Below are 112,234 nucleotides of genomic sequence, written 5' to 3' on the forward strand. Positions count from 1 at the left end.
GTGGTGACCGCAGCGCCGCCGGTGCGTGGGACGAGCTGATCGACCGCTACGCCGAGCTCGGGTACACGGTGCCCCCGGCCGCCACGCGGTCGACCACGGCGTCCATGCTCGGTGCTCAGGAACCGGAGGGCGCGACCACGCTCACCGCGCTCGCGGGGACGACCGACGATGTCGTCTTCTCCGGTCGTGACGTGGACGACACGACGGCCGACGAGCTGTGGCAGCGGTCGGAGGCCGAGGCCTCCCGGGCGCAGGGAGCGCTCGGCTGGTTCGCCCGCCAGCGGAGCCGCTTCCGTTACCGCGCGACGCGTAGTCTCGTGAGTCGGCTGCAGCCGTCCGGTGCGCTCGCCCGTCGAGCAGCACGGGACCAGCGCGCCGCCGGGCGGCGCTGAGGCCGATGCGGCCGCCGAGGCGCTACCCTCGGTGAGTATGGAGCGCTCGCTCGAGACCAGCGTGAGCCAGGCCGTCGACGCCTGGCTCCGGTGGCTGCCGCGCTGGCACCCCGCCGCCCACCGTGGACGCACCCGGATCTGCCGCCGGTGCATCGGGTCGCCGATCCTGCGGGCGGCCGGCCTCGTGGACGACGTCCCGCACCAGGTGCAGCACGGCCTCGCCACCCGGATGAAGGCAATCGTCGACCACGCGGTGGCGGAGTACACCGAGCGGAACCTCCCTGTCCTCCGCGCCGAACTGCGCGCGGCGGACCTGCGCGAGGCGCAGCGCTCCTACCGCCCGGGGGAGGGGCTCGACCCGGAGTTCGACGGGTTGCAGCTCGACCCCGACCCGGATCCCGAGCAGCCCTACCTCTTCACCCTCGCGGAGCTCGGCGAATCCCAGGCGAGGACGGTCCCGCCACCTCCGCCGTTGTCGGACGACGCGAAGGAGGCGCTGCGCACCGAGATCGCCCTCGCCGACCAGTGCGCGAACGAGACCGGGCGCCGCATCTGCGAACTCCTCGTCGGGCACCGCCTCGCCATCCACGACGCCGTGGAGCGCTACGTCGAACCGCAGGTCACCGCGCTCCTCGACGACCTCGCGCTGGAGCTGGATTCCCCCACCTCGCCCTGGTAGCCGTCGGGGTTCACCCGGAGGCAGGAGGGGAGATCTCCCCATCGTGCTGTCCGACACCCGTCACTATACTTTCGAGCACTTGTCATCAGCACGATCCATGCTCATTGGGGGCGCAACACCATGACCGATCCCGGAGATCAGAACCCGCAGCAGCCCCAGTGGCAGCGACCACCCGCTCAGCCCGACCCGCAGCAGGGGTGGCAGGGCAACGGCCCGCAGCAGTCGGGCTCAGGCCAGCAGCAGACGGGGCAGTACGGACAGCAGTCGCCGTACGGGCAGTCGCCGACGCAGCCGTCTGGGCAGTACGGGCAGCAGTCCGGCCAGTACGGTGAGCAGTCGTCCGGCCAGCAGGACCAGCAGACGGGCCAGTACGGGCAGCAGTCCGGTCAGTACAGCCAACAGACCGGTCAGTACGGTCAGACGGCGCAGTACGGCCAGCAGCCGACCGAGCAGTTCGGTCAGCAGGGAACCGGTCAGTACGGCCAGCAGCCCACGGGGCAGTACGGCCAGCAGCCCACCGAGCAGTACGGCCAGGCGCCCTACGCGCAGGGCGCCGGCGGGTACGGCGGCGGCCAGCAGCCGCCCAAGAAGAAGCTCTCGAAGAAGGGGCTCACCGGCATCATCGCCGGCGGGAGCGCCCTCCTCCTCATCATCGTCGGTGGCATCGTCGGCGTCAGCGTCGGCAACGCCCTCCACGCCCCGGAGGTGACGGTCAAGAGCTACCTCGACGCCCTCAAGTCGGGCGACGCCGAACAAGCGCTCAAGCTCTCCGGTACCGAGGTGTCGGCGGCCGACGTGCTGCTGACCGACGACGCGTACAAGGCGGCGTCCGGCAAGGTCTCCGGCTACACGATCGGGAAGACGACGACCAGCGGGAACACCGCGACCGTCGAGGCCCGTCTCACCCAGGGCGGCGAGAGCGTCGACCAGGAGTTCACGCTCACCAAGGTCGGCAAGGACGCCGTGCTCTTCGACAAGTGGAAGCTCGAGGCTCCCGAACTCAGCACGGTCCAGGTCGACGTGGTCGCCCCTGAGGACGCGGTCGCGACGGTCGGCGGCGTCGACCTCACCGACGTCGAACCGATCGCCGAGGGTTCGTACCAGCTGCGCGCCCTCCCGGGCACCTACGACGTCGCCCTCAGCGAGAGCGACTGGTACACCGCCGAGGCGACGACCACGACGGCCGTGGGCTTCGGTCAGGCCGCGGAACCCGCGACGCTCGCCGTCGCCCTCACCGACGCCGGGACGACCGCCGTCGAGGAGGCCGTCAACGCGTACATCGACGGCTGCGGTGCGGCGACGGAGCTCGCCCCGGAGGGGTGCCCCTTCGAGATCCGCAACGACACCGGCTTCACCCCCTCCGGTGTGACCTGGAAGTTCGACACGCGCCCGACCTTCACGATCGGTGACTTCGCGGGCGGCGGCTGGACCGTCGACTCCGAGACCGTCGGACGCATGTCGATGACCTGCACGCTGACCGACCCGGCCACCGGCCAGACCGGTCCGGGCTACAGCATCAACCCCGTCGACTTCGTCGTCGGCGGCACGATCGAGGGCTTCACCGACGAGGGCGCGACCTTCGTCCCGTCCCCGTAGACGCCGAGCTGTACGGCCCCTGGGAGCGATGCTCCCAGGGGCCGTCGTCGTTTGACCACAGCCTGTCGGCGGGCTAGTCTTGTTTGGGTGTGCGCGCTGTCGTGCGCTCTCGTGCTGTCCACGTTCTCCGGAGCCTGGCTCGGGGGAGTGGACAGCAGTCTTGCACCATCGGGTTGATCCCCGCCGGGCTGGTCCCGGTTGCCGATCGCCCCCACGGCATACCCACCACGAAAGCGACGCGCACTCGCGCGGCGCCGGTGGGTCCATACGACCTCGTGATCCGGGAGACCGGTCCACGAATGCTGCAGTACCACTGTCACCGTGCAGTCATCATCAAGGAGCAAGTAGTGCCAACCATTCAGCAGTTGGTTCGGAAGGGCCGCAGCCCCAAGGTCGTCAAGACCAAGGCGCCCGCCCTGAAGAGCAACCCCCAGCAGGCCGGCGTGTGCACCCGCGTGTACACCACCACCCCGAAGAAGCCGAACTCGGCGATGCGCAAGGTCGCCCGCGTGAAGCTGCGCAACGGCACCGAGGTCACCGCGTACATCCCCGGTGAGGGCCACAACCTCCAGGAGCACTCGCTGGTCCTGGTCCGTGGTGGTCGTGTGAAGGATCTCCCGGGTGTCCGTTACAAGATCGTCCGTGGCGCCCTCGACACGCAGGCCGTCAAGAACCGCAAGCAGGCTCGCAGCCGCTACGGCGCGAAGATGGAGAAGAAGTAATGCCTCGCAAGGGTCCAGCTCCGAAGCGTCCCGTCGTCGCCGATCCCGTCTACGGCGCCCCCATCGTCAGCCAGCTCGTCAACAAGATCCTGCTGGACGGCAAGAAGGGCCTCGCTGAGCGCATCGTCTACGACGCACTCGAAGGCGTCACCGCCAAGAACCAGGGCGACGCCGTCGTCACACTCAAGAAGGCGCTCGACAACGTCCGCCCGACCCTCGAGGTGCGTTCGCGCCGCGTCGGTGGTTCCACCTACCAGGTGCCGGTCGAGGTCAAGCCTCACCGCGCCAACACCCTCGCCCTGCGCTGGCTCGTGAGCTACGCGAAGGGCCGCCGCGAGAAGACGATGACCGAGCGTCTCCAGAACGAGATCCTCGACGCATCGAACGGTCTCGGTGCAGCTGTCAAGCGTCGTGAAGACACGCACAAGATGGCCGAGTCGAACAAGGCGTTCGCGCACTACCGCTGGTAGTCGCCGCCCGATGCGAGGGCGGGCGATCCGCCCGCCCTCGCACACCTGAGTGAATCAGCTCACCCCTACCTATCCCCGGAGGACCCCGTGGCACAAGACGTGCTCACCGACCTGAACAAGGTCCGCAACATCGGCATCATGGCCCACATCGATGCCGGCAAGACCACCACCACCGAGCGCATCCTGTTCTACACGGGCGTCAACCACAAGATCGGCGAGACCCACGACGGTGCGTCGACGATGGACTGGATGGCGCAGGAGCAGGAGCGCGGCATCACCATCACGTCCGCCGCGACGACCTGTTTCTGGAACAAGAACCAGATCAACATCATCGACACCCCCGGCCACGTCGACTTCACGGTCGAGGTCGAGCGTTCGCTCCGCGTCCTCGACGGCGCGGTCGCGGTGTTCGACGGCAAGGAGGGCGTCGAGCCCCAGTCCGAGACCGTCTGGCGTCAGGCCGACAAGTACGACGTCCCGCGCATCTGCTTCGTCAACAAGATGGACAAGCTCGGCGCCGACTTCTACTTCACCGTCGACACGATCATCAGCCGCCTCGGCGCGAAGCCGCTGGTCATCCAGCTGCCGATCGGTGCCGAGTCCAACTTCGAGGGCGTCGTCGACCTCGTCGAGATGCGTGCGCTCACCTGGCGCGGAGACGCCAAGGGTGACGTCGAGATGGGCGCCAAGTACGCCATCGAGGAGATCCCGGAAGACCTCAAGGAGAAGGCGGCCGAGTACCGCACCGCGCTCCTCGAGGCCGTCGCCGAGACCGACGACGCGCTCATGGAGAAGTACTTCGGTGGCGAAGAGCTGACCGTCGCGGAGATCAAGGCCGCGATCCGTCACCTCACCATCACGAGCACCATGTACCCGGTCCTCTGTGGCTCCGCGTTCAAGAACCGCGGCGTCCAGCCGATGCTCGACGCCGTCATCGACTACCTCCCCTCCCCGCTCGACGTCCCGGCCATCGAGGCCCACGACGCGCGCGACGAGGAGAAGGTCGTGGAGCGTCACCCCGACTCGACCGAGCCCTTCACCGCGCTCGCGTTCAAGGTCGCGGTGCACCCGTTCTTCGGTCGCCTGACCTACGTCCGCGTCTACTCGGGTCGTCTCGACTCGGGTGCGCAGATCATCAACTCGACCAAGGGCAAGAAGGAGCGCATCGGGAAGATCTTCCAGATGCACGCCAACAAGGAGAACCCGGTCGACTTCGTCACCGCCGGTCACATCTACGCGGTCATCGGCCTGAAGGACACCACCACCGGTGACACCCTGTCCGACCCGCAGAACCAGGTCGTCCTCGAGTCGATGAGCTTCCCGGAGCCCGTCATCGAGGTCGCGATCGAGCCGAAGACCAAGGCCGACCAGGAGAAGCTGGGCACCGCGATCCAGAAGCTGGCCGAAGAGGACCCGACGTTCCGCACCGAGCAGAACACCGAGACCGGCCAGACGGTCATCAAGGGCATGGGCGAGCTCCACCTCGACATCCTCGTCGACCGCATGAAGCGCGAGTTCAACGTCGAGGCCAACGTCGGCAAGCCGCAGGTCGCGTACCGCGAGACCATCAAGCGCAAGGTCGAGAAGTACGGCTACACGCACAAGAAGCAGACCGGTGGTTCGGGTCAGTTCGCGAAGATCCAGTTCGATCTGGAGCCGATGGACGTCACTCCGGAGACGACCTACGAGTTCGTGAACGCCGTGACCGGTGGTCGCATCCCGCGCGAGTACATCCCGTCGATCGACGCCGGTTTCCAGGACGCCCTGCAGGTCGGTGGCCTCGCGGGCTACCCGGTCGTGGGTGTCAAGGCGATCATCACCGATGGTGCGGCGCACGACGTCGACTCCTCGGAGATGGCGTTCAAGATCGCCGGCTCGATGGGTCTCAAGGAGGCCTACTCGCGTGCCAACCCCGTCCTCCTCGAGCCGCTCATGGCGGTCGAGGTGCGTACTCCTGAGGAGTACATGGGCGACGTCATCGGAGACCTCAACTCGCGCCGTGGACAGATCCAGTCCATGGACGACGCCACCGGCGTCAAGGTCATCCGTGCCAACGTGCCGCTCTCCGAGATGTTCGGCTACATCGGCGACCTCCGGTCGAAGACCTCTGGTCGTGCCGTGTACTCGATGACGTTCGAGAGCTACGCGGAGGTCCCGAAGGCTGTCGCCGACGAGATCATCCAGAAGAACAAGGGCGAGTAGTCACTCACTCTCTCTTCACCGCGGTCCGGCCGGGTGTGCGAACACCCGGGCGGATCGCGTAACATGAATACACATCCCTGCAGTGCGTCGGGCATCGAATGGTGCCCGGCGTCCCGCACAACGTCCTGAGGAGGACTCACAGTGGCAAAGGCCAAGTTCGAGCGGACCAAGCCGCACGTCAACATCGGTACGATCGGTCACGTCGACCACGGCAAGACCACGCTCACCGCGGCGATCTCGAAGGTCCTGGCGGACAAGTTCCCGTCCGCGACCAACGTGCAGCGCGACTTCGCGTCGATCGACTCCGCGCCGGAAGAGCGTCAGCGTGGTATCACGATCAACATCTCGCACGTCGAGTACGAGACCCCGAAGCGCCACTACGCGCACGTCGACGCCCCCGGTCACGCTGACTACATCAAGAACATGATCACCGGTGCTGCGCAGATGGACGGCGCGATCCTGGTCGTCGCCGCCACTGACGGCCCGATGGCTCAGACGCGTGAGCACGTGCTGCTCGCCAAGCAGGTCGGCGTCCCCTACCTGCTCGTCGCGCTGAACAAGTCCGACATGGTCGACGACGAGGAGATCCTGGAGCTCGTCGAGCTCGAGGTCTCCGAGCTCCTCGCCTCGCAGGGCTTCGCTGAGGACGCACCGGTCGTCCGCGTCTCGGGCCTCAAGGCGCTCGAGGGCGACGAGAAGTGGGTGCAGAGCATCCTCGACCTCATGGACGCCGTGGACGCCAACGTCCCCGACCCCGTGCGCGACAAGGACAAGCCCTTCCTCATGCCGATCGAGGACGTCTTCACGATCACCGGTCGTGGAACCGTCGTCACGGGCCGCGCCGAGCGTGGCACGCTCGCGATCAACTCCGAGGTCGAGATCGTCGGCATCCGCCCGACGCAGAAGACGATCGTCACGGGTATCGAGATGTTCCACAAGCAGCTCGACGAGGCATGGGCCGGCGAGAACTGTGGTCTCCTGCTCCGTGGCACGAAGCGTGAAGACGTCGAGCGCGGCCAGGTCGTCGTGAAGCCGGGTTCGGTCACGCCGCACACGAACTTCGAGGGCACCGCGTACATCCTGTCCAAGGATGAGGGTGGGCGTCACAACCCGTTCTACGCGAACTACCGTCCGCAGTTCTACTTCCGCACCACCGACGTCACCGGCGTCATCACGCTGCCCGAGGGCACCGAGATGGTCATGCCCGGCGACACCACCGACATGACCGTTGAGCTGATCCAGCCCATCGCCATGGAGGTCGGCCTCGGCTACGCCATCCGCGAGGGTGGCCGCACCGTCGGCGCCGGCACCGTCACCAAGGTGCTCGCGTAAGCATCCGCTGACGCGAATCCCTGATCGACCTCAGGGTCGGCACGGTTCCACACGAAGGGCCCGGAGCATTTCGCTCCGGGCCCTTCGTCGTGCGCGCTGTCGGCCGATCGGCAATCCAGCGACTCATATGTAAGATATCGGTTGACCCATTCTGCATCGAGCCGCCCGAGGTGACCGTGTCCCGTTCGTCCATCCGCCCGCGTGGTCTGTCGCGCCCACGTGTCCTGATCCCGAGCGCCGTCGCCCTGTCCGTCCTGCTCGGCATCGCTGGAGCCTCCGTGTCGGCGGCGGTGGAGGCCGTGTCCGTCCGGGAGGAGCTCGAGTCGGTCCTGCCGGAGCTCGAGACGATCCGGGCGGGTGGCGATGGCGGCGGAACCGACGCGATCGATCCTGCCGCCGTGGAGCGTGCAGGAGATGCGGTCGAGCGGGCACTGGCGTCGACGCAGCGGCCTGACTGGTGGCTTGCGGAACGCGTGCCCGTCTCCGGGGCGAACTTCGAGGCGGTGCGCACGGCCGTCGAGGCGGCGCACGTGGTCGTCCACGAGGTCGTCGAGCCGGTCCTCGCCCTGTCCCTCGACGGACTGGCGGTCGACGGGCGACTGGACACGGAGCGAGTGGGGAGACTCGCCCGGAGCTCGGCGCGTGCGCTCGAGCGACTCGAGGAGCAGGTGGCGCGCCTCGACCGTTTCGACCGTTCGGTGCTCCTGCCGCAGGTGGTGTCGGCGCTGGGTGGACTCGACGGACCGCTGCGCGAGGCCTCATCGCTCGCCGCGCGGCTCGCACCGGTGCTTCGGGCGCTGCCCGGGTTCCTGGGGGAGGAGGGTCCGCGAGACGTTGTCGTGCTGTTCCAGAACTCGGCGGAGAGCCGGGCCCTCGGCGGCATCGCAGGAGCTTCGGTGCTCGTGCACATCGAGGAGGGGGTGCTCAGCGTGACCAGGACCCTCGGCGGCGCGGACTTCGTGTCGCACGCCGATCCGGTGGTGCCCCTGCCGGCCGATGCCGACGCGCTCTACCGGACCGAGGGCTACGCTGCAGCAGGCGCCTCCATCCATGAGGTGACGGCGCGGCCGGACTTCCCGTACGGTGCGCAGGTGGCCTCGCGGCTGTGGGAGGAGAGCCAGGGCGTCGTGCCGGACCTCGTGCTGGCCGTGGATCCGGTCGCGTTGTCCCACCTGCTGCGAGCGACCGGCCCCGTGGAGCTGGCCGACGGCACGGAGGTGTCGAGCGAGACGGTGGTCGACGAGCTCCTGAACAGCGTGTACCGAGACCACCCCGGTCTCAGCGACGAGGCGAACCGGGCCCAGGACGCGACCTTCACCGCCGTCGTGCAGGCGCTCGCGTCGCAGCTGCAGGCGGGGTCCATGGAGGTGCCCCGGGCGATCGACGGCTGGGTCCAGGCGGTCGACGAGCGGCGTCTGCTCGCCTGGAGTCCCGACCGCGTCGAGGAGCGGGCGCTGGTGCTCGCCGGGCTCGGCGGCGCCCTGCCCGAGCGTTCGTCTCGTTCGGTGCCGTTCGGGCTGTACCTCTCGGACGCGGTCGGGTCCAAGCTCGAGTACTACCTCCGACAGCAGGTCCGTGTCCGTGCGGGGTCGTGCGACGTCGACGGAGCCCGCACGGTGATGGTCACGTCGGAGCTCTCCAACACGGTCGACACGGAGCCGGACCTCGACACGGGGGCGTTCGACTACATCGCGGGGTTCCACGAGCGTGAGGGACTCCCACGTGGTTGGATGCGCCTGCGGGTCATGGCCTACTCGCCCGACGGCGCCGACATCCGTTCGGTCCGGGTTGACGGCGTCGAGGTCCCGTACACGGCCGGATCGGACGACGGACGCCCGGTGGCCTACGTGGTGGTGGCGATCGCGCCGGGCGCGACGGTGACGCTCGACGTCGATGCGGACGTGTCCGGCGCGACGGTCGACGCGGTGCGGTTCGAGGGCACCCCGGGGGTGCGTCCGGTCGAGGTCGACAACGTCGTCGAGCCCTGCTGAGCAGCAGCTCCTCGGTGCTCTCGACGCCCGAGACTGGGCGGATCCTGACCATCCGCCGCGCGCGACACGCCCGGGTTGCACGCATGGTGGATCCGTGGCAAACTAGTCCAGTTCAGTATTTCGGACGAGCGTGCCCGTGCGCGCTCCGGCGGATCACTGCCAGGTAGTGCATAGGAGCTCCCAGACGCGGCAACGCGACAGGGATCGAGCCTAGGCCGCGGGTAGCAGAACACCAATCACTTCATCGCAATCCAGGTCGTAGCAGTGCTACGCCCAGCGCCGACCACGAGTCGGGGTGGATGCCGGTGGATGACCACGAGGGTCGCAAGACACGAGTGGTCGTTGACAGCAGAACAGTGGTGCGACACCAGTAGTGCCAATGGCGCGGAGCAACCGAACGTTGCAAAGCGCACGATATGCGTCCAATACGGAGCGATCCGCACGACGCGAGACAGAGAGTGAGTCACACATGGCGGGACAGAAGATCCGCATCCGACTGAAGTCGTATGACCATGAGGTCATCGATACTTCGGCGCGCAAGATCGTCGACACGGTCACCCGTGCAGGCGCAACCGTCGTCGGCCCCGTGCCGCTTCCGACGGAGAAGAACGTGGTCTGCGTGATCCGTTCGCCGCACAAGTACAAGGACAGCCGGGAGCACTTCGAAATGCGCACCCACAAGCGTCTGATCGACATCATCGACCCGACCCCGAAGGCCGTCGACTCGCTCATGCGTCTCGACCTGCCGGCGGACGTCAACATCGAGATCAAGCTCTGAGCTCGGTAGAGACGGAAGGAAGACATGTCTAACACGAAGACCAGCAAGGGTCTGCTCGGCACCAAGCTCGGCATGACCCAGGTGTGGGACGAGAACAACAAGCTCGTTCCCGTCACCGTCATCGAGATCACGCCCAACGTGGTCACGCAGGTTCGCACCCCCGAGGTCGACGGCTACGACGCCGTGCAGATCGCGTACGGCCAGATCGATCCCCGCAAGGTCAGCAAGCCTGACGCGGGTCACTTCGACAAGGCCGGCGTGACGCCGCGTCGTCACCTCACCGAGGTCCGCACCGCCGACGCATCCGAGTACTCGCTCGGCCAGGAGCTCACCGTCGACGGTGTCTTCGAGGCCGGCCAGAAGGTCGACGTCGTCGGCACTTCGAAGGGTAAGGGTTTCGCCGGTGTCATGAAGCGTCACAACTTCAAGGGAACGGGCGCATCTCACGGTGCTCACCGCAACCACCGCAAGCCGGGCTCCATCGGCGCCTCCTCGACCCCGAGCCGTGTCTTCAAGGGCATGCGCATGGCCGGTCGTATGGGTGGCGAGCGCGTCACCGTGCTGAACCTCCGCGTTCACGCCATCGACGCCGAGAAGGGCCTGCTGCTCGTCAAGGGTGCCGTTCCCGGCGCTCGTGGCCGCATCGTATTCGTCCGCACCGCAGTGAAGGGAGCGTAGTTCCATGGCTATCGCTACTCTCGACGTGCTCGACACCAAGCTCAAGAAGGCCGGCACCGTCGACCTTCCTGCCGAGGTGTTCGACGTTCAGACCAACATCCCGCTCATCCACCAGGTGGTCGTCGCGCAGCTCGCTGCCGCCCGCCAGGGGACGCACAAGACCAAGCGCCGCGGCGAAGTGTCCGGTGCCGGCCGCAAGCCGTTCAAGCAGAAGGGTACGGGTAACGCTCGTCAGGGCTCCATCCGTGCACCTCAGATGACCGGCGGTGGCATCGTCCACGGTCCAGTGCCCCGCAACTACGCACAGCGCACCCCCAAGAAGATGATCGCCGCGGCTCTCCTCGGCGCCATCTCCGACCGCGCACGCGGCAGCCGCCTGCACGTCGTCGACTCCCTCTCGATCGGTGAGAAGCCGTCGACGAAGGCCGTGTCCGAGTACCTGACGAACGTCGCTTCCTCGAAGCACGTCCTGATCGTCCTCCAGCGCGACGACGAGGTCAGCCTCCGCAGCGTCCGCAACCTGCAGAACGTGCACGTGCTGTCGTACGACCAGCTGAACGCATACGACGTGCTCGTCTCCGACGACATCGTCTTCACCAAGGCCGCCTTCGAGGCATTCGTCGCCAGCAAGACCGGCAACACGGCCGCAACCGAGGAGGTCTCGGCATGACCGCGATCAACAAGGACCCCCGCGACGTCATCTTCGCGCCGGTCGTCTCCGAGAAGAGCTACAGCCTGATCGACGAGGGCAAGTACACCTTCCTCGTCGACCCGCGCTCGAACAAGACCGAGATCAAGCTCGCCATCGAGAAGATCTTCGGTGTCGAGGTCGCTTCGATCAACACCCTCACCCGTCAGGGCAAGACCCGTCGCACCAAGTTCGGCACCGGCAAGCGCAAGGACACCAAGCGCGCCATCGTGTCGCTCAAGTCGGGTTCCATCGACATCTTCACGGCTGTTGGCTAAGACGGCCGGGAACGAAGAGGAATAAGAAATGGCTATTCGTAAGTACAAGCCCACGACTCCTGGTCGTCGCGGTTCGTCTGTCGCGGACTTCGCGGAGATCACCCGCACCACGCCGGAGAAGTCGCTGCTTCGTCCGTTGTCGAAGACCGGTGGTCGCAACAACCAGGGCCGCATCACGACGCGTCACATCGGTGGTGGCCACAAGCGCCAGTACCGTCTGATCGACTTCCGTCGCAACGACAAGGACGGCGTCAACGCCAAGGTCGCTCACATCGAGTACGACCCCAACCGCACCGCGCGTATCGCGCTGCTCCACTTCGTGGACGGCACCAAGCGGTACATCCTCGCTCCGAACAAGCTCAGCCAGGGCGACGTGGTCGAGTCGGGTGCCGGCGCGGACATCAAGCCCGGGAACAACCTGCCGCTGAAGAACATCCCCACCGGTACGGTCATCCACGCGATCGAGCTCCGTCCCGGCGGCGGCGCGAAGATGGCCCGCTCCGCGGGTGCATCGGTGCGTCTCGTCGCGAAGGACGGCCCGTACGCGCAGCTCCGTCTGCCGTCCGGCGAGATCCGCAACGTCGACCTGCGCTGCCGCGCCACCATCGGTGAAGTCGGCAACGCCGAGCAGTCGAACATCAACTGGGGTAAGGCCGGCCGTAAGCGCTGGCTGGGCGTCCGCCCGACCGTCCGTGGTGTCGCGATGAACCCGATCGACCACCCGCACGGTGGTGGTGAGGGCAAGACCTCCGGTGGACGTCACCCGGTCAGCCCGTGGGGCCAGAAGGAAGGCCGCACGCGCCACCCCAACAAGGAAAGCGACAAGCTCATCGTTCGTCGTCGTACCGCCGGCAAGAAGCGTAAGTAGGAGTAAGAGAAGATGCCACGCAGTCTCAAGAAGGGCCCCTTCGTCGACGACCACCTGCTCCGCAAGGTCGTCACGGCGAACGAGGCCAACAACAAGAACGTGATCAAGACCTGGTCGCGTCGATCGATGATCATCCCGGCGATGCTGGGTCACACCATCGCCGTCCACGACGGTCGCAAGCACATCCCGGTGTTCGTCACCGAGACGATGGTCGGGCACAAGCTCGGCGAGTTCGCGCCCACCCGCACCTTCCGTGGACACGTGAAGGACGACAAGAAGGGCCGTCGCCGCTAACGCGGTGACGTGAAGGAGGAAGAGAAATGGTGGAGTCGATCGCCCGCGTGCGACACATCCGCGTCACCCCCCAGAAGGCCCGTCGTGTCGTCGCGCTCATCCGTGGCAAGCAGGCTCAGGAGGCCTTGGCCATCCTGAAGTTCGCACCACAGAGCGCCAGCGAGCCCATCTACAAGCTCGTTGCCTCGGCCATCGCGAACGCTCGCGTCACGGCCGACAAGGACAACGTGTTCCTTGACGAGCAGGACCTGTACATCGCGAAGGCGTACGTCGATGAGGGTGCAACCCTCAAGCGTTTCCGTCCCCGCGCACAGGGCCGCGCGTTCCGCATCCTCAAGCGCACCAGCCACATCACCGTCGAGCTCTCGACGCCTGATGAGACTGCCGGCGCTGCCAAGGCCAAGAAGGTGAGCAAGTAATGGGTCAGAAAGTCAATCCATACGGCTTCCGTCTGGGAATCACGACCGACCACGTGTCGCGTTGGTTCTCCGACAGCACGAAGAAGGGTCAGCGTTACAGCGACTTCGTCGCGGAAGACGTCAAGATCCGCCGTCTGCTGGCGACCTCGCTCGACCGCGCTGGTGTCAGCCGCATCGAGATCGAGCGCACCCGTGACCGCGTCCGCGTCGACATCCACACCGCCCGTCCGGGCATCGTGATCGGTCGCCGTGGCGCCGAGGCCGAGCGCATCCGCGCCGACCTCGAGAAGCTCACGAAGAAGCAGATCCAGCTGAACATCCTCGAGGTCAAGAACCCCGAGGCCGACGCTCAGCTCGTCGCGCAGGGCATCGCCGAGCAGCTCTCCGCACGTGTGGCCTTCCGCCGCGCGATGCGTAAGGGCCTGCAGGGCGCTCAGCGCACGTCCACCGTCAAGGGTGTCCGCATCCAGGTGTCCGGCCGCCTCGGCGGCGCCGAGATGAGCCGTTCCGAGTTCTACCGCGAAGGCCGTGTGCCGCTGCACACGCTCCGCGCGAACATCGACTACGGCTTCTACGAGGCGAAGACCACGTTCGGCCGCATCGGCGTGAAGGTCTGGATCTACAAGGGCGACATCACCAACAAGGAGCTTGCTCGCGAGCAGGCCAACCAGAAGTCGACGCGTCCGGAACGTCGCGACGGTGGCGACCGCCCCCGTCGGAACGCCGGTCCGAGCAGCGCCCCCAAGGCAGCTGCTGAGGCGCCCGCCGCCGCAGGAGTTGAGGCATAACCATGTTGATCCCACGCAAAGTCAAGCACCGGAAGCAGCACCACCCCGGCCGTTCCGGCCAGGCGACCGGTGGCACCAAGGTGTCGTTCGGTGAGTACGGTATCCAGGCCCTGACGCCCGCTTACGTGACCAACCGTCAGATCGAGTCCGCTCGTATCGCCATGACGCGTCACATCAAGCGTGGCGGAAAGGTGTGGATCAACATCTACCCCGACCGTCCGCTGACCAAGAAGCCCGCCGAAACCCGCATGGGTTCCGGTAAGGGTTCGCCCGAGTGGTGGGTCGCGAACGTCAAGCCGGGTCGTGTGCTGTTCGAGGTCGCCGGAGTCGATGAGACCCTGGCCCGCGAAGCGCTCACCCGTGCAATCCACAAGCTGCCCCTCAAGGCACGCATCATCAAGCGCGAGGAGGGCGACGCATAATGGCGATCGGATCCAAGGAGCTCACCCCCGTCGAGCTCGACACCTTTGAAGACCAGCGCCTCCTCGAGGAGCTCCGCAAGGCCAAGGAAGAGCTGTTCAACCTGCGCTTCCAGTCGGCCACGGGGCAGCTCGAGAACCACGGCCGCCTGCGCGCCGTGAAGCGCGACATCGCTCGCATCTACACGGTCATCCGTGAGCGCGAGCTCGGCATCCGTGCCACGCCGACCGTCGAGGTCGTCGAGGCCAAGGCTGAGAAGAAGACCAAGAAGGCCAAGGCCGCACCGAAGTCCGAGGACACCGCTGCAGCCGACGCCGAGACCACGAAGGAGGCCTAGACATGGCTACCGCTACTGACAAGGCCCCCGAGGGTCACGAGTCGGCCGAGCACGACGTCAAGGACGCCGCTGCTCGTGGCTACCGCAAGACCCGCCGTGGTCTGGTGACCAGCGACAAGATGGAGAAGACCATCGTCGTCGAGGTCGAGGACCGCGTGAAGCACCCGCTCTACGGCAAGGTCATCCGCCGCACCTCCAAGGTCAAGGCTCACGACGAGGCGAACTCCGCCGGCATCGGCGACCTCGTCCTGATCAGCGAGACCCGCCCCACCAGCGCCACCAAGCGCTGGCGTCTGGTCGAGATTCTCGAGAAGGCCAAGTAGGCCTCGCGGCTTACTGAGAGGAAAGCGAACAATGCTTCAGCAAGAATCACGAGTCAAGGTCGCCGACAACACCGGCGCCAAGGAGCTCCTGACCATTCGCGTGCTCGGTGGCTCCGGCCGCCGCTACGCGGGCCTCGGTGACACCATCGTCGCGACCGTCAAGGACGCGATCCCCGGTGGCAACGTCAAGAAGGGCGACGTCGTCAAGGCGGTCATCGTCCGCACCCGCAAGCAGACCCGTCGTTCCGACGGTTCGTACATCAAGTTCGACGAGAACGCCGCTGTCATCCTGAAGGCTGACGGGGACCCCCGTGGTACCCGCATCTTCGGACCGGTCGGTCGCGAGCTTCGTGACAAGAAGTTCATGAAGATCGTCTCGTTGGCGCCGGAGGTTATCTAAGTCATGGCAAAGATCAAGAAGGGCGACCTGGTTCAGATCGTCTCCGGCCCGAAGCAGGACCGCGGTGGTTACCGCGGCAAGCAGGGTCGCGTCATCGAGGTCCTGGCGGACAAGAACCGGGTGATCGTGGAGGGCGTCAACTACGTCACGAAGCACTCCCGTGTCGGCCAGACCCAGCGTGGAACCAAGACCGGCGGCATCGAGACCGTCGAGGCTTCGATCCACATCTCCAACGTCGCGCTCGTCGACCCGGAGACCAAGGGCCCGACCAAGGTCGGCCACCGCAACGAGGAAGTCACGAAGGACGGCGTCACCAAGACGGTCCGCGTTCGTTACGCCAAGAAGTCAGGTAAGGACCTGTAATGACCGACACAGAAGTGGCGACTGGCAAAATCCAGCCCCGTCTCAAGCAGAAGTACCGCGCTGAGATCCTTCCGCAGCTGCAGAAGGACTTCGGCTTCACGAACGTGCACCAGGTGCCCGGACTCGTGAAGGTCGTCGTCAACACCGGTGTGGGCGAGGCCGCTCGCGACAGCAAGGTCATCGACGGCGCTGTTTCGGACCTCACCAAGATCACCGGCCAGAAGCCGCAGGTCACCAAGGCACGCAAGTCCATCGCGCAGTTCAAGCTGCGCGAGGGTCAGCCCATCGGCGCCCACGTCACGCTTCGTGGCGACCGCGCTTGGGAGTTCCTCGACCGCCTGCTGAGCCTCGCTCTTCCGCGTATCCGCGACTTCCGCGGTCTCTCGGACAAGCAGTTCGACGGCAACGGCAACTACACCTTCGGTCTCCAGGAGCAGTCCATGTTCCACGAGATCGACCAGGACAAGATCGATCGTGTCCGCGGCTTCGACATCACTGTCGTGACCACGGCCAAGAACGACGACGAGGGTCGCGCGCTGCTCAAGGCGCTCGGCTTCCCGTTCAAGGCGGCTGAGTCCAAGTAGGCTGAGCTTCTGCCCGGTCCTCGGTGTATGTCGAGGACCGGGCTTCCGCCCGTTCGGGGCACTCCTGCCCAGAACGGTTCAACCACCACAGGTCGGCACCCTTGCACAGGATGTCGAAACCTGGTGAACAAAGGAAACACTCGATATGACCATGACAGATCCGGTCGCAGACATGCTGACCAGACTGCGCAATGCGAACTCGGCGCACCACGACACCGTGTCGATGCCGCACTCCAAGCTCAAGGTGAACATCGCCGAGATCCTCAAGTCCGAGGGCTACATCTCCGGCTGGGAGGTCGCTGACGCGGCCGTCGGACAGACGCTCTCGCTGAGCCTCAAGTTCGGCCCGAACCGCGAGCGCTCCATCGCCGGCATCAAGCGCGTCTCGAAGCCCGGCCTCCGCGTCTACGCGAAGTCGAACGAGATCCCCAAGGTCCTCGGCGGCCTCGGCGTCGTCATCCTGTCCACCTCCAGCGGCCTCCTCACGGACCGCCAGGCCGAGAAGAAGGGCGTGGGTGGGGAAGTCCTCGCCTACGTGTGGTAGCCAGTCATGTCTCGTATTGGAAGACTCCCCATCGACATCCCGGCAGGCGTCACCATCGACGTCGCCGGTCAGAACGTCACCGTCAAGGGCCCGAAGGGTGAGCTTCAGCTCACCGTCGCGAGCCCCATCGAGGTCAAGCTCGAAGACGCACAGCTGCTCGTCACGCGTCCCGACGACGAGCGCAACTCGCGCTCGCTCCACGGCCTGACCCGCACGCTCATCGCGAACCAGATCATCGGCGTCACCCAGGGCTACACCAAGGGCCTCGAGGTCGTCGGTACCGGTTACCGCGTCGCTCAGAAGGGCAGCGCCGTCGAGTTCGCGCTCGGCTTCTCGCACCCCGTCACCGTCGAGCCGCCGGTCGGCATCACGCTGACCGTCGAGGGCAACAACAAGCTCACGGTCGCCGGTATCGACAAGCAGGCCGTCGGCGAGGTCGCCGCCAACATCCGTAAGATCCGCAAGCCCGAGCCGTACAAGGGCAAGGGTGTGCGCTACGCCGGCGAGATCGTGCGTCGCAAGGCCGGAAAGGCTGGTAAGTAACCATGGCTCGTCCAACGAAGACTGCCGCACGTGGCCGTCGCCACACGCGTCTGCGCAAGAAGGTCGAGGGCACCGCGGTCCGTCCGCGCCTCGTCGTCAACCGTTCAGCCCGTCACGTGTTCGTGCAGGTTGTCGATGACACGAAGGGTCACACCCTCGTCTCCGCCTCGACCATGGAGGACACCCTCCGGACGTTCGACGGCGACAAGACCGCCAAGTCGCGCAAGGTCGGCGAACTCATCGCCGAGCGTGCCAAGGCAGCCGGCATCGACGATGTCGTATTTGACCGTGGAGGCAACCGCTACGCAGGTCGCGTGGCAGCAATTGCCGATGGTGCTCGAGAGGGCGGATTGAACCTGTGAGCGAAGACAACAAGCAGCAGCAAGAGCCTGTGGCGACCGTGGCCGAGGCCCCGGTCGAGACCGCGGCATCGACGGCGCCCACCGGCGACCGCGAGCCGCGCGAGGCGCGCCGCGGAGGCCGCGAGCGCAACCCCAACCGCGACCGCGGTAGCCGCGACAGCGACAAGAGCCAGTTCCTGGAGCGCGTCGTGACCATCAACCGTGTCTCGAAGGTCGTGAAGGGTGGTCGTCGCTTCAGCTTCACCGCCCTCGTGGTCGTCGGTGACGGCAACGGCATGGTCGGCGTCGGCTACGGCAAGGCTCGCGAAGTCCCGCTCGCGATCGCGAAGGGCGTCGAAGAGGCGAAGAAGAACTTCTTCCGCGTCCCGCGCGTCGGCTCGACCATCCCGCACCCCACCCAGGGTGAGGCAGCAGCCGGTGTGGTGCTCCTGCGCCCCGCCGCCGCTGGTACCGGTGTCATCGCCGGTGGTCCCGTCCGCGCCGTCCTCGAGTGCGCCGGCATCCACGACGTGCTGAGCAAGTCGCTCGGTTCGTCCAACACGATCAACATCGTCCACGCGACCGTCACGGCGCTGAAGCAGCTCGAGGAACCTCGTGCCGTTGCAGCCCGTCGTGGTCTCGAGTTCGACCAGGTCGCTCCGGCCCGCCTGCTCCGTGCAGAGGCAGAGGCCGTTCAGGCGGCCGCTGCTGCGAAGGTAGGTGCCTGATGGCCCAGCTGAGGATCACCCAGATCAAGGGCAGAATTAGTGAGAAGCAGAACCAGCGCGACACGCTTCGCAGCCTGGGTCTCCGTCGCATCGGTGCTGTCGTCGTCCGCCCGGACAACGCGCAGAACCGCGGCTACGTGAACACTGTTGCTCACCTCGTACAGGTTGAGGAGATCGACTAATGGCTGAGAAGAACGAAACCACTGAGGAGAAGGCCCCCAAGGCCGCTGCGAAGGCAGCTCCGAAGACGGCTGCCGCGAAGGCCGAGCCCAAGGCGAAGGCTGCCCCCAAGGCTGCTGCCGCCAAGAAGCCCGCGAAGGACGAGCCCGCTGAGAAGCGCGAGCAGGTCCTGAAGGTGCACCACCTGCGTCCGGCCGCCGGAGCCAAGAAGTCCCGGATGCGCGTCGGCCGTGGTGAGGCGTCCAAGGGTAAGACCGCTGGTCGCGGTACCAAGGGTACGAAGGCGCGTTACAACGTCAAGGTCGGCTTCGAGGGTGGGCAGATGCCGCTGCACATGCGCACCCCGAAGCTCCGTGGCTTCAAGAACCCCTTCCGCGTCGAGTACCAGGTCGTGAACCTGGAGAAGCTCGCCGAGCTGTACCCGAAGGGTGGCGACGTCACCACGGTGGACCTCGTCGCCAAGGGTGCCGTCCGGAAGAACGAGAAGGTCAAGGTTCTCGGAAACGGTGACATCTCGGTTAAGCTGAATGTCGCGGTTGACAAGGTCTCCGGCTCAGCTGAGCAGAAGATCGTGGCAGCCGGGGGCAGCGTCAAGTAGCCCTCGGCCGGCTCCGCACAGGAGCTCACTCGGGTGGCCGGCATCATGCCGGTCACCCGGGCCGACCCCGCAACATCTCACAGGAGGCCCCTTTTGTTCAGCGCCATCGGCCGGATCTTCCGGACCCCGGATCTTCGTCGCAAGATCGGGTTCACGCTCGGGATCATCGCCATCTACCGGCTGGGGTCCTTCATCCCCGCTCCGTTCGTGAACTTCCCGAACGTGCAGCAGTGCCTCGCGAACCAGCAGGCCGCCGGCGCATCAGGCCTCTACGAGCTCGTCAACCTCTTCAGTGGTGGCGCGCTCCTTCAACTTTCCATCTTCGCGCTGGGCATCATGCCCTACATCACCGCGTCGATCATCGTCCAGCTCCTCCGCGTGGTCATCCCGCACTTCGAGACGCTGCACAAAGAAGGTCAGGCCGGCCAGGGCAAGCTGACGCAGTACACGCGGTACCTCACGATCTTCCTCGGCATCCTCCAGTCGACGACGCTCATCACGGTCGCCAAGAGCGGTGCACTGTTCGGCAACCAGGGCGGCGTCTGCGCCGACCTCATCACCGCCCAGGGCGGCACCTGGTACGGCATGCTCCTCATGGTCGTCACCATGACCGCGGGCACCGGCCTCGTCATGTGGATGGCCGAGCTCGTCACCGAGCGCGGCGTCGGCAACGGCATGTCGCTCCTCATCTTCACCTCGATCGCAGCCACCTTCCCGGGCTCGCTGGCCGCCATCTGGACCGCGAAGGGCCCGGAGGTCTTCCTCCTCGTACTCGCCGTCGGCCTCGTGATCGTCGGACTCGTCGTCTTCGTCGAGCAGTCGCAACGTCGCATCCCGGTGCAGTACGCGAAGCGCATGGTCGGACGCCGGACGTACGGCGGCAACAACACCTACATCCCCATCAAGGTCAACATGGCCGGTGTGGTGCCCGTCATCTTCGCGTCGTCGATCCTGTACCTGCCGGCCCTCATCGCGCAGTTCAACCAGCCGACGACCGGCACCCCGGCACCCTGGGTCCTGTGGATCCAGCAGTACCTCACCAAGGGCGACCACCCGCTGTACATGCTCATGTACTTCCTGCTCATCGTCGGCTTCACCTACTTCTACGTCGCGATCACCTTCAACCCCGAAGAGGTCGCCGACAACATGAAGAAGTACGGCGGGTTCATCCCCGGCATCCGTGCCGGACGCCCGACGGCCGAATACCTCGACTACGTGCTGACCCGCGTGACCCTGCCCGGATCGATCTACCTGGGGTTGATCGCGCTCCTGCCGCTCATCGCCCTGGCGTTGGTGGGCGCGAACGCCAACTTCCCGTTCGGCGGCGCATCGATCCTCATCATCGTCGGTGTCGGGCTCGAGACGGTCAAGCAGATCGACTCGCAGCTCCAGCAGCGTCACTACGAAGGGCTCCTGCGTTGAGCGCGGCAGCCGGCAAGCCCCGTCTGCTCATCGTCGGTCCTCCGGGATCCGGCAAGGGCACCCAGGCGGCCTTCCTCGCGGAGCGCTTCGACATCCCCGCGATCTCGACGGGCGACATCTTCCGCGCGAACATCAAGGAGGGTACGGCGCTCGGGAAGCAGGTCCAGGCGATCGTGAGCGAGGGCGGGTACGTTCCCGACTCGTTGACGAACGAGATCGTCCGCGACCGGCTCCACCAGCCCGACGCCGTCGAGGGGTTCTTGCTCGACGGGTATCCGCGGACCACCGACCAGGTGGTCGCGCTGGACGCGCTGCTCGCGGAGAACGACGCGAGCCTCAATGCTGTCGTGCAGCTGCAGGCCGACACAGAAGAAGTCGTCGCTCGACTCCTCAAGCGTGCCGCCGAGCAGGGTCGCACCGACGACACGGAAGAGGTCATCCGCCACCGGCTCGACCTCTACGCACACGAGACCGCGCCGCTGATCGAGGTCTTCACCGCTCGCGGGCTCGTCGTGGCGGTCGACGGCCTCGGTGAGGTCGACGAGGTCACCGCGCGGATCGATGCCGCCCTCGCCGCCCGCGGCATCATCGTCCCGGCCGTCTGACGCACGGACACGTCCACCACGGTGTTCCGGAAGTCGATCTACAAGACCCCTGACCAGATCCGCGCGATGCTCGCGCCGGGGCTGGCCACAGCGGCCTCGCTCGATGCAGTGCGCGCGCTCGTCGCCCCCGGGGTGACGACGCTGCAACTCGATGCGGCTGCCGAGGCGGCCATCGTCGCGGCCGGCGGGCACTCCAACTTCAAGCTCGTCCCCGGCTATCGGCACACGGTCTGCACCTCGGTCAACGAGGACGTGGTCCACGGCATCCCCGGGTCACGCGTGCTGCAGGCGGGCGACATCGTGTCGATCGACAGCGGCGCCGAGATCGACGGCTGGAACGGCGACTCCGCGATGACCATCGTGCTGCCGGATCCCACGCGCCCGGAGCTCGTCACCGAGCGCGAGCGGCTCTCGGCGGTGACGGAGGGTTCGCTGTGGGCCGGGATCGCCGAGCTCGCGACCGCCCGACACCTCAACCAGGTCGGTGCCGCGATCGAGGAGTACGTCGAGGACCACTCGCCCGAGGGGAAGCCCTACGGGATCCTCACCGACTACGTGGGGCACGGCATCGGACGCACGATGCACGAGGCGCCGCCGGTGTTCAACTACCGTGTCCGCCAGCGTGGCCCCGAAGTGAAGCCCGGACTCGTGGTGGCCATCGAACCGATGGTGGTCGCCGGGAGCCCCGACACCTTCGTCCGTGACGACGAATGGACCGTCGCCACGCTCGACGGTGGTTCGGCTGCGCACTGGGAGCACAGCGTCGCCGTGCACCGCGACGGCATCTGGGTCCTGACCGCTCACGACGGCGGCGCCGAGGCTCTCGCCGCGTTCGGCGTCACCCCGGTCCGTCCCGCCTGACCGAGCGTCAGCCCGGTCGCCGTCCCGACCTCGTCCGTCCCGGTAGAGTTGCTCGGCATGAGCGTGCCGATCGTGTTCCTTCTCGACGTCCTCCCAGCGGACACCGTCATCGACGACGCCGACCTCGCGGCCACGATCACGCCGGCCGGCGACGGGTCCGGCGTCTTGAGCGTCTTCGATCTGGGCCCCGCGCGGGGGGACGGGATCTTCGAGACGATCGGTGTCGTCGGCCGGCACCCGCAGTCGGTCGACGCGCATCTCGATCGGCTGACCGAGTCGGCGACCATCCTCGATCTGCCCGCGCCGAACCACGCACAGTGGCGGCTCGCGATCTCGCGCGCGATCGCGGAACTCCCCGACGTCGATCAGAGCGCCGTCCGACTCGTCGTGACGCGGGGGAGTGGCGGGCGCCCGACCGCGTGGATCTCGGCGACGCCGGCTGACGGCTTCCCCGAGCGTGAGAACGGCATCGAGGTCGTCCTGCTCGACCGCGGTCTCGCGAGCGATGTGCAGGAGCGTTCGCCGTGGCTGCTCGCCGGCGCCAAGACGCTGTCGTACGCGGTCAACATGGCCGCGCTCCGGGAGGCGCACCGACGTGGAGCGGACGACGTGCTCTTCGTCAGCAGCGACGGCTTCGTCCTCGAGGGCCCGACCTCCACCGTGGTCGTGCGGATCGGCGGCAGTTTCGTGACACCGCCTCCGTCGAGTGGGATCCTGCCCGGCACCACGCAGCTCGCGCTCTGGGCCCATCTCGAGGAGCAGGGGTTCCCGCACGAGTACCGGATGCTGACACCGGAGGACGTGCTCGACGCGGAGGCGGCATGGCTGCTCTCCAGCGTCCGACTGGCCGCGCCGGTGCGTGCCGTGGACGGACGCCCGCTGCCGATGGACGCCGGTCTCACGGCGCAGATCAACGACGCGCTGCGCTCCCGCACCGACTGACGGGCCCTGGCCGACGTCGAGTTGGCGAAACCCGGAAACATAGCATAGAATCGATCTTTGGTGCTTTCTGCATGCCTTCGGCGAGCCGACATCCGCACCGCAATCCATCCGCACGACCAGTGCGACTCAACCTGAGCGACAGTGAGGCTATGGCCAAAAAAGACGGCGTCATCGAGATCGAGGGCCAAGTGGTCGAGGCTCTGCCCAACGCGATGTTCCGCGTTGAGCTGACCAACGGACACAAGGTACTTGCCCACATTTCGGGCAAAATGCGTCAGCACTACATCCGCATCCTCCCAGAGGACCGCGTGATCGTGGAACTGACCCCCTACGACCTGACCCGTGGTCGGATCGTCTACCGCTACAAGTAGGTCGCGCTGTAAGTAACGGCCGGACGCGCCGCCACCATCCGGTGGTGGGCCCGGCACGATGACAGCGAAAAGAGAGAACTATGAAGGTCAAGCCCAGCGTCAAGAAGATCTGCGACAAGTGCAAGGTCATCCGTCGCAACGGCCGCGTCATGGTCATCTGCGAGAACCCGCGCCACAAGCAGCGCCAGGGTTGATCTCAGAGGATCTGCAGCACGCAGCCCTGAGCACCACAGCACCACCCCTCTAACGGCAGTTCCAGATCCCGCAGCACATCGTGCGCCGCGGGTGACACCTCGGGTCGGAGGCCCGAGCACCGGAACTGCTCCACACCTCCACAACTCCTAGGAGAAGCCACCATGGCACGTCTCGCCGGCGTAGACATCCCACGCGACAAGCGCGTGGAAGTTGCACTGACGTACATCTACGGTGTTGGCCGCACGCGGTCACTCAAGACCCTCGCCGACACCGGCATCAGCGGAGACATCCGCGTGAAGGATCTCACCGATGACCAGTTGATCGCCCTGCGCGATTACATCGAGGGCACCTTCAAGGTCGAGGGTGACCTCCGCCGTGAGGTCGCCGCCGACATCCGCCGCAAGGTGGAGATCGGGTCCTACCAGGGCATCCGTCACCGTCGTGGACTTCCGGTCCGCGGCCAGCGCACCAAGACCAACGCGCGCACCCGCAAGGGCCCGAAGCGCACCGTCGCCGGCAAGAAGAAGGCTCGCTAGGCCCCGCCTAGTCGCCTCGTCATAGGACTCAGGAGATATTCATGGCAGCACCAAAGTCGGCCGTTCGGAAGCCGCGTAAGAAGGAAAAGAAGAACATCGCCGTGGGCCAGGCCCACATCAAGTCGACGTTCAACAACACGATCGTCTCGATCACCGACCCCTCGGGCGCGGTCATCAGCTGGGCTTCGTCCGGTGGCGTCGGCTTCAAGGGTTCGCGCAAGTCGACCCCGTTCGCCGCACAGCTCGCCGCCGAGTCGGCTGCTCGTCAGGCGCAGGAGCACGGCATGAAGAAGGTCGACGTCTTCGTCAAGGGACCCGGCTCCGGCCGCGAGACCGCGATCCGTTCCCTCCAGGCCGCAGGCCTCGAGGTCGGCTCGATCAACGACGTCACGCCTCAGGCACACAACGGCTGCCGCCCCCCGAAGCGTCGCCGCGTCTAATTCCTTCGGTTCACCGGCCGTGATCCGTCCGTAGCGATCGTCTGATCGCCGCGGACGGATCACGGCATGGTCCTGGTGACCAGGGCCAGCGAACACCATTCACTACCTCGCCAACGCAAGTGTCATATAGCGGACACTTAGCCGAAAGGAATCCATAGTGCTCATCGCACAGCGCCCTACGCTCACCGAAGAATCCATCTCGGAGTTCCGCAGCCGGTTCATCATCGAGCCGCTCGAGCCAGGCTTCGGGTACACCCTCGGGAACTCGCTCCGTCGCACCCTGCTGTCGTCCATTCCGGGAGCAGCCGTCACCAGCATCCGCATCGACGGCGTGCTGCACGAGTTCAGCACGATCCCCGGTGTCAAGGAAGACGTCACCGAGATCATCCTGAACATCAAGGGCCTCGTCGTCTCCAGTGAGCACGACGAGCCGATCACGGCGTATCTCCGCAAGACCGGCGCAGGCCAGGTCACCGCAGCCGACATCTCGGCTCCGGCCGGCGTCGAGGTCCACAACCCGGACCTCGTCATCGCGACCCTCAACGACAAGGCGAAGTTCGAGCTCGAGCTCACGATCGAGCGTGGCCGCGGCTACGTGTCGGCCACGCAGAACCGCAACGAGTTCAGCGAAGCCGGTCAGATCCCCGTCGACTCGATCTACTCGCCCGTCCTCAAGGTGACCTACCGCGTCGAGGCGACTCGTGCCGGTGAGCGCACCGACTTCGACCGCCTGGTCGTCGACGTCGAGTCGAAGCCGGCCATCACGCCGCGCGACGCCATCGCGTCGGCCGGTCGTACGCTGACCGAGCTGTTCGGCCTGGCTCGCGAGCTCAACACCGCCGCAGAGGGCATCGAGATCGGCCCCGCGCCGGTCGACGCCGTGCTGCCGGGCGAGCTCTCGATCCCGATCGAGGACCTCGACCTCTCCGTGCGCTCGTACAACTGCCTCAAGCGCGAGGGCATCAACAACGTCAGCGAGCTCGTCGCGCTGTCGGAGACGCAGCTCATGAACATCCGCAACTTCGGACAGAAGTCGGTGGATGAAGTTCGCGACAAGCTCACCGAAATGGGCCTCTCCCTGAAGGACTCGGTTCCCGGGTTCGACGGCGCCCACTTCTACAGCGGCTACGACGACGAGACCGTCTCCTAGCACGCGATCCACCTGACGACTTTCCAACCTGAAGAGAGACAAGAATGCCTACTCCCACCAAGGGACCCCGCCTCGGAGGCGGACCTGCCCACGAGCGTCTCCTGCTCGCCAACCTCGCTGCTGCGCTGTTCACCCACAAGCGCATCCAGACCACCGAGACCAAGGCGAAGCGCCTGCGTCCGCTCGCTGAGCGCCTGATCACCTTCGCGAAGCGCGGCGACCTGCACGCCCGCCGTCGGGTGCTCGCGACCATCACCGACAAGAGCGTCGTCCACGAGCTCTTCACGGAGATCGCGCCCCTCGTCGCCGACCGTCAGGGTGGCTACACGCGCATCATCAAGACCGGTTACCGCAAGGGCGACAACGCTCCGATGGCCGTGATCGAGCTCGTCCTCGAGCCCGTCACGCCGAAGGCGAAGCCGGCCAAGCAGTCCGCGAAGCACGCCGCAGCGCCGGTCGACGAGGCTCCGGCCGAGGAGACCCCCGCCGAGGTCGAAGCCGACGCAGAGGCGACGGAAGCCGTCGAGGCGACCGAGACCGACGGCGAGTCCGTCGACGCCGGCGAGACCACCGACGAGGCTCCCGCGAAGGACGCCAAGTAGGTTCAGCGACACACGAACGGAACCCCGCTCTCCACGTGGAGGGCGGGGTTCCGTCGTTCCTGGCGGCGCTTCCACGGTGTCCTAGGCTGGAGACATGAGTACCACTCCCGCCGTTCCGGCCGGCCGGCCGGCCCTGCCACAGCACCCCGACGTCGATCACTGGCGTCCGGCGGTCCGCGCGGACATCGACGACATCGTGGCGCTGTGCCGTGCCATGGACCCGTTCGACAACCCCCACCGGGTGACGAGCCGCGACGAGATCGCGGACCAGTTCGACCACGCGTGGATCGACATGGCTGCGGACAGCCTGCTGGCGATCGCCGCCGACGGCACGCTGGTCGCCTACGCGATGGTGATCCTGTCGCCCTCGCGAGACGTGTCCGTGTATTCGTACGTCTTCGGCGGCGTGCATCCCGCGCGGCGTGAGCGGGGGATCGGCCGAGCGCTGCTCGCGTGGTCACTGGAACGGTCCGAGCAGCAGCTGGCCTCCGTCGAGACGGGTGCTCCAGCTTCGTCCCGTGCCTACGTCGACGAACGGAACCCGGGGGCGGCGCGCCTGTTGGAGCGGTTCGGCTTCGCCGTGGCGCGGTACTTCACGATCATGGAACGCGATCTCTCCGCGCCCGTCGACGAGATCGACGTGCCCGACGGTGTCCGACTCGAGGCGTACCACCCGGACGTGGCCGAACGCACGAGGGAGGCTCGGAACGACTCGTTCCGGGACCACTGGGGCAGCCTGGAGACGGTCCCGACGATGTGGGCGCAGTTCGTCGGCGGATCCCACTTCCGCGACGACCTCTCGGTGGTCGCGATCGACGACGACGGACGGGTCGTCGGCTTCACGCTGGCCGAGGTGGACGAGGACAGCTGGTCCGCGCAGGGGTTCACCAGCGCGTACATCGCCCTCGTCGGGACCGTGCGCGACTGGCGTGGCCGACGACTCGCACCGGCTCTGCTGGCCACCGCGCTTCGCCGGATCCAGGCAGCCGGCCTCGAGCGGGCGACCCTGGAGGTCGACACGGCCAGCCCTACGGGTGCACTCGGGTTGTACGAACGACAGGGCTTCGTCGCGACGACGCGTGATCTGGCGTACGTCCGTGAGCGCTGAGCAGGTCGCGGCAGCGGAGGTCCTCCCGACCCAGCGGTTCCGGCTCGCCATCGCGTACGACGGCACGGACTTCGCCGGATGGGCGAAGCAGCCGGGGCTCCGGACGGTCGAGGGGGTCCTGGAGGAGGCGCTGTATCGCGTGCTCGGCAAGACCGTCCCGCCGATGCCGCGGTTCGTGGTGGCCGGACGGACGGATGCCGGGGTGCACGCGGCCGGTCAGGTGGCGCACCTCGACCTCACCGAGCCGCAGCTCGCGAAGATCACGCGATTGCAGGGGCGCCACGCCGAGTTCCACGACGGTACGCCGCGGAACGAGACCGCGAGCTCCCTCCTCGTGCGTCGACTGAACGGCGTGCTCGGGATGGACCGCGACGTCGTGATCCACACGGCGGAACCGGCGTCGGAGGGCTTCGACGCGCGCTTCTCGGCGGTCTGGCGTCACTATCGCTACCGCCTCGCGGACGCCGACGTCCGCAAAGACCCGATCCTCCGGCGGACGACGAGCTGGACGACGGCGTCGCTCGACGTGGAGCTGCTCCACCGGGCGGCCACCTCGCTCGTCGGGCTCCACGACTTCCAGGCGTACTGCAAACCGAGACCACGCGCGACGACCATCCGAACCCTGCAGTCCTTCAGCTGGGAGCGGGACGAGGCGGGCGTGCTCGTGGCTAGCCTCACCGCCGACGCGTTCTGCCACAGCATGGTGCGGGCGCTCGTCGGCGCTTGCGTCGCCGTGGGGGAGGGGCGCATGTCGCTCGAGGAGGTCGTCCGGCTCCGCGACGGCGGGCGGCGGGAGATCGATTTCCGGGTGATGCCGGCGCGCGGACTCACCCTCGTCGAGATCGGTTACCCCGAGCCGGGGCTGCTGCACGCGCGGGCCGCCGAGACCCGTCAGCGGCGGAGCCACGAGCAGGTGGAGGCGAGCGCCGAGTGAGGTTCCCGGTGGGAATTGACCGCCGGGACGTCGTCGCGTAGACTCTCCCGTTGGTGCCTGCGCCTTCTGCGGCGCGGTACCCGAAGTTGAGCCCTCCACCTCGGGCGTTCCGTTCGGAACACCCAACAGGAGCGGGATTCACGAACGACCAACTCCGACCAGAAAGCAGCACTATTGTGACGCGCACGTATTCCCCGAAGGCCAGTGAGATCACGCACGACTGGGTCGTCATCGACGCCACCGACGTGGTCCTCGGCCGCCTGGCCAGCCACGCTGCAGCGCTCCTGCGCGGCAAGCACAAGGCGACCTTCTCCCCTCACATGGACGGTGGCGACTTCGTCATCATCATCAACGCGGACAAGGTGGCCCTCACCGGCGCCAAGCTCCTGCAGAAGAAGGCCTACCGCCACTCCGGTTACCCGGGCGGGCTCTCGGCCGTCACCTACGCCGAGCTCCTCGAGAAGAACCCGATCCGCGCCGTCGAGAAGGCGATCCGCGGCATGCTGCCGAAGAACACGCTCGGCCGCGACCAGCTCAAGAAGCTCAAGGTCTACACGGGCAGCGAGCACCCGCACGCCGCTCAGCAGCCCAAGCCGTTCACGCTCGACCAGGTCGCCCAGTAAGCACCGGACAAGAAAAAAGGATTACACAGTGGCGAACATCGCAGATTCCATCGAAGAGACCCCGCAGAGCTACTCCACCGAGTCGGCTCCCGAAGCAGCAGTCACCGCGCCTCGCGCCGTGCTGAGCGTCCCCGGCGCAGCCGTCGGCCGTCGCAAGCAGGCCATCGCCCGCGTGCGCCTCGTCCCCGGCAGCGGCACCATCACGGTCAACGGCCGCACGCTCGAGGACTACTTCCCGAACAAGCTGCACCAGCAGCTCATCAACGACCCGTTCACCGTCCTCGACCTGGCCGGCGGCTACGACGTCATCGCACGCATCTCCGGTGGTGGCCCCTCGGGCCAGGCCGGCGCGCTGCGCCTCGGCATCGCTCGCTCGCTGAACCAGATCGACGAGGAGAACAACCGCGCCACCCTGAAGAAGGCCGGCTTCCTCTCCCGTGACGCTCGCGTCAAGGAGCGCAAGAAGGCCGGACTCAAGAAGGCCCGTAAGGCTCCGCAGTTCTCGAAGCGCTAAGCGCTCTCAAGACAAGCGAAGCTCGATGCCTCAGCTGTTTGGTACCGACGGCGTACGCGGACTCGCGAACGCCGACCTGACGGCAGACCTCGCTCTCGGCCTTGCCCAAGCCACCGCAGTGGTGCTTGGGCAAGGCCGTAGTGCTGAGGCCCGCCGTGCCGCCGGGAAGCGTCCGGTCGCCGTGCTCGCACGCGACCCACGTATCTCCGGCGAGTTCCTGTCCGCCGCCGTCGCGGCGGGCCTGGCGTCCTCGGGTGTCGACGTGCTCGAGGCAGGCGTGCTGCCCACGCCCGCGACGGCGTTCCTCATCGCCGACATCGACGCCGACTTCGGTGTGATGATCTCCGCCTCGCACAACCCCGCGCCCGACAACGGGATCAAGATCTTCGCCCGCGGCGGCACGAAGCTGCCCGACGCCGTGGAACGCCGGATCGAGGAGTACCTCGACCGCCCCAAGCTCAGCCCGACCGGCGCAGACGTCGGCCGGATCATCCGCTTCGCCGACGCCGAGGACCGCTACGTCCTCCACCTGCTCGGCAGCCTCCCGAACGGCCTGGACGGCATCCATGTCGTCCTCGACTGCGCGCACGGCGCGGCCGCGGGAGTGTCGCCGGAGACCTTCCGCGACGCCGGGGCCAAGGTCACGATCATCGGCAACGACCCCGACGGCATGAACATCAACGACGGCGTCGGCTCCACGCACCTCGACCTCCTGTCCAAGGCGGTCCTCGAGCACGGTGCCGACCTCGGCATCGCACACGACGGCGACGCCGACCGTTGCCTCGCGGTCGACGCTGCGGGCAAGGTCGTCGACGGCGACCAGATCATGGCCATCCTCGCCGTCTCGATGCAGGAGCGCGGCAAGCTCAAGGACGACACGCTCGTCGCCACGGTGATGAGCAACCTCGGCCTGCACGTCGCGATGCGCGAGCACGGCATCAACGTCGTCCAGACCGGGGTCGGCGACCGCTACGTCCTCGAGGCGATGAACGCGAACGCCTATTCGCTCGGCGGTGAGCAGTCGGGCCACGTGATCATGGCCGACTACGCGACCACCGGCGACGGCATCCTCACCGGCCTGCACATCGTGGCCGAGATGGCGCGCACCGGGAAGACGCTCGCGGAGCTCGCCGCGGTGATGCAGGTGTACCCGCAGATCCTCGTCAACGTCACGGGTGTCGACCGCACGCGCCTCGTCGGCGACGAGGTCGTCGACGCTGCCGTACAGGCTGCCGAAGCCGAGCTCGGAGACGACGGACGCGTGCTGTTGCGGCCGTCCGGCACCGAGCAGCTCGTCCGGGTCATGGTCGAGGCGGCCGACCAGCCGACCGCCGATCGCCTGGCGCACCGCCTCGCCGACGTCGTCCGCGAGCGACTCGCCATCTGAGTCGTCCGGCGGCGGGTCGGCACCTCAGCTGTGGAAGAGTGATCGCATGACTTCGACGACGACGGGCGGTGCCTCCGGGCAGCCGACGCCCTACGTGGAGATCGACCGTGCCGAATGGGCGCGACTCGCTCCGGAGACGGCCACACCGCTCAGCGAGACCGAGGTCGTGCAGATCCGTGGCCTCGGCGACCGTCTCGACATGCGGGAGGTCGAGGAGGTCTACGTGCCGCTCAGCCGGCTGCTGAGCCTGTACGCGAAGGGCACCCAGGACCTCGGGCGAGCGACGAGCCGGTTCCTCGGCGACCAGGCGCTCCGGACGCCGTTCGTGATCGGTGTGGCGGGTTCCGTGGCCGTCGGCAAGTCGACGATCGCGCGGCTGCTGCGCGAACTGCTGTCGCGCTGGCCGGACACCCCGCACGTCGAACTCGTGACGACCGACGGCTTCCTCTACCCGAACGAGGAGCTCCAGCGGCGCGGCATCATGGATCGCAAGGGCTTCCCCGAGTCCTACGACCGGCGCGCGCTGCTGCGGTTCATCACCGCGGTGAAGAGCGGTGCCGCCGAGGTGCGGGCACCGTTCTACTCGCACCTGCGTTACGACATCATCCCGACGGCGCAGGTCGTCGTCCGGCGCCCCGACGTCCTGATCGTCGAGGGTTTGAACGTGCTGCAGCCGGCTGCGACGGCGAGCGGACTCGCGATCAGCGACCTGTTCGACTTCAGCATCTACGTCGACGCACGGACGCGCGACATCGAGTCCTGGTACGTCGACCGCTTCATGGCGCTCAAGCGGGGCGCGTTCTCGAACCCGAACTCCTTCTTCAACGTGTTCGCCGAGCTCTCCGATGAGGAGGCGGCCGATCAGGCGCGGGGGTTCTGGCGCTCGATCAACGAGCCGAACCTCATCGACAACATCCGCCCGACCCGCTCACGCGCCAAGCTCGTGCTGCGGAAGGACTCCGATCACACGGTGTCCTCGGTGCTGCTCCGCAAGCTCTGAGCAGCGGCAGGGGAAGGGCCCGGGAACCGGTGGATCTCGGCAAGACCGTCCTGCTCCGAGGCTGAGCGCCGGCACCTCGAGGTTGGTGCAGGATCCTCGCAAAATCGCCCGATTATGCTGCTCTACATGTGTGGAATCGTAGGGTACGTCGGGAACGACAAGACGGTGGACGTCCTCATGGGCGGACTCAAGCGGCTCGAGTACCGGGGGTACGACTCGGCCGGGATCGCCGTGCTCGACGCGACGGGTTCGCTGAACACCCGGAAGCGCGCCGGGAAGCTGGCCGTCCTCACCGAGGACCTGGCCGCGAACCCCATCGCGCCGGGCTCGACCGGTATCGGTCACACCCGTTGGGCGACCCATGGTGGACCGACGGACCGCAACGCGCACCCGCACCTCGGTGACGAAGGACGCCTCGCGCTCATCCACAACGGCATCATCGAGAACTTCGCCGAGCTGCGCGCAGAGCTCCTCGCAGACGGCTTCACCTTCGAGAGCGACACCGACACCGAGATCGCCGCCGTGCTCATCGGCCGCGAGTACCGTTCCACCGGCGACCTCACCGAGGCCTTCCGTCGTGTCGTCGCTCGCCTGGACGGCGCCTTCACGCTGCTCGCCATGCACCAGGACCTGCCCGGCGTCGTCATCGGTGCGCGTCGGAACTCGCCGCTCGTCATCGGGCTCGGCGACGGCGAGAACTTCCTCGGGTCGGACGTCGCCGCGTTCGTGCAGTACACCCAGCGCGCGGTCGCGATCGGTCAGGACCAGATGGTCGTCATCACGCCTGACGACGTGACGGTCACCGACTTCTCCGGCAACCACGTCGTGACCGAGCCGTTCGAGATCCAGTGGGACGCTTCGGCGGCCGACAAGGGCGGCTGGTCGAGCTTCATGGCGAAGGAGATCAGCGAGGAGCCCGACGCGGTCGCGAACACGATCCGCGGACGGGTCGAGGGCGGCCAGGTCGTCATCCCCGAACTCGCCGGTCTCGACGAGCTCTTCCTCGACATCAACCGCATCGTGATCATCGCGTGTGGCACCGCCGCCTACGCGGGCACGGTCGGCACCTACGCGATCGAGCGCTGGGCCGGGATCCCGGTCACCGTCGAGCTGAGCCACGAGTTCCGCTACCGCGACCCGGTCATCGACGCGCGCACGCTCGTCATCTCGGTGAGCCAGTCGGGCGAGACCATGGACACGCTCATGGCGGTGCGTTTCGCGAGCGAGTCCGGCGCGAAGACGCTGTCGATCTGCAACACCCAGGGCGCCACGATCGCGCGCGAGTCGGACGCCGTGGTGTACACCCACGCGGGGCCCGAGGTCGCGGTCGCGTCCACGAAGGCGTTCACCGCTCAGATCACGGCGCTGTACCTGTTCGGGCTGCACCTCGCGCGGGTCCGCGGCACCCAGACTCCGCAGTTCCTGGCGTCGCAGGTCGAGGAGCTGCAGGCCGTGCCCGACAAGATCGCCAGCATCCTCGGCGCCTCCGAGAAGATCGCGCAGCTCGCCCACTGGATGGCCGACTCCCGCGCGGTGCTCTTCCTCGGCCGCCACGTGGGGTACCCGATCGCGCTCGAGGGTGCGCTGAAGCTCAAGGAGCTCGCGTACATCCACGCTGAAGGCTTCGCCGGTGGCGAGCTCAAGCACGGCCCGATCGCCCTGATCGAACCGGGCCAGCCCGTCTTCGTCGTCGTCCCGAGCCCACGTGGCTCGGCGATCCTGCACCCGAAGGTCATCTCGACCATCGAGGAGATCCGCGCACGTGGTGCCCGGGTCATCGCGATCGCGGAGCAGGGCGACGCCGCCGTCCTGCCCTCGGCCGACGAGGTCATCCCGATCCCGCTCGCCGGTCCGCTGTTCGAGCCCCTGCTCGCCGTCATCCCGCTGCACATCTTCGCGATGGAGCTCGCGACGGCGAAGGGCCTCGACGTCGACCAGCCGCGCAACCTCGCGAAGTCCGTCACGGTCGAGTAGGGGCGGTCCGCGGGGTCCGAGGTGGCCCGTCGAGCGGGCCACCGGGCCGCGCAGGACGGCCGTAGAGTAGAGGGATGATCATCGGCATCGGGGTGGACCTGGTCGACCTCGCACGGTTCGAACGGGCGATCACGCGCACCCCGAACCTGCTGGCCAGGCTCTTCGTCCCGTCGGAACGCGACCTGCCGCTGCGGTCCCTCGCCGGACGGTTCGCCGCCAAGGAGGCGCTCATCAAAGCACTGGGTTCCTCGGACGGTATCCGGTGGCAGGAGATGGCGATCGTGAACGGCCCGGAGGGGAAGCCCGACTTCGCGCTGTCCGGCGTCACGGCTGGTGTCGTGGCCGAGCGGGGGATCACGAGCATGCACCTGACCATGACCCACGACGCCGGGGTCGCCGTCGCGTTCGTCGTCGCGGAGCGGGAGGGATGACGCCCGTGTCCGAGCACGACGAGCGACCGACCCGCGAGGCGATCATCGACCTGGACGCCCTGCGCCACAACGTCCGTCGTCTGCGCGAGCTGACCGGCGTCGGTGAACTCATCGTCGTCGTCAAGGCCGACGCCTACGGGCACGGTGCCGAGGCGATCGCCCGCGCGGCGGTCGAGGCCGGGGCCGATCGCTTGGGCGTCGCCGACATCACGGAGGGCGTCGCGCTGCGTGCCGCCGGGATCACGGCACCGATCCTCGCCTGGCTGCACGGCCCGCAGGCCGCCTTCGGCGCCGCACTCGACGCCGGGATCGACCTCGGTCTGTCGTCAGTCGCGCAGCTCGACCGCGTGATCGAGGCCGCTCGGGATCGGCCGTCCGTCGTGCCGGTCGTCCAGTTCAAACTCGAGACCGGGCTCAGCCGGAACGGCGCGGCCGAAGCCGACTGGCCGGAGCTCTTCCAAGCCGCCGCAGCCGCCGAGGCCGCCGGGCTCGTCCGGGTCGACGGGCTGTTCTCGCACGTCTCCAACACCTCCACCGACGACGACCGAGCCGCCGCCGTCCGCTTCGAGCGCGGTGTGGCCCTCGCCACGGAGGCCGGTCTCGCTCCGCGGAGTCTGCACCTCGCCGCGTCGGCGGCAGCGCTCGGCGAGCCGTCCCTCCGCTACGACGCCGTCCGCCTCGGACTCGCCGTGTACGGTCTCTCGCCCTTCGAACCCACCGACGACGCCGGCCGCTCGGCCGACGCCTTCGGCCTCCGGCCCGTCATGACCCTCCGGGCGACGGTCGCCGCCGTGCGTCGGGTCGAACCGGGCGCCGGGGTGTCCTACGACTACAGCTACCGGAGCAGCACGGCGACGACGCTCGCCCTCATCCCGCTCGGATACGCCGACGGTGTGCCGCGGAGCGCCTCGAACGCCGGTCCGGTCATGATCAACGGACGCCGCTACCAGGTGTCCGGGCGGATCGCGATGGACCAGTTCGTCGTCGACGTCGGCGACGACGCGGTCGCGGTGGGTGACGACGCCGTGCTCTTCGGCGATCCGGCGTCCGGCGCGCCGCGCGTCGAGGAGTGGGCGGAGGCCGCCGGCACCATCAACTACGAACTCGTCACCCGCATCGGGCCGCGCGTGGTCCGGACGACCGGGGAGCGGTCATGACCGATCACGTCCTCACCCCGGGCACCGTCGAGGCGGCGACGCCCGAAGAGATGCACGCGTACGGCGTCCGGCTCGGCGCCGAACTGCGTGCAGGGCAGCTCCTGGTCCTGACCGGGCCGCTCGGAGCGGGCAAGACGACCCTCACGCGAGGGATCGGCGAGGGACTCGGCGTCCGCGGCCCCGTCACCAGCCCCACCTTCGTGCTCGCCAGGACGCACCCGAGCCTCGTCGGCGGTCCGCCGCTCGTCCACGTGGACGCCTACCGGCTCGGCTCGGCGCTCGAACTCGACGACCTCGACATCGACTTCGCCCGGTCCGTCGTCGTCGTGGAGTGGGGAGCCGGGTTACTCGACGGCGTGGTCCCCACGTGGTTCGAGCTCGTCATCGAGCGTCCGACCGGAGCCGGCGACGAGCCCGCGACGGACGACGCCGGTGAGGAGCCGATCGAGCGCCGGACCCTCACGCTCTCGCGGCACCCCGCCATCGACGCCGGGTAGGCTGGACGACGTGCTGTTGGCGATCGATACATCCGCGGGTTCGAGCGTCGCCGTCGTCACCCTGGGTGGCGAGGTGCTGGCCGAACGGTCCTCCGACGACCCGATGCGGCACGCCGAGGTCATCGGGACGCTCATCGCCGGATGCCTCGACGACGCCGGGATCGAGGTCGCCACGCTCACCGGGCTGGTCGCGGGTATGGGACCAGGGCCGTTCACCGGACTCCGGATCGGGATCGCCGCGGCCCGCAGCTTCGGGATCGGCGCAGGCCTCCCGGTGCACCCCGTGGTGAGCCACGACGCGATCGCGCTCGACGCCTACCGTTCCGGTTCCGCCGCAGCCGACGCCACGCTCCTCGTGGTCACGGATGCCCGCCGTCGCGAACGCTACTGGACCAGCTACGCCGGACTCGACGCAGCCGGCCTCCCGGTCCGCGTGCAAGGGCCGGCCCTGGCGAAACCCGACGAGCTGCCGACCTCCGAATCCGCGCGCCTCGACGCGCTGGTCGTCCCCGCCGGGGCACTGGGACAGGTCGCCGCCGCACTCCTCGCCACCGATGGTGGATTCGCGGGGGAGGAGCCGTTGTACCTCCGCTCGCCCGACGTCACGATGTCAGCGGGCGCCAAGCGGGTGACGGCGTGAGCTGGTCGCTGCGCCGCGCCGGTGTCGCCGACCTCGACGCGATCATGGAGCTCGAGCACACCGTTTTCGTGAACGACGCGTGGTCGGCGGACATGATGCGCGCCGAACTGTCGTCGCCGCACGGCTACTACCTCGTCGCGACGGAGGTCGACGGCGACGACGCGACACTCGCCGGCTACGGCGGTCTCTTCGCACCGTCCCGGTCCGACGACGCCGACATCCAGACCATCGCCGTCGCCGGGCACGCCAGAGGACGAGGGCTCGGACGACTCCTCATGCAGGCGCTCATCGAGCAGGCCCGGCAGCAGGACGTCACCCAGGTGTTCCTCGAGGTCAGGGCCGACAACCCCGTGGCGATCGCACTGTACCGGAGTCTCGGCTTCGAGGAACTCGGCGTCCGCCCCGGCTACTACCAGCCGGACGACGTCGACGCCATCGTCATGCGACTCACGGTCCAGCCGAGGCCACCCATGCCCGCCCACGGGCAGTCCCCGCTCGACCCGACCGACCAGCACCCCGGGAGCATCGCGTGAACCGTGCAGAACCGCTCGTCCTCGGCATCGAGACGAGCTGCGACGAGACCGGGATCGGCATCGTCCGCGGACACCACCTGCTGGCGAACACTATCGCCTCGAGCATGGACGAGCACGCACGGTACGGCGGCGTCGTCCCGGAGGTCGCCGCACGAGCCCACCTCGAGGCGCTCGAGCCCACGCTCACGGCGGCGCTCGCCGAGGCCGGCATCGCGTTGGCCGACCTCGACGCCGTCGCGGTGACGAGTGGCCCCGGCCTGTCCGGCGCACTCATGGTCGGCGTCGGCGCAGCGAAGGCGCTCGCCGTGTCCCTCGGTAAACCGCTGTACGCCGTGAACCACCTCGTCGGTCACGTCGGCGCGGACGTCCTCGACTCCGAAGACGGGACGATCGAGTACCCGACGATCGCCCTGCTCGTGTCCGGCGGGCACACCTCGCTGCTCCTCGTGCGGGACCTCGTGTCGGATGTCGAACTGCTCGGCGAGACCATCGACGACGCGGCGGGCGAGGCCTTCGACAAGGTCGCGCGCATCCTGGGTCTGCCGTACCCGGGCGGGCCGCAGATCGACCGGGCGGCCGTCGGCGGCGACCCGAAGGCGATCCGCTTCCCCCGCGGACTCAGCCTGCCGAAGGACATGGAGCGGCATCGCTACGACTTCTCCTTCTCCGGCCTGAAGACGGCCGTGGCGCGCTGGGTCGAGGCGAAGCAGGACGCGGGGGAGCCGGTCCCCGTCGCGGACGTCGCCGCCAGCTTCCGCGAGGCCGTCGTCGACGTGCTCGTCTCGAAGGCGGTCAAGGCGTGCACCGAGCTCGGTGTGCCCCGCCTGCTGCTGGGGGGCGGTGTCATCGCGAACGCACGGCTCCGCGAGGTGGCAGCCGAACGCACCGCCTCGGCCGGGATCGAACTCCGCATCCCGCCGTTGCAGCTGTGCACCGACAACGGCGCGATGATCGCCGCGCTCGCCGCGCAGCTCATCTCCGCCGGACACGAGCCGTCCTCGCTCGACTTCGGCGCCGACTCGACCCTGCCGGTCACCGAGATCCAGGTGCACTGACCGCTCGACGAGCCGTCTCGCGGCCGTCGACCGGGTGCGCAGACGTCGGCGCATAGGATGGGCCGGTACCCGGTCACGGATCGAAGGAGCGGCGATGGATCAGCACGAGCACCCCGACGGACGACCTCAGCACCAGGACGGTGCGGTGGACGGGCAGTCGCGCCCGCCGCAGGCCGAGCAGCCGAACGGGCAGCCGCAGCAGCCGTGGGGGCAGCAGCCCCAGCCCCAGCAGCCGCAGCAGCCCTGGTCGCCGTACCAGCCGCCACAGCCCTCCCAGCAGGCCGGCGTCGCGCCGCAGGGCCAGCAGCAGCCGTATCAGCCTCAGCCCCAGGCCCAGCAGCAGCCGTACCAGCCTCAGGCCCAGGCCCAACAGCCGTACCAGCCTCTGGGTCAGGCCTCCCCGCCGCCCACGGATTGGCAGCGCGGCGCCGGCGCGCCCGTCACGCCACCGACGCGCCCTGCCCAGCAGGGCTCATCCCCCTCGGCCCCTCCGGCGGGTTGGCAGGGCGATCACGCGACCTATCTCCAGACGGTGCCGACGGCGGTCTACCAGGCGCCGAGCCAGGGTGGCTACGCCGCGTACCAGCAGTCGCAGACGCAGACCCCTGCCGCGTCGACCGGGACCTCGCGGAGCACCTGGTCGCTCATCACCGGTGTCGTCGGGCTCGTCGTGTCGGTCTTCGTCGGTTGGGGCTTTCCCCTGTCGATCGCCGCGATCGTGCTCGGGTTCGGAGCCAGGCGTCGCGAGCCGCAGGGCCGAGGTCGCGCCCTCACCGGCCTCGTGACCGGGTTCGTCGGCCTCGCCTGCTCGGTCGGCTGGCTCGTCTACAGCGTCGTCGTGATCATCGGGTACGTCTCGACCTGATCCTCCTCGGGGCGCTGCGGCCCGGCGGAGGCCGTCGGGTCAGGCGTCGGTGGCCGGCGTCACCCGTTCGACGAGCAGCGCACTGTGTTTGCCGGCGATCCTCGTGAGGATGATTGTCGCCGAGCCGTCGCCCTTGAGCGAGAGGCGCTTCCGGAACGCCGCGGGGTCGACGTCGACGCCCCGTTTCTTGATCTCGAGGACGCCGATCCCGCGATCACGCATCGTGCGCTTGAGGACCTTCTCGTCCATCGGCAGCCGTTCGAGCACCCGGAAGGTCGTGGCGAACGGCGAGCTCGTCGCGGTGTCGGAGGTCAGGTAGGCGATGCCCTGGCCGAGCATGCCGGCCTCCAACCGGATGGCGAGGTCGCCGATGAGTCGGGCCCGGATCACGGATCCGTCGGGTTCGTGCACGTAGTCGCCGAGCTCCCGCACCGGGGCGTCGTCGGCGTCGGCCTCGGCGCGCAACTCGTGGTGGACGCCGTCCGCGAGGAGGAGCGCGGACCGTCGGACATCCGGACGGGCCAGCGGGCCGAACCAGAGCGCCATCTCGACGAGCTGTCCGTCGACCGACACCCACTGCGCCTCGGCGTCGTCGGGGATGAGGGAGCGGTCGAATCCGGGCCCGAGCTTGACGCCTGTGGGAAGGCGGGTCGCCGCACCGAAGACCAGGTCGAGGGACGGGGTGTAGTCGGCGGCACTCGACAGCCGCGCGGTGTCGGCGTGTCCTGCGGTGCGCCGCGCGGGATCGAACCAGACCGCGTCGAAGTCGTCGAGGGAGACGTCTTCGGCGGCGGCGTTCCGCACGGTCGCCGTGGGGAACGGAGCGAGGTTGTAGCTGGCGATGGCCGCGGTGACCTCGTCGATGTCGACCGCCGTGACCTCCAGGTCGAGCGAGGCCATGGCCATCGAGTCGGCGCCGATGCCGCTGCCGAGGTCGGCGATGCGCGTGAGGCCGGCCCGGGCGAACCGCCCGGCGTGCAGCGCGGCGACGGGAAGGCGTGTGGCCTGTTCGAGCCCGGCCTCGGTGAACAGCATGCGGCCGGCGAACGGTCCGAACTTGCCGACAGCCTTCTGCCTCAATCGCGACTGCGTGAGGACCGCCGCGACCAGCTCGGGGGAGTGGCCCTCCTTGCGCAGGCGCCCGACCAGGCGGACGGCCTCGTCCTTCGTCGGGTAAGGGGGGAGGGAGTCGAGGAGCCTGAGGCCGTCGGCCGTGAGGAGTTCGACGAGTTCCGAACGGTCCATGGTCAGCGGGCCTCGGGCGGAGCTGGATGCATCCGGCAACGGTAGCAGTCGCTGATTGGCACTCGCATTGCATGAGTGCCAGAACATGCCTACACTGGAATCAGCACTCTCGCAGTGTGAGTGCTAACCACGTCTTCGTTTCAAGAAAGAGGTCAACCGTGTCGGTCTCCATCAAGCCGCTCGAGGATCGCATCGTCATCAAGCAGGTCGAGGCAGAGCAGACCACCGCTTCCGGTCTGGTCATCCCCGACACCGCCAAGGAGAAGCCCCAGGAGGGCGAGGTCGTGGCGGTCGGACCCGGTCGCATCGACGACAACGGCAACCGCGTGCCGCTCGACGTCGCCGTCGGCGACAAGGTGATCTACTCCAAGTACGGTGGCACCGAGGTCAAGTACGCCGGTGAGGACTACCTCGTCCTGTCCGCGCGCGACGTCCTCGCAGTCGTCGTCCGCTAGTCACCAGCGCACGGATCCGGCGGCTCAAGCCGCTCAACAGCCCGAATGGCATTCGCCGTTCGGGCTGTGTCCGTTTCCGGAGGGTGTCGCGGGGAGTCGCGGGTCTAGCCTGGACCAGTGCAGAACCCCAGCGATCCAGCCGACGTCGACATCCACCCCGTCACCGTCGACGGGGGAGGGGATCGACGTGCGAGCGTCGCCGTGCCCCAGCAGGGGAGCCGGTCCGGACTGCTCTCGGCGGTCGCCGCCTACTGCCTCTGGGGAGCGCTCCCGCTCTACTTCATCGCCCTCGCACCGGCCGGCGCCTTCGAGGTCGTGGCGTGGCGGATCCTGTTCTCCCTCGTCTTCTGCGCCGTCCTCATCCTGGCGACCCGTTCCTGGCGTCGACTGTTCGGCATCCTCCGCCAGCGCCGCATCGTCCTGACGATGGGCCTCGCCGGAGCGCTCATCTACGTCAACTGGCAGACGTACGTCTACGGTGCGCTCAACGGCCAAGTGGTCGAGGCGTCGCTCGGGTACTTCATCAACCCGATCGTGACCGTCTTCCTCGGCGTCTTCTTCCTCCGCGAGCGGCTGCGTCCAGCCCAATGGGCTGCGGTGGTCGTGAGCGTGATCGCGGTCCTCGTCCTCGCGATCGGGCACGGCAGCGTCCCCTGGATCGCCCTCATCCTGGCCTTCTCATTCGGCCTCTACGGCTACATCAAGAAATTGGTGGGCGGCTCGGTCGACGCCGTGTCCGGGTTGACGCTCGAGACCGTGTGGCTGATGCCGGTCGCGATCGCCCAGCTCATCGCTGTCGGCGTGACCGGTGGGCTGACCATCGGCACCGCGGGCGTCGGGCACGCCCTGCTGCTCGTCGGCGCCGGCGTCATCACCGCCGTCCCGCTCCTGCTGTTCGCGGCGGCTGCCCGCCGCCTCCCGCTCACCTGGATGGGTTTCATCCAGTACTTCGCACCGATCATCCAGTTCGTCGTCGGTGTCGCCGTCCTGCACGAGGCGATGCCGCCGGAGCGCTGGTTGGGCTTCGGTCTCGTGTGGCTGGCGCTCGCGATCCTCACCGTCGACATGCTCGTCGCCTCAACGCGGGGTCGTCGGGCCGCCGGGGCCGAACGGCGCCGCTCCACGCGGGTCTGAACAGCGGATTCCAGCGCTGATCGCGCGACCACTGCAGGAAAAGCGCGAAACAGGCCCTCCTGAGGTAACGATTTGGTCGTGTTACACGCTTGTAACGTCAACGACATTGTCCAGCGCACGTGCAGCGGATAACTTGACTCAACGGCAGCCCCTGGAGCTGCCACTCTTCTGACAAGCAAGGAGTACCATGAGCGTCTTTTCGAAGGCCACGGCCGCTCGCTCCCGCCCACGTTCCATCGTTCTCGGTGGCATCGCACTGATCGGAGCCAGCGCGCTGGTCCTGAGCGGTTGCGCCTCAAGTGGTAGCGGCGACAGCGGCAGCAGCAGCAAGCCTGCTGGCGACCTGACCCTGAAGCTCGGCACGGCGTTGCCGCAGACCGGTAACCTCGCGTTCCTCGGCCCGCCCGAGGAGGCCGGTGTCGGTCTCGCGGTCAAGGAGGTCAACGACGCCGACCTCGGCATCAAGATCGACCTGACGCTCGGCGACTCGGGTGACTCCGACAACAAGGCGTACGCGACCGAGGTCCCCCGTCTGCTCTCCGAGGGCGTCACGGCCATCATCGGTGCAGCGTCCTCGGGTGTGTCGAAGCTCTTCATCGACGAAGTCACCGGCGCAGGCGTCATCCAGTTCTCCCCGGCGAACACCTCCGCGGACTTCACGACGTGGGACGACAACGGTCTCTACTGGCGGACGGCGCCGTCCGACGTGCTGCAGGGCGAGGTCCTCGGGAACCTGATCGCGGAGGACGGCAACGCCACCCTCGGCATCATCTACCTGAACGACTCGTACGGCACCGGCCTCGCGAAGTTCACCAAGGAGGCCTTCGAGAGCGCCGGCGGTGAAGTGGTCGCCGAGCAGTCGTACAACACCGGTGACACCTCGTTCGACGCGCAGATCAGCGCGGTCAAGGCGGAGAACCCCGACGCGATCGCGATCATCGCGTTCGAGGAGACCAAGACGATCGTCCCCGGTCTCGCCGGCTTCCCGTCGGACAAGCTCTACTTCGTCGACGGCAACCTCGCCGACTACAGCGCGGACTTCGCTCCGGGCACCCTGACGGGCGCCAAGGGCACGCTGCCCGGTCTCGACACCGCGAAGCTCGGTGACTTCACCGACCGCCTCCAGGCGTTCGTGAAGGACGAGGGCGGCGAGCCGCTGAAGGACTACAGCTACGCGGCTGAATCCTACGACGCCGTCATCCTGCTCGCCCTCGCGGCGCTGCAGGCCGGTTCGACCGAGGGTGCCGACATGGCGGCCCAGCTCCAGTCCGTGTCCGGTGGCAAGGACAAGGGCGAGAAGGTGACCACCTTCGAAGAGGGTGCGAAGGCCATCGCCGACGGCAAGAAGATCGACTACGACGGCAACTCCGGTCCGATCACGTTCGACGAGAACGGTGACCCGACCGAGGCGACGATCGGTATCTACCAGTACGGTGACGACAACAAGTACACCCGCACCAACTAGTCGCCCACGCGACTGACGAGGCCCCGGAGCGATCCGGGGCCTTCGTCGTGCCCGGCCCCCGATGCACCCCGCGTGTGGTGTGCCGTGTGTGGTGGCGCCAGCGCGGTGCGCTGACGCGAGCGCGGGTCCAGCGCGTGGGCGCGGGTCTCCAGAGACCCGCGCCCACGCGCCTGGGTCGCGCTCACGCCGATTCCGAGCCCATGCGGCACAGCGGGGCGCGCTCACGCCGACGCACCGCGCTGGCGACGGGTCGCCTGCCAGCGCACCGCGCTGACGGAGGGTGCGGCGCGGTCACGTCGGCGCACCGCGCTGACAGCGATCAGTTGGGCGCCCGAGTCAACGGAACGCGCGTTGCAGTCCCGCGCGTTCGAGCTTCGCGGCGAGCCGGCTCGGATGGACGAGGTCCTCCCATGTGGCGCGGACGACCGTGTAGCCGAGCGCGCGCAGCCGATCCTCCCGATGCTTCTCCGCCAGGACGATGTCGGCCACGTCCCGTCCTTGCGTGAACTCCTCCCGCACATACTTCTGCCGGCCGTCGAGTTCGAGGATGATGCGCTCGTCCGGCCAGACCGCATCGACCACACCGACTGGTCCGTCCGCGTCGGAGAACGCCTGCTGGAGCACCGGCAGGGCGAAACCGAGCTGCGCGATCACGACCCGCATCTTCGATTCGCCACCGTTCGCGGCGAGGGGGTCCGCGAATTCGATCGCAAAGCGCACCTGCCGTCCTCCCCGACGGCCCGGCAGGTCTCGTGCGAGCGAGCGGAGCACCGTCTCGTCGGTGAGCTTGAGCCGGAGGGCAGCGTCGGCGACGGCGACGGCGTCCTCGAGGCGGGCGATCCGAGCGAGATCGACGACGGTCCGTGCCGGGTCCGTGACCGCGAGCCCGTACCGCATCCGTCGGGCGACGGAGCCCTGCGTCGTGTGACGGATGATGCCGGGGGCCGAACGCCCTCCGCGGTCACCGCTCGTCAGCGTGTGCACCTCGGGAGGCCATGGACCCACGATCGGAAGCCCCCACAACCGCGCCGCCGAGTAGTGGCTGAACAGAGCGTCCTTGCGGAGCGCGACGGCCGCCGCATCGATCCGGACCCGGTAGCGGTCATCGGGGGACAGGGAACTCCATATCGGTTCAGGGACGTAGATGCCCTTCCGCAGACGCACCAGGTCGCCGTCGCGGTGGGCGGCGCTCACCAGGCGCTCGGCACCGACCCGACGTGCGTCGCGGACGAGGAGGAGTCCGTTCGGGCGGAGGAGCAGGTTGAGATCGAAGGATTCCATCGCCTCACCGTGCCCGTTCGCCTCCGCCGTCACCTCGTGTCGTGGAAGCGATGTGGAGAACTACTCCCATCCGGCCTCCGGTGGAGCGAGGGTGGAGCGGCGCCCAGCGCGGTGCGCTGACGCCAGCGCGGGTCGTAGGTCTCAGCGCGGGTCGCTGTGCCGCGGGGGCGGGGATTCGGCGTGAGCGCGGGTCCAGCGCGTGAGCGCGCGCCTCCGGAGACCCGCGCTCACGCGCCAGGACCGCGCTCGCGTCAGCGCACCGCGCTGGCGAAAGGAGGAGGGGGAATGCACAACTCCTCCGTCCCCGTCTCAGGAGGCCGTCTTGGTACGACGGTGCCCCTCGGGGGAGGGAGGAGTTGTGGTTCGTTCACCGGTCGGGATCCGGTGGCTTCTGGCCCGTCGCTCGGCACGCGGCCGGGACGAGCATGTTCGAGGGTACCGAAGTACCCGCCGACCCGCGAGTGGGGATCGCCCTGATCAGTCCTCGTCCTGGCCGAGCGTACCCAGGTAGAGGCCGATCACCTTGTCATCCGAGAGGAGCTCGCGGCCCGTCCCGGTGTAGGCGTCACGACCCTGGTCGAGCACGTACCCGCGGTCGCAGATCTGCAGACAGCGACGTGCGTTCTGCTCGACCATGATCGTGGTGACGCCGGCCTTGTTGATGTCCGAGACCCGGATGAACGCGTCGTCCTGGCGCACCGGCGACAATCCCGCGGACGGCTCGTCGAGGAGCAGCACATGCGGATCCATCATGAGGGCCCGCGACATCGCGACCATCTGGCGCTCACCACCCGACAGCGAACCAGCGCGCTGCTTGAGCCGCTTGCCGAGTTCGCTGAAGATCCCGGTGACGAACTCGAGGCGTTCGTTGTACTGCTTCGGCTTCTGGAACAGCCCCATCTTGAGGTTGTCCTCGATGGTGAGGCTCGGGAACACGTTGTTCGTCTGCGGGACGAACCCGACGCCGCGGGCCACGAGCTTGTTCGCCCGGAGCCCCGTGATGTCCTCGCCGTTCAGCAGCACCTGTCCGCTGCGCACCTTGACCTGTCCGAAGATCGCCTTCAACAGCGTCGACTTGCCCGCACCGTTCGGTCCGATGATGCCGATGAGCTCGCCCTTCCGGGCGGTCAGGTTGGCACTGTTCAGGATGTTCACGCCGGGGAGGTACCCGGCGGTCAGATCGGTGACCTCCACGACCATCTCGGCGGTCTTGACCGCAGTGCCGCCGACCGGCGCACCCTTCACGTCGCTCATTTCCGCTCCTCCTCGGGCTCGGCACCAGCCGCGAGCCGTTCGTCCTCGATCTCGGCGAGCAGCTCCTCGGCCGCAGCGCTGTCCTCTCCGGCGATCCTGCCGGTCACGACCCCGAGGTCGACGTCCTGGTGGCTCCCGAGGTAGGCGTCGATGACGGCCGGATCCTCCATGACGGTGTCGGGCGGGCCCTCGGCGACGACGCGACCCTCGGCCATGACGACCACCCAGTCGGCGATGTGCCGGACCATCTGCATGTCGTGCTCGACGAACAGCACGGTCATGCCTTCGTCCTTCAACGCCAGGATGTGGTCGAGCAGGGACTGCGTGAGCGCCGGGTTGACGCCGGCCATCGGCTCGTCGAGCATGACGAGCTTCGGGTCACTCATGAGCGCCCGCGCCATCTCGAGGAGCTTCCGCTGCCCACCGGAGAGGCTGGCGGCGTAGTCGTCACGCTTGGTGTCGAGCTTGAAGCGACGCAGGAGGTCCATCGCCTTGATCTCGAGGTCCTCCTCCTGCTTCCGCCAGAGCGGCTTCACCAGGCTGGAGAAGATGCCCTCGCCGGTCTGGCCGGTTGCGCCGAGCTTCATGTTCTCGAGCACCGTGAGCAGGCCGAGCGCCTTCGTCAGCTGGAAGGTCCGGACCTGACCCATGCGGGCGACCTTGAACGCCGGGACGCCCCCGAGGCTCTTGCCGTCGAAGTTCCATGTCCCGGTGTTCGGCTTGTCGAAGCCGGTCAGCAGGTTGAACAGCGTGGTCTTACCGGCACCGTTCGGGCCGATGAGGGCGGTGATCGCGTTGCGGGGCACCTCCAGGTGCTCCACGTTCACCGCCTGCAGGCCGCCGAAGGTCCGGGTGACCTGGTCCGCGATGAGGATCGGGTCGACCTTCTTGACGCCCGGGACGATCTCGCCGACGTGGAGGCCGGTGGTCTTGACCGGTCGCGAGGTGGGTGAGCTGTTACTTGACAAAGGTCAGCTCCTTCTTGTTTCCGAGGATGCCTTGCGGCCTGAAGATGACGATCAGCATGAGCGCGACACCGACCAGCACGTAGCGGAGCGTCGACGCCTGCGTCGAGCTCATGAACGGCAGGACGTCCGCCTTCACGAGCGCCGGGAGGACGTTCGAGAGGAACGCCATGATCACCCAGAAGATCACCGAGCCGAGCAGCGGCCCGAAGACCGTCGCGGCTCCACCGAGGAGGAGGATCGTCCAGATGAAGAAGGTGAGACTCGTGACGTACACGCTGGGCACGACCGCGGAGGGGAGCGCCAGCACCACCCCGCCGAGCGCACCGAACACGCCACCGACGACGAGCGCCTGCATCTTGTAGGCGAACACGTTCTTGCCGAGCGCCCGCACGGCGTCCTCGTCCTCACGGATACCCTTCAGCACACGGCCCCAGGGGCTGCGCATGAGGAGGAACACGAGGAGGGCGGCGACGGCGAGCAGCAGGATGCCGAAGATCCGGACCCACCACTGGTTCGCGTTGAGCTCCCACGGGCCGAAGCCGTAGATGCCCTCCGGGATCGGGTTCGCCGCACGGAAGCCCTCGTGGTAGTTGCCGAGTCCGTCGGCCGAGTTGGTGAACTCGTCGAAGACCTGCGTCGTGAAGAGGAGTCGGACGATCTCGGCCGCCGCGATGGTGACGATGGCCAGATAGTCCGCCCGCAGTCGCAGGGTCGGGATGCCGAGGATGAAGGCGAAGACCACCGAGGCCAGGCAGCCGACGATGATGCCCGCCCACCACGGGAGGTTGAAGCTCAGGATCGAGATGGCGTAGCCGTAGGCGCCGAGCGCCATGAACCCCGCCATACCGAAGTTCAACAGACCGCCGTAGCCGAAGTGCACGGCCAAGCCGAGTGCTGCGAGCGCGTACGCGATCGTCTCCGGGCTGATGACCCAAGCGAGCGTGTTCGAGAGAATGCTTCCCCAGTCCATGCGCGTGCCCCTAACCGATTCTCTCGCGACGTCCGAGGATGCCCTGCGGTCTCACGAGGAGCACCGCGATGAGCACCACGAGGGCGCCGACGTACTTGATGTCAGACGGGATCCAGAGCGTCGAGACCTCGACGAGGATGCCGATGATGAGGGCGCCGACCATGGCGCCGAAGGCGGTTCCGAGCCCGCCGAGGGTGATGGCCGCGAAGATGAGGAGGAGCAGCTGCGCTCCCATGTCCCACTTGATGCCCGGTCGGAAGTACGCCCACAGGATGCCGGAGAGGCCGGCGAGGGTCGCTGCGAGGATCCAGACGATGCGGACCACGCGGTCGACGTCGATGCCGCTGGCCGCTGCGAGGCTCGGGTTGTCCGAGATGGCTCGCGTCGCCTTGCCGGTCTTCGTCTTGATGAGCCACCAGGCCACGCCGAGGAGCACCACGACGCTGACCGCCATGCTGATCATGTCGGTGACGCTGAGCGAGACCGTGCCGAACAGTTTGATGTTCTCCTCTCCCGAACCGGGCAGCTGGAACGTCCCGCCGCCGACGAAGTAGAGGAAGACGTAGCGGAGCGCCAGCGACAGGCCGATCGAGACGATCATCACCTGCACGATGCCGACGCCCTTGCGTCTCAAGGGTCTCCAGATGCCGGCGTCGAGCGCGAAGCCGAACGCGGCGCTCAGGGCGAGGGCGATGATGATGGCCAGCCAGATCGGCCATTGCAGGAACACCCCGAACACGAGCGCCATGATCGCGCCGAAGGTCACCATCTCCGCGTGGGCGAAGTTGCTGAGTCCGGTGGTGCCGAACACCAGGGAGGCTCCGATGGCAGCCAGGGCCAGCATGAGCCCGAAGTTCAGGCCGTTGACGAGTCGTTCTGCGAGTTGATCCCAGAAGCTGACGGTGACGCGGACGCCCTCGCCGAGGAAGAAGTTCACGGACTTCGATTGGGTGAGGCCGAACTCGGCCTCGATGGTCGAGCCGCCCTCGGCGACGATGACGCCCTTCGGGAGGGTCTCCTCGTCGAGCGTTACCTTGTACGTACCTTTCTCGGGGACGCCGATCTTCCACTTGCCGTCGGCGTCGGTGTCGACATCGGCCTTGTAGCCGTTGCCGTCGACCGTGATGTTCACGCCTTCGAGTGGTTTGTCGTCGTACTTGACGTTCCCAGCGAAGTAGAAGTCGTACTCCTCGCCCACCTCGTCAGCATGAGCCGGGACGGCGCTCATGACGGACGTGAGGGTGATGGCCCCGAACAACAGGGCGATGAGGAGCACGAATCTCCGTGCCAGTCTCGGGTTTCGGGTCGTTCCAGCGAACTTCACTGCACCTCCAGTGCCGGGCCACTTCCGTGGACCGTTCTCCTGCGTCGGACAACGCTGTTCGACGATAGAACCTGATTATTGCCTACATGTTTCGCCCGTGCGTATTTCTCCGCATCGATTTGTCGGGATCGTGGAATAGGGGTAGGCCCCGCTCGGTTACGATGGTGATACCGGCAGGTCTGCGTTTCTCCGGTGTGTTCGTGGCTATGAGAGGGATAAATGGACCAGCCTGATCCGTTCGGATTCGTAGGACTCACGTATGACGATGTGCTGCTGCTGCCCGGGCACACCGACGTCATCCCGAGCGAGGCGGAGACCTCGTCCCGCCTGACGAAGCGGATCACCGTGAACACGCCGCTGCTGTCGAGCGCGATGGACACCGTGACCGAGGCCCGCATGGCGATCGCGATGGCTCGCGAGGGCGGCATCGGCATCCTGCACCGCAACCTGTCGATCTCCGACCAGGCCGAACAGGTCGACCGCGTGAAGCGGAGCGAGTCGGGCATGATCACGAACCCGATCACCACCACGGCCGACGCCACCGTCGCCGAGGTCGACGAACTGTGCGGCCAGTTCCGCATCTCGGGCCTCCCGGTCGTCGACGACAAGGGTGTGCTCGTCGGCATCATCACGAACCGTGACATGCGCTTCGTGTCGCCGTTCGAGAAGGCCACGACCCGCGTCAGCGAGGTCATGACGAGCACCGGTCTCGTGACCGCTCCCGTCGGCACCGACCGCAATGCGGTGATGGCGCTCCTCGCGCAGCACCGCATCGAGAAGCTGCCCCTCGTCGACGAGGCGGGCAAGCTCAAGGGCCTCATCACCGTCAAGGACTTCGACAAGAGCGAGAAGTACCCGCTGGCCACGAAGGACGACACGGGTCGTCTGCGGGTGGGTGCGGCCATCGGCTTCTTCGGCGACGCCTGGTCCCGTGCGGGCCAGCTGCTCGACGCCGGCGTCGACGTCATCGTGGTAGACACTGCCAACGGTGAGAGTGCCGGCGTGCTCGACATCATCCGCAAGCTCAAGGCCGACCCGGCGTTCGCCGGTGTCGACGTCATCGGCGGCAACGTCGCGACCCGCTCCGGCGCGCAGGCCCTCATCGAGGCCGGCGCGGACGCGATCAAGGTCGGCGTCGGTCCGGGTTCCATCTGCACCACGCGCGTCGTCGCCGGTGTCGGTGTCCCGCAGGTCACCGCCGTCTACGAGGCGTCGCTCGCGGCGCGCGAGGCGAACGTCCCGGTCATCGCCGACGGCGGTCTGCAGTACTCGGGCGACATCGCGAAGGCACTCGTCGCGGGTGCCGACACCGTCATGCTCGGCTCGCTCCTCGCCGGCACCGACGAGAGCCCCGGCGACCTCGTGTTTGTGGGCGGCAAGCAGTTCAAGAACTACCGCGGTATGGGATCGCTCGGAGCCATGCAGACGCGAGGCGAGAAGACCTCGTACTCGAAGGACCGCTACTTCCAGGCCGACGTGCCGAGCGACGACAAGCTGATCCCCGAGGGCATCGAGGGCCAGGTGCCCTACCGCGGCCCGGTGTCGGCCGTCGCGTACCAGCTCATCGGCGGGCTGCGCCAGTCGATGTTCTACGTCGGCGCGCGCAACATCGGCGAGCTGAAGGCCAAGGGCAAGTTCGTCCGCATCACCTCGGCGGGCCTCAAGGAGTCGCACCCCCACGACGTGCAGATCGTCGTCGAGGCGCCCAACTACCGTAAGTAAGCACCCGCACGAACGCCGACGGTCCGGCAGGCTTGCGCCTGCCGGACCGTCGGCGTATCAGGTCAGCGCCCCAGTCGGTGGTCGATACGTCTCAGCACTGCCCACGCCGCGATGGCGACCAGCGCCAAGACGATCGCGCCCAGGACAGAAGCCGCGACGTCGAAACGGTTGATCACGGCGATGATCGCGAACGTCGCGGCGCCGAAGAAGATGCTCGTCCGCATGATTCGAGGGATACGCGAGCGTCTCTCCTGACGTCGTTCCCGCCGAGGAAGAAGTCGCCGAGCGCTTCCAGGCCGACCGTCCATGTCATCCTCTTCACCATTCACATCCGCTCCAGACAGCGACGTAATCCTCACATATATCACCTGCACCACTGGGTGTGTGCCCTGGACACGGTCCACGTGCGACCTGACCGGTAGGCTGGTGCGGTGAGCATGGATATTGAGATCGGCCGGTCAAAGCGCGCACGGCGCGCCTACGCGTTCGACGACATCGCCGTCGTCCCGTCGCGGCGGACCCGCGACCCACAGGACGTCTCGGTGTCCTGGTCGATCGACGCCTACCAGTTCGAGATCCCGGTGCTCGCAGCACCGATGGACTCCGTCGTCTCGCCGACGACCGCGATCATGATGGGCCAGCTCGGCGGCGTCGGCGTCCTCGACCTCGAGGGCCTCTGGACGCGGTACGAAGACCCCGAACCGCTGCTCGCCGAGATCCGGTCGTTGCCGGTCGGCCGAGCTACCGCGCGCATGCAGGAGATCTACTCGGAGCCCATCAAGCCCGAACTCGTCACCGCCCGGCTCGCCGAGATCCGCGCGGCCGGAGTCACCGTCGCCGCAGCCCTCTCGCCGCAGCGCACGCAGGAGCTCTACGAGACCGTCGTCGCCGCAGGGGTCGACCTCTTCGTCATCCGCGGCACCACCGTGTCCGCCGAGCACGTCTCCAAGAACCAGGAGCCGCTCAACCTCAAGAAGTTCATCTACGAACTCGACGTCCCCGTGATCGTCGGTGGCGCGGCCACGTACACCGCGGCCCTGCACCTCATGCGGACCGGGGCGGCCGGTGTGCTCGTCGGCTTCGGTGGCGGTGCGGCCTCCACCACGAGGGCCTCGCTCGGCATCCACGCCCCGATGGCGACCGCCGTGGCCGACGTCGCCGGTGCGCGTCGCGACTACCTCGACGAGTCCGGCGGCCGCTACGTGCACGTCATCGCCGACGGCGGTCTCGGAACCTCGGGCGACATCGTCAAGGCCGTCGCGATGGGTGCCGACGCCGTCATGCTCGGGACCGCATTGGCCCGCGCCACGGACGCACCCGGCGGTGGCTGGCACTGGGGTGCCGAGGCGCACCACCTGCACCTGCCGCGCGGTCGCCGTGTCGAGGTCGGCACCGTCGCGACCCTCGAGGAGATCCTGTACGGCCCGTCGCCGAAGTCGGACGGCACGGCCAACCTCATCGGCGCGCTCCGTCGCTCGATGGCCACCACCGGCTACTCCGACCTCAAGGAGTTCCAGCGGGTCGAGGTCGTCGTCGCGCCCTACCAGGGCGCCTAGCCCTGCCGGAAGCGAGTCGCTTCCGCAAGCGGTTGTCGGGTCGCATCGCGCCGACTAGCCTCTGAGGCAGAGCCTCGTGGACGAGCACCTGCCTCCGGCAGGATCATCGCGAGGGCGGTTCCAGCGAGCGGAGTTCGACGATGGCCACCACCCACAACAACGTGTCACGTTCCACCAAACTGGGGATGGAGGAGCGCGACGCCGCGATCGAAGCGTTGAAGTCGAAAGAGCTCGACATCCTCGTCGTCGGTGGTGGCATCGTGGGCACCGGTGCTGCGCTCGACGCCGTCACGCGCGGTCTGAGCACCGGTCTGCTCGAGGCGCGTGACTGGGCGAGCGGCACCTCGAGCCGGTCCTCGAAGCTCGTGCACGGCGGTATCCGTTACCTCGAACAACTCGACTTCCGACTCGTCCGGGAGGCGCTCATCGAGCGCGGGTTGCTGCTGCAGCGCATCGCGCCGCACCTGGTGAAGCCGGTCCGTTTCCTGTACCCGCTCAACAAGCCGGTCTTCGAGCGCCTCTACATCGGCGCCGGCATGCTGCTCTACGACCTCTTCAGCTGGAGCGGTGGCCGTCCGCCCGGCGTCCCGCACCACCGGCACCTGTCCAAGCGTCAGGTCCTGACCTCGATCCCGAGCCTCAAGTCGGACGCGTTCGTCGGCGGACTCACCTACTACGACGCCCAGGTCGACGACGCCCGCTACGTCTCGTCCCTCGCACGGACGGCGTCGGCCTATGGCGCGCACGTCGCGAGCCGCGTACGGGTCGAGGGGTTCGTCAAGGTCGGACAGCGCGTCGTGGGCGTCAAGGCGCACGACCTGCAGACCGACGAGCGCTTCGAGATCCGTGCCAAGCAGGTCGTCAACGCGACCGGGGTATGGACTGACGACACGCAGTCGATGGTGGGGGAGCGGGGCCAGTTCAAGGTCCGCGCGTCGAAGGGCATCCACCTCGTCGTCCCGCGCGACCGCTTCCAGTCGAACATGGGCCTCCTGCTCCGCACGGAGAAGAGCGTCCTCTTCGTCATCCCCTGGGGCCGGCACTGGCTCATCGGCACGACCGACACGGACTGGCACCTCGACAAGGCGCACCCGGCGGCGACGGCGGCCGACATCGACTACCTGCTCGACCACGTCAACACGATCCTCGCCGTGCCGCTGACCCGAGAGGACGTCGAGGGCGTCTACGCCGGCCTCCGTCCGCTGCTGGCCGGCGAATCGGAGCAGACGTCGAAGCTCTCTCGCGAGCACCTCGTCGCGCACTCCGTGCCCGGTCTGGTGGTCATCGCCGGCGGCAAGTGGACCACCTACCGGGTCATGGCGAAGGACGCGATCGACGCCGCGGTGGACGCACTCGACGGCAAGATCCCGGCCAGTGCGACGGAGAACATCGCCCTCCTCGGAGCCGAGGGGTACCAGGCGGCCTGGAACAAGCGTGGCAAGATCGCGCGGGCCTTCGGGGTGCACACTGCTCGCATCGAGCACCTGCTGAACCGCTACGGCGTGCTGACGGACGAACTGCTCGACCTCATCAAGGAGGACCCGACGCTCGCCGAGGCGCTGCCGGGGGCGGACGACTACATCGGGGCGGAAGTCGTCTACGCGGCCTCCCACGAGGGTGCCCTCCACCTCGACGACGTCCTCGCCCGTCGGACGCGCATCTCCATCGAGGCCTGGGACCGCGGTGTCTCGGCGGCCCCGGTCGCGGCGAAGCTCATGGGTGGGGTCCTGGGGTGGGACGAGGAGCGCATGGAGAAGGAGGTCTCCTACTACCTCACGCGCGTCGCGGCGGAGCGGGCCTCGCAGGAGCAGCCGAACGACGAGGCCGCCGACCGCGTGCGCCTGGAGGCCCCGGACATCGTCCCAGGGGCCTGAACCGGCGGTGATCGCCCGCAGCGCAACGGCTGCGGGCGCCTCGGGCGAGCGGGCCAGGTGTGGCGGATAGACTAGGAGGACTGCCACAACAAGCCTGAGGAGTACAGCCATGGTGGATGTTCGGCGGGTCAAACTTCCCGGGGTCGGTGTGCTCCACACCTTCGTCACGGACGACGGCGGCAAGGTCGGCGTCATCGCCCACCGGTCCGGCCACAGCGACCTCATCACCTTCGCCGACCACGAGGACGGCGCCGATGCCGGCAAGGTGTCGCTCCGGCTCAACGAGGACGAGGCGCACACGCTGGCCGAACTCCTCGGTGGCACGCAGATCACCGAGTCGCTCAGCGCGCTCGACCAGATCCCCGGACTCAGCATCGATTGGTTCACCGTCGACTACGAAGACCACATCGCCGGGCAGCCGCTCGGCAACCCCGCCGAGAAGGGCATGGTCGGGCTGACCGTCGTCGCCGTCGTGCGCGGCGACTCCGCCAACCCGGCCCCTGCTGCGGACTTCCGGGTCTTCCCGGGAGACACCCTCGTCGTCGCGGGCAGTCCCGAGAAGGTCGCCAAGGCCTTCGCCTACTTCCGTTCGGGCGCCGTCAAGAAGGTCGCCGTCGACGCTCCGCCCGGAGGGTAGGCATGCTGCACGCCGCGACCGACAACCCCCACCTCGGCCAGGATCTGCTCATCCTCGGCGTCCTGTTCGTCATCGCCTACATCCTCGGCCGCCTCGGCAAGCTGATCGGCCTCCCGTCGATCCCCGTCTACATGCTCGTCGGCCTGCTCGCGAGTCCGTACACGGGCTGGTTCCCGCTCGACTTCGCCAGCGCGCAGATCGAACTCATCGCCGTCTTCGGCCTCGTGCTCCTGCTGTTCAACCTCGGCCTGGAGTTCGATCAGGACGAGTTCTTCGGCAACGCCGGAAAGCTCATCGTCTCCGGCGGCTCCTACATCCTCGTCAACATGGCCGCCGGGCTCGTGTTCGGGTTCCTGGTCGGGTGGGGCACACGGGAGGCGCTCATCATCGCCGGCATCACGGCGACGAGCTCGAGCGCGATCGTCACGAAGCTCCTCATCGAGCTCAAACGGCTGACGAACGACGAGACGCCCATGATCCTGGGCGTCACCGTGGTGGAGGACATCTTCATCGCCATCTACCTCGCGATCGTCGGTGTCGTGCTGAGCGGCGAGACGGAGGTCTGGCCCGTCATCGGGAAACTCGCGATCGCCTTCACGTTCATCCTCGTGATGTTCGCGATCGCCCGATTCGGCGGACGGTTCGTGTCGCGGCTGTTCCGCACCAAGGACGACGAGCTCTTCACGATCCTGTTCTTCGGCCTCGCGGTCGCGTTCGGCGGCATCGGCGAGCTCCTGGGAGTCACCGACGCGATCGGCGCGTTCCTCATCGGCCTGGTCCTCGGTGCCACCCGGTTCCGCAACAAGATCGAGCAGATCGCGATCCCGCTCCGCGACGTGTTCGGTGCGTTCTTCTTCCTGAACTTCGGGCTCGCGCTCGACGCGACGAAGTTCGGCAGCGTCCTCGTCCCGGTGCTCCTCGCCGTCCTCATGACGGTGGTCCTCAACGTCCTGGCCGGTCAGTTCGTCGCCTGGCTCAACGGACTCGGGCCGCAAGCTGGGATCAACGCCGCGGTCATCCTGCAGAATCGCGGCGAGTTCGCCCTCATCCTCGCGACACTCTCGCTGAGCGCGGGGCTCAATCCGCTCATCCAACCGTTCGCCGGGCTCTACGTGCTCATCATGGCCGTGATGGGCCCGATCGTCGCCGGTCGCTCAGAGCAGATCGGCGCCGTCATCCTGCGTCCGCATCGCCGGAAGGCGCGCCGAGCTGAGCAGGTCGACACGACGGCGGAGGAGGCCATCGCGCTCGTCGAGGGTGCGGGCGACGACCAGGACACGACGCCCGCCGACACCGATCAGGCGGCCATCGACCGACTCGTCGAACAGGCGATGAACGACCAGGAACCACCAGCACGAAAGCGAGAGCCCGATTACTAGCACCGCCCCGTCGGCACCAGGCCCCGACAACCACGGACAGGTCCGTCCGACGCTCCGCTCCGTCATGCTGCGTCCCCGGTGGATCGGCGTCCTCGTCCTCTGTCTCGCCGTCGCGGGCGCGTTCGCCGCGCTCGGGCAGTGGCAGCTCGCACGCGCCATCGAATCCGGGCAGGTGGTGCCGACCGAGACCGAGTCGGTCCGGCCGCTCGCGGACGTCCTCGAACCGGGTGTCGGCATCCGAGAGGCGGACGCCGGCCAGCGGGTGAGCGTCTCAGGCACGTGGGTACCGGAGGACTACCTCGTGGTGGGCAACCGGGTGAACGACGGCACGCTCGGGTACTGGGTGACGGGCCACCTCGCGACGGACCGCTCTGACCAGGCCGGCCTCGCGGTCGCGCTCGGCTGGACGAAGGACCGCGAGACCGCCGACCGCGTCGCCGAGGCGTTGAACGCGGACGCCCCCACCGGCGCCGTCGAGCTCGAAGGGCGGCTGAACCCGCCGGAGGGTCCGGAGGAGCCGGCAGCGGACGCCGCACCGACCGAGCTCGACAACATGTCGGTCGCCGCACTGCTGAACCGCTGGAACGACGCCGACGGCCTGCGGGTGTTCAGCGCGTTCGTCGTGGACGACGTCGCCGTCGACGGACTCGAGCCCATCTCGTCGCCCGCGCCCAGCCAGGAGATCCAGCTCAACTGGTTGAACATCTTCTACGCGGCCGAGTGGGTCGTCTTCGCGTGCTTCGCCGTGTTCCTCTGGTTCCGGCTCGCCAAGGACGCGTGGGAGCGCGAGATCGAGGAGCTCGAGGACGCCGAGGAGGAGGCCGCAGCGCTCCGTCAGTGATGTCCGGTCGCCTGGCGGCCGCGGGTAAGATGGTGGCATGCCCCTCCAGCCGAAACCGTCGACGTTTCCCGCGATCCGAGGCGCGCTGAAGTTCTACCAGGTGGCCGCCCCCATCACCGGTGTGCTGCTCCTGTCGCTCTGCGCCGAGATGCTCATGAAGTACGCGTTCGGCCTCGAGCTCGAGCTCGGCGGTGCTTACGGCTTCCTCGCCTTCGTGCCCTCCGGCACCGCCACCGCGGTCAACCTCAGCACAGGCATCCTCATCATCCACGGCTGGTTCTACGTCGTGTACCTGTTCGCCGCGTTCCGGCTCTGGAGCCTCATGCGGTGGAACGTCCTGCGTCTGCTCTGGCTCGCGCTCGGCGGCATCATCCCGTTCCTGTCCTTCTTCTTCGAGAGCCGCATCCCGCGGGAAGTGAAGGGCTACCTCTCCGGCCGCGAAGCAGCAGCGGCCGCCGAACCCGTGGAGTCCATGCAGTGAGTGAAACCACCCCCGCAGCCGCAGCGGAGCAGACCGCCGCCCGACCGGTCCTCGTCGTCGACTTCGGTGCGCAGTACGCGCAGCTGATCGCGCGTCGCGTCCGCGAAGCCGGCGTGTACTCCGAGATCGTGCCGCACACCGTGTCCGCCGCCGAGGTCGCCGCCAAGAACCCCGTCGGGATCGTCTTGTCCGGTGGCCCGTCCAGCGTGTACGAGCCGGGCGCCCCGTCGCTCGACGAGGGCATCCTCGAGCTCGGCGTCCCGACGTTCGGCATCTGCTACGGCTTTCAGGTCATGGCCAAGCAGCTCGGCGGAGAGGTCGCGCACACCGGTCTCCGGGAGTACGGCGCCACCGACGCGACCAGCGTCGTCGACGTCCCTGGCACCCTCCTGCACGGCGTCCCGACCGAGCAGAACGTCTGGATGAGCCACGGCGACTCCGTCTCGAAGGCCCCTGAGGGCTTCGAGGTCCTCGCCTCGACCGCCTCGACCCCGGTCGCCGCCTTCGCGAACGCGGAACGTGGCCTCTACGGTGTCCAGTGGCACCCCGAGGTCAAGCACTCTGTCTACGGCCAGCAGGTGCTCGAGAACTTCCTCCACCGGGCGGCGGGCATCCCGGCCGACTGGAACAGCGGCAACGTCATCGCCGAACAGGTCGACCGCATCCGCGCCCAGGTGGGCGACGCCAAGGTCATCTGCGGGCTCTCCGGCGGTGTCGACTCGGCCGTCGCCGCGGCGCTCGTGCACAAGGCCGTCGGCGACCAGCTCGTCTGCATCTTCGTCGACCACGGCCTGCTCCGGAAGGACGAGCGACGCCAGGTCGAGGAGGACTTCGTCGCCTCGACCGGCGTCCGGCTGGTCACGGTCGACGCCCGCGAGCAGTTCCTGTCGGCGCTCGCCGGCGTCAGCGACCCGGAGCAGAAGCGCAAGATCATCGGCCGCGAGTTCATCCGGTCCTTCGAACAGGCCGAGATCGACCTCGTCAAGGAGGCCCAGAGCGAGGGTGAGCCCATCCGCTTCCTCGTCCAGGGCACGCTGTACCCCGACGTCGTCGAGTCCGGCGGCGGATCCGGTACGGCCAACATCAAGAGCCACCACAACGTCGGCGGCCTGCCGGAAGACCTCCAGTTCGAACTCGTCGAGCCCCTGCGCACCCTGTTCAAGGACGAGGTCCGGGCGATCGGTCGCGAGCTGGGCCTCCCGGAGGAGATCGTCGGCCGTCAGCCGTTCCCCGGTCCCGGACTCGGTATCCGCATCGTCGGTGAGGTCACGGCCGAGCGTCTCGACCTCCTCCGCGACGCCGACGCGATCGTCCGCGAGGAACTGACCGCGGCCGGGCTCGACCAGGAGATCTGGCAGTGCCCCGTGGTCCTGCTGGCGGACGTCCGTTCCGTGGGCGTGCAGGGCGACGGCCGCACCTACGGCCACCCGATCGTGCTGCGACCGGTCTCGTCTGAAGACGCCATGACCGCCGACTGGACCCGCCTGCCGTACGACGTCCTCGCGCGCATCAGCAACCGCATCACCAACGAGGTGAAGGACGTCAACCGCGTCGTGCTCGACGTCACGTCCAAGCCACCGGGGACCATCGAGTGGGAGTGATCGCTCCCTGAGTCATCGGAAGGCCGTCCCGTTCGCGGGGCGGCCTTCCGTCGTCCGCGCCCTTCGACAAGCTCAGGGACCGCGGTGGGGTGGCTCAGGGACCGGGGTGGGTGGCTCAGGGACCGGGGATGGTGCCTCGGTCCGAGGGGTTCGGTCCCTGTCGAAGGGCAGTACCTCGACCGGCCCGGGGAACGACGAAGGCCCGCCCCGCGAACGGGACGGGCCTTGCAGTGCTTGCGCTCCTAGTTGCGGGAGATGGCCAGCAGACGCAGGATCTCGACGTAGATCCAGATGACCGTGACCATGATGCCGAAGGCGCCGGTCCAGCCGTACTTGGCGGGAGCGCGGTTCTGCACGCCACGCTGGATGAAGTCGAAGTCGAGCACCAGCGAGTACGCACCCATCAGCACCGCGAAGATGCCGATGACGATCCCGAGCGGGATGCCGAAGATCGTCGCGCCGTAGAGGCCGAACGGGTTGTTCAGCACGCCCGTGAACATGAGCACGAGGTTGAGGAGCTGGAAGACGCCGTAGCCGATGATGGCGACGAGGAAGACCTTCGTCAGCTTCTTCGAGGCGCGGACCTTGCCGCTGGCGAAGAGGGCGAGGGTCACGCCGACGACGGCGAGGGTCGCGAGGACCGCCTGGACGACGACGCCGGACCAGGCCGGGTTCGCCTCGAAGACGCGCGAGATGCCGCCGACGAAGAGTCCCTGGAAGACCGCGTACCCGAGGATGAGCGCCGGGACCGGCTCCTTCTTGAAGGAGTTCACGAGACCGAGGCCGAGGCCACCGATCATGCCGATGATCATGGGGAGGGCGTAGCCGCTGCCTGCCTGCAGGAGGGAGGTCGTCCACATCCAGGAGATGACGGCGAACACGACGAGGACGGCGAACGAGCCGAGGGTCTTGACGAGCGTGTTCTCGATCGTCATGCGGTCGGCGGTGCCGACGCCCGCCGGTGCGGTGGGCTGCTCGTACATCTTGCGAAGCTGTTCGGCGGTCAGCGAGGGGTTCGCTGCTTGAGCTGCCTGCAGCGTCCCGCCTCCCTGCTTCGCGAATGCCGGGTTCTTCGAGAACGCGGGATTGTCGAGGGCCATGGCTGATTCCTACTCTCAGTCGTGGAGGCTGTGTCGCGCCAAGCGGCGCTGCTGACACCCAGAGTATCCGAGTTCCCTTTGAATCAGCCGGGTCGCGCGTGGAAAACCCCGAACGGACGCCGATGTTCGCGGTGGGCTGACAGCCGGCACCCTGCGCGCACGCCGGAGCGTCGTCCTAGGCTGATGGCGTGCGCATCGACTCCCTGCCCAACCCGCTCGTCATCGGACACCGCGGGGCTCCCGGTTACCGCCCGGAGCACACCGAGTCCTCCTACCGCTTGGCCGTCGCGCTCGGTGCGGACGCCGTCGAGCCCGATCTCGTCGCGTCGAAGGACGGCGTCCTCGTGGTCCGACACGAGAACGAGATCTCCGGGACGACCGACGTCGCCGCCCGAGCGGAGTTCGCCGACCGACGGACGACGAAAGGCGTCGACGGCCACGAGCTGACCGGGTGGTTCACCGAGGACTTCACCTGGGCCGAGCTGTCGACCCTGACCGCACGTGAGCGGATCCCCGAGGTACGGACGGTGAGTGCGGGATTCGACGGTACGGAGGGCATCCTGCGGTTCGCCGACCTCGTCGCGGTCGTGCGCAGCGCGGCCGAAGCGCACCGACGACCCGTCGGCATCGTGGCCGAGGTGAAGCACGCCGACTACTTCGCGTCGATCGGCCTCCCGCTCGATCGGCTCCTCGCCGAGGAACTCGCCGCCCTGGGCTTCGGCACCGATCCCGATGCCGAGCCGCTCATCATCGAGTCGTTCGAGCAGTCGGTCCTCATGGCGTTGCAGGCCCGTCGGGTGCAGGCGGAGTTCGCGTACCTCATCGAGCGGTCCGGCAGGCCGAGCGATCTCGTCGCCCGGCTGGGGGATTCGGCCCCGTCCTACGCCGACGCGATGACCGACGCCGGACTCGCTGCACTCGCCCTCGAGGTCGACGCCATCAGTGTCGACAAGGCGATGCTCATCGACCTGGGCGACGACGGTGCCCGGCCGACGGACCTCGTGGAGCGCGCCCACGCAGCTGGTCTGCGTGTCTACACCTGGACGCTCCGCCCCGAGAACCGGTTCCTCGCGCCACCCTTCCGGGACGGGGCCGATCCGGCGGCGGTCGGCCGCTGGCTCGAGGAGTTCGTCCTGGTGCTCTCCTCGGGGGTCGACGGCTGCTTCGTCGACCAGGCCGACCTCGGTGTCGCCGCACGATCGGCGGCCGGCGACCGTGCGGATCACCGCGACGGCGGTGCTCGGCCGAGCGATGTCGGAGGCAGCGCCTAGACTTGCAGGCGATATGGCGAGCTCTCCTTCTTCGAACGCCGACGCCGTGCAACCGGTGATCGTCGGCTGGCCCACGGCAACCGTCCCCGAGTCGTCCTCCGACGAGCGTGCCGGCGGGAGTCGGCTGCTGGAGGGGCTCAACCCGCAGCAACGGATCGCGGTGGAGTACCGGGGCCAGGCCCTGCTGATCGTCGCCGGTGCCGGGTCCGGCAAGACGAGTGTGCTCACCCGCCGCGTCGCGCTGTTGCTCGAGCAGCGGGAGGCCTGGCCGAGCCAGATCCTGGCGATCACGTTCACCAACAAGGCCGCCGCCGAGATGCGCGAGCGCGTGGAGGCGCTCGTCGGCCAGGCCGCTCAGGGCATGTGGATCTCCACCTTCCACTCCGCCTGCGTCCGCATCCTCCGCCGCGAGGCCGAGCACTTCGGCTTCACCAAGAATTTCACGATCTACGACAGCGGCGACCAACGTGCCCTGTTGAAGCGCATCATCAAGGAGCTCGAAGCCGACGCATACGGCTTCACGCCGTCGAACACCTCGGCGAAGATCTCGAAGCTCAAGAACGAGCTGTCGGACGTCGAGTCGTACTCCCGCACGATCAACACGAACGACCCCCAGGAACTCGTGTTCCTGCAGGTCTTCCGGAAGTACACGCGCGCGCTGGCCGACGCGAACGCCTTCGACTTCGACGACCTCATCAGCCAGACGGTGTTCCTCTTCCGGGCGTTCCCGCACGTCGCCGCGCAGTACCAGCAGCGGTTCCGGCACATCCTCGTCGACGAGTACCAGGACACCAACCACGCCCAGTACTCGCTCATCCGGGAGCTCACCCGCGCGCCTGAGGCCGGCACGGATCAGCTCGCCGTCACCCGCACCGAGGGTGCCTCGCTCACCGTCGTCGGTGACTCGGACCAGTCGATCTACGCGTTCCGCGGGGCCGACATCCGGAACATCACCGAGTTCGAGCGCGACTTCCCGGGCGCCAAGGTGGTGCTGCTCGAGCAGAACTACCGCTCCACGCAGAACATCCTCTCGGCGGCGAACGCGGTCATCTCCAACAACTTCGACCGCAAGGACAAGAAGCTCTGGACGGCCGTCGGCGACGGGGAGAAGATCGTCGGCTTCACGGGGTACTCCGGTCACGACGAGGCGCAGTTCATCGCCGACGAGATCGAGAAGCTCCGGCAAGCCGGTACGGCCTACAGCGACATCGCCGTGTTCTACCGGACGAACGCCCAGACCCGTGCGCTCGAAGAGATCTTCATCCGTGCGGCCCTCCCGTACCGGATCATGGGCGGCACCAAGTTCTACGAACGCGCCGAGATCAAGGACGCCCTCGCCTACCTCGTGTCGGTCGCGAACCCGGCCGACATCATGGCGCTGCGGCGCATCCTGAACACGCCCAAACGTGGCATCGGGCCGGCCACGGAGACGGCACTCGCGAGCTTCGCCGAGAACAACGGCGTCACCTTCCGCGAGGCCATGCGGCGTGCCGACGCCCTCGGGCTCGGGCCGAAGGTCACGAGCGCGATCCTGCAGCTGTCGGCGCTCCTCGACGAAGCGCAGGCCGCGCTCGACGACGCCGCCGCGGCCGACCGCCCGACGGCGTCCGCGACCGCCGTCGGCGACGTCCTCTCGCTCCTCATGACGAAGAGCGGCTACCTCGACTCGCTGCGCAACAGTCGCGACCCGCAGGATGAGGCACGAGCCGAGAACGTCGACGAGCTCATCGCCGTCACCAAGGAGTTCGCCAAGAACAACCCCGACGGCGGCATCGTCGACTTCCTGACGGAGGTCTCGCTCGTCGCCGCGGCCGACGACCTCGACGACGCGACGGGCAGCGTGTCGCTCATGACCCTGCACACGGCGAAGGGCCTCGAGTACGACGCGGTCTTCCTGACCGGCATCGAGGAAGACCTCCTCCCGCACCGGATGTCGGCGAACGAGCCTGGCGGCCCGGCCGAGGAGCGACGCCTGTTCTACGTCGGCATCACCCGCGCCCGCAAGCGCCTGTACCTCTCGCTGGCGATGACGCGTGCCCAGTACGGCGAGACGGCCGTCGCCATGCCCAGCCGCTACCTGCAGGAGATCCCGGCCGAACTGATCGAGTGGCGTCAGTCGCCCGGCAACGTCAACGGTCGTGGTGGAACCCAGTCTCGCGCCCTGAACGCCCGCCGCGCCCCCTCGAGCGACCGCTGGTCGGTCCGCGCGCTCCCTGAGGGCGCCTCAGCGGGCGACACCCGGTTCTCCGGCGGTTCGAGCAAGCCGGAGACGGCCTGGGCCAATCGCATCACCGCGAAGGTCCGCGACAACGGCGACCTCGAGCTCGTTCCCGGCGACCGCATCTCCCACGCCGACTTCGGACCGGGCCGGGTGAACGCGGTGACCGGTGAAGGCGCGAAGCGCATCGCCCATGTCCAGTTCGAGTCAGCCGGAGCGAAGAAGCTGCTGATCAAGATCGCGCCCATCGAGAAGCTCGACTGACTGCGCTGAGGCGCGCACCGTCGGTCCGGCCGGTTCCCTGAGCGGAATCCAGCATCTAGGCTGATGCATCATGGGTCTGTTCTCCAAGCGCAACGCGTCCGATGCCCGATCTGCAGCCGTGGGGGCCGAGACATCGGCACCTGAGGATGAGGTGGATCCGGCCGCGGAAGCCCCGGAGACCGTGCCGCAGGTGTCGATCTCGGTCACGACGGTCAACGCAGCCGCTCGGACACCGGAGGCTCCTGTCTCCGTACCTGCTGCGGCCCCGGCGCCGGCCCGGGCGCCCGCTCCCGTCGAGCCTGACTCCAACGTCGACCTTGCTCAGGCGCTTACCGCTCTGGCCGAAGGCGGTGACGAGCGCGCGATGATGCACGTCCTGCGCCAGAGCATCCAGGGCAAGCTGCTGTTGTCCACGAGCCTCGACGGTGTCTCGGAGGAGGACAAGGCTGCCGGGCGCATCCCGCTCGGCGTCCACCGCGACCCGGAGGGCGCCGTCTACCTCCTCGCCTTCACCTCGTCGCGTGAGCTCGAGAAGACGCGGACGGCGGACGGGCCGGTCACCGGGGTCGCGGTGGACGCCGTCTGGGCACTCCGTCAGGCGACCGGCGACGGGTACGCCGGCATCGTCCTGAACCCCGCCGACGGCAAGGCGAGTGCGGTCGTCCCGAAGACGCTGATCGTGCGTCTGTTCGGGGACGGCCGGAACAACGACCTCGCGAAGCAGGCGCTCGCCCAGCCGCGAGAACCCGATGCCCTCCAGCGGCTGGTCGCCGCACTCGCCGCGCACGGCGGGTTCGTAGCCGGTCGCGCCGAGGTCGACGAGGACGGTAACCGCAAGACCGTCGGCATCGCGGAGACCCGCCTCGGCGACCGTCGACTGCTGGAGGTCTTCACCTCGCCCATCGAGATCGCCGCACTGGGACGAGGGGATGACGCGTACCCGGTCACCGCAGCGGAACTCGCGGCCGCGCTCCGCAGCGACGAGGGCATCACCGGGATCATCGTGAACCCTGCGGCGCCGTGGCTGGACGTCGACCGCGCCCAGCTCGCACCCCTCCTCGACGTGCGCTGAGCGCCGCACCCGCTCCACTCGGAGTGATCCGCCGACGGAGAGCGAGCAGGATGCCGCCGAGCGCGAGCGCTCCGATCGCCGCAGTGCCGGCGAGGAGCAGGGAGCGGTCGTCGGCGCCGGTCTCGGCGAGCCGCGCTTCGGGCACGGTCGGCGTCGAGGCGAGGGTGATCTCCGAGGCGACCCCGAAGGCGGATCGCCAGGGGCGGATCATCGTGCCGCCGTTCTCCGGCAGGGTGTCGCTCGGCTCGATGCGTTCGACCCAGACGTAGTAGCCGTCCTCGGGGAGGACGCAGGACGGCGTCGTGTACTCGCCGGGGCCTGCATCCACGAGCGTCTCGACCTCGCAGACCACCGGTGCTCCGAGCGGGACCTCCGGTGCCTCGACCGGGCGCTCCGCGAACGGACCGAGCAACTGGCTTCGGACGGTCACCGGGATCGGCGTGTACGGTCCGCCGTCCGGCCCGATGAGGCCCCACTCCGCTGCGAGGCCGGTGTCGGTAGCGATCCCGACCGACAGCCGGTCGGTGATCTCGGTTCCCGGTGTCGCCGTCGCGTGCGAGGTGGTGGTGACGACGACCGGCTGGAAGGGGAGTGGAGTGGGACGCTCGCGGTCGGCGCTCGCTCCGGCGGCGACCGTCATGGGGCGGGCGATGAGGACGCTCTGCACGTTGGCGGCGCTCCGAGCGATCGTGAGGCCGGCCCCGTAGGGCAGCTCACCGAACGTGGCGTTCGCTGAGAAGGCCACGACCGCGGCATCGGTGCTCGGCAGGATCCGCAGGCTCTCACCGTTCCCGACGGCCCGCTCGGATGTGCCGTCCTCGAAGGTCGCGCCGTCGAGGGTCACCGTCCCGGTGTGGGTGCCCGGTGGCAGGGTGGTGACGCCGGAGGAGATGAAGTCGACGGCGAGTTCGGTCCGGACGAGGTCGAATCCGTCCTCGCCGCGTTCGATGGACATGGTGGCGCTCGCTCCCCGACTCGCGCCGCCGGGACCGTCGGCCTCGGCGAGCATCTGATGGGCCCGGGAGAGCACGCGGTCGGCGCTCGCTCCTGCCCGAGCGGCGACCTGCGCCGGCGTCCACCCGTTCAGGCCGGTGATGATCCAGGTGGCGAGCTGGCCCGCAGCTGCCTCGTCGGCGTCCTGGCTGGCGCCCCAGTGCCGCGACAGGTAGGCCAGGCGGGCGGCGTCCTCGGGGGTGAACCACCCGAGCGATGATCCGTCGACGTGCTCGTAGGCGTGACCCGGCGGGATCGGGAGGTCGAGGTTGATGCAGAACCCGACCGTCCCGTCGTCGAAGGCCCACGAGCCGAGCCAGCGGCCGTTCGACGCGTCGCGGTGACCGTAGGCGGCGCCGGTGGCGGTCAGTGCGGAGGATGCGGTCGCGCCGCCGAGGACGATGCCGAGGACGAGCGTGAGCAGGATCGGGACGGCTGCCAGGAGCCCGAGGATCCGCGGTCTGCCGCCGAGGAGGCGGCCGGTCTGGGGGAGGTGGTGTGTTGTCATGCCCCCATCGTGCGAACCGCGGCACCTCGGTCAGCCGGGCGGGAATCCGAATGTGGACGGGACGGCTCCGCCAGCGGGCTGTGGAGGGCGGTGCTGGAACGTCGTCAGCCGCGGTGGCGCGCCGCCTCCGTGCGTTCGCGCTCTCGCATCGCATGGAGGTACCAGGCGGAGGGTGCCGCGCGCAGTCGCCGCGGAAGACGCGGCCAGACGGCTCGGGCGATGGCTACCCGACGTGCGAAGCGACGCTGCTGCCGCGGCGTCCAACGGAACCCGTAGGCGCTCCGCAGGCCGTCGGGCAGCAGTCCCGCCGTCACGAGCCGGACGAGCGGGAGCAGGCACCGGACGGGGAGCGGCGCCGCGCGAGCGGTCAGGAGCTCGATCGAGACGGCACGCGCCTCCGCGGTGACGTGGAGGCGCGCGACACGGGCTGCGAAGAACTCATCGAACGCGGCCCGGGTCGGAGGCCAACGGTCGGGCGGGAGCTGCAGGCTCGTCCCCACGATCGCGTACTCACGGTGCAGGCGCTCCCGCGACTCCTCGTCGAGCGGGCCGAACACGAGCTCGTAGACCTGGACGGCGGTGTCGTACAGCGTGGCCGCGACCCAGAGCTGCGCGTCGTGGTCGAAGGCCGAGTACCCGGGAGCCGCCTCACCGGGTCGGCTGCGCACCGGTCCATGGGCGTGGTTCACCCGCCGGGCCGCGCTGCGCTGCTCGTCCGGTGTGCCGAGGGCGAGCGCGTAGACGAAGGTGAGGGTGGCGTGGAGCCGGTCGAGCGGACGGGAACCGAAGTCGCTGTGCCGGGCCACCCCGGCGGCGACCGAGGGGTCCGCGATCTGCAGCAGGATGGCCCGCCCGGCGCCGGCGACGAGGATGCCCTCGCGAGCGAGGTCCGCCATGCCGGTCATGGACCCGACCTTAGTCGTTCACTGTGAACGTCCGGTTGCGGCGCAGCGCTGGGGGTAGAGTCGTCACTGGCCCTTTTTCTCTCGCCGCCGAGATAACGCGCGGCCGAAAATCGCCACGACAATCACAGCAGAACGCGCGAAGCGCGGATGGGAATGACACGTGGATCTTTACGAGTATCAGGCACGAGACCTGTTCGAGCAGTACGAGGTGCCGGTCCTCGCCGGCATCATCGCCGACACCCCGGACGAGGTGCGTGCCGCGGCCGAGCGTCTCGGCGGCGTGGTCGTCGTCAAGGCCCAGGTGAAGGTCGGAGGCCGCGGCAAGGCCGGCGGCGTCAAGGTCGCCAAGACCCCCGACGAGGCCTACGAGGCGGCGAAGGCCATCCTCGGACTCGACATCAAGGGTCACGTCGTCAAGCGCGTGATGGTCGCGGCCGGCGCACGCATCGCCCAGGAGTTCTACTTCTCGGTGCTGCTCGACCGCGCCAACCGGTCCTACCTGTCGCTCACGAGCGTCGAGGGCGGCATGGAGATCGAGCAGCTCGCGGTCGAGAAGCCCGAGGCGCTCGCGCGCATCGAGGTGAACCCACTCACCGGTGTCGACAAGGCGGCCGCGGTCGAGATCGCGAAGGCTGCGAACTTCCCCGAGGAGCTCGTCGACCAGGTCTCCGACGTCTTCGTGAAGCTCTACGACGTCTACAAGGGCGAGGACGCGACGCTCGTCGAGGTCAACCCGCTCGTCCTCACGGAGGAAGGGCGCATCGTCGCCCTCGACGGCAAGGTCTCGCTCGACGAGAACGCCGCCTTCCGTCACCCGAACCACGCCGAACTCGAAGACACCGCAGCCGAGGACCCCCTGGAGCTCAAGGCCAAGGAGAACGACCTCAACTACGTCAAGCTCGACGGCGAGGTCGGGATCATCGGCAACGGCGCGGGGCTCGTCATGTCCACGCTCGACGTCGTCGCCTACGCGGGCGAGCAGCACGGCGGCGTGAAGCCGGCCAACTTCCTCGACATCGGCGGCGGCGCCTCGGCCGAGGTCATGGCCGCAGGCCTCGACGTCATCCTCGGCGACGCCCAGGTGAAGAGCGTGTTCGTCAACGTCTTCGGTGGCATCACCGCCTGCGACGCCGTCGCGAACGGCATCGTGAAGGCGCTCGAGATCCTCGGTGACGCAGCGACGAAGCCGCTCGTGGTCCGCCTCGACGGCAACAAGGTCGCGGAGGGCCGCGAGATCCTCGCCGCCGCCGCGCACCCGCTCATCACGCTCGCCGCAACCATGGACGAAGGCGCCGACAAGGCCGCCGAGCTGGCTTCGAAGTAAGGGATCGCACAAGCATGTCAATCTTCCTCAACAAGGACTCCAAGGTCATCGTCCAGGGCATCACCGGCGGCGAGGGCACCAAGCACACGGCGCTCATGCTGAAGGCCGGCACCCAGGTCGTCGGTGGCGTCAACGCCCGCAAGGCCGGCACGACCGTGACCCACGACGGCGGCGTCGAGCTGCCCGTGTTCGGCACGGTCGCCGAGGCCATCAAGGAGACCGGCGCAGACGTGTCGATCGCCTTCGTGCCCCCGGCATTCACCAAGGACGCGGTCATCGAGGCCATCGACGCCGAGATCCCGCTGCTCGTCATCATCACCGAGGGTGTGCCGGTCGGCGACTCCGCCGAGTTCTGGGCCTACGCCCAGTCGAAGGGCTCGAAGACCCGCATCATCGGCCCGAACTGCCCCGGCATCATCACGCCGGGGGAGTCGCTCGTGGGCATCACGCCCGCGAACATCGCCGGCAAGGGACCGATCGGCCTCGTGTCGAAGTCGGGCACCCTCACGTACCAGATGATGTACGAGCTGCGCGAGATCGGCTTCTCGACGGCGATCGGCATCGGCGGCGACCCGATCATCGGCACGACGCACATCGACGCGCTCGCCGCGTTCGAGGCCGACCCCGAGACCAAGGCCATCGTCATGATCGGCGAGATCGGTGGCGACGCCGAGGAGCGCGCGGCCGACTTCATCAAGGCGAACGTCACGAAGCCGGTCGTCGGCTACGTCGCGGGCTTCACCGCGCCCGAGGGCAAGACGATGGGCCACGCCGGCGCGATCGTCTCGGGCTCCGCAGGTACCGCGCAGGCGAAGAAGGAGGCCCTCGAGGCCGCCGGCGTCAAGGTCGGCAAGACGCCGAGCGAGACCGCCGACCTCATGCGCGAGATCATCGCCTCGCTGTAACACCCGCAGCTCGACTGCGACCACGACGCGACGCCCGGATCGGGCGTCGCGTCGTGGCGTTTCGGCCCACGCACGCCGTGTGCCTGACCGTCCGCACGCGCGGCTCCAGGTAGGGTCGAAGGCGCATGAACCGTCTGACCGTCGCCCTCCTCGCCGCCCTCGATGCCACCCTCGCCGTGGCCATCGGCATCGGTGTCGCACTCGTCCCACTCCTCGCCCTGTGGGCCCTGCACTTCCAGTTGGACGTCGACCCCGCCGCGCTCTGGCGGGGGGCCGTCGACATCTGGGCGCTCGGCAACGGCTCGAGCATGCGCATCACCCTCGACACGGCCCTCGTCACCCAGCTCGGACTGCCGGCCGGGATGGAACCGTTCCTCGTCTCCCTGGCGCCCCTCGCCTTCACGATCGGCACGGTCCTGTTCGGCCTGCGCACCGGGGCGCGCGCGGCACGCAGCACTTGGTGGCAGGGTGCCGTCGTGCTGTCGGTGCTCGTGTTCGCCCTGCTCTCGTTCCTCGTGACCCTCACCGCCCTCCACCCGGCGGTGCGTCCCTCGATCGTCCAGGGGACCCTCGCGCCGACCGTGCGCTTCGCAGGCGGGGTCGTGGTCGCCGCGCTGTGGGTCCGGTTCCGAGAGCAGGACGCGGCTGATCCGATCCTCGACGGACTCCGCGCGATGCGGGACCGGATGCCGGACGGGACCTGGTCGATGGTCGTCGCGGCGCTGCGTGGTGGAGCACTCGCCGCCACCGGACTCGTGGCGGTCTCCGCGGTCCTGACCGCCATCCTCATCGCCGTCGGCTACGGCGCCATCATCTCCCTGCATGAGAGCGCGCAGTTCGGCGTCCTGGGCGGTGCCATCGTCACCGGCGCCGAACTCCTGTACCTGCCGAACCTCGTGATCTGGGCCATGAGCTGGATCACCGGCGCGGGCTTCGCCATCGGGAGCGGCACGGCGATCTCGCCGATCGGCACGCTCGTCGGGCCCATGCCGGCCGTGCCGGTCCTCGGCGCCATCCCGACGGGGGAGAGCCCACTCGGTTTCGCGGTCCTCGTGGTCCCGGTCGTCATCGGATTCGCCGCTGCCGTGGTGCTGCGCCGTCGTCTGCTCGTCGACCTCGACGGGCGTGGCGGGCTCGCACGGCTGGCGGTCGTCGGTCTCGGCGTCGGGGTCACAGCGGGCATCATCGTCGGTGTCCTCGCCGTCCTCTCGGCGGGCGCGGCAGGCCCAGGCCGCCTCATCGAGGTCGGCCCCAACGGTTGGGCGACGGGCCTGTGGACCACGCTGACGGTCGGGATCGCGGCCGTGGTCGGCATGGCGGCCGGTCCGACGCATCTCGCCGAGGAGGACCGCCTCCCGGAGCTGCACGCCCAGCCGAGCGGCCGGGGTACCCGCGACCGATAGGATGCTCTGGTGCTGTCACTCGTCGTGCTGATCTCCGGTGGCGGATCCAATCTCCGCGCCCTCCTCGAAGCCTCACGCGACGCGGATTTCCCCGCTCGCGTCATCGCCGTCGGTGCCGATCGGGAGGCTGACGGCCTCGCCCACGCTGAGGAGTTCGGCATCCCGTCGTTCACCGTCCCCTACTCGTCCTTCGACTCGCGGGCGGAATGGGGCGCGGCCCTCCTCGAACAGATCCGGGTCTGGAACCCGGACGTCCTCGTCCTCAGCGGCCTCATGCGCCTCCTGCCGCCCGTCGTCGTCGACGCCCTCTCGCCGCGCATCATCAACACGCACCCCGCGTACCTCCCCGAGTTCCCGGGTGCGCACGGCGTCCGGGACGCCCTGGCGGCAGGCGCCTCGCAGACCGGGGCATCGATCATCGTCGTCGACAACGGCGTCGACGCGGGACCGATCATCTCGCAGGAGCGCGTCCCCGTCCTGCCCGAAGACACGGAGCACAGCCTCCACGAGCGGATCAAGCCGGTGGAGCGTCGACTCCTCGTCCAGGCCGTCCGCGACCTCGCCACCGGAACCATCGACCTCGAGGCGCTCTCCACGGCGTCCCGCCCGCCAGCAGAAGGAGCACCCCAGTCATGAGCGGTCCCAGCCACGACCACAGCCTCTACCGCGAACGCGACCTCGTCCCCGTTCGCCGGGCGCTGATCTCGGTCAGCGACAAGACCGGGCTGCTCGAGCTCGCCGGCGCACTCGCCGCAGCGGGCGTCGAGATCGTCTCCACCGGGTCCACCGCGGCGACCATCCGCGGTGCGGGCCACACGGTGACCGATGTGTCCGAGGTCACCGGATTCCCCGAGTCGCTCGACGGTCGGGTCAAGACCCTGCACCCCTCGGTGCACGCCGGACTCCTCGCCGACCTGCGGCTCGAATCCCACGAGGCCCAGCTCGCCGAGCTCGGCATCGAGCCGTTCCAGCTCGTCGTCGTGAACCTGTACCCCTTCGTCGAGACGGTCGCGAGCGGCGCAGCCGGTGACGACGTCGTCGAGCAGATCGACATCGGTGGACCGGCGATGGTGCGCGCCTCGGCGAAGAACCACGCCAACGTCGCGATCGTGGTCTCTCCCGAGCGCTACGGGCTGATCACCGAGGCCGTCGCCGCCGGCGGCACCACGCTCGCTCAGCGTCGCTCGCTCGCCGCGCAGGCCTTCGACCACACCGCCTCCTACGACGCGGCTGTGTCCGCGTGGTTCGCGAGCACGGAGACGACCGCAGCCGAGGCCTTCCCCAGCACGCTGACCGTCACCGGTCGTCGCGAGGCGGTGCTGCGCTACGGCGAGAACTCGCACCAGGCCGCGGCGCTGTACGTCCGTCCGGGCGGTGCCGGGATCGCCCAGGCGACGCAGTTGCACGGCAAGGAGATGTCGTACAACAACTACGTCGACGCCGACGCGGCAGTCCGCGCGGCCTACGACTTCGCCAACCCCGCCGTCGCGATCATCAAGCACGCGAACCCGTGCGGTATCGCCTTCGCGAACCCGAAGGCACCCGACCCGATCGCCTCGGCCCACCGTCGGGCGCACGAGTGCGACCCGGTCTCCGCCTTCGGCGGCGTCATCGCGGCCAACCGCGTCGTGACCCTCGGCATGGCCGAGACGGTCAAGGAGATCTTCACCGAGGTGCTCGTCGCCCCGGGCTTCGAGGACGCCGCGCTCGAGGTGCTCAAGACGAAGAAGAACCTGCGGCTCCTGCAGCTGCCGGAGGACTTCGTGCGCGAGGACCGCGAGGTCCGGCAGATCTCCGGTGGCCTGCTCTACCAGGACGCGGACCGCTTCGCCGACGACCCCCAGGACACCGCCAAGGGCTGGACGCTCGTCACTGGCGAACCTGCCGACGACGACACCCTGCTCGACCTCATCTTCGCGTGGAAGGCGTGCCGCTCGGTGAAGTCCAACGGCATCCTGCTCGCCAAGGGGAGCGCGAGCGTGGGCGTCGGCATGGGTCAGGTCAACCGCGTCGACTCCTGCCACCTCGCCGTGAGCCGAGCCGGTGACCGTGCCGCGGGTTCCGTCGCGGCCTCGGACGCCTTCTTTCCGTTCGCCGACGGCCTGCAGGTCCTGCTCGACGCCGGCGTGCGCGCGGTCGTGCAGCCCGGTGGTTCCGTCCGCGACGAAGAGGTCATCGCTGCGGCCGAAGCCGCCGGCGTGACCATGTACTTCACGGGGGAGCGTCACTTCTTCCACTAGGCCGTGCCGCCCGCCCCTGTGGGGGTTCTGGGCAGGCTCGTGGTGATCTCCCAGCGGCGTCGGACCCTCGTGGCCCGACGCCGCTGTGTCGTTGAGCTACGGTTGTCGAATGACTGCCACCTGGAGCCGCAAGCTCATCGCATCCGCCGCCGCCGCCGTCGCGACCATCGTCGTGGGCTTCCTGGGGGTCATGTTCGTCACGTTCGTCGGCTACCAGTTCGCCGGGACGATCTTCGCCCAGGCGAGTCCGTACTTCTTCGAGAGCACGATCATCACCTTCGTGCTGCTGCTGATCGTGGGCGTCGTCGGCCTCTACCGGTACCGACTCCTCGCCCTGCTGGGCGGCGCCGCCCTCGCCGTCATCGGAGCGCTCCTCGGGCTCATCGTCCAGGTGGCGACGACGGGGCAGCCCATCGACAGCACCGTGCTCGGCAGCATCGTCGCGACGCTCATCAGCCTCAACCTCGTCTTCGTGGTCGTCGTCGCGCTCTCCGCGGCCTTCATCGGATACCCCGTGTACTGGATGGTCGTCCGCACGCAGGACGCCGTGCTCGACGACGGACGCCGCATCGCACTCGTGCGGATGCCCGCCTCCAACCTTGCTGAAGGCCTCGTGACGCACCTGGAGCGCACGCCGATCGACACCGAACTCGCCGACAAGCAGTGGGACGCGTACGTCGCAGCGTTCGACGCCGCCGGCTGGGACACCACCGAGGTCTCCTGGGCCGACCAGCTCGCCGACTCCGTCTTCATCGAGGACGCCGTCATCGTGATCGGCGACGTCGCCGTGGTGACCCGACCGGGCGCCGAGAGCCGTCGCCCCGAGGTCGTCGCAGCCGAGACCACCGCCCGTGAGCTCGGCCTCCGGATCCACCGCATCGAGGGCGAAGGCACCCTCGAGGGCGGCGACGTCCTCCGGGTCGGCACGACCGTCTACGTCGGTCGCAGCGGCCGCACCAACGCCGAAGGCGTCCGGCAGCTCCGAGCCATCCTCGCGCCGCTCGGGTTCGACGTCGTGGCGGTCCCCGTCACGACCGCCCTCCACCTGAAGTCGACCGTCACCGCGCTCCCCGACGGGACCGTGCTCGTCCACCCCGACCTCGTCGAGGACCCGTCCTTCTTCGGTCGCCACCTCGTCGTGCCCGAGCGCGAGGGCGTCGCGGTGGTCGAACTCGCGGAGGACACCGTACTCATCTCCGCAGCCGCTCCCAAGACGGCCGCGCTGCTCGAGGACCGCGGCTACACCGTGGTCCAGGTGGACATCAGCGAGTTCGAGAAGCTCGAGGGCTGCGTGACCTGCCTGTCCGTGCGGGTCAGCTGAGTCGATCGTGGAGCAGCAGGCTGGAGCGCGCGGGGGTCGGGATCTGAGCCGGAGGACCGTCGCGCAGCGACTGGACATCCCGCTCGAGATGGCCAGGCACCACGGGATCCCGCCGTTCTGGTCGGCGGACCAGTTGGCGGCGTTCCTGGCCGACCCGCCGGCCTGGTACGTGCAGTCACGCGCGAACCGGACCGGGAAACGGCCGGTCTGGGTGGAGTTGCGGTGCACGATCTGCGGCACCAGTGAGACGCTCCGCCCGAAGAAGTGGTGGCCGGAGTTCTCGATGGTGAGCTGCTCCTGGCACGGCGCCGACGAGCTGCCTCCGGTGCCTGAGGGCGCCCGTCGGCGCGAGGTCGACGGCATCGGAGCCTTCGTCGGCATCGTCGACGAACCGACCTCCTGACGACGAGCGCACCCGGTCCGGTGCGTGCAACCGCATGGATCCCTTGCAGCCTGACGGCCGATTCCCATAGTCTGGTCTGCTGCGCCGAACCTCGTTCACCGTGATCGGTCGCCGTCCGCGTTCGAGTGCGACCTGTGCACCCGGCCCGCGGCTCTCGCCCCACAGGATGAGGAGGATGCCATGACGCTCTCGAACCACACCGCGCTCGCGCCGACGGTCGATCGTGCCCGCTCCGCCTCGAGCCGCCGCCCGGTGGCCGTCCCGGCGCCAGCCGGACGCGCCGCCGCAGCGGACGCCGACGCTTAGCACGAGCGCCAGGCAGTCCACCTCACCATCCGTCCGGCCTCGTCCGGGCCCGTCACCGGATGCTGCGACCTCGCACAGCGACCTCGCCGTCCGGCCGTTCCACGACCATCATTCCGTCGGTGATCGACGTCACCGACACTCTCGCAAGGAATCCCCGCAATGACTCCGCTCGGCGATGAACGCCGTCCTGTCCAACCGCGTCAGAGCACCTTCCGTGCCCTGATGCGGATCTACCCGTTCGCGAAGACGGCCATGCCGCGGATCGTGCTCGGCATGGTCGCCGCGCTCGTCGCCGGCCTGGTGGCGCTCGCGATCCCGCTCGTGCTGCAGGCCCTCGTCGACGGCCCGCTCTCGACCGGCGACTCCTCGCAGATCTGGCCGGCGGTGCTCGTGGTCCTCGCGCTCGGTGTCCTCGAGGCGGTCATGATCGCGCTGCGCCGCTGGTTCGTCCTGACTCCTGGGACGCACGTCGAGGCGCGGATGCGCAATGCGCTGTTCGCCAAGCTGCAGGACCTCCCCGTGACCTTCCACGACCGCTGGCAGAGCGGGCAGCTGCTCTCGCGCGCCGTCAGCGACCTCGGACTCATCCGCCGGTGGATCTCGTTCGGCTTCGTGCTCCTGATCGTCAACGGTGTCACGATCGTCATCGGTGCGGTCATCCTGTTCACCTGGAACTGGCTGCTCGGACTCATCTTCATCGCGCTCGCCATCCCCGTGTGGGTGTTCGGGTTCACCTTCGAGGGGCGGTACTCGGTGATCGCCCGGCGTAGCCAGGACCAGGCCGGTGACCTGGCGACCGCCGTCGAGGAGTCCGTCCACGGCATCCGGGTGCTCAAGGCGTTCGGTCGAGGCAAGCACGCCCTGCGGAGCTTCGCGTCGCGCGCCGAGGACCTGCGGGGCACCGAGATCGAGAAGGCGAAGGCCATCGCGGGGATCTGGTTCTGGCTGGTCCTGTTGCCCGACGTCGCCTTCGCGCTCTGCCTGTTGGCGGGGGTCTGGCTCGCGTCGATCGGCGAACTCACCGTCGGTCAGCTGTTCGCCTTCTTCGCGACGGCCACGATCCTGCGGTTCCCGATCGAGTCGATCGGCTTCCTGCTCGCGATGACCTTCGACACCCGTACGGCGACCGACCGGTATTTCGAGGTCATCGACTCGGTCAACACGATCACCGACCCCGAACACCCCGAGCGCATCCGTGAACCGCGTGGTGAGCTCGTGTTCGAGGACGTGCACTTCCGCTACCAGGACGCACCCGACCGCTACGCGGACGTGGTGAACGGCGTCGACCTCCGGCTCGAGCCGGGGGAGACCATGGCACTCGTCGGTCTGACGGGCTCCGGGAAGTCGACCATCACGGCACTGACCACCCGCCTGTACGACGTCACGGGCGGGCGGATCCTGCTCGACGGGGTCGACATCCGCGCGCTCACCCGGGAGGACCTGCGCCGGCACATCGCGATGGCGTTCGAGGATGCGACCCTCTTCTCCGCGAGCGTCAAGGAGAACGTCCTCCTCGGGCGGGACGACATCGACCTCGACTCCGCGGAGGCCGATCGGATCCTGCACGAGGCGCTCGACATCGCCCAGGCCGGGTTCGTCGACGAACTGCCGAACGGTGTGGAGACGTTGGTCGGTGAAGAGGGGCTCAGCCTGTCCGGTGGGCAGCGTCAGCGGCTCGCACTCGCGCGTGCGGTGGCCGCGCGGCCGGAGGTGCTCGTGCTGGACGATCCGTTGTCGGCGCTCGACGTCGACACCGAGGCGCTCGTCGAGGCGGCACTCCGCCGAGTGCTCGCCTCCACCACGGCCCTGATCGTCGCCCACCGGCCGAGCACCGTCACCCTGGCGGACCGCGTCGCCCTCCTGGAGGACGGTCGCATCACCGCCGTGGGTCGCCACAGTGAACTGTTGCAGCACAACGCCCATTACCGCTACGTGATCTCGAGTCTGGAAGACGACGAACGAGAGTCCTACCGCCAGGAGGTGAACCTGTGACCCCGCCGACGACCGTCCACGGAGTGGAGGGTGAGGAGCGCGACGACCTCACCCGTGACGAGTCCGCGCACATCCGGCGCCGTTCGCTGCGCCTGCTCGGATCGCTGCTCGCGCCCCTGCGCCTGCGCGTGATCGCCGCCATGACCATCGTCGTGGTGTCGACCGCCGCCCAGGTCGCCGGGCCCGCGCTGATCGCCATCGGCATCGACCGGGCCCTCCCGGCCGTCCTGGAACGCGCCGACTGGATGCCGGCCTTCCTCGTGGTCGGCGCGTACCTGCTGACCGGCGCCGCCGGTGCGACGCTGATCTCCTGGTACACCGTGCTCGCCGCTCGGATCAGCCAGGCGATCCTGATCGACCTGCGGAAGCGCGTGTTCCTGCAGACACAGCGGCTCAGCCTCGACTTCCATGAGAGCTACACCTCGGGTCGCATCATCTCCCGGCAGACGAGCGACCTCGACTCCATCCGCGAGCTGCTCGACTCCGGCATCAACCAGCTCGTGTCCGGCGTGCTGTACATGGGGTTCACGGCCGTGGCCCTCGTCCTCGTGGACTGGGTCAGCGGGCTGGTGCTGCTCGGGTCGCTCATCCCGCTGTTCGTGCTCACGCGCTGGTTCCAGCTCCGCTCGCAGCGGATGTTCCGCGAGTCGCGGGTCCGGTCGGCGAAGCTCATCGTGTTCTTCGTGGAGGCGATGACCGGCATCCGCGCCGTGAAGGCGTTCCGGAAGGAGCGGCGGAACGAGCGCGCGTTCGGCGAGCTCGTGGAGCAGTACCGCGACACCAACGCCCGGGTCATCCAGCTGTTCGGGGTGTTCGATCCCGGACTGGTGTTCATCGGCAACGTCTCCGTCGCCGTGGTGCTCCTCGTCGGCGGGTTCCGCGTCGCGGACGGACAGCTGGCGATCGGAGCGCTGCTCGCGGCGCTCCTCTACACGCGCCGGTTCTTCGACCCGATGGAGGAGATGGCGATGTTCTACAACTCCTACCAGTCGGCCGCGGCGGCACTCGAGAAGATCTCCGGCGTGCTCGAGGAGCGTCCCGGGGTGCCCGACCCGGTCGCGCCGGTCGACCTGTGGACATCGCAGGGACGGATCACCTTCGACGACGTGACGTTCGCGTACGCCGCCGACCGGGTGGTGCTCCCGAAGTTCGACCTCGAGATCCCCGCAGGGCAGACCATCGCGCTCGTCGGCACGACCGGTGCGGGCAAATCGACGCTCGCGAAGCTCATCAGTCGGTTCTACGACCCGACCGACGGTGCGGTGCGCCTCGACGGCATCGACCTGCGCGACCTGCACCCGAAGGACCTCCGTCGGGCGATCGTCATGGTGACGCAGGAGGCGTACCTGTTCTCCGGCTCGGTCGCCGACAACATCGCCTTGGGCAAGCCCGACGCGACGATCGAGGAGATCACCGCCGCAGCGAAGGCCGTCGGCGCGCACACCTTCATCGAGGCGCTGCCGAACGGCTACGACACCGACGTGAACAAGCGCGGTGGTCGGGTCTCGGCCGGCCAGCGGCAGCTCCTGTCGTTCGCACGGGCGTTCCTCGCGGATCCGGCCGTGCTGATCCTCGATGAAGCGACCGCTTCGCTCGACATCCCGAGCGAGCGACTCGTCCAGGAGGCGCTGCAGACCCTGCTCGCGGACCGTACCGCGATCATCATCGCGCACCGGTTGTCGACCGTCGCGATCGCCGACCGCGTGCTCGTGATGGAGCACGGCCGGGTGATCGAGGACGGCGCGCCCGCGGAGCTCATCGGCGGGACGGGTCGGTTCGCCGCGATGCACGCCGCCTGGCGGTCTTCGGTCGGCTGACCCGGACCGCGCAGGCGTGTCCACGGGGTCCTCCGGTGACGGAGTGACCCCGTGGGCACTACACCTCGTCTCGTCGACCTGCCACAATGAGCGGATGACCAGTCTGGAACCGCGTTCGCTGCGTGTCGCCGTCGCGGACGACGCGGTGCTCCTCCGTGAGGGTGTCGCGCAGATCCTCAAGGCGGGTGGTCACGACGTGGTCGGCTCGTTCGGCTCGGCGGTCGACCTGGTCGATCGCATCGACGCGGGGCTGCAGCTCGACGCCGTCGTGCTCGACATCCGGATGCCGCCCACCCACACCGACGAGGGCATCGTCGCCCTCGAGCAGTTGCGGGCGTCGGGCTTCGCCGCCGGGGTGCTCCTGCTGAGCACCTACGCCGTGCCGTCCTACGCGGTCCGCGCGCTCGGCTCCGGTGGTGGCACCGGTTACCTGCTGAAGGATCGCGTCGCCGACTCCGGGACGCTCGTCGACGCCGTGGAGCGCGTGGCGGCGGGTGAGTCCGTCGTGGATCCCGAGGTCGTCTCCCTCCTCGTCGCGGAGCGGACCCGGTCGGACGGTCTCGACCACCTCACGGAGCGGGAACGTGAAGTCCTCACCCTCATGGCCGAGGGGCGGTCGAACTCCGGCATCGCGAAAGCGCTGGTCGTCAGTCTGAAGACCGTCGAAGCACACATCAGCCGCATCCTGGCCAAGCTCGGACTCGAGGACTCTCCGGCGGACCACCGCCGCGTCCTCGCGGTCGTGCGATGGCTGGAACACACGGATGGCTGACGGTCGCCCACACGGACGGGCGACATCGCTGCCGATCCCGGCACCGGCCGGCCGCGGTCGACTCCCGTGGCCGCTGCGACTCGGCATCCTGCTCGCCGCCGCGCTCGTGTGCGTCCTGTCGGTCGTGTTCGGCGTCGTCCAGCCGGGCGTCGCCGACGGCAACGGTCTGCCCTGGTTGGTGGGCCACCTCGCGGCGCTGGTGGCGGCGGGGCTGATCTGGTGGCTGGCTCCGACGGCCACTCCGGGGTGGGTGATCGTCGGGTACGCACTGGCCGAGACGGCCTACATGTGGGCGTACGGCGTCGACGCGGGCTGGCTCTGGCCGCTCCTCATGTCGATCTCCGTGCTCCCGGGGGTCGCGCTGGTGTGGCTCGCGCTGGCCTTCCCCGCCGGGCGGCTGCGGCGCGGCTTCGATCAGCGGCTCGTCATCACCGCATCGGTCTACCTCGTCACCTATGCGATCGTGACGCTCCTGGTGACGCCGAACCACGTGCTCGACGCGAGCCACGAGCGGAGTCGGTACGCCGTCCTCGCCGCCGGAGACGTGGCCGACGTGCTCGGTCGGGTCCATGCGGGTGTCATGGGGGCCTTCGCGGTCGTCGTCGCGGGTGTCGTGCTGCTGCGATGGGCGCGGAGCAGCGGAGCGGCCAGACAGGTGGCCTTCATCATGCCGGTCGCGTTCGTGTTGTGGCTCGTCATCGGGGTGGCGTGGTCCCTCGTCCGCCTCGGGGGATGGCCGGAGCACCTCCGGCTTTTCGTCGAGGACCTCAACGCGTTCTCGGTGGTGCTCGTTCCCGCGGCGTACGCGACGGGTCTCATCCGGATGCGGACGATCCGCGCCAGGGCCGTCGACCTGGTGCAGACCGGACAGCTGAGCGAGACCGGCCACGACCGCTGGGACGGTGCGGTGAAGACCGTCCTCGGCGACCGCACCGCCCGGCTCGTCTGGCCGGGATCCCAGCGGACCACCGACCGGGACCCACGCGGTCGGGCGATGTCGAGCGTCGGCGATGCGGACGCGCCGCTCGTGTACATCGAGCACGACGCGGCACTGCTCGACAACCCGCAGTTGCTCCGGTCGGTGTCGGCGTCGCTGCGCATCATGATCGACAACGAACGACTCACCGCTGAACTCCGCCACTCGTTGCGGGAGGTGAGCCGATCGCGGTTGCGCATCGTGCAGGCGGCCGACGAAGCGCGACGGCGGGCGGAGCGAGACCTGCACGACGGCTCGCAGCAGCAGCTGTTCTCCGTCGCCCTGCGACTCCGGATGGCGAGCGACGCGGCACGCGCCGACGGCCAACTCGCCCTGGCCGACGGCCTCGAGACCACCATCGATCAGCTCGCGAGCGCCATCAAGGAGCTCCGCGAGCTCGCCCGAGGACTGCATCCGGCGCTCCTGGCCGAGGGGGGACTGGTGCCGGCGATCGCCGAACTCGGGCGCCGGTGCACCGTCGTCACCAGGGTCACCGTCGAGCTGCGCGAGCGGCCCGGGCAACTCATCGAGGCGACCGTCTACTACGTCGTCTCGGAGTGCCTGGCCAACGTCACGAAGTACTCCGGGGCGTCCAGCTGCGAGGTGGTCGTCTCCGACGACCCCGACGGCGGGCTCCGGGTCGTCGTTGCGGACGACGGGGTCGGCGGTGCCGATCCTGCGCGGGGGAGTGGGTTGCGCGGCCTCGCGGACCGGGTCGACGCCGTGGGCGGGACGATGCGCGTCGAGAGCCCGGTCGGTGCCGGGACGGTCGTCTCGATCCACCTTCCCGGCTGATCGGGCGCGAATCCGGTCAGTACAGCAGCGCCTCGCGGCCCAGGCGGTATCGCCCGCCGCTCATCGGGACGATCGGTGTGCCTTCGGCCTCGTAGTGCTCGAGCGCGCGATCCTCGTGCCCCGTCGGAGGGAGACCGCCCGACCGGACGACTCGCCACCAGGGCACGGCATGCCCGTACTGCGCCATCACGCGACCGACGCCACGAGCCGACTTCGACCCGATGATCGACGCGACCTGGCCGTAGCTCAAGGCGCAACCCTCGGGGATGTCGGCGACGACGGCCAGTACGGCCTCGGCGAACGCCTCAGCCGAGTCCGTCGGTGACGACCCGCTCACGGCCTCAGAGAATGATGCTGCCGATGGTCTCGCCGTACTGGGTCTCGCCGACGGGGGTGAACCCGACGCGGAGGAAGAACGCCTCGGGACCGAGATCACCGGGCTCGTAGATGACGTTGACGTGGTCGAAGTCACGCTGCTTGGCCTCCTCGATGAGCGAGGCCACCGCGAACCGGCCGACGCCCCGGCCCTGGTCGTCGGCGTCGACGTTGATGCGCCACAGGGCGGAGCGGAACTCCTCCTGCGTCGACTCGTGGTCGAAGTTGGCGGAGATGAAGCCGACGACCTCGTCGCCGTCGAGGATGACGCGCTGCCAGGAGGTGGCGGGGTTCACGACCGCGGCGGCGACCGCGTAGGACACCGGGGCGATGAACTGCTCCTGCCCGGGTTTCATGGTGAGCGCGTTGACCGCCACGATCGTCGATGCGGACAGTTCTTCCAGACGCAGCTCAGCCATGTCCTTAGGCTAACCGGTCGAGCCGACCGCGGATAGTCCGGCCCCCGGGCGACACGCGGTGACCGCCGACTTCCACGGCCGACCCAGCTGGGGTCGGGGACGGAACCAGGCCATCCGCAACTGTCTCGATGTCAAGAGACCTGGCGGGTCTTGTAAGCTAGGGCGTGGCCGTGCCGTCCACCTTTCGGATGCGGTCTCCTCCATGCCATGCGGAGCACTCCACCGCGTGCGCACCTCCGTAGGCCGCTCGGCTCAGGGCGGCATCAGAAAGGACAACCAGTGTCGAAGATCAAGGTCGAAGGCACCGTCGTCGAACTCGACGGCGATGAGATGACTCGCATCATCTGGCAGTTCATCAAGGACTCGCTCATCCACCCCTACCTCGATGTGAACCTCGAGTACTACGACCTCGGCATCGAGAAGCGTGACGAGACGGACGACCAGATCACGATCGACGCCGCACACGCCATCCAGAAGCACGGCGTCGGCGTCAAGTGCGCGACCATCACCCCCGACGAGGCCCGTGTCGAGGAGTTCGGTCTCAAGAAGATGTGGCGGAGCCCGAACGGCACCATCCGCAACATCCTCGGCGGCGTCATCTTCCGCGAGCCCATCATCATCTCGAACATCCCGCGTCTCGTGCCCGGGTGGAACAAGCCGATCATCATCGGCCGCCACGCGTTCGGCGACCAGTACCGCGCGACCGACTTCCTGTTCAAGGGCGAGGGCAAGCTCACGGTCGAGTTCACGCCCGACGACGGCTCGGAGCCGCAGAAGTTCGAGGTCTTCCAGTCGCCCGGCGACGGCATCGCGCAGGTGCAGTACAACCTCGACGCGTCGATCCGCGACTTCGCGCGTGCGAGCCTCAACTACGGCCTGAACCGCAACTACCCGGTGTACCTCTCCACGAAGAACACCATCCTCAAGGCCTACGACGGCCGGTTCAAGGACATCTTCCAGGAGATCTTCGACGCGGAGTTCAAGGAGCAGTTCGAGGCTGCCGGCATCACCTACGAGCACCGACTCATCGATGACATGGTCGCCTCGGCCATGAAGTGGGAGGGCGGTTACGTCTGGGCCTGCAAGAACTACGACGGCGACGTGCAGTCCGACACCGTGGCGCAGGGCTTCGGCTCGCTCGGTCTCATGACGAGCGTGCTGGCCACGCCCGACGGCAAGATCGTGGAGGCGGAGGCCGCACACGGCACCGTTACGCGCCACTACCGCCAGCACCAGCAGGGCAAGCCCACGTCGACGAACCCGATCGCCTCGATCTTCGCGTGGACCCGTGGCCTGCAGCACCGAGGCGTGCTCGATGGCAACCAGGAGCTCATCGAGTTCGCGGCGACCCTCGAGGACGTCGTCATCAAGACGGTCGAGTCCGGCGCCATGACGAAGGACCTCGCGCTCCTCGTCGGCCCCGACCAGGCCTACCAGACGACCGAGGAGTTCCTCGAGACCATCTCGGCGAACCTCAAGGCACGCCTGGCCTGATGACGTCGGCCTGACCGACACCAGCACCACACGGACGGGGTCCGGGAGCACACGCTCCCGGGCCCCGTCCGCCGTTCGGGTCTCGACGTCGGTCCGGACGGTCGTGTTAGCGTCGATGGACCACCTCGACGACGAAGTGAGGACCATCGATGTCACCGATGACGAGAAGACAGTTGCTCGCCTGGGCTGCAGCGGGTGGTGCGACCGCGCTCCTGGCGGGCTGTTCCACCCCGGGGACGGTGTCGCCGAACACCGGTCCGACGATCGCCCCGGCAGCCGCCGGCGAACGGATCACGCTCACGTACTGGGCCTGGTTGAAGGACCTCCAGAAGGTCGCGGACGTCTGGAACGCCGACCACCCGAACGTGCAGGTCGAGGCCGTGTGGATCCCCGGAGGCAACGACGGCGGGTATCAGAAGCTCTACTCGGCGCTCGCCGCGGGTGGTGGTCCGGACCTCGCGCAGGTCGAGATGCGGACGCTCCCCGAGTTCCTGCTCGTGAACGGGTTGGTCGACCTCCGGCGCTACGGCGCGGACGAGGTCGCGTCGCGGTACAACGAGACCCTCTGGAACCAGGTCTCCTACGTCGACGGGGTCTACGGGATCCCACAGGACTCCGGTCCGATGGCGCTCTATTACCGCCCGGACCTGCTCGACCGGGTGGGCGCGAAGCCCCCGGCCACCTGGGACGAGTGGTTCCAGGTGGCGGGGGCTGTGCGCGAGGCCGACATGTATCTGGATTGCTTCGCCCTCGACGACGCCTCGTGGTTCGCGGCCATGGCGACCCAGGCCGGCGCGTCCTGGTTCCGTGTCGACGGCGACCGGTGGATCGTGGACATGACGGACGACGCGACCCTGGAGACGGCCAGATTCTTCGACCGGGCCATCGACGAGGGCGTCATGACCACCTCCTACAGCCAGTTCTCACCGGCCTGGTTCGCCGCTGCGGCGAAGGACTCGATCGCGTCGCTCGCCGGAGCCAGCTGGGGAGACGCCCTCCTGCAGGGCGTCTCGGGGGCCGAGGGCAAGTGGCGGGTCGCGCCGTTGCCCCGGTGGGGGAGCGAGGGGTACGGCTCGACCTTCCAGGGCGGGTCCACGGCTGCCGTCCTCGCGAACAGCGCCCACCCGAGGGAGGCGCTCGAGTTCGCCGTGTGGATGACCACGAGCGACGCCGGCATCGACGCCATGATCGAGCACTCCGGCATCGGGTGGTCGCCGAACGACGCCTACATCGGCGCGCGCCGACAGCAACCGAGCGAGTTCTTCGGTGGCCAGAACTACAACGAGGAGGTCTTCGTGCCGGCGGCCAAGGAACAGAACAACGAGTGGCAGTGGTGGCCACTGACCCAGCAGACCTTCAACATCCTCGCCGACGGGTTCCGGGCCAAGGCCTCGGGCGGCACCCTCGTGGACGCCGTGGTCCAGGGACAGCGCGACGTCATCACCGCCTTCCGAAACAAGGGCCTCCGGATCGAGGCGGCGTCGTGAGCGCCGTCACGGAACGCCCGGCGCGCGGTGTGGCGGACGACCCGTCGCGGTCGGGAGCGCAACGACGACGCCGGACCTCGGTCGCGGCTCCGTGGGTGCTCCTCGGACCGTTCCTGGCGCTCTTCGTCCTCACCTTCATCCTGCCGATCATCGTCGCGATCGGCAGCAGCTTCCTCCGGGTCTCACGGAAGGGCGTCTTCGGCGAGGAAGGTGTCACGACCGAGTTCGCGTGGTTCTCCAACTACGCCCAGGCCCTGGAGAACGGCAACTTCATCGCCTCGATCGGCCGGATGCTCCTCTTCGGCGTCGTGCAGGTCACGGTCATGATCGCCCTGTGCACCCTGCTGGCGCTCCTCCTCGAGTCCGCCTCCGCGAAATGGCCGGGCTTCTTCCGGGCCGTGTACTTCCTGCCCTACGGCATCCCCGGCGTGATCGCGACGATCCTCTGGTCGTTCCTCTACGTCCCGGGACTCAGCCCGATCATCGACATCGCCGGGGCGATGGGGATCGAGCTCGACTTCCTCGGCGCAGGCACCGTGCTCTGGTCCATCGCCAACATCGTGACGTGGACCTACACCGGCTACAACATGATGATCATCGTCGCCCAGTTGAAGGCCATCCCCGGCGAGGTGTACGAAGCCGCGAAGGTCGACGGCGCCGGGCCGTTCCGCGTCGCGATGAGCATCCAGCTCCCGCTCATCCGGCCGGCGCTCATCCTCACGACCGTGTTCTCCATCATCGGCACGCTCCAGCTCTTCGCCGAGCCCCAGGTGCTGCAGACCGTGTCGCCCGCGATCGACAACGAGTACACGCCGAACCTCAGCGCCTACACGACCGCGTTCGCCTACAACGACTACAACGTCGCCGCAGCGCAGGCGGTGCTCATCGCCGTTGTCGCGTTCGCGCTGTCGTTCATCTTCCTGCGTCTGACGTCGAGGAGGGCATCATGAGCGAGACCCGGAGCATCACGACCGCGACCTCGTCGAAGCGTGCCCGGCGGCTGAGCGACCAGCAGGGTCGACCCGGTGGGTCCAGGGCGATGCGGGTGCTCGTGACGGGCATCCTCGTCGTCGTCGCGATCTACTTCCTGGTGCCGGTGTACTGGGTGGTGATCGCTGCGACCAAGAGCACCGAGGATCTGTTCGGCAGCAACGGCTTCCTCCTCGGCTCCGAGTTCTCATTGTGGTCGAACCTCCACGAGGTGCTCACCTACGACGGCGGCATCTTCGTCCGCTGGTTCGGCAACTCGGTGCTGTACGCGGGCGTGGGAGCCCTCATCGCGACGTACCTCGCCGCCGCAGGGGGGTACGCGCTCGCCAAGTACCGGTTCCGCGGGCGCAACCTCGTCTTCGGCACCATCCTCGGCGGGGTCCTCGTGCCGGGAACGGCCACCGCGCTCCCGCTGTTCCTGCTCTTCAGCCAGATGGGGCTCGCGAACACGTACTGGTCGGTGCTCCTGCCGTCGCTCGTCTCGCCGTTCGGGTTGTTCCTCTGCCGGATCTACGCCGACGCGACGATCGACGACTCGCTCATCGAGGCGGCACGGATCGACGGCGCGAGCGAGCTGCGGATCTTCCACACCGTGGGGCTGAAGATCCTCTCGCCCGCGCTCGTGACCGTCTTCCTCTTCCAGCTGGTCGGCATCTGGAACAACTACTTCCTGCCGCTCGTCATGCTGTCCGACAGCACGCTGTACCCGATCACCCTGGGCCTCAACAACTGGCGGAGCCAGGTCGACCGCCTGCCGGAGTTCTACGAGCTGACGACCGGCGGCGCGCTGTTGTCGATCATCCCGTTGGCGATCGCGATGATCGTGCTGCAACGCTTCTGGCGTGGCGGGCTCACCGAGGGATCCGTGAAGTAGCCGTCGGCCCGGAGACGGCGACGGGCCCCGGATCAGCCGATCCGGGGCCCGTCGTCAGTCGTGTCGAGCTAGAGGCTGCAGGTGTTGCCGAGCGTCGTGAACTCGTCCTGGAGCTTCGTGAGTGAATCGGTGAGCCCGGTCTGGTCGACGTTCTGCGGGTCGTCGACAGCCGTCTTCGCGACGTCGATGAAGTCGTTGAGCGCCTTCACCGAGTCGTTCGCCGCGGTCTTCACCTCGTCGTTGGTGACCTTGTCGGCCGCCGCCTTGAACGTTCCGGAGAAGTCGTCGAGCTGGGTGACGGCCGCCTCAGGGTCGGAGGACAGCGAGCTCAGGCCCGACTGCAGCTGCGAAGCCGACTCCGTCACCTCGGACTGGATGAGCTTGCACGCATCCTCTTTGCTCTGGGCGCCGCCGGCACAGCCGGTGAGGAGCAGGCCCGAGACGGCGATCGCGCCGAGGAATGCTGCTGCGTTCTTCTTCATGGTGGTGTGATTCCCCCGTGTTCGGTGCCCGTGGCGGGCCCGCCCGCGCGCTGCGGGTCGGCCTCCAGGCTACCCGGTGGAGCCCGCCACTCGCAGGCGTGCGCGGCCCGATCGTCGTGTGCGGTCGTCGTCGGCATGGACGCGAGCCCCGTTTATTTGTAAGCTTGGCGAACAAACCGGTGGTGCGAGCGGGTCGCACCACGGATCGAAGGAACCACAGCATGCAGACGCGCCACGACGCCCTCCGGAGACGAACCGCGTGAGGGTGGGACTCGACATCGGCGGCACGAAGACCGATGCCGTCGTCGTGACGGATGACGGCGCGCTCCTGCACCGGCTCAGGCTGGTCACCGGACGCGGTCCGGAAGCGGTCGTCGAAACCGCCGTCGAGGCCGTCAGCCGGCTCGCCGATGCCGTCGCGCGTCCGATCGACGCGTTCACGTCGGTCGGCGTCGGTATCCCCGGCCTCATCGTCCCGGGCACCGGCCGCGTGACCCACGCCGTCAACCTCGACGTGGAGGAACTCGAGCTCGGTGCGATCCTCGCCCAGCGCCTCGGGGTCCCCGTCGCCGTGGAGAACGATGTGAAGGCGGCGGCCCTCGGCGCCTGGCAGCTGCTCGACGGTTCCGGCACGATGGCCTACCTCAATCTGGGCACGGGCGTCGCCGCCGGCATCGTCACGGACGGCCGGCTCTGGCAGGGCTCGAGCGGGGTCGCCGGCGAGGTCGGGCATCTGTCGGTCGATCCGCTCGGTGACCGCTGCGGGTGCGGACAGCGCGGGTGCGTCGAGACCATGGCCGCCGGTGGTGCGGTCTCCGCCGCCTGGGGAGCCGACGTGGCGCTGCCGGTGCTCGACCTCTTCGACCATGCCGACGCCGGTGACCCGCGGGCCATCGCGCTCCGCGCACGCCTCGGTCACGGAGCGGCCGCGGCCGTCCGCATCCTGACCCTCACCGTCGACGCCGACGACATCGTCCTCGGAGGAGGACTCACCGCTCTCGGCGAGCGACTGCTCGCCGTCATCCGCGAGGCTCTGGCCGAATCCGCCGCCGGGTCTCGATTCGTCGCATCATTGCAACTGGAACAGCGCGTGCGCCTCGTGCCGACGGGATCCCCCGTCGCGGCCATCGGCGCAGCGCTCGTGGGAAGAGGAGAATCGTCGCATGGCTGAAGTCGTGATCGTGGGGGACAGCGGTGCCGCAGGCGCCCTCGTCGCGGAGGCGATCGTCTCCCTGATCGAGGAGCGTCCAGACGCCGTCCTCGGACTGGCGACGGGTTCGACACCGCTCCCCGTCTATGAGGCGCTCGCCGCACGCTCGCAGGGCCTCGACCTCTCGCAGGTGCGCGGGTTCGCCCTCGACGAGTACGTCGGCCTGCCGGCCGGGCACCCCGAGTCGTACCGTTCCGTCATCACCCGTGAGGTCGTCGAGCCGCTCGGCCTCGCGCCCGAGCGCATCCAGGTGCCGAACGGTGCGGCCGAGACCATCCAGCACGCCGGCGCCGACTACGAAGCGGCGATCCAGGCCGCCGGGGGCGTCGACCTGCAGATCCTCGGCATCGGCACCGACGGCCACATCGGGTTCAACGAGCCGGGCTCGTCGTTCGCCTCGCTCACCCGTGTGAAGACCCTGACGGAGCAGACCCGCCGAGACAACGCACGGTTCTTCGACTCGATCGACGACGTACCCATGCACTGCATCACCCAGGGACTCGGCACTATCCTCCGCGCGAGACACCTCGTCCTCCTCGCCTTCGGTGCGGGGAAGGCCGCTGCGATCGCCGCCGCGCTCGAGGGACCGCTCTCCGCGAACCTCCCCGGTTCGGCCGTGCAGCTGCACCCGCGTGCCACGGTGGTCCTCGACGAAGCGGCGGCGTCCGAGCTGCAGCACGCCGACTACTACCGCTACGCGTACGCCAACAAGCCCGCCTGGCAGGGCATCTGACGGCTCAGGCGACGCCCGCCAGGCGGAGGAGCGCCGTGGTGAGGGCTGCCGCGAGGACGATGACGACGAACGGCGCGTTCCTCCAGGCGAGGACGCCGGCGATCAGGACGCCCGAGAGTCGCGCGAATCCCGCGAACTGCTGGTCCTGGGTCAGCGCCGTGGTCGTGAGCACCGCCATGAGCAGGACGATGGCGGCGTCCGCGAGCAGTGTCTCGACCCGTTCCGAGACCTCGGTGCGGGTCCGCAGGAGTGGCCCGGCCAGGCGGAACGTGTAGGTGCCCACCGCGAGGATCACGATCCCGACCAGCACGAGCATCGACTGGTTCATGCGGTGGCCTCCGGCTTCGGTTGCTTCCGGCCGAAGCCGAAGAGGAGACCGACGAGCGACAACAGGACGGGGATCCCCGCAGGGAGGAACGGCGTCGCGGCGACGGCGACGACCGCGCCGACGAGTGCGGCTCGGCGCGTCCGGCGCTCGCGGAGGGCGGGGAAGATGAGGGCGAGTAGGACGGCGGGGAACATCACGTCGAGTCCGAAGGCGTCCGTGTCCTCGAGCACGGTGCCGGCGAACGCTCCGAGTGCTGCACCCGCCGGCCAGCAGAGGAGGATGCCGAGGCCACACGCCCAGAACGCGGCGCGCTTCCGCTCCAGGGTGTCCTGGTCGAGGGCGAAGACGACGGACTCGTCGTTGAGGAGGTGCGTCCCGAGCACGCGACGCCAGCCCGTACCGACGACCTCGTGGATCGCGAGGCCGAACGGCAGGTGACGGGCGTTCACGAGCAACCCTGCCAGGGCGGCGGTGAGCGGACTCCCGCCGGCCGCGACGATCCCGACGAACAGGATCTCCGATGCGCCGGCGAGGACGAGCAGGGCGAGCGCTAGCACGACCCAGGGCTGGATGCCCGAGTGCACGGCGACGGCTCCGTAGGAGATGCCGACCAGCCCGTCGGCGATGCAGACCAGCGCGATGGCCCGCGTGGCCGGCCGGCCGAGGTGACTCCATATCGAACGCACGTACACTATATTGAACGTCGATCAAGCGTTCGTCAAATCGAACGCGTAACACTCTGGAGCGAACGCATGACGCAGCTCGAACCATCCGACGACGGAGCACCGCACGCTGCGGTCGCGGCGGCGCTGACCCGCGAGCGGCAGCGCACCGGCCTGTCACTCGCGGAGGTGGCCCGTCGAGCCGGGATCGCGAAGTCGACCCTCTCGCAGCTGGAGGCGGGGCTCGGGAACCCGAGTCTCGAGACCCTCTGGGCACTCAGCGTCACCCTCGACGTCCCGTTCGCCCGCCTGGTCGAGCCGGTGCGGCGACCGGTCCAGGTGATCCGTGCCGGTGAGGGGCCGACCCTCGCCGCGTCCGGGGCGGATTACGTCGCGACGGTGCTGTCCGCGTGCCCGCCGAACGCCCGACGCGACATCTACCGCATCGTCGTCGAACCGGGGGAGCCGAGGCGTTCGGAGCCGCACATGCCGGGCGTCGTCGAGCACTGGATCCTCAGCACCGGTCGCGCGTCCGTCGGACCCGTCGGCGAGGAGGTCGAACTCGGCCCGGGGGACTACCTCGCCCACGCCGGGGACGTGCCGCACGTCTTCGAGGCACTCGAGCCGGGCACGACCGCCGTGGTGGTCACCGAGCACGTCTGAGCACCTCGACAAGCTCGGTGACCGGGACCGCTCGGTGACCGGGACCGCGCGACGGGTGCTCAGCCGTCGATGACGTGCACGAGCTCGTCGATGAAGCCGGCGAAGTCCTCGGAACGGCGGATGATCCGGGCGACGCTCGAGCGCTCCGAGAACACCTCGACGAACTGGTCGAACACCGTCTGGAACGCGGCACGACCCGATTCGCTGAACGCCACGAGTGCGACGACGCTCACGCGCGCTCCGCCCCACTCCATCGGCGTCTCGTTCACGGCGATCGCGATGGCCGTCGAGTGCGCGGTCATGGCCATGGCGTGCGGCACGGCCAGGGTGTCGGTGAACGCCGTCGACGACATGCGCTCCCGCTCGATCGCCGCGGTGAGGTAGCTCTCGTCGATGATCCCCCGGGCGATCATACGCTCGCCGAGCAGGCGGATCATGCCCTCCTCGTCCTCGGCATGCGCGTTCCGGAGGAAGAGGTCCGGGTGGAAGTACTGCAGCAGTTCGTCGGTGATCTCCGACAAGCGGGACGAACGACGGACGCGGCTGACCGCGGTGCGGACTCGCTCCACGTCGGCCGCGGTGAGGAACGGTTGGATGACGACGATGCCGTCGGCAGGGGCCGGTGGCTCGATCGTCGTGAGCACGAGGTCGGTGTCGATGGCGGCCCAGTCGACATCGGTGCGGGTGATGACGGATCGGACGTCGAGGACGTCGCCCAGCTGCGATTCGACGCGTCGGCGCAGCACCTCGTGCATGTCGTAGTAGCCGGCGGAGACGATCGTGGAGCCGAGCAGGGCCTCCTTGCGGGCCTTCTGCTCGAGCTGGGCGCCGACGTGCATCGCGATGTAGGCAATCTCGTCGTCGTTGATGATGATCGAGCCGTGCCGCTGCAGTTGGCTGGCGATGAAGACCGCGAGCTCGTAGATCATCGGGTACGAGGTCTTGATCGAGCGGGTCAGCGGATTGCGCGAGTAGGACTGGTCCTGTGCGCGACGGATGAGGTTCTGGACGTGGAGGGTGAGCCGGACGATGAAGTCCTCGTCGGAGAGGTCGACGAGGTACTCGCGGCCGGCACGGTCGACGGCCTGACGGACGGCGGCGAGGTCGTCCTGGTTGACGTAGTCGTCGACGAGGACCTCGGCGGGAGCCCCGCTGCCCGGCGTGACCACCCGCGTCACGAGCAGGTAGCTGAGGTAGACGAGGTCGCCCTCGCCGAGCGCGACGTGGAAGTGGGCGTCGACGAGCCGCGCCAGATCCTCAGCGACCGCCTCGACCTCCGGGGTGCGCGGAGCATGGTCTGCGGGCTCCGCCGGACGGTCCTTCGTGACCCGGTCGATGGCGATCGCGATGTGCAGCAGGACGTTCGCGATGCCGTACTCGTTGACGTAGTACCCGCGCGCGGTCAACGCCTCGAGCAGCTCGCCCTTGAACGGGCTGAACTCGTTCGGCGCGAACGCGCGTTGGAGCGCCTCGAGTTCGACGATGCCGCGATCGGTCTCGTCGCGGAACATCCGGCTGAGGAGACGTCTCCGCTCGGTCTCGCCGCCCGCCATCGTCACCGTCGATCCGGAACGGTCGAGCGTGAGGGCGGTGTCGGCGAGCATGGCGCGGACCCGGCCCAGGTCGCCCTCGACGGTCGACTCGCTGACGTGGAGCCGCTGTGCCGTCTCGTGCACGTCGATTCCCGAGGGGGCGCTGATGAGCAGCCGGACGAGCCCGTACAGCCGATCCCGCGGGGTCTCCGATTCGAACGCCGATGCGGCTCGTCGCCGGTAGACCGCATAGCCGTCGGCGTTCAGCCGATACCCGTTCGGCCCGGACTCGACGACGTCGTGCGGTGCCGTGCGGGTGTTGACCGCCGTGACGTAGCTGCGGACGCTGCGCGGCGTGACGCCGAGCACCTCCGCGACCTCCGTGGCCGTCGTCCAACCGTCCCGTCCCGCGAGGTAGCCGAGCATGCGGTCGTGTTTCTCGCGTGCCACGATGCCCTCTCCGTCGGTCGGCCGTCGCGCGGTCCGGGCGAACCGCTCCACCGAGTCAACCACCTTCCCGGCTGCTTCCGCGCGTTCGACGACCTTTCCGCCCCGGCGGAAGAGCTTCTGGTGGAGCCGCGAGGAGCGCGACGGAATGATGGATTGGTAGGCAATCGGCGGTTCTGGAGAAGGTTCGATGAAGATCCTGGTGATTTGCGGCGCGGGTGCGTCGAGCACGTTCATGGCCCAACGCCTGCGTCGCGCAGCAGCCGACCGATCGATCGACGTCTCCGTCGCGGCCGGTGCCGAATCACAGGTCCTCGGCGGCACGATCGCCCTCGACGGTGTCGACGTCCTGCTCGTCGGCGCCCACCTCGCCGACCACGAGGCCGCGTTGCGTGCAGCGGCCGAGCCCACCGGCACCGCGGTCGCCGTCCTGCCCGGCGACGTCTTCGGCGTCGAGGGTGGCGCGCGAGCCCTCGAACTCGTCCTCTCGATCCAATCACCAACCAGGAGGTAACCCCATGGCAACTCGAACCGTCCGCATCGGCTCGTCGCACGGCCTGCATGCCAGGCCCGCGAAGCTGTTCACGCAGGCTGCGAAGGACGCCGGGGTCCCGGTGACGATCGCGAAGGGCAGCGGCAAGCCCGTCAACGCGGCGAGCATCCTCGGCGTGATCGCGCTCGCCGTCGAGCACGGCGACTACGTGACCCTGTCCGTCGACGGCGAGGGCGCCGCAACCGAGGGCACCCTCGACACGCTCTCCGAGCTCCTGGTGACCGACCATGACGAGCAGTAGTCCGATGACCGCGTTCCAGGGCATCGGCATCGGCCAGGGCGTCGCCGTCGGCCCGGTGGCCCGTATGGCCGACCCGCTCCCCGCCCCCGCCGACGTCGCCAGCACCCTCGACCTCGCGACCGAGACCGAGCGCGCGAACACCTCCCTCGCCGCGGTCGCCCGTGAGCTCGAGGCCCGAGGCGCCGCCGCCGGTGGTGCCGCTCGTGACGTCCTCGAGGCCCAGGCGATGATGGCGGAGGACCCGACCCTCGCCGAGGAGATCGCCACGCGGCTCGCGGACGGCAAGACCGCCGAGTGGGCCGTCTACGCGGCCTTCGCCTCGTTCCGCGACCAGCTCGCTGCGATGGGCGGCTACCTCGGGGAGCGCGCCGCCGACCTCGACGACGTGTCGCAGCGGGTCATCGCCGACCTCATGGGCGTGCCGGCCCCCGGCGTCCCCTCGCCCGGCCACCCGTTCATCCTCGTCGCCCGCGACCTCGCGCCGGCCGACACCGCTCTCCTCGACCTCGACCTGGTCCTGGGCCTCGTCACGAGCGACGGCGGCCCGACTTCGCACACGGCGATCCTCGCCCGCGAGAAGTCGATCGTCGCGATCGTCGGCGTCGTCGGAGCAGCCGAACTGACCGACGGCACGACGCTCGTCGTCGACGCGGCAACCGGTGAGGTCACGGTCGATCCGACCCCCGAGCTCGTCGCCGCCACGGAGCAGCGCATCGCCGACCGACTCGCGCTCGTGAACGCACCGGCCGTCCCCGGTGCACTGGCCGACGGCACCCCCGTGCCGCTGCTCGCGAACCTGGGCTCGGCCGAGCACGCCGACGCCGCCGCGGAGCTCGGCGCCGAGGGCGTCGGCCTCTTCCGCACCGAGTTCCTCTTCCTCGACCAGGCGCTCGCACCGACGGTCGAGCAGCAGCGGGCGCACTACGAGAAGCTCCTGAACGCCTTCCCCGGCCAGAAGGTCGTCGTGCGCGTCCTCGACGCCGGTGCCGACAAGCCGTTGGCGTTCCTGAACGACGCGCACGAGGACAACCCGGCGCTCGGACTCCGCGGCCTCCGTGCGTTGCGGGCGAGCGAGGACATCCTGCGCGAGCAGCTCACGGCGCTCGCCCAAGCCGACGCGGCGACGAACGCCGACCTGTGGGTCATGGCCCCGATGGTGTCGACCGTCGAGGAGACGAAGTACTTCATGGCGATCGCCGCCGAGTACGGTCTGAAGACGCCCGGCGTCATGGTGGAGGTGCCGTCGAGCGCCCTCCTCGCCGACCGCGTCCTCGCCCACGCCGGATTCGCGTCGATCGGCACCAACGACCTCACGCAGTACACGCTCGCCGCGGACCGCCTGCTCGGTTCCGTCGGCGCGTTCCAGGACCCGTGGCACCCGGCGGTCCTCCGCCTCGTGCAGCTCGTCGGCGAAGCCGGCCAGCACCACGGCAAGCCGGTCGGCATCTGCGGCGAAGCAGCCGCCGACCCGCTCCTCGCCGTCGTCCTCGTCGGACTCGGCGCCACCACCCTGTCCATGTCACCGTCGGCGCTCGCCGACGTCCGTCACTCCCTCCAGCAGTACACGCTCGACGATGCCCGGCGCATCGCGGCAGCAGCACTGGCCGCCGACGGTGCGGCCGAAGCCAGGGCAGCGGCCACCGCTGCAACGACTCCCGAAATGAAAGAGGCAACATCATCATGACAACGACGTCTACTCCCAAGAAGCCGGGAGGTGCACGAGTCGGCGTTCAGCGATTCGGCACCTTCCTCTCCGGCATGGTCATGCCGAACATCGCGGCCTTCATCGCCTGGGGCCTCATCACCGCCTTCTTCATCGCGACCGGCTGGTTCCCGAACGGGATCCTCGGCGGCTTCGGCAACGCCGACCTCATCGGTTGGCAGGGTGCCGCGACGGCGCTCGCGCAGGCCGACGACGGCACGACCTTCCCGCAGTACGTCGGCCTCGTCGGCCCGATGATCACGTACCTGCTCCCGCTGCTCATCGCGAACACCGGTGGCCGCATGATCTACGGTGAGCGTGGCGGCGTCGTCGCGTCCATCGCGACCATGGGTGTCATCGTCGGCAGCGCGATCCCGATGTTCATCGGTGCGATGATCATGGGCCCGCTCGCCGCATGGCTCATGAAGCAGGTGGACCGGATCTGGGACGGCAAGATCAAGGCCGGCTTCGAGATGCTGGTCAACAACTTCTCCGCGGGTATCCTCGGAGCCATCCTCGCCATCGGCGGCTTCTTCGGTATCGCACCGATCGTCACCGCGCTCAGCAGCTTCCTCGAGGGCATCGTCGACTGGCTCGTCGCCAACTCGCTCCTGCCGATCGCGAGCATCTTCATCGAGCCCGGCAAGATCCTCTTCCTCAACAACGCCATCAACCACGGTGTGCTGACCCCGCTCGGTGTCCAGCAGTCCGAGGAGACCGGCAAGTCGATCCTGTTCCTCCTCGAGGCGAACCCCGGCCCGGGCCTCGGCATCCTGCTCGCGTTCTGCTTCTTCGGAATCGGTCTCGCGAAGGCGTCGGCCCCCGGCGCGGTCATCATCCAGTTCTTCGGTGGCATCCACGAGATCTACTTCCCGTACGTGCTCATGAAGCCGATGCTGGTCCTGGCCGCGATCGGTGGCGGCATGGCCGGTGTGGCGACGAACGTCGCGTTCAACACGGGTCTCCGCGCCCCGGCCTCGCCCGGCAGCATCATCGCCGTGCTCATCCAGACCGCACCCGACAGCTACTTCGGCGTGATCCTGTCGGTCATCGTCGCAGCAGCCGTCTCGTTCGGGATCTCCGCGATCATCCTGCGGGCCAGCCGGAAGCGCGACCTCGAGAACGAGAACGCCGGTGACCTCTCGGCCGCCGTCGCCGCGACCGAAGCCGCCAAGGGCAAGAAGTCGAGCGTGCTCGGCAACCTCTCCGCCGGAAGCGCCGCAGCCGGTGCGGACGTCGTCGACGAGGGCGTCGTCACGACGCTCGAGCGCGGCCCGATCCGCAACATCGTCTTCGCCTGCGACGCCGGTATGGGTTCGAGTGCGATGGGCGCCTCGGTGCTCCGCAACAAGATCAAGAAGGCCGGCATCGACGAGATCACCGTCACCAACAAGGCGATCGCGAACCTCGCCGACGACGTCGACCTCGTCATCACCCAGCGCGAGCTGACGGAGCGCGCGAAGGAGAAGACCCCGAGTGCCGTGCACATGTCGGTCGACAACTTCATGAACTCTCCGAAGTACGACGAAGTGGTGGAGTTGCTCCGCGGAGAGGGAGCACACTAGCAACGGAACGATCCCGGGGCGCACGCGAAGGGCGTGCGCCCCGAGGCTCCATCCACCGCCCTTCATCCGGCTCCGGACCGCACCGGCGGAGCCCCGCACGACGAATGCAGAGGAAGACATGTCGCAGGTACTGACCCAGGATCGGATCACCATCGTCACCGGGACGGTGACGCAGGAGGAGGCCATCCGCCGAGCTGCCGACGCCCTCGAAGCGGCCGGCGCCGTGACTGACGAGTACTTCGAGGCCATGCTCGCCCGCGAGCAGTCCGTGTCGACCTACATGGGCAACCTCCTCGCCATCCCGCACGGGACGAACGACGCGAAGGAGGCGGTCCGCGATTCCGCCCTGTCGTTCACTCGCTACGAGACCCCCATCGACTGGGACGGCGACGAGGTCCGCTTCGTCGTCGGCATCGCCGGCAAGGACGGCGGGCACATGGAGATCCTCTCCAAGATCGCCATCATCTTCTCCGAGGACGACGAGGTCGCCAAGCTGCTCGCAGCCGAGACGCCTGAGGAGCTCTACGCGCTCCTGAGCGAGGTCAACGAGTGATGCGAGCCGTCCACTTCGGCGCCGGCAACATCGGGCGCGGCTTCGTCGGCCTGCTCCTCCACGAGGGTGGCTACGAGGTCGTCTTCGCGGACGTCAACGCCGAGCTCCTCGATGCGATCGCCGCGGCCGACAGCTACACGGTGCACGAGGTGGGCGACGGCGCGAAGGACACGGTCGTCACCGGGTTCCGTGCGATCAACAGCGCCACCGACGAGGAGGCCCTCGTCCAGGAGATCGCCACCGCCGACGTGGTGACCACCGCCGTCGGGCCGACCATCCTGCGCTTCGTCGCTCCGGTCATCGCGCGTGGGATCGCCGCCCGTCCGGCCGACGCCGCTCCGCTCGCCGTCATGGCCTGCGAGAACGCGATCAACGCCACCGACCTCCTCGCCACCGAGGTGCGCCAGGCGGTCGGCGACGAGGCCTGGGCGTCGCTGTCGACCCGGGCCGTGTTCGCGAACACGGCCGTGGACCGCATCGTCCCGGGCCAGCCCGCCGGGCAGGGCATCGACGTGACCGTCGAGACCTTCTACGAGTGGGCGATCGAGACCCCGGCGTTCAACGGCTCGCTGCCGTCGATCCCCGGTGCCCACTTCGTCGAGGAGCTCGCGCCGTACATCGAGCGGAAGCTCTTCACCGTGAACACCGGCCACGCCTCCGTCGCCTACTTCGGTGCGCGCGCCGGTATCGGGACCATCGCCGAAGCACTCGCCGAGCCGTCCATCGCCGTAGCCGTCGGTGCGGTGCTGGAGGAGACCTCCGCGCTGCTCGTCGCCAAGCACGGGCTCGACGTCGACGCGCAACGCGAGTACCGCGAGACGATCCTCCGTCGCTTCGCGAACGTGCACCTGCCCGACACCGTGGAGCGCGTCGGTCGGCAGCCGCTGCGCAAGCTGAGCCGGACCGAGCGGTTCATCGGACCCGCCGCAGAGCTGGCGGAGCGCGGCATGGCCCACGACGCCCTCGTCTCGGCCATCGGTGCCGCGCTCGAGTTCGACGTCGCCGACGACGAGCAGAGTGTCCACCTGCAGGCGAAGCTCCACGAGCTCGCGCCGGGCACCTTCGTCGAGGAGGTCACCGGCCTCGCTCCCGAGCACCCGTTGGCTCCCGCGGTGCTCGCGCAGGTCGTCGCCCGACAGGCATCGCTCGCGTAACACCCTTCGACAGGCTCAGGGACCGGATCCGTCCGGACCCTGGGCCTGTCGCCGTTCCCGGAGCCTGTTCCGGTCCCTGAGCCTGCCTCCGGCCGCCCGTCGTCGGTCCCTGAGCGCGCCCCATTCCGGTCCCTGAACGCCCCTCATTCCGGTCCGTGAGCGCCCCTCATTCCGGTCCCTGAGCCTGTCGAAGGGTCTCAGAACATCTTGCCCGGGTTGAGGAGGTTCTCCGGGTCGAAGAGCCGCTTGATCCCGTGCTGGAGCGCGAGCTGATCTTCGCCGAGCTCGTCGCCGAGCCAGCGCTTCTTGAGCAGGCCGATGCCGTGCTCGCCGGTGAGGGTACCGCCGAGCCGCAGTGCGGTGGTGAAGAGGTCGTCGGCGGCCTGCCAGATGAGGTCTGGTACCTCGACACCCTCGAAGACGAAGTTCGGGTGGAGGTTCCCGTCGCCCGCGTGCGCGACCGTGGGGATGGAGATGCCGTACCGGCGCTCGATCTCGCCGATCGCCGTGAACATCGCCGCCAACTGACTGCGGGGGACCGACACGTCTTCGATAAGCGGGGTGCCGAACTGCTCGAGCGAGGGATGCAGGGCGCGGCGGACGGCTAACAGGTGCTCACCCGTCGCGTGGTCGGTGGACATCTCGGCACGCCCGCCGCCGGCGTGGAGCACCTCGAGGATTGCAGCGGCCTCCGCCTCGGCGTTCGGGCCGTCGGTCTGGATCACGACGTGCGCCTCGCCGCTGGTCGGGGTCGGCAGCTGCAGGTAGCGGTGCACGGCGACGAGCGCGACGGGGTCGAGCAGTTCCATGATCGACGGCTGGACACCGGACGCGGTGACGGCGGCGGTGGCCTCTGCTGCCGAGACCACGCTCGGGAAGTACCCGGCGATGGTCGCGACGGTGCCCGGCGTCACGCGCCGGATGCGGACGGTCGCCTCGACGATGACGCCGAGGACGCCCTCGGAGCCGACCATGAGACTCGTGAGGTCGAGGCCGGTGACCCCCTTCACGCTCCGGTGCCCGACGCTGATGAGCCGTCCGTCGGCCAGGACCACTTTGAGGGCGAGGACGGCGTCGCGCGTCACGCCGTACTTGGCGCACAGCAGGCCGCCGGCACCGGTCGCGATGTTCCCACCCACGGTCGAGATCGCGCGGCTCGCCGGGTCGGGCGCGAACCAGAGTCCACGGGCGAGCAGGAGGTCGTTGAAGGCGCCGTTGATGATGCCCGGCTCGACCACCGCGAGGAGGTCGGGTTCGTTGATCTCCAGGACGCGCTGCATCTCGAGCGTCGACAGGACGATCTCGCCCGCGCCGCCGAGCGCGCCGCCGGCCAATCCGGTACCGGCGCCGCGCGTCACGACCGGCGTCCCGGTCGCGGTGGCGATCCGCATGACCGTCTGGACGTCTTCGATGGAGCGCGCGGAGACCACGGCGATCGGTGGGGCGTCGGACACGTGACCCGACTTGTCGGACCGTGCGTCCGCGAGGACGGCGTCCGTCGTCGAGACCGCGTCGCCGAGGGCGTCACGGAGGGCGTCGAGGACGGTCTGCATCGTCATCGCGGCAGGGCTGATCCGTCGGCCCAGACCGCCTGGACGTTCCACTGGTGGTCGAGGAGGACGGCGTCCGCGGCGTATCCCGGGGCCAGCCGACCGAAGCGGTCGGCGAGGCCGAGGACACGGGCCGGGGTGCTCGTGAGGGCACCGACCGCCGCGTCCGCCGCCACACCGCTCGCGACGGCGAGTCGGAGCGCCCGGTCGAGCGTCAGCGTGGAGCCGGCGATCGAGTCGCCTTCCACGAGCCGCGCCAGACCGTCCGTCACCTGGACTTCGAGCGCGCCCAGGAGGTAACGGCCGTCGGAAGAGCCGGCTGCGGCCATCGCGTCGGTGATGAGTGCGACGCGGCCCGGGGCCCGCTCGAAGGCGAGCTTGGCGACGTCGGGGTGCACGTGTTCGCCGTCGAGGATGAGCTCGACCGTGACCCGCTCGTCGGCGAAGGAGGCGATGATCGGTCCGGGCGCACGGTGGTGGATCCCGTTCATCGCGTTGAACACGTGGGTGACGAGTCGGGCACCGAGATCGAACGCCGTCTTCGTCAGTGCCTCGTCGGCGTCGGTGTGACCCACGGCGACGATGACGCCGGCCTCGACGAGGACCTGGATCGCCTCGAGGGCGTTCGGCAGCTCAGGGGCGATCGTGATCTGCCGCAGCGTGCCGCGGCTCGCGTCGATGAGGCGTTCGACGACCGCCGGGCTCGGGTCGATGAGCGCCCCGGGGTCGTGCGCGCCCTTCTTGGCCGGTGAGAGGAACGGACCTTCGAGGTGGGCTCCGAGGACCAGGGGATCCTCCGCGACGAGGTCGGCGATCCCCTCGAGGCTCGCGACGAGGGCGTCGACCGGGTTCGACACGAGACTGATGAGCGTCCTCGTGGTCCCGTGTGCCCGGTGCACCGCGAGTGCGCGTCCGATGGCGTCGCGTCCGTCGTCGAAGGACGACCCGCCGCCACCGTGGACGTGGAGGTCGATGAACCCCGGCGTGAGGTGGCCGCCGTGTGCGTTGTGGACGGATGCGCCGTCGCCGACGGGGATGGAGCGCCAGTCGTCGCCGGTGCCGGTGGAGCGGATGACCCCGTCGACCGCGTGCAGCCAGAAGGCGTCCTGGTGGCCGTCGACGTCGACCTTGGTGGCGGAGTGGATCAGGAGCTCGGTCATGCGAGCTGCTTCCGGCCGCGGACGACACCACTGGCGACGGCGACCACGGCGAAGACGGTCGCGATGATCGGCTGCCCGAGGTGCAACCAGGCGAGCGCCGCCGCCGCGAAGATGAGGAGCTCGACGACCGCCTGGCCGTAGAGGTCGATGCGGATCACGGCGCGCGGCGAGAGGAACAGCGCCCAGAGGATGATCGCCACGACCGGCGCGGCGATCCCGACGACCACGTTCAGGGGGAACGGCCACACCGCGACGCCCCAGAAGCCGAGCGAGAAGAAGGCGAAGAGTTCGAGGAAGAACCGCAGGATCTCGTTGGGGCCGATCTTCACGTCGGCGGGAGTTCGTTCAGACACCACACGATTCTACGGCGCGTGGCAGCGAGCCCGCTCCGGGTCAGCGGAAGATGATCGTGCGCGCACCGTCGAGGAGGACGCGGTCCTCGGCGAACCACTTCACCGCCTGGGTGAGGGTGCGGCTCTCCTCGTCCTGGCCGATGGCGACGAGCTCCGCGGGGGAGCGGGAGTGGTCCACGCGGACGACGTTCTGCTCGATGATCGGTCCCTCGTCGAGGTCGCTCGTCACGAAGTGCGCCGTCGCACCGATGAGCTTGACGCCGCGCGCATGCGCCTGCTTGTAGGGGTTCGCGCCCTTGAAACCGGGCAGGAAGGAGTGGTGGATGTTGATGGCGCGACCGGCGAGGCGCTCGCAGAGCTCGGGGGAGAGGATCTGCATGTACCTGGCGAGGACGACGAGCTCGATGTCGTGCTCCTCGACGGCCTCGACGACCCTGGCCTCGAACGCCGCCTTCGAGGCGGCGTCCGTCACGGGCAGCGCCTCGAAGGGCACGCCGTAGAAGGAGGCGAGATCGCGGAGTGAACCGTGGTTGCTGAGCACGAGGGGGATCTCGACCGGGAGCTGGCCGGCCCGTTGACGGAAGAGGAGGTCGTTGACGCAGTGTGCCGCCGTCGAGGCCAGGACGAGCGTCCGGAGCGGACGACCGACGACGTCGAGCCGCCACTGGAGGGCGTACCGCTCGACGACCGGTGCGATGGCCGCCTCGAAGCGCTCGCGCGAGACCGCCGCCTCGACCTGGAGCCGCATGAAGAACCGCCCGGTGTCATCGCTCGAGAACTGCTGGCTCTCGGTGATGTTGCCGTCGGCCTCGACGATCGCACCGCTGATCGCGTGCACGATGCCGGGCCGGTCCTCGCAGATGATCGAGAGCACCCAGTGGACGGAGCGCTCGTGCGTGGTCGATGGCACAGCGGAGGGATCGGTCGAGTTCGTCACCGACTCAGGTTACCGGGACCCGACGGCTCAAGCCGCAGGGACGGACCGCTCGTCGACGAGGTCGGCGTGGGAGGACTGCCGCAGGTACGACCGCACCGTCTCGCGGCTCTGTCGCAGGCAGTCGATGCGGGCGTCGATCGAGGCGATCTGCGCGTGGAGCGACTCGGCCGTCGCGCGGGAGCAGTCGGGCACGGCACGCGAGGTGCGTGCGTCGTCGAGATCGAGGACCACGCGCACGAGACGGGTCGTGAGCCCCGCGTCGAACAGGTTGTCGACCGTGACGACGTGGTCGATCGCGGACGGTTCGTACTCCTCGGGCGCGTGCGACGCGCGCACGGGCGCCAGGAGTCCCTCCTCCTCGTAGGAGCGGAGCCGGGTGGCCGGGACACCCGTTCGTTCAGCGAGTTCTGCAATGCGCATGAGCGGCCTCTCTGTCACCTTCACGTCAGCTGCAACGTCGGATCGAGCCCTCCGCATTCCCGCCCTCGGGTAGACTCGTCCGCGGTCGCCGGATGTCGGTTGACCCTGGGCGCGCACATCAGCGCGTAGACGAACTCGTCCGCCACGTCAGCCGACGAGTGAACGCCATCGTTGGAGCAATCCGATGACCTCCTCTTCGCCCTCCTCGGCGCGCGCCGCCGAACCCTCCAAGCCGACGTCACCGCCGTTCCCCTGGGTCGGCCTGATCGCGCTCGCGGCGGGCACCTTCCTCTCCGTCACCGGCGAGATGATCCCGACCGGCCTCCTCCCGGAGATGAGCACCTCGCTCGGCGTCACCGAGTCGCAGATCGGGCTCCTTGTCAGCGTGTTCGCGTTCACGGTGGTGCTGTCGAGCACCGCGCTCATCCACCTCACCAGGCGTGTCCCGCGGCACGCGTTGCTCGTGGCCGTCATCGTGGTCCTCGGCGTGAGCACCGGTCTCGGCGCGCTCGCCCCGAACTACGAGCTCCTCGTCGCCACCCGGGTGCTCGGCGGGCTCGCCCATGGCGTCTTCTGGGCGGTCGTCGGCGCGTACGCCGGTCACCTGGTCCCGAAGGAGCAGCTCGCGCGCGCCGTGTCCGTGACGATCGCGGGAGGCACGCTCGCCTTCGTCCTCGGCGTCCCGCTCAGCACCGCGCTCGGGCACGCGCTCGGCTGGCGACTCGCGTTCGGCGTGCTCGCCGCGGCCATGCTCCTCGGCGCCGTCGTCGTGTGGTGGAAGCTGCCGCCCGTCGGTCGGGAGGAGTCGCACGCGGCCGCCTCGGGTGCCACGGGTCGTGATCCGAGCATCGTCCCGGTCGCGATCGTCTGCATCGCGGTCGGCGTCATCATGGCGGGCCATTACGCGTTCTACACCTACATCGCGCCGTTCCTCATCGGCGAGGTCGGTGTCCCGGCCGGCCAGCTCAGCATCCTCCTCCTCGTCTACGGCGTCGCGGGCGCGATCGGCCTCATCCTCACCGGCAGCGTCTTCGCGAGGCGTGCGACCACGGGCCTGTTCGTCGCCCTGACCGTGTCTGCCGCCATGGTGAGCGTCCTCGCCCTCTCGGCAGGCTGGCTTCCGGGTGCGCTCGTCGCGTTCTTCCTCTGGGGGACGGCCTTCGGCATGCTGCCGCCGCTCATGCAGACGCGCCTCCTGCACGCGGCGAGCCCGCGCATCCGCGACACCGCGAACGCGTTCTACACGACGGCGTTCAACACGGGAATCGGTGGCGGCTCGGCGCTCGGCGCGTTGCTCCTCGCCGAGATCGGTCTCGGTGTGCTGCCGTGGGTGTACGTGTGCCTGGCCGTGGTCGCGACCTCGCTCCTCGCGGCGGACGTGCTGCGCACCCGCAGGCGCGAGTCCGTCTGATCGAGCACGAGCCGTTGCGGACGCGCTGAGCGGGACCGCTTACGGCACAGCCGGTTCGTCCGTCGTCGGCGCCGGTGAGGCGTCTGCGCCATCGGTGGGCGCGGTGACGTCGGGCGCGGTCTCCACCGGCGTCTCTGTCTCCGTCTCCGTCGTCGGAGCCGGTTCGGTCGTACTCGGCACGTCCGTCTCCGTCGGGGGAGCCGCTTCCACCGGGGTCTGGTCCGTGATCGGGTCGACGACGACCTGAACCGGGGCCGGAGCGGGAACCGCCTCCGGTGCGGTGTCCAGAACCGCTTCCGGGAGCTGGGCCGTCGCCGGATCGACGGCGGCGTCGGTACTCAGGAGCCCGGTCAGCGAGAGGTACTCGACGGAGGTCGCAGGTCCCACGCGCGATGGGTCTGACGGGTCGACGCTCCAGACGCTGAGCTCGTGGAACCCGACGGCGACGGCGGCGCCGGTCAGCGTCGCTCGACCGTCGGCGTCGAGCGCGACGCGTTGCTCGTCACCACCGTCGACCGTGTATCCGACCTCGCCGTTCGGAGCACCGACGACCACGAGCGGGCCGGTCGGATCGAGGAACTGCACCGACAGCACCGTCCGGAGCCCGGTGACGGCCGGCCCGCTGATCGACAGGGTGGCCGGTTCGGTGGACACGGAGACCTCGTCGCCCAGGGTCTGGCGGACGGTCAGGGCGAAGGTGCCCGTGCGGCCGAGGTCGATCGGGCCGGTCGACCAGGTCGCGGTCTCGGGAGCGGCTGTGGCGGACGCCGGCCGAGCGGAGGCCGGCACGACCGTCGACGCGACGACCACGTCGCCGTCGAGGATGTCGACGGTGGCGCCGGCCGCGGCGGTACCGCTGAAGGCAGGCCACAGGAAGCCGCCACCGGTGTCGGCGGCCATCGTCGGCGCCGGAAGCTCCTCGGGGTCAGTCGGATCCACAGGGTCCACCGGGTCGACGGGATCGACGGGAGGGGCGACGGGCGGAGCCGTCGGCGACGGGACCTGCGGCTCGGCGACCGGAGGCGGCGTTGGGCCCGTGCCGGGCGTCGGCCGGGGCGTGGGCGCCGGTCCCGAGGGTGTCGGGGTCGTCGGCGCGGACGGCGACGTCGTCGGACCCGTGGTCGGAGTCGCGCCCGGTGTCGGCGCGGCGACGGGGTCGCTGGTCTCGTCGGCGGAGACGGAGGTCGCCGAGTCTGCTCCGTGCGGGAACACCACCGGACCCAGGACGAGCGCGGCGGCGGTCACCACCGCGACGACGCCGACGCCGATCGCGGCGATGATGCCACCGGAGAGACCTGCCGTCGCAGCACCCGCGACGCCCGCACCCGACGCGACGCCGGCACCCGACGCGGCACCACTGGAACCGGCTGCACCGGAAGCCGCTGCTCCGCCGGAGGCCGCCACCGAGCTGCTCAGGTGCGCCGTCAGTGCGACCCCGCCGGTGACGCCGGCCGGCATCGCGGCGACCGCGGTCGTCGGCGCACCGTTCGTCTGCAACCACGCGGTGTAGCCGGCCGCACCGGCGGCGCCTGCCACGAGGGGGAGGAGGACGAGCGCCATGCGCGAGCCGACCTCCTTCGCCTCAGCGGCCACGATGGTGCACCGCTGACAGGTGTCCAGGTGCGACTCGACCTTGGCCGTGTCCCGCGCGGAGAGGTTCCCGCGCGCGTACGATCCGAGCCTGCTGATCGTGAAGGCGTGCTCCGAATCGTCGTCGACGGCCTGCAGGTGCGCCTGGATCCACGCTTCGCGCAGCCCCTCGCGTGCTCGGTAAGCGAGCGCGGCCACCGAGTTGGCCTTCATCCCGAGGAGCGGCGCGACCTCCGCAGGCGTCATCGCCTCGATCTCCGTGTACCAGAGCACCTCCTGCCACCGGGTCGGCAGGCTCCGGAACGCTCGGGCACTCAGGCTGCGATCGAGGGCCTCGATCGAGGAGGCCTCGTTCGTGTCCGGGTCCTCGAATGAGTCCAGGGTGTCGAGCGAGGTCTCCCGACGCGAGCGGCCCCATGCGGCCGCCGTGTTCCGGATGGTGGTGAACAGGTACGGGCGGAAGGCGCCGGTGGGTCCCTTCCCGCGGCGGACCGCCTGATAGATGCGTGCGAAGGACTCCGAGACGAGGTCGTCGGGATCGAGGCTCGAGGTGACGGACCGGGCGACGGTCCGTCCGGCGTTCGAGTGCCGTCGCCACAGCTCCGCGTAGGCGTCCTGCGAGCCCGTTCGGGTGCGCTCGATGAGCTCGGCATCCGATCGCTCGGTGAGCGATGAAGCCGGGGATGTGTCCAGGCTCATGATGCCTCCGTCTGCGAGCTGCGCACTTCCGGGCACCGTGCCCGCTCAAGAGAGTCGGGTGAAGCGGGATCATGACGCCGATTCCTCATCTTGGCACGAGGTGTCTCGCGGACAGCCGCTGGCGCCGAGGAAGATCCGTTTCGATTGTTCTGGGAAACCGCGTCATGACCTGCTCGGGAGGCACTCTCTCAGGATGAACAGCAGGATTCCCGGCGACGGGGACCCGGCTGGGTCGTCCTCGGACGGCCACGATGCGCGCCACGGCCGGTGTGCATCGGGCAACGGACCCGAAACGTTGCAGATCTCGACGGGAGGGGGCGCCTTCGTGCGTACCCGTCGACAGGCCGGGAGTGGTGCTCGGGGGCGAGCATCACTCCCGGCCGCTTTTCCGACCGTCGCTCGGATCAGTCGAGCCAGCTGACCTCGGGGGAGCGGTGGAAGGCGATGCCCGCGGCCGACCAGCCCTGGGCAAGCTCGGCCAGTCGGACCCGGAAGTCGCTCCAGTCCGGCGCGCGTCGCTCCGACCAGCCGATCTCCGCGATGGACGCGACCCGGGGGAAGACGAGGAACTCGAGCGTCTGCACGTCGGCCACGGTCTCCGTCCAGAGCGGTGCCTCGACGCCGAGGATGTCCTGCTCACCGACGCCTTCGACGATCTCGGTCGGCTCCCAGACGGCGGAGCGTTCGACACTCGTCGGGCCATCCGCCCAGGTGAGGCCGGCCGCCGTGACGTCGGGGTACTGCATGTCGAGGTAGGCGGCGTCCGCCGGCGACATGATGACCTGCCCGCCCTGATCCACGAACGAGCGCAGCTTGTCGGCGTGACCGTCCTCGGGGGAGACGTAGTTCCAGTACTGGCCGATGGTGCCGGGAGCGAGGTCGCGTGACGTGCCGAACTCGTGCCAAGCGATGGCGGTCTTCCCGGTCGTGGCGACCAGTTCGGACACCCGACGGGCGAAGTGGAGGAAGTCCTCCTCAGCGGTGGCGAGCGCTTCATCGCCGCCCAGGTGGAGGTAGGGGCCCGGGGTCATCGCGGCGAGCTGGGTGAACACGTCCTCGAGGAACGTGTAGGTGGACTCGGCATGGATGTCGAGGCTCGAGAAGCCGACCTCCGTGCCGGTGTAGGGCTGGCGGGCGACGCCGTCCGGGTTGAGTTCGGGATACGCCGAGAGGACCGCGTTCGTGTGTCCGGGGACGTCGATCTCGGGGACGATCGTGACGCGGCGATCGGCGGCGTACTCGATGATCGCCCGGTAGTCGTCGGCGCTGTACGAGCCGCCCGTGCCTCCACCGACCGCGGTCGCCGCACCGATCCCGGTGAGTTCAGGCCACCCGGCGATCTCGAGGCGCCACCCCTGGTCGTCGGTGAGATGCAGATGCAGGTGGTTGAGCTTGAGTGCGGCGATCTGGTCGATGAACCGCTGCACCTGCGTGACCGTGAAGAAGTGCCTCGCGACGTCGAGCATCGCGCCGCGGTAGGCGAAGCGCGGAGCGTCGTCGATGACGGTGGCGGTGATGGTCCAGTCCTGTGCGCCGGCCGTCGGTGCCCAGTTGGCCGGTGGGAGGAGCTGCCTGAGCGTCTGCGTGCCGTGGTGGACCCCGCCGGCGTCCGCGCCGACGATCTCGACACCGGAGGCCGCGGCGGTCAAGCGGTAGGCCCCGCTCGTCGTCGACAGGCGGGGGTCGATCGACAGCGTGATGTCCGCACCCGCGGAGTCCACGGCCTCCTCTGTGCCGGTGGTCTCGACCGGGAGCGTGAACCCCGTGGAAGCGCGCAGGGCGTCGGCGAGGATCCGGGCCGTGGTCGCCGCCGACGGGTCGGTACGGATCACCGAATCCGCCGACAACCGGAACGGGGGAGCGGAGGCGTCCGTGGTCTGCGAGACGGGGCGGGGCAGCAGGCTCATGCGCGGTTCCTTCGGCGTCGGCGACGCGGGATCGTGGGGGCTGGAACGGGGTTTGTTCGGAGGGTGAACAAGCGTCGGGCCATCCTGACACACCGGCCCCCACCGCTGCCCGACCTCTCCACAGGACGGTGCGCGTCAGGCGTCCCGTTGCTATGCTGCTAGCAGTCGCAACTGGCGTATAGACGGAGTTCCGCTCCGCCTCAGATGGTTCACCATCGGGGAGCGACCCTGCACCTTGAAGACAAGGGCGGATTCGGCCGCACGCCTGGGCCGAAACGGCACATCACCGACATCCGTTCTGTCACAAAAGGGAGCCAGTCTTGTCCGACACCTTCAACGCGCCACTCTCCGAGGTCGATCCCGAGATCGCAGCGGTCCTCGAGCAGGAGCTCGGTCGCCAGCGCAACACCCTCGAGATGATCGCGAGCGAGAACTTCGTGCCCGTCTCCGTCCTGCAGTCGCAGGGCAGTGTCCTCACCAACAAATACGCCGAGGGCTACCCGGGTCGTCGCTACTACGGCGGCTGCGAGTTCGTCGACATCGCCGAGTCCCTCGCGATCGAGCGGGCCAAGAGCCTCTTCGGTGCCGAGTACGCGAACGTCCAGCCGCACTCGGGCGCCACGGCCAACGCCGCGGTCCTCTCGGCGATCGCCACCCCCGGCGACACCATCCTCGGTCTCGAGCTCGCCCACGGTGGTCACCTCACCCACGGCATGAAGCTCAACTTCTCCGGCAAGCTCTACAACGCCGTCTCCTACGGCGTCGACCCCGAGACCTTCCTCGTCGACATGGACGTCGTCCGCGACAAGGCACTCGAGCACAAGCCGCAGGTCATCATCGCCGGTTGGTCCGCCTACCCGCGCCAGCTCGACTTCGCCGCGTTCCGCGCGATCGCCGACGAGGTCGGCGCGAAGCTCTGGGTCGACATGGCGCACTTCGCCGGCCTCGTCGCCGCAGGTGTCCACCCGTCGCCCGTGCCGTTCGCCGACGTCGTGTCCTCCACCGTGCACAAGACCATCGGCGGCCCGCGCTCCGGCTTCATCGTGAGCCGCGACATGGAGCTCGCCAAGAAGCTCAACTCGAACGTGTTCCCCGGCCAGCAGGGCGGACCGCTCATGCACGTCATCGCCGCCAAGGCGACGGCGTTCAAGCTCGCCGCCACGGCGGAGTTCAAGGACCGCCAGGAGCGCACGCTCCGCGGTGCCAAGCTCCTCGCCGAGGCGCTCACCTCCGAGGCGTCGAAGGCCGCCGGCATCGACGTCCTCACCGGCGGCACCGACGTGCACCTCGTGCTCGCCGACCTCCGCACCTCCGAGCTCGACGGCCAGCAGGCCGAAGACCTCCTCCACGAGGTCGGCATCACGGTCAACCGCAACTCGGTGCCGTTCGACCCGCGCCCGCCGATGGTCACCTCCGGGCTGCGGATCGGTACGCCGGCGCTCGCGACGCGTGGCTTCGGCGACACCGAGTTCGCCGAGGTCGCCGACATCATCGCCCTCGCGCTGCGCAACGGTGCCGAGGCCGGAGCCCTCCGGGAGCGCGTCACCGCGCTCGCCGAGCGCTTCCCGCTCTACCCCGGCCTCCAGCAGTAGGGCGCGGGCGCATGACCGCACAGATCCTCGACGGTAAGGCCACGGCCACCGCCATCAAGTCCGAACTCGCGATCGAGGTGGCCGCGCTCAAGGAGCGTGGCATCTCGGTCGGGCTGGGCACCGTCCTCGTCGGGTCCGACCCGGGTTCGCAGTGGTACGTCGCCGGGAAGCACCGCGACTGCGCCGAGGTCGGCATGGAGTCGATCCGACGCGACCTGCCCGAGACGGTCTCGCAGGAGGAGCTCGAGGCCGTCCTCGACGAGCTCAACGCCGACGAGAGCTGCACCGGCTACATCGTGCAGCTGCCGTTGCCGAAGCACATCGACACCGACGCGATCCTCGAGCGCATCGATCCCGAGAAGGACGCCGACGGGCTCCACCCGACCAACCTCGGTCGTCTCGTGCTCAACGTGAACCGCCCGATCCACACGCCGCTGCCGTGCACGCCGAAGGGCGTCATCGAGCTGGTGGAACGTCACGGGATCAGCTGGGCGGGCAAGCACGTCGTCGTCGTGGGCCGCGGGGTCACCGTCGGTCGCGCGATCGGCCCGCTGCTCACCCGTCGCGAATACAACGCGACGGTCACGCTGACGCACACCGGAACGGTCGGACTCGACGACATCCTCCGCACCGCCGACGTGATCGTCGCTGCGGCGGGCGTCCCCGGGATCGTCACGCGCGATGCCGTGAAGCCGGGCGTCATCGTCCTCGACGTCGGTGTGAGCCGCGAGACCGACCCCGAGACCGGCAAGTCCCGGGTCGTCGGCGACGTCGCCCCTGACGTGGCCGAGGTCGCCTCGTGGATCAGTCCGAACCCCGGTGGTGTCGGCCCCATGACCCGCGTCGGTCTCCTCGCCAACGTCGTCCGCATGGCCACCCCCTAACCCAGCCCGCGAACTGTCACTCGACGCTAGTCCGAGCGGCCGGGACTAGCCGGAAGTGACAGTTCGCGAGCCAGGGCGGTGAGGATGGGCGACGGGTCCGTCAGGTGCGAGCAATTC

Annotated in this window: 118 protein-coding genes and 1 riboswitch (2 of these 119 only partly in view); of the genes, 94 read left to right on the forward strand and 24 right to left on the reverse strand. The window is 68.7% G+C overall.

The features are described 5' to 3' along the window. From IFU30_RS20850 to IFU30_RS06585, 52 genes are all read left to right on the forward strand, one after another. Window positions 1-392, forward strand: the final stretch of a protein-coding gene (locus tag IFU30_RS20850; RefSeq protein WP_192004664.1) for a transglutaminase domain-containing protein. Its footprint begins 2,062 nt before the window's first position; the window shows 392 of its 2,454 coding nt (coding positions 2,063-2,454); its start codon lies off the left edge, out of view; it ends in the stop codon at window positions 390-392. A 37-nt stretch (window positions 393-429) separates the two neighbouring features. Continuing rightward, window positions 430-1,071: a spermidine/putrescine ABC transporter substrate-binding protein gene (locus IFU30_RS06335; RefSeq protein WP_192004665.1), complete on the forward strand. Its 642-nt coding sequence runs from the start codon at window positions 430-432 to the stop codon at window positions 1,069-1,071. Window positions 1,072-1,191: 120 nt separating this feature from the next. After that, window positions 1,192-2,667, forward strand: a complete 1,476-nt coding sequence (locus IFU30_RS06340; RefSeq protein WP_192004666.1) for a hypothetical protein — start codon at window positions 1,192-1,194, stop codon at window positions 2,665-2,667. A 347-nt stretch (window positions 2,668-3,014) separates the two neighbouring features. Further along, window positions 3,015-3,389, forward strand: a complete 375-nt coding sequence (gene rpsL, locus IFU30_RS06345; RefSeq protein ID WP_056008169.1) for a 30S ribosomal protein S12 — start codon at window positions 3,015-3,017, stop codon at window positions 3,387-3,389. Then, window positions 3,389-3,859: a 30S ribosomal protein S7 gene (rpsG, locus tag IFU30_RS06350; RefSeq protein ID WP_064296707.1), complete on the forward strand. Its 471-nt coding sequence runs from the start codon at window positions 3,389-3,391 to the stop codon at window positions 3,857-3,859. Before rpsL ends, rpsG begins: the two co-directional genes overlap by 1 nt. An 87-nt stretch (window positions 3,860-3,946) precedes the next feature. Beyond that, window positions 3,947-6,061 (forward strand): elongation factor G, encoded by a 2,115-nt coding sequence (gene fusA / locus IFU30_RS06355; RefSeq protein ID WP_079705261.1) that lies wholly within the window; start codon window positions 3,947-3,949, stop codon window positions 6,059-6,061. A 141-nt stretch (window positions 6,062-6,202) separates the two neighbouring features. After that, entirely contained in the window at window positions 6,203-7,393 is a 1,191-nt protein-coding gene (gene tuf / locus IFU30_RS06360) for an elongation factor Tu (RefSeq protein ID WP_064296705.1), read from the forward strand. Between the two features lie 176 nt (window positions 7,394-7,569). After that, window positions 7,570-9,384 carry a DUF4012 domain-containing protein gene (locus IFU30_RS20320; protein WP_192004667.1) on the forward strand — a complete coding sequence of 605 codons (1,815 nt, stop codon included), beginning with the start codon at window positions 7,570-7,572 and terminating at the stop codon, window positions 9,382-9,384. A 469-nt stretch (window positions 9,385-9,853) separates the two neighbouring features. Next, complete coding sequence (gene rpsJ, locus IFU30_RS06370) at window positions 9,854-10,162, forward strand: 30S ribosomal protein S10 (protein WP_005050520.1); 309 nt, start codon at window positions 9,854-9,856, stop codon at window positions 10,160-10,162. Window positions 10,163-10,186: 24 nt separating this feature from the next. Beyond that, on the forward strand, window positions 10,187-10,840 hold the full coding sequence (gene rplC, locus IFU30_RS06375) for a 50S ribosomal protein L3 (protein ID WP_056008154.1): 654 nt from the start codon (window positions 10,187-10,189) through the stop codon (window positions 10,838-10,840). Window positions 10,841-10,844: 4 nt separating this feature from the next. Then, the gene (gene rplD / locus IFU30_RS06380; protein WP_079705263.1) at window positions 10,845-11,510 is read left to right on the forward strand and encodes a 50S ribosomal protein L4; all 666 of its coding nucleotides are present in this window, start codon (window positions 10,845-10,847) and stop codon (window positions 11,508-11,510) included. Further along, entirely contained in the window at window positions 11,507-11,806 is a 300-nt protein-coding gene (rplW, locus tag IFU30_RS06385; RefSeq protein WP_056008147.1) for a 50S ribosomal protein L23, read from the forward strand. Before rplD ends, rplW begins: the two co-directional genes overlap by 4 nt. A 28-nt stretch (window positions 11,807-11,834) precedes the next feature. Further along, window positions 11,835-12,674 (forward strand): 50S ribosomal protein L2, encoded by an 840-nt coding sequence (gene rplB / locus IFU30_RS06390; RefSeq protein ID WP_064296701.1) that lies wholly within the window; start codon window positions 11,835-11,837, stop codon window positions 12,672-12,674. A gap of 12 nt (window positions 12,675-12,686) precedes the next feature. Next, a complete protein-coding gene (gene rpsS / locus IFU30_RS06395) occupies window positions 12,687-12,968 on the forward strand; it encodes a 30S ribosomal protein S19 (protein ID WP_064296700.1) in 282 nt (93 codons plus the stop codon). Window positions 12,969-12,994: 26 nt separating this feature from the next. Then, window positions 12,995-13,387 carry a 50S ribosomal protein L22 gene (gene rplV, locus IFU30_RS06400; protein ID WP_056008137.1) on the forward strand — a complete coding sequence of 131 codons (393 nt, stop codon included), beginning with the start codon at window positions 12,995-12,997 and terminating at the stop codon, window positions 13,385-13,387. Beyond that, complete coding sequence (gene rpsC, locus IFU30_RS06405) at window positions 13,387-14,175, forward strand: 30S ribosomal protein S3 (RefSeq protein WP_064296699.1); 789 nt, start codon at window positions 13,387-13,389, stop codon at window positions 14,173-14,175. The genes rplV and rpsC overlap by 1 nt, the downstream gene beginning before the upstream one ends. A 2-nt stretch (window positions 14,176-14,177) precedes the next feature. After that, entirely contained in the window at window positions 14,178-14,597 is a 420-nt protein-coding gene (gene rplP, locus IFU30_RS06410) for a 50S ribosomal protein L16 (protein ID WP_056008131.1), read from the forward strand. Beyond that, on the forward strand, window positions 14,597-14,932 hold the full coding sequence (gene rpmC / locus IFU30_RS20630) for a 50S ribosomal protein L29 (RefSeq protein ID WP_079705264.1): 336 nt from the start codon (window positions 14,597-14,599) through the stop codon (window positions 14,930-14,932). The genes rplP and rpmC overlap by 1 nt, the downstream gene beginning before the upstream one ends. A 2-nt stretch (window positions 14,933-14,934) precedes the next feature. Further along, window positions 14,935-15,255 carry a 30S ribosomal protein S17 gene (gene rpsQ / locus IFU30_RS06420; protein ID WP_056008125.1) on the forward strand — a complete coding sequence of 107 codons (321 nt, stop codon included), beginning with the start codon at window positions 14,935-14,937 and terminating at the stop codon, window positions 15,253-15,255. A 31-nt stretch (window positions 15,256-15,286) separates the two neighbouring features. Beyond that, window positions 15,287-15,655, forward strand: coding sequence for a 50S ribosomal protein L14 (gene rplN / locus IFU30_RS06425; protein ID WP_064296696.1), 369 nt, complete (start codon window positions 15,287-15,289; stop codon window positions 15,653-15,655). Window positions 15,656-15,658: 3 nt separating this feature from the next. After that, complete coding sequence (gene rplX / locus IFU30_RS06430) at window positions 15,659-16,018, forward strand: 50S ribosomal protein L24 (protein WP_192004668.1); 360 nt, start codon at window positions 15,659-15,661, stop codon at window positions 16,016-16,018. Then, window positions 16,018-16,602: a 50S ribosomal protein L5 gene (gene rplE / locus IFU30_RS06435; protein WP_056008119.1), complete on the forward strand. Its 585-nt coding sequence runs from the start codon at window positions 16,018-16,020 to the stop codon at window positions 16,600-16,602. The genes rplX and rplE overlap by 1 nt, the downstream gene beginning before the upstream one ends. A gap of 145 nt (window positions 16,603-16,747) precedes the next feature. Next, window positions 16,748-17,146, forward strand: a complete 399-nt coding sequence (gene rpsH / locus IFU30_RS06440; protein ID WP_064296695.1) for a 30S ribosomal protein S8 — start codon at window positions 16,748-16,750, stop codon at window positions 17,144-17,146. Window positions 17,147-17,152: 6 nt separating this feature from the next. Beyond that, window positions 17,153-17,689: a 50S ribosomal protein L6 gene (gene rplF, locus IFU30_RS06445; RefSeq protein ID WP_064296694.1), complete on the forward strand. Its 537-nt coding sequence runs from the start codon at window positions 17,153-17,155 to the stop codon at window positions 17,687-17,689. Between the two features lie 2 nt (window positions 17,690-17,691). Continuing rightward, on the forward strand, window positions 17,692-18,051 hold the full coding sequence (gene rplR, locus IFU30_RS06450; RefSeq protein WP_064296693.1) for a 50S ribosomal protein L18: 360 nt from the start codon (window positions 17,692-17,694) through the stop codon (window positions 18,049-18,051). Between the two features lie 38 nt (window positions 18,052-18,089). After that, entirely contained in the window at window positions 18,090-18,758 is a 669-nt protein-coding gene (gene rpsE, locus IFU30_RS20635; RefSeq protein ID WP_229939737.1) for a 30S ribosomal protein S5, read from the forward strand. Beyond that, window positions 18,758-18,940 (forward strand): 50S ribosomal protein L30, encoded by a 183-nt coding sequence (gene rpmD / locus IFU30_RS06460; RefSeq protein ID WP_079001710.1) that lies wholly within the window; start codon window positions 18,758-18,760, stop codon window positions 18,938-18,940. Before rpsE ends, rpmD begins: the two co-directional genes overlap by 1 nt. After that, window positions 18,940-19,536: a 50S ribosomal protein L15 gene (gene rplO, locus IFU30_RS06465; protein ID WP_079705265.1), complete on the forward strand. Its 597-nt coding sequence runs from the start codon at window positions 18,940-18,942 to the stop codon at window positions 19,534-19,536. The genes rpmD and rplO overlap by 1 nt, the downstream gene beginning before the upstream one ends. Before the next feature lie 93 nt (window positions 19,537-19,629). Then, the gene (gene secY / locus IFU30_RS06470) at window positions 19,630-20,958 is read left to right on the forward strand and encodes a preprotein translocase subunit SecY (RefSeq protein ID WP_064296691.1); all 1,329 of its coding nucleotides are present in this window, start codon (window positions 19,630-19,632) and stop codon (window positions 20,956-20,958) included. Further along, window positions 20,955-21,563, forward strand: a complete 609-nt coding sequence (locus IFU30_RS06475; RefSeq protein WP_192004669.1) for an adenylate kinase — start codon at window positions 20,955-20,957, stop codon at window positions 21,561-21,563. The genes secY and IFU30_RS06475 overlap by 4 nt, the downstream gene beginning before the upstream one ends. A gap of 21 nt (window positions 21,564-21,584) precedes the next feature. Beyond that, a complete protein-coding gene (map, locus tag IFU30_RS06480) occupies window positions 21,585-22,424 on the forward strand; it encodes a type I methionyl aminopeptidase (protein ID WP_192004670.1) in 840 nt (279 codons plus the stop codon). Between the two features lie 57 nt (window positions 22,425-22,481). Next, window positions 22,482-23,366 (forward strand): aminodeoxychorismate lyase, encoded by an 885-nt coding sequence (locus IFU30_RS06485; RefSeq protein ID WP_197977385.1) that lies wholly within the window; start codon window positions 22,482-22,484, stop codon window positions 23,364-23,366. Window positions 23,367-23,515: 149 nt separating this feature from the next. Further along, entirely contained in the window at window positions 23,516-23,737 is a 222-nt protein-coding gene (gene infA / locus IFU30_RS06490; RefSeq protein WP_017885304.1) for a translation initiation factor IF-1, read from the forward strand. 80 nt (window positions 23,738-23,817) lie between these two features. Next, the gene (rpmJ, locus tag IFU30_RS06495; RefSeq protein WP_021759549.1) at window positions 23,818-23,931 is read left to right on the forward strand and encodes a 50S ribosomal protein L36; all 114 of its coding nucleotides are present in this window, start codon (window positions 23,818-23,820) and stop codon (window positions 23,929-23,931) included. Between the two features lie 162 nt (window positions 23,932-24,093). Continuing rightward, on the forward strand, window positions 24,094-24,468 hold the full coding sequence (gene rpsM, locus IFU30_RS06500) for a 30S ribosomal protein S13 (RefSeq protein WP_064296688.1): 375 nt from the start codon (window positions 24,094-24,096) through the stop codon (window positions 24,466-24,468). 41 nt (window positions 24,469-24,509) lie between these two features. After that, the gene (gene rpsK / locus IFU30_RS06505) at window positions 24,510-24,908 is read left to right on the forward strand and encodes a 30S ribosomal protein S11 (protein WP_056008094.1); all 399 of its coding nucleotides are present in this window, start codon (window positions 24,510-24,512) and stop codon (window positions 24,906-24,908) included. A gap of 157 nt (window positions 24,909-25,065) precedes the next feature. Beyond that, window positions 25,066-26,058 carry a DNA-directed RNA polymerase subunit alpha gene (locus IFU30_RS06510; protein ID WP_056008091.1) on the forward strand — a complete coding sequence of 331 codons (993 nt, stop codon included), beginning with the start codon at window positions 25,066-25,068 and terminating at the stop codon, window positions 26,056-26,058. A 44-nt stretch (window positions 26,059-26,102) separates the two neighbouring features. Further along, window positions 26,103-26,660 (forward strand): 50S ribosomal protein L17, encoded by a 558-nt coding sequence (rplQ, locus tag IFU30_RS06515; protein ID WP_064296687.1) that lies wholly within the window; start codon window positions 26,103-26,105, stop codon window positions 26,658-26,660. 94 nt (window positions 26,661-26,754) lie between these two features. Then, window positions 26,755-27,768 (forward strand): GNAT family N-acetyltransferase, encoded by a 1,014-nt coding sequence (locus tag IFU30_RS06520; RefSeq protein WP_192004671.1) that lies wholly within the window; start codon window positions 26,755-26,757, stop codon window positions 27,766-27,768. Beyond that, window positions 27,758-28,702, forward strand: coding sequence for a tRNA pseudouridine(38-40) synthase TruA (gene truA / locus IFU30_RS06525; protein WP_192004672.1), 945 nt, complete (start codon window positions 27,758-27,760; stop codon window positions 28,700-28,702). Before IFU30_RS06520 ends, truA begins: the two co-directional genes overlap by 11 nt. A gap of 176 nt (window positions 28,703-28,878) precedes the next feature. Beyond that, window positions 28,879-29,325 carry a 50S ribosomal protein L13 gene (gene rplM, locus IFU30_RS06530; RefSeq protein WP_071259493.1) on the forward strand — a complete coding sequence of 149 codons (447 nt, stop codon included), beginning with the start codon at window positions 28,879-28,881 and terminating at the stop codon, window positions 29,323-29,325. Between the two features lie 28 nt (window positions 29,326-29,353). Continuing rightward, the gene (gene rpsI, locus IFU30_RS06535; RefSeq protein ID WP_064296683.1) at window positions 29,354-29,839 is read left to right on the forward strand and encodes a 30S ribosomal protein S9; all 486 of its coding nucleotides are present in this window, start codon (window positions 29,354-29,356) and stop codon (window positions 29,837-29,839) included. Window positions 29,840-29,864: 25 nt separating this feature from the next. After that, on the forward strand, window positions 29,865-31,226 hold the full coding sequence (gene glmM / locus IFU30_RS06540; protein WP_192004673.1) for a phosphoglucosamine mutase: 1,362 nt from the start codon (window positions 29,865-29,867) through the stop codon (window positions 31,224-31,226). A 46-nt stretch (window positions 31,227-31,272) separates the two neighbouring features. Continuing rightward, window positions 31,273-32,226: a type I pantothenate kinase gene (gene coaA, locus IFU30_RS06545; protein ID WP_064296681.1), complete on the forward strand. Its 954-nt coding sequence runs from the start codon at window positions 31,273-31,275 to the stop codon at window positions 32,224-32,226. A 126-nt stretch (window positions 32,227-32,352) separates the two neighbouring features. Further along, window positions 32,353-34,200 (forward strand): glutamine--fructose-6-phosphate transaminase (isomerizing), encoded by a 1,848-nt coding sequence (gene glmS / locus IFU30_RS06550; RefSeq protein ID WP_079706234.1) that lies wholly within the window; start codon window positions 32,353-32,355, stop codon window positions 34,198-34,200. A gap of 74 nt (window positions 34,201-34,274) precedes the next feature. Continuing rightward, on the forward strand, window positions 34,275-34,631 hold the full coding sequence (locus tag IFU30_RS06555) for a holo-ACP synthase (RefSeq protein ID WP_064296680.1): 357 nt from the start codon (window positions 34,275-34,277) through the stop codon (window positions 34,629-34,631). After that, entirely contained in the window at window positions 34,628-35,788 is a 1,161-nt protein-coding gene (gene alr, locus IFU30_RS06560) for an alanine racemase (protein WP_192004674.1), read from the forward strand. The genes IFU30_RS06555 and alr overlap by 4 nt, the downstream gene beginning before the upstream one ends. Beyond that, complete coding sequence (gene tsaE / locus IFU30_RS06565; protein WP_192004675.1) at window positions 35,785-36,285, forward strand: tRNA (adenosine(37)-N6)-threonylcarbamoyltransferase complex ATPase subunit type 1 TsaE; 501 nt, start codon at window positions 35,785-35,787, stop codon at window positions 36,283-36,285. The genes alr and tsaE overlap by 4 nt, the downstream gene beginning before the upstream one ends. A gap of 10 nt (window positions 36,286-36,295) precedes the next feature. Further along, window positions 36,296-36,925, forward strand: a complete 630-nt coding sequence (tsaB, locus tag IFU30_RS06570) for a tRNA (adenosine(37)-N6)-threonylcarbamoyltransferase complex dimerization subunit type 1 TsaB (protein ID WP_192004676.1) — start codon at window positions 36,296-36,298, stop codon at window positions 36,923-36,925. Further along, entirely contained in the window at window positions 36,922-37,458 is a 537-nt protein-coding gene (rimI, locus tag IFU30_RS20335; protein ID WP_342450814.1) for a ribosomal protein S18-alanine N-acetyltransferase, read from the forward strand. Before tsaB ends, rimI begins: the two co-directional genes overlap by 4 nt. Next, entirely contained in the window at window positions 37,455-38,513 is a 1,059-nt protein-coding gene (gene tsaD / locus IFU30_RS06580) for a tRNA (adenosine(37)-N6)-threonylcarbamoyltransferase complex transferase subunit TsaD (RefSeq protein WP_079705274.1), read from the forward strand. Before rimI ends, tsaD begins: the two co-directional genes overlap by 4 nt. Window positions 38,514-38,607: 94 nt before the next feature. After that, on the forward strand, window positions 38,608-39,378 hold the full coding sequence (locus IFU30_RS06585; RefSeq protein ID WP_192004677.1) for a DUF4190 domain-containing protein: 771 nt from the start codon (window positions 38,608-38,610) through the stop codon (window positions 39,376-39,378). Window positions 39,379-39,417: 39 nt separating this feature from the next. Here the strand turns inward: IFU30_RS06585 and IFU30_RS06590 are convergent, their stop codons facing one another. Continuing rightward, window positions 39,418-40,623, reverse strand: a complete 1,206-nt coding sequence (locus tag IFU30_RS06590) for a class I SAM-dependent methyltransferase (RefSeq protein ID WP_192004678.1) — start codon at window positions 40,621-40,623, stop codon at window positions 39,418-39,420. Between the two features lie 158 nt (window positions 40,624-40,781). Between IFU30_RS06590 and groES the strand changes: the two genes are divergently transcribed. From groES to IFU30_RS06605, 3 genes are all read left to right on the forward strand, one after another. After that, window positions 40,782-41,078 carry a co-chaperone GroES gene (gene groES, locus IFU30_RS06595; RefSeq protein WP_056008047.1) on the forward strand — a complete coding sequence of 99 codons (297 nt, stop codon included), beginning with the start codon at window positions 40,782-40,784 and terminating at the stop codon, window positions 41,076-41,078. Between the two features lie 201 nt (window positions 41,079-41,279). Next, window positions 41,280-42,212, forward strand: a complete 933-nt coding sequence (rarD, locus tag IFU30_RS06600) for an EamA family transporter RarD (protein ID WP_159880203.1) — start codon at window positions 41,280-41,282, stop codon at window positions 42,210-42,212. Between the two features lie 187 nt (window positions 42,213-42,399). Then, window positions 42,400-43,677 carry an ABC transporter substrate-binding protein gene (locus IFU30_RS06605; RefSeq protein ID WP_079705276.1) on the forward strand — a complete coding sequence of 426 codons (1,278 nt, stop codon included), beginning with the start codon at window positions 42,400-42,402 and terminating at the stop codon, window positions 43,675-43,677. 336 nt (window positions 43,678-44,013) lie between these two features. Here the strand turns inward: IFU30_RS06605 and IFU30_RS06610 are convergent, their stop codons facing one another. The 5 genes from IFU30_RS06610 to IFU30_RS06630 all read right to left on the reverse strand — a co-directional run bounded on the left by IFU30_RS06610 (window position 44,014) and on the right by IFU30_RS06630 (window position 49,378). Beyond that, window positions 44,014-44,958, reverse strand: coding sequence for a hypothetical protein (locus tag IFU30_RS06610; RefSeq protein WP_192004679.1), 945 nt, complete (start codon window positions 44,956-44,958; stop codon window positions 44,014-44,016). A gap of 477 nt (window positions 44,959-45,435) precedes the next feature. Further along, a complete protein-coding gene (locus tag IFU30_RS06615; RefSeq protein ID WP_064296669.1) occupies window positions 45,436-46,212 on the reverse strand; it encodes an ABC transporter ATP-binding protein in 777 nt (258 codons plus the stop codon). Beyond that, window positions 46,209-47,180 (reverse strand): ABC transporter ATP-binding protein, encoded by a 972-nt coding sequence (locus tag IFU30_RS06620; RefSeq protein WP_192004680.1) that lies wholly within the window; start codon window positions 47,178-47,180, stop codon window positions 46,209-46,211. The genes IFU30_RS06615 and IFU30_RS06620 overlap by 4 nt, the downstream gene beginning before the upstream one ends. Then, window positions 47,170-48,150: a branched-chain amino acid ABC transporter permease gene (locus IFU30_RS06625; RefSeq protein WP_086474449.1), complete on the reverse strand. Its 981-nt coding sequence runs from the start codon at window positions 48,148-48,150 to the stop codon at window positions 47,170-47,172. The genes IFU30_RS06620 and IFU30_RS06625 overlap by 11 nt, the downstream gene beginning before the upstream one ends. A 10-nt stretch (window positions 48,151-48,160) precedes the next feature. Next, window positions 48,161-49,378 carry a branched-chain amino acid ABC transporter permease gene (locus IFU30_RS06630; RefSeq protein ID WP_079706237.1) on the reverse strand — a complete coding sequence of 406 codons (1,218 nt, stop codon included), beginning with the start codon at window positions 49,376-49,378 and terminating at the stop codon, window positions 48,161-48,163. Window positions 49,379-49,693: 315 nt separating this feature from the next. Here IFU30_RS06630 and guaB point away from each other — a divergent pair, with 315 nt between their 5' ends. After that, window positions 49,694-51,196, forward strand: a complete 1,503-nt coding sequence (gene guaB / locus IFU30_RS06635; RefSeq protein ID WP_079705279.1) for an IMP dehydrogenase — start codon at window positions 49,694-49,696, stop codon at window positions 51,194-51,196. Window positions 51,197-51,258: 62 nt separating this feature from the next. On the opposite strand, the gene IFU30_RS06640 is transcribed toward guaB, so the two are convergent. Next, the gene (locus tag IFU30_RS06640) at window positions 51,259-51,420 is read right to left on the reverse strand and encodes a hypothetical protein (RefSeq protein ID WP_192004681.1); all 162 of its coding nucleotides are present in this window, start codon (window positions 51,418-51,420) and stop codon (window positions 51,259-51,261) included. 213 nt (window positions 51,421-51,633) lie between these two features. On the opposite strand from IFU30_RS06640, the gene IFU30_RS06645 reads away from it, so the two are divergent. The 7 genes from IFU30_RS06645 (at window position 51,634) to guaA (ending at window position 59,565) form a co-directional block, all read left to right on the forward strand. After that, window positions 51,634-52,752, forward strand: coding sequence for a GuaB3 family IMP dehydrogenase-related protein (locus IFU30_RS06645; protein ID WP_064296664.1), 1,119 nt, complete (start codon window positions 51,634-51,636; stop codon window positions 52,750-52,752). A 140-nt stretch (window positions 52,753-52,892) separates the two neighbouring features. Beyond that, complete coding sequence (locus tag IFU30_RS06650) at window positions 52,893-54,626, forward strand: glycerol-3-phosphate dehydrogenase/oxidase (protein WP_192004682.1); 1,734 nt, start codon at window positions 52,893-52,895, stop codon at window positions 54,624-54,626. 109 nt (window positions 54,627-54,735) lie between these two features. Next, window positions 54,736-55,263 (forward strand): cation:proton antiporter regulatory subunit, encoded by a 528-nt coding sequence (locus IFU30_RS06655; RefSeq protein ID WP_056008027.1) that lies wholly within the window; start codon window positions 54,736-54,738, stop codon window positions 55,261-55,263. A 2-nt stretch (window positions 55,264-55,265) separates the two neighbouring features. Beyond that, window positions 55,266-56,642, forward strand: a complete 1,377-nt coding sequence (locus tag IFU30_RS06660) for a cation:proton antiporter (RefSeq protein ID WP_192004683.1) — start codon at window positions 55,266-55,268, stop codon at window positions 56,640-56,642. Between the two features lie 64 nt (window positions 56,643-56,706). Next, on the forward strand, window positions 56,707-57,483 hold the full coding sequence (locus IFU30_RS06665) for an SURF1 family protein (RefSeq protein ID WP_192004684.1): 777 nt from the start codon (window positions 56,707-56,709) through the stop codon (window positions 57,481-57,483). A 37-nt stretch (window positions 57,484-57,520) separates the two neighbouring features. Continuing rightward, window positions 57,521-57,964 carry a DUF3817 domain-containing protein gene (locus IFU30_RS06670; RefSeq protein WP_056778703.1) on the forward strand — a complete coding sequence of 148 codons (444 nt, stop codon included), beginning with the start codon at window positions 57,521-57,523 and terminating at the stop codon, window positions 57,962-57,964. Further along, complete coding sequence (gene guaA, locus IFU30_RS06675) at window positions 57,961-59,565, forward strand: glutamine-hydrolyzing GMP synthase (RefSeq protein WP_192004685.1); 1,605 nt, start codon at window positions 57,961-57,963, stop codon at window positions 59,563-59,565. Before IFU30_RS06670 ends, guaA begins: the two co-directional genes overlap by 4 nt. A gap of 242 nt (window positions 59,566-59,807) precedes the next feature. On the opposite strand, the gene IFU30_RS06680 is transcribed toward guaA, so the two are convergent. Further along, on the reverse strand, window positions 59,808-60,665 hold the full coding sequence (locus IFU30_RS06680) for a Bax inhibitor-1/YccA family protein (RefSeq protein WP_064296659.1): 858 nt from the start codon (window positions 60,663-60,665) through the stop codon (window positions 59,808-59,810). 194 nt (window positions 60,666-60,859) lie between these two features. Here IFU30_RS06680 and IFU30_RS06685 point away from each other — a divergent pair, with 194 nt between their 5' ends. From IFU30_RS06685 to IFU30_RS06695, 3 genes are all read left to right on the forward strand, one after another. Next, on the forward strand, window positions 60,860-61,936 hold the full coding sequence (locus IFU30_RS06685) for a glycerophosphodiester phosphodiesterase family protein (protein WP_192004798.1): 1,077 nt from the start codon (window positions 60,860-60,862) through the stop codon (window positions 61,934-61,936). A 13-nt stretch (window positions 61,937-61,949) separates the two neighbouring features. Beyond that, on the forward strand, window positions 61,950-64,418 hold the full coding sequence (locus IFU30_RS06690; protein WP_192004686.1) for an ATP-dependent helicase: 2,469 nt from the start codon (window positions 61,950-61,952) through the stop codon (window positions 64,416-64,418). A gap of 70 nt (window positions 64,419-64,488) precedes the next feature. After that, window positions 64,489-65,490 (forward strand): SseB family protein, encoded by a 1,002-nt coding sequence (locus IFU30_RS06695; RefSeq protein ID WP_192004687.1) that lies wholly within the window; start codon window positions 64,489-64,491, stop codon window positions 65,488-65,490. On the opposite strand, the gene IFU30_RS06700 is transcribed toward IFU30_RS06695, so the two are convergent. Both IFU30_RS06700 and IFU30_RS06705 read right to left on the reverse strand, forming a co-directional pair. After that, window positions 65,417-66,991: a hypothetical protein gene (locus IFU30_RS06700; RefSeq protein ID WP_192004688.1), complete on the reverse strand. Its 1,575-nt coding sequence runs from the start codon at window positions 66,989-66,991 to the stop codon at window positions 65,417-65,419. The genes IFU30_RS06695 and IFU30_RS06700 overlap by 74 nt on opposite strands. A gap of 104 nt (window positions 66,992-67,095) precedes the next feature. Further along, on the reverse strand, window positions 67,096-67,896 hold the full coding sequence (locus IFU30_RS06705; protein ID WP_192004689.1) for an oxygenase MpaB family protein: 801 nt from the start codon (window positions 67,894-67,896) through the stop codon (window positions 67,096-67,098). Window positions 67,897-68,056: 160 nt separating this feature from the next. Between IFU30_RS06705 and sucC the strand changes: the two genes are divergently transcribed. The 12 genes from sucC (at window position 68,057) to IFU30_RS06760 (ending at window position 82,150) form a co-directional block, all read left to right on the forward strand. Next, on the forward strand, window positions 68,057-69,220 hold the full coding sequence (gene sucC, locus IFU30_RS06710; protein WP_124768842.1) for an ADP-forming succinate--CoA ligase subunit beta: 1,164 nt from the start codon (window positions 68,057-68,059) through the stop codon (window positions 69,218-69,220). Between the two features lie 14 nt (window positions 69,221-69,234). Beyond that, window positions 69,235-70,125 carry a succinate--CoA ligase subunit alpha gene (gene sucD / locus IFU30_RS06715; protein ID WP_064296653.1) on the forward strand — a complete coding sequence of 297 codons (891 nt, stop codon included), beginning with the start codon at window positions 69,235-69,237 and terminating at the stop codon, window positions 70,123-70,125. A gap of 125 nt (window positions 70,126-70,250) precedes the next feature. Next, window positions 70,251-71,528, forward strand: a complete 1,278-nt coding sequence (locus tag IFU30_RS06720; RefSeq protein WP_192004690.1) for a cell division protein PerM — start codon at window positions 70,251-70,253, stop codon at window positions 71,526-71,528. A gap of 9 nt (window positions 71,529-71,537) precedes the next feature. Next, complete coding sequence (purN, locus tag IFU30_RS06725; RefSeq protein ID WP_085510275.1) at window positions 71,538-72,164, forward strand: phosphoribosylglycinamide formyltransferase; 627 nt, start codon at window positions 71,538-71,540, stop codon at window positions 72,162-72,164. Continuing rightward, window positions 72,161-73,768, forward strand: a complete 1,608-nt coding sequence (gene purH / locus IFU30_RS06730) for a bifunctional phosphoribosylaminoimidazolecarboxamide formyltransferase/IMP cyclohydrolase (RefSeq protein ID WP_159877997.1) — start codon at window positions 72,161-72,163, stop codon at window positions 73,766-73,768. Before purN ends, purH begins: the two co-directional genes overlap by 4 nt. Window positions 73,769-73,877: 109 nt before the next feature. Next, window positions 73,878-75,089: a dimethylargininase gene (ddaH, locus tag IFU30_RS06735; protein ID WP_159877999.1), complete on the forward strand. Its 1,212-nt coding sequence runs from the start codon at window positions 73,878-73,880 to the stop codon at window positions 75,087-75,089. Window positions 75,090-75,177: 88 nt separating this feature from the next. Next, window positions 75,178-75,492 (forward strand): hypothetical protein, encoded by a 315-nt coding sequence (locus tag IFU30_RS06740; RefSeq protein WP_124770137.1) that lies wholly within the window; start codon window positions 75,178-75,180, stop codon window positions 75,490-75,492. Window positions 75,493-75,672: 180 nt separating this feature from the next. Then, window positions 75,673-75,798, forward strand: a complete 126-nt coding sequence (locus IFU30_RS20640) for a hypothetical protein (RefSeq protein WP_255376697.1) — start codon at window positions 75,673-75,675, stop codon at window positions 75,796-75,798. A 159-nt stretch (window positions 75,799-75,957) separates the two neighbouring features. Next, the gene (locus tag IFU30_RS06745; RefSeq protein WP_192004691.1) at window positions 75,958-77,790 is read left to right on the forward strand and encodes an ABC transporter ATP-binding protein; all 1,833 of its coding nucleotides are present in this window, start codon (window positions 75,958-75,960) and stop codon (window positions 77,788-77,790) included. Continuing rightward, window positions 77,787-79,607 carry an ABC transporter ATP-binding protein gene (locus IFU30_RS06750; RefSeq protein ID WP_192004692.1) on the forward strand — a complete coding sequence of 607 codons (1,821 nt, stop codon included), beginning with the start codon at window positions 77,787-77,789 and terminating at the stop codon, window positions 79,605-79,607. Before IFU30_RS06745 ends, IFU30_RS06750 begins: the two co-directional genes overlap by 4 nt. A 94-nt stretch (window positions 79,608-79,701) precedes the next feature. After that, complete coding sequence (locus tag IFU30_RS06755) at window positions 79,702-80,379, forward strand: LuxR C-terminal-related transcriptional regulator (protein ID WP_123539688.1); 678 nt, start codon at window positions 79,702-79,704, stop codon at window positions 80,377-80,379. After that, on the forward strand, window positions 80,372-82,150 hold the full coding sequence (locus tag IFU30_RS06760) for a sensor histidine kinase (protein ID WP_192004693.1): 1,779 nt from the start codon (window positions 80,372-80,374) through the stop codon (window positions 82,148-82,150). Before IFU30_RS06755 ends, IFU30_RS06760 begins: the two co-directional genes overlap by 8 nt. 16 nt (window positions 82,151-82,166) lie before the next feature. On the opposite strand, the gene IFU30_RS06765 is transcribed toward IFU30_RS06760, so the two are convergent. Both IFU30_RS06765 and IFU30_RS06770 read right to left on the reverse strand, forming a co-directional pair. Continuing rightward, on the reverse strand, window positions 82,167-82,487 hold the full coding sequence (locus IFU30_RS06765; RefSeq protein ID WP_064296644.1) for an MGMT family protein: 321 nt from the start codon (window positions 82,485-82,487) through the stop codon (window positions 82,167-82,169). 4 nt (window positions 82,488-82,491) lie between these two features. Further along, a complete protein-coding gene (locus tag IFU30_RS06770) occupies window positions 82,492-82,944 on the reverse strand; it encodes a GNAT family N-acetyltransferase (RefSeq protein WP_192004694.1) in 453 nt (150 codons plus the stop codon). Window positions 82,945-83,223: 279 nt separating this feature from the next. On the opposite strand from IFU30_RS06770, the gene IFU30_RS06775 reads away from it, so the two are divergent. From IFU30_RS06775 to IFU30_RS06790, 4 genes are all read left to right on the forward strand, one after another. After that, window positions 83,224-84,438: an NADP-dependent isocitrate dehydrogenase gene (locus IFU30_RS06775; protein ID WP_079705296.1), complete on the forward strand. Its 1,215-nt coding sequence runs from the start codon at window positions 83,224-83,226 to the stop codon at window positions 84,436-84,438. Between the two features lie 149 nt (window positions 84,439-84,587). Continuing rightward, window positions 84,588-85,925: an ABC transporter substrate-binding protein gene (locus IFU30_RS06780; RefSeq protein WP_192004695.1), complete on the forward strand. Its 1,338-nt coding sequence runs from the start codon at window positions 84,588-84,590 to the stop codon at window positions 85,923-85,925. Further along, complete coding sequence (locus tag IFU30_RS06785) at window positions 85,922-86,875, forward strand: carbohydrate ABC transporter permease (RefSeq protein WP_370582582.1); 954 nt, start codon at window positions 85,922-85,924, stop codon at window positions 86,873-86,875. The genes IFU30_RS06780 and IFU30_RS06785 overlap by 4 nt, the downstream gene beginning before the upstream one ends. A gap of 89 nt (window positions 86,876-86,964) precedes the next feature. Further along, window positions 86,965-87,789 (forward strand): carbohydrate ABC transporter permease, encoded by an 825-nt coding sequence (locus tag IFU30_RS06790; protein ID WP_249404724.1) that lies wholly within the window; start codon window positions 86,965-86,967, stop codon window positions 87,787-87,789. 68 nt (window positions 87,790-87,857) lie between these two features. Here IFU30_RS06790 and IFU30_RS06795 read toward each other — a convergent pair whose 3' ends face one another. Next, complete coding sequence (locus IFU30_RS06795) at window positions 87,858-88,271, reverse strand: hypothetical protein (RefSeq protein WP_064296639.1); 414 nt, start codon at window positions 88,269-88,271, stop codon at window positions 87,858-87,860. Window positions 88,272-88,530: 259 nt separating this feature from the next. Between IFU30_RS06795 and IFU30_RS06800 the strand changes: the two genes are divergently transcribed. Further along, complete coding sequence (locus tag IFU30_RS06800; protein ID WP_192004697.1) at window positions 88,531-89,442, forward strand: ROK family protein; 912 nt, start codon at window positions 88,531-88,533, stop codon at window positions 89,440-89,442. Then, window positions 89,435-90,214, forward strand: a complete 780-nt coding sequence (locus tag IFU30_RS06805; RefSeq protein WP_192004698.1) for a glucosamine-6-phosphate deaminase — start codon at window positions 89,435-89,437, stop codon at window positions 90,212-90,214. Before IFU30_RS06800 ends, IFU30_RS06805 begins: the two co-directional genes overlap by 8 nt. Before the next feature lie 4 nt (window positions 90,215-90,218). Here the strand turns inward: IFU30_RS06805 and IFU30_RS06810 are convergent, their stop codons facing one another. Then, a complete protein-coding gene (locus IFU30_RS06810) occupies window positions 90,219-90,542 on the reverse strand; it encodes an AzlD domain-containing protein (protein ID WP_192004699.1) in 324 nt (107 codons plus the stop codon). Then, window positions 90,539-91,228 carry an AzlC family ABC transporter permease gene (locus IFU30_RS06815; protein WP_192004700.1) on the reverse strand — a complete coding sequence of 230 codons (690 nt, stop codon included), beginning with the start codon at window positions 91,226-91,228 and terminating at the stop codon, window positions 90,539-90,541. Before IFU30_RS06815 ends, IFU30_RS06810 begins: the two co-directional genes overlap by 4 nt. Window positions 91,229-91,294: 66 nt before the next feature. Here IFU30_RS06815 and IFU30_RS06820 point away from each other — a divergent pair, with 66 nt between their 5' ends. Further along, window positions 91,295-91,867, forward strand: coding sequence for a helix-turn-helix domain-containing protein (locus tag IFU30_RS06820; protein WP_191940659.1), 573 nt, complete (start codon window positions 91,295-91,297; stop codon window positions 91,865-91,867). A gap of 59 nt (window positions 91,868-91,926) precedes the next feature. Here the strand turns inward: IFU30_RS06820 and IFU30_RS06825 are convergent, their stop codons facing one another. Further along, window positions 91,927-93,849, reverse strand: a complete 1,923-nt coding sequence (locus IFU30_RS06825; protein WP_342450815.1) for a BglG family transcription antiterminator — start codon at window positions 93,847-93,849, stop codon at window positions 91,927-91,929. Between the two features lie 187 nt (window positions 93,850-94,036). Here IFU30_RS06825 and IFU30_RS06830 point away from each other — a divergent pair, with 187 nt between their 5' ends. The 6 genes from IFU30_RS06830 (at window position 94,037) to IFU30_RS06855 (ending at window position 99,614) form a co-directional block, all read left to right on the forward strand. Next, a complete protein-coding gene (locus IFU30_RS06830; protein ID WP_071259442.1) occupies window positions 94,037-94,360 on the forward strand; it encodes a PTS sugar transporter subunit IIB in 324 nt (107 codons plus the stop codon). 4 nt (window positions 94,361-94,364) lie between these two features. After that, a complete protein-coding gene (locus IFU30_RS06835; protein ID WP_079705305.1) occupies window positions 94,365-94,640 on the forward strand; it encodes an HPr family phosphocarrier protein in 276 nt (91 codons plus the stop codon). Window positions 94,641-94,644: 4 nt separating this feature from the next. Then, window positions 94,645-96,324 carry a phosphoenolpyruvate--protein phosphotransferase gene (gene ptsP / locus IFU30_RS06840; RefSeq protein ID WP_192004701.1) on the forward strand — a complete coding sequence of 560 codons (1,680 nt, stop codon included), beginning with the start codon at window positions 94,645-94,647 and terminating at the stop codon, window positions 96,322-96,324. Further along, complete coding sequence (locus tag IFU30_RS06845) at window positions 96,321-97,907, forward strand: PTS mannitol transporter subunit IICB (protein WP_079705307.1); 1,587 nt, start codon at window positions 96,321-96,323, stop codon at window positions 97,905-97,907. The genes ptsP and IFU30_RS06845 overlap by 4 nt, the downstream gene beginning before the upstream one ends. 118 nt (window positions 97,908-98,025) lie before the next feature. Next, a complete protein-coding gene (locus tag IFU30_RS06850; RefSeq protein ID WP_064296632.1) occupies window positions 98,026-98,460 on the forward strand; it encodes a PTS sugar transporter subunit IIA in 435 nt (144 codons plus the stop codon). Further along, entirely contained in the window at window positions 98,460-99,614 is a 1,155-nt protein-coding gene (locus IFU30_RS06855; RefSeq protein ID WP_192004702.1) for a mannitol-1-phosphate 5-dehydrogenase, read from the forward strand. Before IFU30_RS06850 ends, IFU30_RS06855 begins: the two co-directional genes overlap by 1 nt. Window positions 99,615-99,811: 197 nt before the next feature. Here IFU30_RS06855 and IFU30_RS06860 read toward each other — a convergent pair whose 3' ends face one another. Genes IFU30_RS06860 through IFU30_RS06880 form a run of 5 tightly spaced genes read right to left on the reverse strand, consistent with a single transcriptional unit; the run spans window position 99,812 to window position 104,034 of the window. Beyond that, a complete protein-coding gene (locus IFU30_RS06860; RefSeq protein ID WP_079706244.1) occupies window positions 99,812-101,167 on the reverse strand; it encodes an FAD-binding oxidoreductase in 1,356 nt (451 codons plus the stop codon). A 2-nt stretch (window positions 101,168-101,169) separates the two neighbouring features. After that, window positions 101,170-102,324, reverse strand: a complete 1,155-nt coding sequence (gene nagA, locus IFU30_RS06865; RefSeq protein ID WP_192004703.1) for an N-acetylglucosamine-6-phosphate deacetylase — start codon at window positions 102,322-102,324, stop codon at window positions 101,170-101,172. Continuing rightward, window positions 102,321-102,677, reverse strand: a complete 357-nt coding sequence (locus IFU30_RS06870; RefSeq protein ID WP_234993927.1) for a YrdB family protein — start codon at window positions 102,675-102,677, stop codon at window positions 102,321-102,323. The genes nagA and IFU30_RS06870 overlap by 4 nt, the downstream gene beginning before the upstream one ends. Window positions 102,678-102,717: 40 nt before the next feature. Then, complete coding sequence (purU, locus tag IFU30_RS06875) at window positions 102,718-103,614, reverse strand: formyltetrahydrofolate deformylase (RefSeq protein WP_370582583.1); 897 nt, start codon at window positions 103,612-103,614, stop codon at window positions 102,718-102,720. 27 nt (window positions 103,615-103,641) lie between these two features. Then, complete coding sequence (locus IFU30_RS06880) at window positions 103,642-104,034, reverse strand: MerR family transcriptional regulator (RefSeq protein WP_191940665.1); 393 nt, start codon at window positions 104,032-104,034, stop codon at window positions 103,642-103,644. Between the two features lie 184 nt (window positions 104,035-104,218). On the opposite strand from IFU30_RS06880, the gene IFU30_RS06885 reads away from it, so the two are divergent. After that, entirely contained in the window at window positions 104,219-105,445 is a 1,227-nt protein-coding gene (locus IFU30_RS06885) for an MFS transporter (protein WP_192004704.1), read from the forward strand. A 39-nt stretch (window positions 105,446-105,484) separates the two neighbouring features. On the opposite strand, the gene IFU30_RS06890 is transcribed toward IFU30_RS06885, so the two are convergent. Together IFU30_RS06890 and IFU30_RS06895 are read right to left on the reverse strand one after the other, a co-directional pair. Then, window positions 105,485-107,734, reverse strand: a complete 2,250-nt coding sequence (locus tag IFU30_RS06890) for a sigma-70 family RNA polymerase sigma factor (protein WP_192004705.1) — start codon at window positions 107,732-107,734, stop codon at window positions 105,485-105,487. Between the two features lie 404 nt (window positions 107,735-108,138). Further along, window positions 108,139-109,641 (reverse strand): beta-N-acetylhexosaminidase, encoded by a 1,503-nt coding sequence (locus IFU30_RS06895; protein ID WP_192004706.1) that lies wholly within the window; start codon window positions 109,639-109,641, stop codon window positions 108,139-108,141. A gap of 159 nt (window positions 109,642-109,800) precedes the next feature. Then, window positions 109,801-109,919, forward strand: a riboswitch (ZMP/ZTP riboswitch). Window positions 109,920-109,961: 42 nt separating this feature from the next. Here IFU30_RS06895 and glyA point away from each other — a divergent pair. Continuing rightward, window positions 109,962-111,233 carry a serine hydroxymethyltransferase gene (gene glyA / locus IFU30_RS06900; protein ID WP_192004707.1) on the forward strand — a complete coding sequence of 424 codons (1,272 nt, stop codon included), beginning with the start codon at window positions 109,962-109,964 and terminating at the stop codon, window positions 111,231-111,233. A gap of 11 nt (window positions 111,234-111,244) precedes the next feature. Then, window positions 111,245-112,117, forward strand: a complete 873-nt coding sequence (locus tag IFU30_RS06905) for a bifunctional methylenetetrahydrofolate dehydrogenase/methenyltetrahydrofolate cyclohydrolase (protein WP_085510300.1) — start codon at window positions 111,245-111,247, stop codon at window positions 112,115-112,117. Between the two features lie 26 nt (window positions 112,118-112,143). Here IFU30_RS06905 and IFU30_RS06910 read toward each other — a convergent pair whose 3' ends face one another. Beyond that, on the reverse strand, window positions 112,144-112,234 hold the 3' portion of the coding sequence (locus tag IFU30_RS06910) for a hypothetical protein (RefSeq protein WP_192004708.1). 827 nt of this gene lie beyond the right edge of the window; only the last 91 of its 918 coding nucleotides appear in the window; its start codon lies beyond the right edge, outside the window; its stop codon occupies window positions 112,144-112,146.

Origin of the sequence: Plantibacter sp. CFBP 8798, from assembly GCF_014841195.1 — a bacterium.
Classification (GTDB): Bacteria; Actinomycetota; Actinomycetes; order Actinomycetales; family Microbacteriaceae; genus Plantibacter; species Plantibacter auratus.

Excerpts from the sequence above, each read along its gene's own strand:
- rplN (WP_064296696.1), top strand. The coding sequence starts at position 15,287 with ATGCTTCAGCAAGAATCACGAGTCAAGGTCGCCGACAACACCGGCGCC.
- rpsJ (WP_005050520.1), top strand. The coding sequence starts at position 9,854 with ATGGCGGGACAGAAGATCCGCATCCGACTGAAGTCGTATGACCATGAG.
- IFU30_RS06720 (WP_192004690.1), top strand. The coding sequence starts at position 70,251 with ATGAACCGTCTGACCGTCGCCCTCCTCGCCGCCCTCGATGCCACCCTC.
- IFU30_RS06810 (WP_192004699.1), bottom strand. The coding sequence starts at position 90,542 with ATGAACCAGTCGATGCTCGTGCTGGTCGGGATCGTGATCCTCGCGGTG.
- IFU30_RS06795 (WP_064296639.1), bottom strand. The coding sequence starts at position 88,271 with ATGAAGAAGAACGCAGCAGCATTCCTCGGCGCGATCGCCGTCTCGGGC.
- IFU30_RS06670 (WP_056778703.1), top strand. The coding sequence starts at position 57,521 with ATGCCCCTCCAGCCGAAACCGTCGACGTTTCCCGCGATCCGAGGCGCG.
- IFU30_RS06695 (WP_192004687.1), top strand. The coding sequence starts at position 64,489 with ATGGGTCTGTTCTCCAAGCGCAACGCGTCCGATGCCCGATCTGCAGCC.
- IFU30_RS06830 (WP_071259442.1), top strand. The coding sequence starts at position 94,037 with ATGAAGATCCTGGTGATTTGCGGCGCGGGTGCGTCGAGCACGTTCATG.
- IFU30_RS06645 (WP_064296664.1), top strand. The coding sequence starts at position 51,634 with ATGGATATTGAGATCGGCCGGTCAAAGCGCGCACGGCGCGCCTACGCG.
- IFU30_RS06890 (WP_192004705.1), bottom strand. The coding sequence starts at position 107,734 with ATGAGCCTGGACACATCCCCGGCTTCATCGCTCACCGAGCGATCGGAT.
- IFU30_RS06770 (WP_192004694.1), bottom strand. The coding sequence starts at position 82,944 with ATGGCTGAGCTGCGTCTGGAAGAACTGTCCGCATCGACGATCGTGGCG.
- IFU30_RS06690 (WP_192004686.1), top strand. The coding sequence starts at position 61,950 with ATGGCGAGCTCTCCTTCTTCGAACGCCGACGCCGTGCAACCGGTGATC.
- IFU30_RS06680 (WP_064296659.1), bottom strand. The coding sequence starts at position 60,665 with ATGGCCCTCGACAATCCCGCGTTCTCGAAGAACCCGGCATTCGCGAAG.
- IFU30_RS06820 (WP_191940659.1), top strand. The coding sequence starts at position 91,295 with ATGACGCAGCTCGAACCATCCGACGACGGAGCACCGCACGCTGCGGTC.
- IFU30_RS06705 (WP_192004689.1), bottom strand. The coding sequence starts at position 67,896 with ATGACCGGCATGGCGGACCTCGCTCGCGAGGGCATCCTCGTCGCCGGC.
- rplB (WP_064296701.1), top strand. The coding sequence starts at position 11,835 with ATGGCTATTCGTAAGTACAAGCCCACGACTCCTGGTCGTCGCGGTTCG.
- IFU30_RS06880 (WP_191940665.1), bottom strand. The coding sequence starts at position 104,034 with ATGCGCATTGCAGAACTCGCTGAACGAACGGGTGTCCCGGCCACCCGG.
- rplX (WP_192004668.1), top strand. The coding sequence starts at position 15,659 with ATGGCAAAGATCAAGAAGGGCGACCTGGTTCAGATCGTCTCCGGCCCG.
- rpsG (WP_064296707.1), top strand. The coding sequence starts at position 3,389 with ATGCCTCGCAAGGGTCCAGCTCCGAAGCGTCCCGTCGTCGCCGATCCC.
- rplP (WP_056008131.1), top strand. The coding sequence starts at position 14,178 with ATGTTGATCCCACGCAAAGTCAAGCACCGGAAGCAGCACCACCCCGGC.
- rplC (WP_056008154.1), top strand. The coding sequence starts at position 10,187 with ATGTCTAACACGAAGACCAGCAAGGGTCTGCTCGGCACCAAGCTCGGC.
- IFU30_RS06555 (WP_064296680.1), top strand. The coding sequence starts at position 34,275 with ATGATCATCGGCATCGGGGTGGACCTGGTCGACCTCGCACGGTTCGAA.
- IFU30_RS06335 (WP_192004665.1), top strand. The coding sequence starts at position 430 with ATGGAGCGCTCGCTCGAGACCAGCGTGAGCCAGGCCGTCGACGCCTGG.
- rplW (WP_056008147.1), top strand. The coding sequence starts at position 11,507 with ATGACCGCGATCAACAAGGACCCCCGCGACGTCATCTTCGCGCCGGTC.
- IFU30_RS06630 (WP_079706237.1), bottom strand. The coding sequence starts at position 49,378 with ATGAGCGCCGTCCCGGCTCATGCTGACGAGGTGGGCGAGGAGTACGAC.
- IFU30_RS06745 (WP_192004691.1), top strand. The coding sequence starts at position 75,958 with ATGACTCCGCTCGGCGATGAACGCCGTCCTGTCCAACCGCGTCAGAGC.
- IFU30_RS06340 (WP_192004666.1), top strand. The coding sequence starts at position 1,192 with ATGACCGATCCCGGAGATCAGAACCCGCAGCAGCCCCAGTGGCAGCGA.
- rpsS (WP_064296700.1), top strand. The coding sequence starts at position 12,687 with ATGCCACGCAGTCTCAAGAAGGGCCCCTTCGTCGACGACCACCTGCTC.
- IFU30_RS06835 (WP_079705305.1), top strand. The coding sequence starts at position 94,365 with ATGGCAACTCGAACCGTCCGCATCGGCTCGTCGCACGGCCTGCATGCC.
- coaA (WP_064296681.1), top strand. The coding sequence starts at position 31,273 with ATGACTTCGACGACGACGGGCGGTGCCTCCGGGCAGCCGACGCCCTAC.
- IFU30_RS06780 (WP_192004695.1), top strand. The coding sequence starts at position 84,588 with ATGTCACCGATGACGAGAAGACAGTTGCTCGCCTGGGCTGCAGCGGGT.
- rplQ (WP_064296687.1), top strand. The coding sequence starts at position 26,103 with ATGCCTACTCCCACCAAGGGACCCCGCCTCGGAGGCGGACCTGCCCAC.
- IFU30_RS06855 (WP_192004702.1), top strand. The coding sequence starts at position 98,460 with ATGCGAGCCGTCCACTTCGGCGCCGGCAACATCGGGCGCGGCTTCGTC.
- rplE (WP_056008119.1), top strand. The coding sequence starts at position 16,018 with ATGACCGACACAGAAGTGGCGACTGGCAAAATCCAGCCCCGTCTCAAG.
- rpsK (WP_056008094.1), top strand. The coding sequence starts at position 24,510 with ATGGCAGCACCAAAGTCGGCCGTTCGGAAGCCGCGTAAGAAGGAAAAG.
- IFU30_RS06585 (WP_192004677.1), top strand. The coding sequence starts at position 38,608 with ATGGATCAGCACGAGCACCCCGACGGACGACCTCAGCACCAGGACGGT.
- purH (WP_159877997.1), top strand. The coding sequence starts at position 72,161 with ATGAGCGGTCCCAGCCACGACCACAGCCTCTACCGCGAACGCGACCTC.
- IFU30_RS06640 (WP_192004681.1), bottom strand. The coding sequence starts at position 51,420 with ATGCGGACGAGCATCTTCTTCGGCGCCGCGACGTTCGCGATCATCGCC.
- IFU30_RS06615 (WP_064296669.1), bottom strand. The coding sequence starts at position 46,212 with ATGAGCGACGTGAAGGGTGCGCCGGTCGGCGGCACTGCGGTCAAGACC.
- IFU30_RS06845 (WP_079705307.1), top strand. The coding sequence starts at position 96,321 with ATGACAACGACGTCTACTCCCAAGAAGCCGGGAGGTGCACGAGTCGGC.
- IFU30_RS06590 (WP_192004678.1), bottom strand. The coding sequence starts at position 40,623 with ATGGACCGTTCGGAACTCGTCGAACTCCTCACGGCCGACGGCCTCAGG.
- IFU30_RS06665 (WP_192004684.1), top strand. The coding sequence starts at position 56,707 with ATGCTGCGTCCCCGGTGGATCGGCGTCCTCGTCCTCTGTCTCGCCGTC.
- IFU30_RS06850 (WP_064296632.1), top strand. The coding sequence starts at position 98,026 with ATGTCGCAGGTACTGACCCAGGATCGGATCACCATCGTCACCGGGACG.
- alr (WP_192004674.1), top strand. The coding sequence starts at position 34,628 with ATGACGCCCGTGTCCGAGCACGACGAGCGACCGACCCGCGAGGCGATC.
- IFU30_RS06755 (WP_123539688.1), top strand. The coding sequence starts at position 79,702 with ATGACCAGTCTGGAACCGCGTTCGCTGCGTGTCGCCGTCGCGGACGAC.
- IFU30_RS06805 (WP_192004698.1), top strand. The coding sequence starts at position 89,435 with ATGGCTGAAGTCGTGATCGTGGGGGACAGCGGTGCCGCAGGCGCCCTC.
- IFU30_RS06760 (WP_192004693.1), top strand. The coding sequence starts at position 80,372 with ATGGCTGACGGTCGCCCACACGGACGGGCGACATCGCTGCCGATCCCG.
- rplD (WP_079705263.1), top strand. The coding sequence starts at position 10,845 with ATGGCTATCGCTACTCTCGACGTGCTCGACACCAAGCTCAAGAAGGCC.
- rpmJ (WP_021759549.1), top strand. The coding sequence starts at position 23,818 with ATGAAGGTCAAGCCCAGCGTCAAGAAGATCTGCGACAAGTGCAAGGTC.
- IFU30_RS06905 (WP_085510300.1), top strand. The coding sequence starts at position 111,245 with ATGACCGCACAGATCCTCGACGGTAAGGCCACGGCCACCGCCATCAAG.
- IFU30_RS06700 (WP_192004688.1), bottom strand. The coding sequence starts at position 66,991 with ATGACAACACACCACCTCCCCCAGACCGGCCGCCTCCTCGGCGGCAGA.
- rplV (WP_056008137.1), top strand. The coding sequence starts at position 12,995 with ATGGTGGAGTCGATCGCCCGCGTGCGACACATCCGCGTCACCCCCCAG.
- IFU30_RS06740 (WP_124770137.1), top strand. The coding sequence starts at position 75,178 with ATGGCCAGGCACCACGGGATCCCGCCGTTCTGGTCGGCGGACCAGTTG.
- rplO (WP_079705265.1), top strand. The coding sequence starts at position 18,940 with ATGGCTGAGAAGAACGAAACCACTGAGGAGAAGGCCCCCAAGGCCGCT.
- rpsQ (WP_056008125.1), top strand. The coding sequence starts at position 14,935 with ATGGCTACCGCTACTGACAAGGCCCCCGAGGGTCACGAGTCGGCCGAG.
- rpsH (WP_064296695.1), top strand. The coding sequence starts at position 16,748 with ATGACCATGACAGATCCGGTCGCAGACATGCTGACCAGACTGCGCAAT.
- glmM (WP_192004673.1), top strand. The coding sequence starts at position 29,865 with ATGCCTCAGCTGTTTGGTACCGACGGCGTACGCGGACTCGCGAACGCC.
- IFU30_RS06485 (WP_197977385.1), top strand. The coding sequence starts at position 22,482 with ATGAGCGTGCCGATCGTGTTCCTTCTCGACGTCCTCCCAGCGGACACC.
- rplF (WP_064296694.1), top strand. The coding sequence starts at position 17,153 with ATGTCTCGTATTGGAAGACTCCCCATCGACATCCCGGCAGGCGTCACC.
- infA (WP_017885304.1), top strand. The coding sequence starts at position 23,516 with ATGGCCAAAAAAGACGGCGTCATCGAGATCGAGGGCCAAGTGGTCGAG.
- glmS (WP_079706234.1), top strand. The coding sequence starts at position 32,353 with ATGTGTGGAATCGTAGGGTACGTCGGGAACGACAAGACGGTGGACGTC.
- IFU30_RS06625 (WP_086474449.1), bottom strand. The coding sequence starts at position 48,150 with ATGGACTGGGGAAGCATTCTCTCGAACACGCTCGCTTGGGTCATCAGC.
- IFU30_RS06885 (WP_192004704.1), top strand. The coding sequence starts at position 104,219 with ATGACCTCCTCTTCGCCCTCCTCGGCGCGCGCCGCCGAACCCTCCAAG.
- guaB (WP_079705279.1), top strand. The coding sequence starts at position 49,694 with ATGGACCAGCCTGATCCGTTCGGATTCGTAGGACTCACGTATGACGAT.
- IFU30_RS06520 (WP_192004671.1), top strand. The coding sequence starts at position 26,755 with ATGAGTACCACTCCCGCCGTTCCGGCCGGCCGGCCGGCCCTGCCACAG.
- rpmD (WP_079001710.1), top strand. The coding sequence starts at position 18,758 with ATGGCCCAGCTGAGGATCACCCAGATCAAGGGCAGAATTAGTGAGAAG.
- nagA (WP_192004703.1), bottom strand. The coding sequence starts at position 102,324 with ATGACCGAGCTCCTGATCCACTCCGCCACCAAGGTCGACGTCGACGGC.
- sucD (WP_064296653.1), top strand. The coding sequence starts at position 69,235 with ATGTCAATCTTCCTCAACAAGGACTCCAAGGTCATCGTCCAGGGCATC.
- IFU30_RS06655 (WP_056008027.1), top strand. The coding sequence starts at position 54,736 with ATGGTGGATGTTCGGCGGGTCAAACTTCCCGGGGTCGGTGTGCTCCAC.
- rpsM (WP_064296688.1), top strand. The coding sequence starts at position 24,094 with ATGGCACGTCTCGCCGGCGTAGACATCCCACGCGACAAGCGCGTGGAA.
- tsaE (WP_192004675.1), top strand. The coding sequence starts at position 35,785 with ATGACCGATCACGTCCTCACCCCGGGCACCGTCGAGGCGGCGACGCCC.
- rpmC (WP_079705264.1), top strand. The coding sequence starts at position 14,597 with ATGGCGATCGGATCCAAGGAGCTCACCCCCGTCGAGCTCGACACCTTT.
- ddaH (WP_159877999.1), top strand. The coding sequence starts at position 73,878 with ATGACTGCCACCTGGAGCCGCAAGCTCATCGCATCCGCCGCCGCCGCC.
- IFU30_RS20640 (WP_255376697.1), top strand. The coding sequence starts at position 75,673 with ATGACGCTCTCGAACCACACCGCGCTCGCGCCGACGGTCGATCGTGCC.
- rpsC (WP_064296699.1), top strand. The coding sequence starts at position 13,387 with ATGGGTCAGAAAGTCAATCCATACGGCTTCCGTCTGGGAATCACGACC.
- IFU30_RS06610 (WP_192004679.1), bottom strand. The coding sequence starts at position 44,958 with ATGGAATCCTTCGATCTCAACCTGCTCCTCCGCCCGAACGGACTCCTC.
- IFU30_RS06790 (WP_249404724.1), top strand. The coding sequence starts at position 86,965 with ATGCGGGTGCTCGTGACGGGCATCCTCGTCGTCGTCGCGATCTACTTC.
- ptsP (WP_192004701.1), top strand. The coding sequence starts at position 94,645 with ATGACCGCGTTCCAGGGCATCGGCATCGGCCAGGGCGTCGCCGTCGGC.
- IFU30_RS06650 (WP_192004682.1), top strand. The coding sequence starts at position 52,893 with ATGGCCACCACCCACAACAACGTGTCACGTTCCACCAAACTGGGGATG.
- rplR (WP_064296693.1), top strand. The coding sequence starts at position 17,692 with ATGGCTCGTCCAACGAAGACTGCCGCACGTGGCCGTCGCCACACGCGT.
- IFU30_RS06605 (WP_079705276.1), top strand. The coding sequence starts at position 42,400 with ATGAGCGTCTTTTCGAAGGCCACGGCCGCTCGCTCCCGCCCACGTTCC.
- IFU30_RS06895 (WP_192004706.1), bottom strand. The coding sequence starts at position 109,641 with ATGAGCCTGCTGCCCCGCCCCGTCTCGCAGACCACGGACGCCTCCGCT.
- IFU30_RS06860 (WP_079706244.1), bottom strand. The coding sequence starts at position 101,167 with ATGCAGACCGTCCTCGACGCCCTCCGTGACGCCCTCGGCGACGCGGTC.
- IFU30_RS06660 (WP_192004683.1), top strand. The coding sequence starts at position 55,266 with ATGCTGCACGCCGCGACCGACAACCCCCACCTCGGCCAGGATCTGCTC.